At 55.9% G+C, this 113536-nt stretch carries 110 protein-coding genes, 4 tRNA genes and 1 pseudogene (1 of these 115 cut by a window edge); 50 read left to right on the plus strand and 65 right to left on the minus strand.

The features are described 5' to 3' along the window. Both vgrG and RYB09_RS10690 read right to left on the minus strand, forming a co-directional pair. Positions 1-502: type VI secretion system tip protein VgrG (vgrG, locus tag RYB09_RS10685; protein WP_316888259.1), on the minus strand; the 502-nt coding region annotated here is incomplete at its 3' end. A gap of 273 nt (positions 503-775) precedes the next feature. After that, positions 776-913, minus strand: a pseudogene (locus tag RYB09_RS10690) (LysR family transcriptional regulator); the annotation flags it as partial. 44 nt (positions 914-957) lie between these two features. Between RYB09_RS10690 and RYB09_RS10695 the strand changes: the two are divergent. Next, complete coding sequence (locus RYB09_RS10695; protein ID WP_316888261.1) at positions 958-2325, plus strand: tyrosine-type recombinase/integrase; 1368 nt, start codon at positions 958-960, stop codon at positions 2323-2325. Between the two features lie 77 nt (positions 2326-2402). Here the strand turns inward: RYB09_RS10695 and RYB09_RS10700 are convergent, their stop codons facing one another. After that, on the minus strand, positions 2403-3188 hold the full coding sequence (locus tag RYB09_RS10700) for a DUF5677 domain-containing protein (RefSeq protein WP_316888263.1): 786 nt from the start codon (positions 3186-3188) through the stop codon (positions 2403-2405). Positions 3189-4120: 932 nt separating this feature from the next. On the opposite strand from RYB09_RS10700, the gene RYB09_RS10705 reads away from it, so the two are divergent. The 5 genes from RYB09_RS10705 (at position 4121) to RYB09_RS10725 (ending at position 8700) form a co-directional block, all read left to right on the plus strand. After that, on the plus strand, positions 4121-4699 hold the full coding sequence (locus RYB09_RS10705; protein ID WP_096131299.1) for a recombinase family protein: 579 nt from the start codon (positions 4121-4123) through the stop codon (positions 4697-4699). Positions 4700-5969: 1270 nt separating this feature from the next. Next, positions 5970-6296 (plus strand): hypothetical protein, encoded by a 327-nt coding sequence (locus RYB09_RS10710; RefSeq protein ID WP_200380578.1) that lies wholly within the window; start codon positions 5970-5972, stop codon positions 6294-6296. 405 nt (positions 6297-6701) lie between these two features. Further along, entirely contained in the window at positions 6702-7379 is a 678-nt protein-coding gene (locus RYB09_RS10715; protein WP_316888270.1) for a hypothetical protein, read from the plus strand. After that, a complete protein-coding gene (locus RYB09_RS10720) occupies positions 7376-7549 on the plus strand; it encodes a hypothetical protein (RefSeq protein ID WP_316888271.1) in 174 nt (57 codons plus the stop codon). The genes RYB09_RS10715 and RYB09_RS10720 overlap by 4 nt, the downstream gene beginning before the upstream one ends. A gap of 125 nt (positions 7550-7674) precedes the next feature. Then, positions 7675-8700 (plus strand): hypothetical protein, encoded by a 1026-nt coding sequence (locus tag RYB09_RS10725; protein ID WP_316888273.1) that lies wholly within the window; start codon positions 7675-7677, stop codon positions 8698-8700. A gap of 392 nt (positions 8701-9092) precedes the next feature. Here the strand turns inward: RYB09_RS10725 and RYB09_RS10730 are convergent, their stop codons facing one another. From RYB09_RS10730 to RYB09_RS10745, 4 genes are all read right to left on the minus strand, one after another. Beyond that, on the minus strand, positions 9093-10193 hold the full coding sequence (locus RYB09_RS10730; protein WP_164341894.1) for a hypothetical protein: 1101 nt from the start codon (positions 10191-10193) through the stop codon (positions 9093-9095). Between the two features lie 138 nt (positions 10194-10331). After that, positions 10332-11141 carry a hypothetical protein gene (locus RYB09_RS10735; RefSeq protein WP_316888278.1) on the minus strand — a complete coding sequence of 270 codons (810 nt, stop codon included), beginning with the start codon at positions 11139-11141 and terminating at the stop codon, positions 10332-10334. A 38-nt stretch (positions 11142-11179) separates the two neighbouring features. Then, complete coding sequence (locus tag RYB09_RS10740) at positions 11180-12103, minus strand: hypothetical protein (protein ID WP_316888280.1); 924 nt, start codon at positions 12101-12103, stop codon at positions 11180-11182. A 286-nt stretch (positions 12104-12389) separates the two neighbouring features. Then, the gene (locus RYB09_RS10745) at positions 12390-13337 is read right to left on the minus strand and encodes a LysR family transcriptional regulator (RefSeq protein WP_316888282.1); all 948 of its coding nucleotides are present in this window, start codon (positions 13335-13337) and stop codon (positions 12390-12392) included. 158 nt (positions 13338-13495) lie between these two features. On the opposite strand from RYB09_RS10745, the gene RYB09_RS10750 reads away from it, so the two are divergent. From RYB09_RS10750 to ggt, 3 genes are all read left to right on the plus strand, one after another. Next, positions 13496-15022 carry a CoA-acylating methylmalonate-semialdehyde dehydrogenase gene (locus RYB09_RS10750; protein ID WP_058400291.1) on the plus strand — a complete coding sequence of 509 codons (1527 nt, stop codon included), beginning with the start codon at positions 13496-13498 and terminating at the stop codon, positions 15020-15022. A 33-nt stretch (positions 15023-15055) separates the two neighbouring features. Next, positions 15056-15943 carry a 3-hydroxyisobutyrate dehydrogenase gene (gene mmsB, locus RYB09_RS10755; RefSeq protein WP_122281645.1) on the plus strand — a complete coding sequence of 296 codons (888 nt, stop codon included), beginning with the start codon at positions 15056-15058 and terminating at the stop codon, positions 15941-15943. 205 nt (positions 15944-16148) lie between these two features. Next, complete coding sequence (ggt, locus tag RYB09_RS10760; protein ID WP_122281644.1) at positions 16149-17876, plus strand: gamma-glutamyltransferase; 1728 nt, start codon at positions 16149-16151, stop codon at positions 17874-17876. A gap of 66 nt (positions 17877-17942) precedes the next feature. Here ggt and phnE read toward each other — a convergent pair whose 3' ends face one another. The 4 genes from phnE to RYB09_RS10780 are packed head-to-tail and all read right to left on the minus strand — an operon-like array spanning position 17943 to position 21173. Then, positions 17943-18710, minus strand: a complete 768-nt coding sequence (gene phnE, locus RYB09_RS10765) for a phosphonate ABC transporter, permease protein PhnE (RefSeq protein WP_122281643.1) — start codon at positions 18708-18710, stop codon at positions 17943-17945. Further along, entirely contained in the window at positions 18707-19534 is an 828-nt protein-coding gene (locus RYB09_RS10770; RefSeq protein ID WP_122281642.1) for a PhnE/PtxC family ABC transporter permease, read from the minus strand. Before RYB09_RS10770 ends, phnE begins: the two co-directional genes overlap by 4 nt. After that, positions 19528-20325 (minus strand): phosphonate ABC transporter ATP-binding protein, encoded by a 798-nt coding sequence (locus RYB09_RS10775; RefSeq protein WP_316888288.1) that lies wholly within the window; start codon positions 20323-20325, stop codon positions 19528-19530. Before RYB09_RS10775 ends, RYB09_RS10770 begins: the two co-directional genes overlap by 7 nt. Further along, positions 20322-21173, minus strand: coding sequence for a putative selenate ABC transporter substrate-binding protein (locus RYB09_RS10780; protein WP_057454488.1), 852 nt, complete (start codon positions 21171-21173; stop codon positions 20322-20324). Before RYB09_RS10780 ends, RYB09_RS10775 begins: the two co-directional genes overlap by 4 nt. Positions 21174-21408: 235 nt before the next feature. Here RYB09_RS10780 and selD point away from each other — a divergent pair, with 235 nt between their 5' ends. From selD to RYB09_RS10805, 5 genes are all read left to right on the plus strand, one after another. Continuing rightward, positions 21409-22443 carry a selenide, water dikinase SelD gene (selD, locus tag RYB09_RS10785; protein ID WP_316888291.1) on the plus strand — a complete coding sequence of 345 codons (1035 nt, stop codon included), beginning with the start codon at positions 21409-21411 and terminating at the stop codon, positions 22441-22443. Then, entirely contained in the window at positions 22443-23543 is a 1101-nt protein-coding gene (mnmH, locus tag RYB09_RS10790) for a tRNA 2-selenouridine(34) synthase MnmH (protein WP_316888293.1), read from the plus strand. Before selD ends, mnmH begins: the two co-directional genes overlap by 1 nt. Before the next feature lie 33 nt (positions 23544-23576). Further along, positions 23577-24341 (plus strand): sulfite exporter TauE/SafE family protein, encoded by a 765-nt coding sequence (locus RYB09_RS10795; protein WP_316888295.1) that lies wholly within the window; start codon positions 23577-23579, stop codon positions 24339-24341. A gap of 198 nt (positions 24342-24539) precedes the next feature. Next, positions 24540-25127 carry an NAD(P)H-dependent oxidoreductase gene (locus RYB09_RS10800; protein WP_057420755.1) on the plus strand — a complete coding sequence of 196 codons (588 nt, stop codon included), beginning with the start codon at positions 24540-24542 and terminating at the stop codon, positions 25125-25127. 58 nt (positions 25128-25185) lie between these two features. After that, on the plus strand, positions 25186-26082 hold the full coding sequence (locus RYB09_RS10805) for a LysR family transcriptional regulator (RefSeq protein WP_005746377.1): 897 nt from the start codon (positions 25186-25188) through the stop codon (positions 26080-26082). Positions 26083-26163: 81 nt separating this feature from the next. On the opposite strand, the gene RYB09_RS10810 is transcribed toward RYB09_RS10805, so the two are convergent. Beyond that, a complete protein-coding gene (locus RYB09_RS10810) occupies positions 26164-27132 on the minus strand; it encodes a polyprenyl synthetase family protein (RefSeq protein WP_004659642.1) in 969 nt (322 codons plus the stop codon). A gap of 239 nt (positions 27133-27371) precedes the next feature. Here RYB09_RS10810 and rplU point away from each other — a divergent pair, with 239 nt between their 5' ends. The 5 genes from rplU to RYB09_RS10835 all read left to right on the plus strand — a co-directional run bounded on the left by rplU (position 27372) and on the right by RYB09_RS10835 (position 31137). Then, positions 27372-27683 carry a 50S ribosomal protein L21 gene (gene rplU, locus RYB09_RS10815; protein WP_002551971.1) on the plus strand — a complete coding sequence of 104 codons (312 nt, stop codon included), beginning with the start codon at positions 27372-27374 and terminating at the stop codon, positions 27681-27683. 32 nt (positions 27684-27715) lie between these two features. After that, complete coding sequence (gene rpmA, locus RYB09_RS10820; protein WP_002551972.1) at positions 27716-27991, plus strand: 50S ribosomal protein L27; 276 nt, start codon at positions 27716-27718, stop codon at positions 27989-27991. 216 nt (positions 27992-28207) lie between these two features. After that, positions 28208-29431, plus strand: a complete 1224-nt coding sequence (gene cgtA / locus RYB09_RS10825) for an Obg family GTPase CgtA (RefSeq protein WP_002551973.1) — start codon at positions 28208-28210, stop codon at positions 29429-29431. Between the two features lie 89 nt (positions 29432-29520). Then, positions 29521-30639, plus strand: a complete 1119-nt coding sequence (gene proB / locus RYB09_RS10830) for a glutamate 5-kinase (RefSeq protein WP_005746379.1) — start codon at positions 29521-29523, stop codon at positions 30637-30639. A 27-nt stretch (positions 30640-30666) separates the two neighbouring features. Then, on the plus strand, positions 30667-31137 hold the full coding sequence (locus RYB09_RS10835; protein ID WP_316888299.1) for a CreA family protein: 471 nt from the start codon (positions 30667-30669) through the stop codon (positions 31135-31137). A 204-nt stretch (positions 31138-31341) separates the two neighbouring features. Here RYB09_RS10835 and rpsT read toward each other — a convergent pair whose 3' ends face one another. Further along, positions 31342-31620 carry a 30S ribosomal protein S20 gene (rpsT, locus tag RYB09_RS10840; RefSeq protein WP_003344603.1) on the minus strand — a complete coding sequence of 93 codons (279 nt, stop codon included), beginning with the start codon at positions 31618-31620 and terminating at the stop codon, positions 31342-31344. Between the two features lie 250 nt (positions 31621-31870). On the opposite strand from rpsT, the gene murJ reads away from it, so the two are divergent. The 6 genes from murJ (at position 31871) to ispH (ending at position 39275) form a co-directional block, all read left to right on the plus strand. Beyond that, complete coding sequence (murJ, locus tag RYB09_RS10845; RefSeq protein WP_005746381.1) at positions 31871-33409, plus strand: murein biosynthesis integral membrane protein MurJ; 1539 nt, start codon at positions 31871-31873, stop codon at positions 33407-33409. A 122-nt stretch (positions 33410-33531) separates the two neighbouring features. After that, complete coding sequence (gene ribF, locus RYB09_RS10850) at positions 33532-34458, plus strand: bifunctional riboflavin kinase/FAD synthetase (RefSeq protein ID WP_004659638.1); 927 nt, start codon at positions 33532-33534, stop codon at positions 34456-34458. Between the two features lie 20 nt (positions 34459-34478). After that, on the plus strand, positions 34479-37310 hold the full coding sequence (ileS, locus tag RYB09_RS10855) for an isoleucine--tRNA ligase (protein WP_316888301.1): 2832 nt from the start codon (positions 34479-34481) through the stop codon (positions 37308-37310). Beyond that, positions 37303-37809 (plus strand): signal peptidase II, encoded by a 507-nt coding sequence (gene lspA, locus RYB09_RS10860; protein WP_004667306.1) that lies wholly within the window; start codon positions 37303-37305, stop codon positions 37807-37809. Before ileS ends, lspA begins: the two co-directional genes overlap by 8 nt. Then, positions 37802-38278: a peptidylprolyl isomerase gene (locus RYB09_RS10865; protein ID WP_002551981.1), complete on the plus strand. Its 477-nt coding sequence runs from the start codon at positions 37802-37804 to the stop codon at positions 38276-38278. The genes lspA and RYB09_RS10865 overlap by 8 nt, the downstream gene beginning before the upstream one ends. Before the next feature lie 49 nt (positions 38279-38327). Continuing rightward, positions 38328-39275: a 4-hydroxy-3-methylbut-2-enyl diphosphate reductase gene (gene ispH, locus RYB09_RS10870; protein WP_004659634.1), complete on the plus strand. Its 948-nt coding sequence runs from the start codon at positions 38328-38330 to the stop codon at positions 39273-39275. Between the two features lie 6 nt (positions 39276-39281). Here ispH and RYB09_RS10875 read toward each other — a convergent pair whose 3' ends face one another. Beyond that, the gene (locus RYB09_RS10875) at positions 39282-39782 is read right to left on the minus strand and encodes a GspH/FimT family pseudopilin (RefSeq protein WP_122259796.1); all 501 of its coding nucleotides are present in this window, start codon (positions 39780-39782) and stop codon (positions 39282-39284) included. 131 nt (positions 39783-39913) lie between these two features. Between RYB09_RS10875 and RYB09_RS10880 the strand changes: the two genes are divergently transcribed. The 7 genes from RYB09_RS10880 to thiO are packed head-to-tail and all read left to right on the plus strand — an operon-like array spanning position 39914 to position 46855. After that, positions 39914-40390 carry a GspH/FimT family pseudopilin gene (locus tag RYB09_RS10880; protein ID WP_122259797.1) on the plus strand — a complete coding sequence of 159 codons (477 nt, stop codon included), beginning with the start codon at positions 39914-39916 and terminating at the stop codon, positions 40388-40390. After that, positions 40380-40895, plus strand: coding sequence for a type IV pilus modification protein PilV (pilV, locus tag RYB09_RS10885; protein WP_005733840.1), 516 nt, complete (start codon positions 40380-40382; stop codon positions 40893-40895). The genes RYB09_RS10880 and pilV overlap by 11 nt, the downstream gene beginning before the upstream one ends. Next, positions 40892-41599, plus strand: coding sequence for a PilW family protein (locus RYB09_RS10890; protein ID WP_316888307.1), 708 nt, complete (start codon positions 40892-40894; stop codon positions 41597-41599). The genes pilV and RYB09_RS10890 overlap by 4 nt, the downstream gene beginning before the upstream one ends. Positions 41600-41610: 11 nt before the next feature. Then, positions 41611-42117: a PilX N-terminal domain-containing pilus assembly protein gene (locus tag RYB09_RS10895; RefSeq protein ID WP_004663457.1), complete on the plus strand. Its 507-nt coding sequence runs from the start codon at positions 41611-41613 to the stop codon at positions 42115-42117. Then, a complete protein-coding gene (locus RYB09_RS10900) occupies positions 42104-45304 on the plus strand; it encodes a pilus assembly protein (RefSeq protein ID WP_122259798.1) in 3201 nt (1066 codons plus the stop codon). Before RYB09_RS10895 ends, RYB09_RS10900 begins: the two co-directional genes overlap by 14 nt. 11 nt (positions 45305-45315) lie before the next feature. Then, positions 45316-45717, plus strand: coding sequence for a type IV pilin protein (locus RYB09_RS10905; protein WP_044321996.1), 402 nt, complete (start codon positions 45316-45318; stop codon positions 45715-45717). Between the two features lie 25 nt (positions 45718-45742). Beyond that, on the plus strand, positions 45743-46855 hold the full coding sequence (gene thiO / locus RYB09_RS10910; protein ID WP_316888312.1) for a glycine oxidase ThiO: 1113 nt from the start codon (positions 45743-45745) through the stop codon (positions 46853-46855). 2 nt (positions 46856-46857) lie between these two features. Here the strand turns inward: thiO and RYB09_RS10915 are convergent, their stop codons facing one another. The 7 genes from RYB09_RS10915 to RYB09_RS10945 all read right to left on the minus strand — a co-directional run bounded on the left by RYB09_RS10915 (position 46858) and on the right by RYB09_RS10945 (position 56570). Then, positions 46858-49947, minus strand: a complete 3090-nt coding sequence (locus tag RYB09_RS10915) for an efflux RND transporter permease subunit (RefSeq protein ID WP_316888314.1) — start codon at positions 49945-49947, stop codon at positions 46858-46860. Beyond that, positions 49944-51053: an efflux RND transporter periplasmic adaptor subunit gene (locus RYB09_RS10920; protein WP_316888316.1), complete on the minus strand. Its 1110-nt coding sequence runs from the start codon at positions 51051-51053 to the stop codon at positions 49944-49946. The genes RYB09_RS10915 and RYB09_RS10920 overlap by 4 nt, the downstream gene beginning before the upstream one ends. An 81-nt stretch (positions 51054-51134) precedes the next feature. Then, positions 51135-51752, minus strand: coding sequence for a TetR/AcrR family transcriptional regulator (locus RYB09_RS10925; protein ID WP_004663466.1), 618 nt, complete (start codon positions 51750-51752; stop codon positions 51135-51137). A 504-nt stretch (positions 51753-52256) separates the two neighbouring features. Next, a complete protein-coding gene (locus RYB09_RS10930; RefSeq protein WP_122281263.1) occupies positions 52257-53594 on the minus strand; it encodes a sigma-54-dependent transcriptional regulator in 1338 nt (445 codons plus the stop codon). Positions 53595-53596: 2 nt separating this feature from the next. Continuing rightward, a complete protein-coding gene (locus RYB09_RS10935) occupies positions 53597-55189 on the minus strand; it encodes a sensor histidine kinase (protein ID WP_316888319.1) in 1593 nt (530 codons plus the stop codon). Further along, positions 55179-55418 (minus strand): PP0621 family protein, encoded by a 240-nt coding sequence (locus RYB09_RS10940; protein ID WP_002551997.1) that lies wholly within the window; start codon positions 55416-55418, stop codon positions 55179-55181. The genes RYB09_RS10935 and RYB09_RS10940 overlap by 11 nt, the downstream gene beginning before the upstream one ends. Before the next feature lie 129 nt (positions 55419-55547). Then, positions 55548-56570: an outer membrane protein assembly factor BamD gene (locus RYB09_RS10945; protein ID WP_005733851.1), complete on the minus strand. Its 1023-nt coding sequence runs from the start codon at positions 56568-56570 to the stop codon at positions 55548-55550. 149 nt (positions 56571-56719) lie between these two features. On the opposite strand from RYB09_RS10945, the gene rluD reads away from it, so the two are divergent. The 7 genes from rluD (at position 56720) to RYB09_RS10980 (ending at position 61873) form a co-directional block, all read left to right on the plus strand. Then, positions 56720-57682, plus strand: coding sequence for a 23S rRNA pseudouridine(1911/1915/1917) synthase RluD (gene rluD / locus RYB09_RS10950; RefSeq protein ID WP_005895286.1), 963 nt, complete (start codon positions 56720-56722; stop codon positions 57680-57682). Continuing rightward, positions 57679-58407: a peptidoglycan editing factor PgeF gene (pgeF, locus tag RYB09_RS10955; RefSeq protein WP_316888322.1), complete on the plus strand. Its 729-nt coding sequence runs from the start codon at positions 57679-57681 to the stop codon at positions 58405-58407. The genes rluD and pgeF overlap by 4 nt, the downstream gene beginning before the upstream one ends. A gap of 171 nt (positions 58408-58578) precedes the next feature. After that, the gene (gene clpB, locus RYB09_RS10960; protein WP_058408731.1) at positions 58579-61143 is read left to right on the plus strand and encodes an ATP-dependent chaperone ClpB; all 2565 of its coding nucleotides are present in this window, start codon (positions 58579-58581) and stop codon (positions 61141-61143) included. A 295-nt stretch (positions 61144-61438) separates the two neighbouring features. Then, positions 61439-61514 (plus strand) — tRNA-Asn (locus RYB09_RS10965). A 29-nt stretch (positions 61515-61543) separates the two neighbouring features. After that, a tRNA-Pro gene (locus RYB09_RS10970) sits at positions 61544-61620 on the plus strand. Positions 61621-61625: 5 nt separating this feature from the next. Next, positions 61626-61701 (plus strand) — tRNA-Lys (locus RYB09_RS10975). Positions 61702-61796: 95 nt separating this feature from the next. Then, positions 61797-61873: transfer RNA gene (locus RYB09_RS10980), tRNA-Pro, on the plus strand. Positions 61874-62199: 326 nt separating this feature from the next. Here RYB09_RS10980 and xerC read toward each other — a convergent pair. The 3 genes from xerC to RYB09_RS10995 form a co-directional block, all read right to left on the minus strand. Next, complete coding sequence (xerC, locus tag RYB09_RS10985) at positions 62200-63603, minus strand: site-specific integrase (RefSeq protein ID WP_316888325.1); 1404 nt, start codon at positions 63601-63603, stop codon at positions 62200-62202. Continuing rightward, positions 63600-65495: a MobH family relaxase gene (gene mobH, locus RYB09_RS10990; protein ID WP_316888327.1), complete on the minus strand. Its 1896-nt coding sequence runs from the start codon at positions 65493-65495 to the stop codon at positions 63600-63602. The genes xerC and mobH overlap by 4 nt, the downstream gene beginning before the upstream one ends. A gap of 431 nt (positions 65496-65926) precedes the next feature. Next, on the minus strand, positions 65927-66619 hold the full coding sequence (locus tag RYB09_RS10995; RefSeq protein WP_316888329.1) for an SOS response-associated peptidase family protein: 693 nt from the start codon (positions 66617-66619) through the stop codon (positions 65927-65929). A 113-nt stretch (positions 66620-66732) separates the two neighbouring features. Between RYB09_RS10995 and RYB09_RS11000 the strand changes: the two genes are divergently transcribed. From RYB09_RS11000 to RYB09_RS11010, 3 genes are all read left to right on the plus strand, one after another. Then, positions 66733-67167 carry a LexA family protein gene (locus RYB09_RS11000; protein WP_003318766.1) on the plus strand — a complete coding sequence of 145 codons (435 nt, stop codon included), beginning with the start codon at positions 66733-66735 and terminating at the stop codon, positions 67165-67167. Continuing rightward, a complete protein-coding gene (gene umuC / locus RYB09_RS11005) occupies positions 67154-68434 on the plus strand; it encodes a translesion error-prone DNA polymerase V subunit UmuC (protein WP_316888331.1) in 1281 nt (426 codons plus the stop codon). Before RYB09_RS11000 ends, umuC begins: the two co-directional genes overlap by 14 nt. Positions 68435-68654: 220 nt before the next feature. After that, on the plus strand, positions 68655-69065 hold the full coding sequence (locus RYB09_RS11010) for a DUF3742 family protein (protein ID WP_316888333.1): 411 nt from the start codon (positions 68655-68657) through the stop codon (positions 69063-69065). A gap of 55 nt (positions 69066-69120) precedes the next feature. Here the strand turns inward: RYB09_RS11010 and RYB09_RS11015 are convergent, their stop codons facing one another. From RYB09_RS11015 to RYB09_RS11035, 5 genes are read right to left on the minus strand one after another with little or no spacing between them, the layout of a single operon-like run. Next, positions 69121-70653: a conjugal transfer protein TraG N-terminal domain-containing protein gene (locus tag RYB09_RS11015; protein ID WP_316888335.1), complete on the minus strand. Its 1533-nt coding sequence runs from the start codon at positions 70651-70653 to the stop codon at positions 69121-69123. Beyond that, on the minus strand, positions 70650-71024 hold the full coding sequence (locus tag RYB09_RS11020) for a hypothetical protein (protein WP_316888337.1): 375 nt from the start codon (positions 71022-71024) through the stop codon (positions 70650-70652). The genes RYB09_RS11015 and RYB09_RS11020 overlap by 4 nt, the downstream gene beginning before the upstream one ends. 2 nt (positions 71025-71026) lie before the next feature. Then, positions 71027-72418, minus strand: coding sequence for an integrating conjugative element protein (locus RYB09_RS11025; protein WP_316888339.1), 1392 nt, complete (start codon positions 72416-72418; stop codon positions 71027-71029). After that, a complete protein-coding gene (locus tag RYB09_RS11030) occupies positions 72415-73353 on the minus strand; it encodes a TIGR03756 family integrating conjugative element protein (RefSeq protein WP_044345638.1) in 939 nt (312 codons plus the stop codon). The genes RYB09_RS11025 and RYB09_RS11030 overlap by 4 nt, the downstream gene beginning before the upstream one ends. After that, complete coding sequence (locus RYB09_RS11035) at positions 73350-73814, minus strand: TIGR03757 family integrating conjugative element protein (RefSeq protein ID WP_316888343.1); 465 nt, start codon at positions 73812-73814, stop codon at positions 73350-73352. Before RYB09_RS11035 ends, RYB09_RS11030 begins: the two co-directional genes overlap by 4 nt. Positions 73815-74051: 237 nt before the next feature. Between RYB09_RS11035 and RYB09_RS11040 the strand changes: the two genes are divergently transcribed. The 8 genes from RYB09_RS11040 (at position 74052) to RYB09_RS11075 (ending at position 77561) form a co-directional block, all read left to right on the plus strand. After that, positions 74052-74297: a PapB/FocB family fimbrial expression transcriptional regulator gene (locus RYB09_RS11040; protein ID WP_316888345.1), complete on the plus strand. Its 246-nt coding sequence runs from the start codon at positions 74052-74054 to the stop codon at positions 74295-74297. A gap of 227 nt (positions 74298-74524) precedes the next feature. After that, a complete protein-coding gene (locus RYB09_RS11045; RefSeq protein WP_316888347.1) occupies positions 74525-74968 on the plus strand; it encodes a hypothetical protein in 444 nt (147 codons plus the stop codon). An 11-nt stretch (positions 74969-74979) separates the two neighbouring features. Further along, complete coding sequence (locus RYB09_RS11050) at positions 74980-75210, plus strand: hypothetical protein (RefSeq protein WP_316888349.1); 231 nt, start codon at positions 74980-74982, stop codon at positions 75208-75210. A 10-nt stretch (positions 75211-75220) separates the two neighbouring features. Then, complete coding sequence (locus RYB09_RS11055; protein WP_316888351.1) at positions 75221-75418, plus strand: hypothetical protein; 198 nt, start codon at positions 75221-75223, stop codon at positions 75416-75418. Between the two features lie 15 nt (positions 75419-75433). Continuing rightward, positions 75434-75940 (plus strand): hypothetical protein, encoded by a 507-nt coding sequence (locus RYB09_RS11060; RefSeq protein WP_316888354.1) that lies wholly within the window; start codon positions 75434-75436, stop codon positions 75938-75940. A 265-nt stretch (positions 75941-76205) separates the two neighbouring features. Further along, a complete protein-coding gene (locus RYB09_RS11065) occupies positions 76206-76394 on the plus strand; it encodes a hypothetical protein (protein WP_316888355.1) in 189 nt (62 codons plus the stop codon). A 398-nt stretch (positions 76395-76792) separates the two neighbouring features. Then, positions 76793-77281, plus strand: coding sequence for a hypothetical protein (locus tag RYB09_RS11070; RefSeq protein WP_316888357.1), 489 nt, complete (start codon positions 76793-76795; stop codon positions 77279-77281). A gap of 52 nt (positions 77282-77333) precedes the next feature. Then, complete coding sequence (locus tag RYB09_RS11075; protein ID WP_316888359.1) at positions 77334-77561, plus strand: hypothetical protein; 228 nt, start codon at positions 77334-77336, stop codon at positions 77559-77561. A 402-nt stretch (positions 77562-77963) separates the two neighbouring features. On the opposite strand, the gene RYB09_RS11080 is transcribed toward RYB09_RS11075, so the two are convergent. The 36 genes from RYB09_RS11080 to RYB09_RS11255 all read right to left on the minus strand — a co-directional run. Next, positions 77964-79379, minus strand: coding sequence for a DNA cytosine methyltransferase (locus RYB09_RS11080; RefSeq protein WP_316888361.1), 1416 nt, complete (start codon positions 79377-79379; stop codon positions 77964-77966). A gap of 324 nt (positions 79380-79703) precedes the next feature. Next, the gene (locus RYB09_RS11085) at positions 79704-80120 is read right to left on the minus strand and encodes a hypothetical protein (protein ID WP_316888363.1); all 417 of its coding nucleotides are present in this window, start codon (positions 80118-80120) and stop codon (positions 79704-79706) included. Then, positions 80117-80815, minus strand: a complete 699-nt coding sequence (locus tag RYB09_RS11090) for a DsbA family protein (protein WP_316888365.1) — start codon at positions 80813-80815, stop codon at positions 80117-80119. Before RYB09_RS11090 ends, RYB09_RS11085 begins: the two co-directional genes overlap by 4 nt. Then, a complete protein-coding gene (locus RYB09_RS11095) occupies positions 80812-81111 on the minus strand; it encodes a hypothetical protein (RefSeq protein WP_057413645.1) in 300 nt (99 codons plus the stop codon). Before RYB09_RS11095 ends, RYB09_RS11090 begins: the two co-directional genes overlap by 4 nt. Further along, entirely contained in the window at positions 81108-84116 is a 3009-nt protein-coding gene (locus RYB09_RS11100; protein ID WP_316888369.1) for a conjugative transfer ATPase, read from the minus strand. Before RYB09_RS11100 ends, RYB09_RS11095 begins: the two co-directional genes overlap by 4 nt. Further along, positions 84116-84571: a TIGR03751 family conjugal transfer lipoprotein gene (locus RYB09_RS11105; RefSeq protein ID WP_316888371.1), complete on the minus strand. Its 456-nt coding sequence runs from the start codon at positions 84569-84571 to the stop codon at positions 84116-84118. The genes RYB09_RS11100 and RYB09_RS11105 overlap by 1 nt, the downstream gene beginning before the upstream one ends. Next, positions 84549-86033 (minus strand): TIGR03752 family integrating conjugative element protein, encoded by a 1485-nt coding sequence (locus RYB09_RS11110; RefSeq protein WP_316888373.1) that lies wholly within the window; start codon positions 86031-86033, stop codon positions 84549-84551. Before RYB09_RS11110 ends, RYB09_RS11105 begins: the two co-directional genes overlap by 23 nt. Beyond that, positions 86023-86946 carry a TIGR03749 family integrating conjugative element protein gene (locus RYB09_RS11115; RefSeq protein ID WP_316888376.1) on the minus strand — a complete coding sequence of 308 codons (924 nt, stop codon included), beginning with the start codon at positions 86944-86946 and terminating at the stop codon, positions 86023-86025. The genes RYB09_RS11110 and RYB09_RS11115 overlap by 11 nt, the downstream gene beginning before the upstream one ends. Beyond that, on the minus strand, positions 86943-87611 hold the full coding sequence (locus RYB09_RS11120; protein WP_005783175.1) for a PFL_4703 family integrating conjugative element protein: 669 nt from the start codon (positions 87609-87611) through the stop codon (positions 86943-86945). The genes RYB09_RS11115 and RYB09_RS11120 overlap by 4 nt, the downstream gene beginning before the upstream one ends. After that, positions 87608-88000: a TIGR03750 family conjugal transfer protein gene (locus RYB09_RS11125; RefSeq protein ID WP_005783176.1), complete on the minus strand. Its 393-nt coding sequence runs from the start codon at positions 87998-88000 to the stop codon at positions 87608-87610. Before RYB09_RS11125 ends, RYB09_RS11120 begins: the two co-directional genes overlap by 4 nt. A gap of 15 nt (positions 88001-88015) precedes the next feature. Next, entirely contained in the window at positions 88016-88381 is a 366-nt protein-coding gene (locus RYB09_RS11130; RefSeq protein WP_005747140.1) for a TIGR03745 family integrating conjugative element membrane protein, read from the minus strand. A 19-nt stretch (positions 88382-88400) separates the two neighbouring features. Next, positions 88401-88640: a TIGR03758 family integrating conjugative element protein gene (locus RYB09_RS11135; protein ID WP_005783177.1), complete on the minus strand. Its 240-nt coding sequence runs from the start codon at positions 88638-88640 to the stop codon at positions 88401-88403. Further along, positions 88637-88999, minus strand: a complete 363-nt coding sequence (locus tag RYB09_RS11140; RefSeq protein ID WP_316888378.1) for an RAQPRD family integrative conjugative element protein — start codon at positions 88997-88999, stop codon at positions 88637-88639. The genes RYB09_RS11135 and RYB09_RS11140 overlap by 4 nt, the downstream gene beginning before the upstream one ends. 79 nt (positions 89000-89078) lie before the next feature. Further along, positions 89079-89411, minus strand: coding sequence for a DUF4177 domain-containing protein (locus tag RYB09_RS11145; protein WP_316888380.1), 333 nt, complete (start codon positions 89409-89411; stop codon positions 89079-89081). 9 nt (positions 89412-89420) lie between these two features. Further along, on the minus strand, positions 89421-90884 hold the full coding sequence (locus tag RYB09_RS11150; protein ID WP_316888381.1) for a UvrD-helicase domain-containing protein: 1464 nt from the start codon (positions 90882-90884) through the stop codon (positions 89421-89423). 9 nt (positions 90885-90893) lie between these two features. Beyond that, positions 90894-91643, minus strand: a complete 750-nt coding sequence (locus tag RYB09_RS11155; RefSeq protein ID WP_003425101.1) for a TIGR03747 family integrating conjugative element membrane protein — start codon at positions 91641-91643, stop codon at positions 90894-90896. Positions 91644-91682: 39 nt separating this feature from the next. After that, positions 91683-93842 (minus strand): type IV conjugative transfer system coupling protein TraD, encoded by a 2160-nt coding sequence (gene traD / locus RYB09_RS11160; RefSeq protein WP_316888383.1) that lies wholly within the window; start codon positions 93840-93842, stop codon positions 91683-91685. Positions 93843-93853: 11 nt separating this feature from the next. Continuing rightward, positions 93854-94360 (minus strand): integrating conjugative element protein, encoded by a 507-nt coding sequence (locus tag RYB09_RS11165; RefSeq protein WP_316888385.1) that lies wholly within the window; start codon positions 94358-94360, stop codon positions 93854-93856. Further along, positions 94357-94914, minus strand: a complete 558-nt coding sequence (locus RYB09_RS11170) for a transglycosylase SLT domain-containing protein (protein WP_005734357.1) — start codon at positions 94912-94914, stop codon at positions 94357-94359. The genes RYB09_RS11165 and RYB09_RS11170 overlap by 4 nt, the downstream gene beginning before the upstream one ends. After that, entirely contained in the window at positions 94899-95645 is a 747-nt protein-coding gene (locus RYB09_RS11175) for a TIGR03759 family integrating conjugative element protein (protein ID WP_316888386.1), read from the minus strand. Before RYB09_RS11175 ends, RYB09_RS11170 begins: the two co-directional genes overlap by 16 nt. 8 nt (positions 95646-95653) lie before the next feature. Further along, the gene (locus RYB09_RS11180; RefSeq protein ID WP_316888388.1) at positions 95654-96364 is read right to left on the minus strand and encodes a hypothetical protein; all 711 of its coding nucleotides are present in this window, start codon (positions 96362-96364) and stop codon (positions 95654-95656) included. A 413-nt stretch (positions 96365-96777) separates the two neighbouring features. Then, positions 96778-97599 (minus strand): hypothetical protein, encoded by an 822-nt coding sequence (locus tag RYB09_RS11185; RefSeq protein WP_316888389.1) that lies wholly within the window; start codon positions 97597-97599, stop codon positions 96778-96780. Further along, positions 97596-98012 carry a hypothetical protein gene (locus RYB09_RS11190; RefSeq protein WP_316888390.1) on the minus strand — a complete coding sequence of 139 codons (417 nt, stop codon included), beginning with the start codon at positions 98010-98012 and terminating at the stop codon, positions 97596-97598. The genes RYB09_RS11185 and RYB09_RS11190 overlap by 4 nt, the downstream gene beginning before the upstream one ends. A 206-nt stretch (positions 98013-98218) precedes the next feature. Next, positions 98219-100477: a DEAD/DEAH box helicase gene (locus RYB09_RS11195; RefSeq protein WP_316888392.1), complete on the minus strand. Its 2259-nt coding sequence runs from the start codon at positions 100475-100477 to the stop codon at positions 98219-98221. 106 nt (positions 100478-100583) lie between these two features. Beyond that, positions 100584-102035, minus strand: a complete 1452-nt coding sequence (locus RYB09_RS11200; protein WP_316888393.1) for a DUF6094 domain-containing protein — start codon at positions 102033-102035, stop codon at positions 100584-100586. Positions 102036-102063: 28 nt separating this feature from the next. Next, positions 102064-102663: a hypothetical protein gene (locus tag RYB09_RS11205; RefSeq protein WP_316888395.1), complete on the minus strand. Its 600-nt coding sequence runs from the start codon at positions 102661-102663 to the stop codon at positions 102064-102066. A gap of 66 nt (positions 102664-102729) precedes the next feature. Then, positions 102730-103254 (minus strand): hypothetical protein, encoded by a 525-nt coding sequence (locus RYB09_RS11210; RefSeq protein WP_316888397.1) that lies wholly within the window; start codon positions 103252-103254, stop codon positions 102730-102732. A gap of 88 nt (positions 103255-103342) precedes the next feature. Beyond that, the gene (locus RYB09_RS11215) at positions 103343-103954 is read right to left on the minus strand and encodes a DUF3275 family protein (RefSeq protein ID WP_316888399.1); all 612 of its coding nucleotides are present in this window, start codon (positions 103952-103954) and stop codon (positions 103343-103345) included. Positions 103955-104049: 95 nt separating this feature from the next. Further along, on the minus strand, positions 104050-104385 hold the full coding sequence (locus RYB09_RS11220; protein ID WP_316888401.1) for a hypothetical protein: 336 nt from the start codon (positions 104383-104385) through the stop codon (positions 104050-104052). A 704-nt stretch (positions 104386-105089) separates the two neighbouring features. Then, positions 105090-105665 (minus strand): STY4534 family ICE replication protein, encoded by a 576-nt coding sequence (locus tag RYB09_RS11225; protein WP_316888403.1) that lies wholly within the window; start codon positions 105663-105665, stop codon positions 105090-105092. Between the two features lie 96 nt (positions 105666-105761). After that, complete coding sequence (locus RYB09_RS11230) at positions 105762-105992, minus strand: hypothetical protein (RefSeq protein ID WP_005730111.1); 231 nt, start codon at positions 105990-105992, stop codon at positions 105762-105764. A gap of 304 nt (positions 105993-106296) precedes the next feature. Then, a complete protein-coding gene (locus RYB09_RS11235) occupies positions 106297-106665 on the minus strand; it encodes a hypothetical protein (RefSeq protein WP_212785018.1) in 369 nt (122 codons plus the stop codon). 183 nt (positions 106666-106848) lie between these two features. Beyond that, entirely contained in the window at positions 106849-107397 is a 549-nt protein-coding gene (locus tag RYB09_RS11240) for a regulator (protein WP_316888407.1), read from the minus strand. 353 nt (positions 107398-107750) lie between these two features. Beyond that, positions 107751-108017, minus strand: coding sequence for a hypothetical protein (locus RYB09_RS11245; RefSeq protein WP_316888409.1), 267 nt, complete (start codon positions 108015-108017; stop codon positions 107751-107753). An 821-nt stretch (positions 108018-108838) separates the two neighbouring features. Continuing rightward, the gene (locus RYB09_RS11250; RefSeq protein WP_316888411.1) at positions 108839-110860 is read right to left on the minus strand and encodes a DNA topoisomerase III; all 2022 of its coding nucleotides are present in this window, start codon (positions 110858-110860) and stop codon (positions 108839-108841) included. 134 nt (positions 110861-110994) lie between these two features. After that, on the minus strand, positions 110995-113536 hold the 3' portion of the coding sequence (locus tag RYB09_RS11255) for a PIN domain-containing protein (protein WP_316888413.1). The gene runs 935 nt beyond the window's last position; only the last 2542 of its 3477 coding nucleotides appear in the window; its start codon lies beyond the right edge, outside the window — the gene reads right to left on this strand; its stop codon occupies positions 110995-110997.

The raw sequence follows: 113536 nt of genomic DNA on the forward strand, positions 1-113536 counted from the left end.
CTTCCTCTTCACACAGTCTCTGGACGAAATGCAGATCCGACTCGTTGTACTGCACGCAGTATTCCCGTTTGGCGTATGTGGTGCCGAGTTTGAAGCGGTAGTCATTGGTCAGCAGGTGATGTTCTTTCAGTACCTGCGCAATGATCTGCCGCACGGTGCGATTCTGGAAAATACGCTGATTGGTGCGATGCCTGAGCCGGGCCAGATGCGGGCGCAGGGTGATCGAGTAGTGCGTGAGGCGTGTGCCGGAGTCGCCTTGGGATACCTGATCAATCAAGCCATGAATGCCGCCAGTATCTGGCGCGAACTGCAGAAATGCAGGACGATTCAGCAGGTCTTCAAGGTCGAGCGACATGCGCTCGCTGACCAGCTCAAGCGTAAAGCAGAAGGGCTTGTTGATGGCCTCATGGCCGGTAAACGCGATTACCTGAAAACCATGATCAATGCCGTTGTGGCTATCGATGCTCAGGCTGAAACGAGGCTGACTGGCAGGTGCGAACATCCGAAACTCTCCGCGGTAACGGACGAATTCGCCCGCTGAATAGCGTGAGAGATAACAAGAAAGGTGCCAGATAATATTTTTATATATGAATCAGTAGGTTGGCGAAGTTTAGGATGGGTTTTAGGTGCGAGGAGCAAAAAAAGCAGCAAAGTCTGCGCATCATCTTGCGCGCTTTTTCGCGATGTTGCGCAGCGCCTCGAAACGTACGTGAAGCTTGCTCCTCAGCTATCCAGTGCGTCTGTTACACGGCATGACCAGGCAACTCCTTGCGCATCATCTCGCAAACCGCAACTCCGCCTTCTCCCCCAACAAAAAACTCTTATTCAACTCCGTGACTTCCCGAATGTAATCCCACAGCAACGTAATCCGCTTGAGCTTCCTCAAATCCTCGCGGCAGTACATCCAGAATTTTCAAGGAATTCAGGTTAACCCAATGAATACGGGGCTTAACCGATATGAACCTCTCTTCACCGCGATCTGCTGTCACAACCACTGTCACAAATCTGCTCGCTTTTCAGGGGCCGACCACAAGACTCGCTGTGCCATATCACTATCGGCGCAATGGTATTTACTACCTGCGTCTGCGGGCGACAGGCAGCATCGCCGAGTCCGCTTCTGTCTCCCTCAAGACCCGCAACAGAAGGGCCGCTCTGGATGCTTCTGATCAGCTATCGGGATTCATCAGGGCATTCCACCGTGAGAACCCAACGGCTCTGTGGTCTGAGCTTAAGGAGCATTTCTTGTCGGTCTCGGCGGAGGTACTTGGGCCTAAACGTTTAGGGGAGTCGTCGCATGCTTGGGGAGCGCTCCATGCAGATGGTGAGAGTGGTTCTTCAAACCTTGAGGCTTTCCCTTCCAGCCCGTTTCAACTGGTGGGCGGCGTCTCCTCGTCTCAGTTGATGAGAGTGCCTGCGATGACTTTTGAGGTCCTGTCCGGTCTCTACATAGCTGATCGGGCAGGGGAGCAGAAGGCCAATACGCTGAGTAGCACCAAGTTCACGCATGGCGTTCTCTGCTCTGCGTTAGGGTCGCTGGACTTGAGGACGCACTCGCGGGCAGACCTTATTTCCCTGAGGGACCAGCTTGCTACTACGCGCAAACCCTCAACGGTTAATCAGATGCTAATGAAGCTCTCGGCTGTCCTGAATTGGGCTGTTGCGAACGGCCACCTAGAAAAGGCTTTCGATAAGAAACTCAAGTTCACCAAGGGCCTGGAGTCGAACCGCAAGGCGCTTAGTCAGGAGCAGGTAGGTAAGCTGATGCAGTACGCTAACAATCTGCCTGAAACGTCATGGAAGCGCTGGCTGCTGAGTCTAGGCATCATCACTGGCGGGCGTCTTAACGAAATATCCCAGTTAACCACGGGAGACATTCATGTCCTTGCGTCTGGGATTTCAGCAATTCACATCAATGAGGCTGGTGAAGGAAAGTCCATCAAAAATAAACGTAGCGAGCGGATGGTGCCTTTAACGGATGGTGCTTATGGATTCGACCTTGCAGCTTTCCTGAGGTATGTCGAAGCGTGCAAGCTCAGTGGGTCGGAGTCATTGGCGCAAATCGGTTACAGACCGGCAGGCGAGTGGGCTAATCAACAGGCTATCCCAGCGGCCCTTGGAGATACCTACGAGCGTGGCTTGGTGTTTCACTCGTTGCGGCACTCTCTGGCTTCCCTGATGCAGGCTAGAGGAGTTCCAACAACTTATGCTCAAGCGGTGATGGGGCATGCATCCGGGACGATTACTTTTGATACTTACGGGGCGGGTGTTCCTGTCGAAGTGCTAGCCGAAACGCTCAATGGAATTTTATGTTCGATCCGAAGTTGAGTGCTCGCGGGGCTGAATCGGACGGGCAACAAGGATACTACCAAACCGATGTTGTTCGTTATGCCAAGTAAGCGCCTTCATGCCCATGGATCGTATGCCGCGTATAGCGTTTCGTAAACTTCCCAGAGGTGTGTTCCAGCAGCATTAGTCTCGGGCGTTCTTATGCCTGCCTTATCGCAAGCGAAGCAACTGATTAGAATACCTGCGCATGCGCTGAGGACTGCCCTCTGTGTGTAATCCAATATTGGTCGAAATTGAACATGTGATTGACCGCTGGGCAGCTCAACAAGGTACGGCTCTGTTGCAGAAAGAGATGGATGCGCAGCATGGTGAGATAAATGTCGATAGAGGCCGTCATATATGGCTAATGCTTTCCCCTTGGTAGCAAGACTTTGGAAGTTGATTTCGGTGGAGCCTGCTTTCTCAGCAACAAAATCCCTAAGCTTCTTCTCGAACGGGGCCGCATTCTCATAAATATTAACTTTGCCCAGAATGGCGTTAGCGTGCTTCCTTCTTGAAGCGTAGTCATGAGTTATCAACTCTTCCGCAGTCACAGCCTCTTCCGCAAGCGCGTTCAAAACGAAGAATGTTTCTAATAAACCCCGGGCGATCCCTAACGCTTCAATTGTCATTCCTCCCTCTGCTAAGCATACTGCTGCTTGGAAGTTTGATGTGCAGCGCGCAAAATACAGGCTAATAACTAACTTGGTTTTTCCTCTGGACTTGGGTAGTAGGGTCGTGATTTCAACAGCGAGTTTTGAGCATGACTCTGCAAACATGAAAAGTTTATCATGCCTTTGAAGTTGCGCTTCCCTTATAGATATGCCACTTGATCCCCTGAAGCCTTCAGTGTCAAAACCCACATTGTCCTCCTGTTAACTTAGCTCAAAAATATCGACGCCTATTGGCACCCTGCTGGATAAGCAAGGGCCGAGAATGGCTAGCGCCCGCGATGGCCGTTGGACTCGATATCCCCCGCTGGACTGCCAGCCGCCTACTCTGCGCAGCTTCAACCTAGAGTAACGGTCTGACCTCTATGCCCCTAGCGCGACGGCTCTAAAAGCCCAGGAATATTGAGTTAAAGCGCGATCTACATTGAATTTAGCGGACATATGCCCCTGCCACCCGCTTAGATTCGTCGTAGAAACTCGTCGCAGCGGATCATCTGCCACACACATACCCGAATCGAAAATGGTTTGCACCCGTCAGGCATATCTCGCTCGCTCGGGCAGCCCTAGTTCCCCCGTGGGGGGGGGCAGCGTGTGGCTGTGTGTGCAGCTGGGGCATAGACACCTCTCTTTTCGGGGGGGGCAGGCCGGGGCTGTCGTCGTCTGTCGCTGGAAAAGCTCATGCCGCCCACACCAATGCCGGAGCAGGGCCTCTCACAATACATGCGTCGTCTCAGGGCTTGAGGGCTGTGCTGTCGTGGCGGGCTGCGCTGGGTCTGCCGGTCGATGCGTCGAGTTGGGGGCCAGTGCCGAGGCGCTCGCTCTATCGTTGGCTGTGCGTGCGCTGGTCGGCTAGTGTCAGGGGTTGGGCGCTGGCCGGTCGCGGTTGTCGATGCCTCGTTGATCAAGTGCCGGTCTGGCTATTGGTGGCGGCGGTGCTGGCCGTAAGGTTGGTGCCTATCGGTCTGGCTTGCAGGTGGTGACATCAAACGATCAATTGTAGTCACCTTTAAAACGGGTCATAAGGTGGTGACATCTAAATAGGGTTTGACACTTGTTGGCACCACTTGTATTGTTGTCACCATTACATGGCACCAAATGCCAGCTTGCAGACCAGAGGCGACACCATGACCGCACGTACATACGCCTATTGCCGGGTATCCACCACCGAGCAGATCACAGAGAACCAAATGCACGCTATCAAGGAGCGCGGATACGTCATTCCTGCGAACCGGGTACACAGTGAGACGATAAGCGGCTCAGTACCAGCCTCCGAACGTCCTGTATTTGCAAGGTTGGTAGACCGTTTGGAGAGTGGAGACACGCTTGTGGTGCTGAAACTTGACCGCCTTGGTCGTGACAGCATCGACGTGCAGGCCACCATCGATAAGTTGATGGCTTTAGGTATCCGGGTTATCTCGCTCGACCTGCCAGCCTCAGATCTGACCAGCGTAGAGGGTAGGTTCATCATGCAGGTAATGGCGGCGCTGGCTGAGATGGAACGTGGCCGTATCCGTGAGCGTACCAGCGAGGGGCTAGCCCGTGCCAAAGCTGCCGGTGTGAAGCTGGGTCGTCCTGTAGCTGATGACGTCACGTCTCAGGTGCGCGAGCTGCGTGCCAAGGGTATGAGTCAATCTGAGGTTGCCGAAGCTTTGGGGCTGTCCCTGCGCACCGTGAAGCGCCATTGCGCCAAGGAGTCCGCCTGAGTTGTAAAGCGGGCTGAAGTTTGAGGCCCAGACACTCGGGCTTGCGACCACATGTATCACTGGGTATTCCAGTTGGAAGCCGCCTAGCGGGTTATGTCTTGCTCAATCATATGTTGGCCGTGGAGGGCCACCAGAGCGCGCAGACGCTACGTTCATTCACGGGGCAGGCTAGTCGATCACCTGCCATCACGGTTGCGGGAGCCCATCTGACAGCGGCTGTCCTACTGGTCGAGGGCGGAGGTTCAGGGCAAGCGCCGGGATGGTTATGCGATATGCGCTGTTAAAACTTCGGGCAGTTAGCTTTCTGCTCCGATTGGGGCTGTCACATAAAACCCCAGGACTGTGTGAGGGGGGGGCGGGTAAACGTGCCTCAGGCGCGCTCTCAGTGCCTCACGGCTTCAAAGCGAGTCTAGGCTTTGAATTGCATTATAGGACCGCCAGTAGCTTAAATTGGCTGAGTCTCACAGTGTTAGACACTTGAAACCCACAGTTTTTTGAATTCCAGAGCGGCCAGCGGCAAACGTGACTGGATCGGGCATTCTGGTCATAAAGTCTCACAGTGATTTAGTGTGAGACTGCTGTGCAAATAATAAACAAAACCGCTGGAGGCCTCGTAATCCGTGGTCTGTAGCCCGATGCCTATTTAAGTTGCAGTACAGGAGAATCCCCAGTAGCAACAGTAGTGTAGTAGTTAAGGTAGCTACTGTAGCTACAGTATTATCAAAGTAGTCATAGTTGTATTTCTCCCTTCTTCTCCTTATGGAGAAAGGGAGATTAACTATCTGCTATAGGGTATCCGGTCCAGTAACGCCCCAGAACGCCCGTAGGCAGCTATGACGCAGAATGCCGAGCCGAACACTGCCAAGCGCTTTAAGCGCGAAAAGGGAGCCTCAGAGGGCTTCTGGTTTTGATTATGTCTCACACTGTTAGACTCTAGATTGATCGCAGGGTGGCGGGCGCGCTCCGACCGGCAGCCATTTAAGTTGCAGTAGAGGAACAGCACTCGACGTGGGATCGATACCGATAGGGAATTGCTATGATGCTATTTTATTGCATTGCTTTTCCCTATTGGTTCATCGGTCTCAGGCCAAGTAGCAAAGTAGTAATCAGTAGAAGCAGTAGCAACAGTAGAAAACTCCTACTTCTTTGGAACAAAGAATAGAGCAACCAGAAGCCCCCAAGTAGCAACCAGTAGCGCCCATTAGCTTTGGGTTGCGTACATGACAGTCGCACGGAGATTTAACCCACCCACATAGAGAGGTACAGACCAATGTCTACACCCATTACAGGCGATGCGTCGTCTCAAGTTAAAGCCCAGCAGCAAGTTGGCGTCACTTTGCACAACATGCCGAAGGTTGATTTCACAGCCATTACCGATGCCAGCCACCCTATCAATCAGAGCAATCTCTCTGGTAAGCGCTTGGGTAGCATGGTACTTGCAGTGGACTCGGAACAGGTAGAGAGCGGCAGTGGCCGTATCAGCCTGCTAGTTGCTCATGGCAGTAACCCAGAGGATGGATGGTCCGCATTGTTCGCCAGTCGGATCGGCAATGCTCAATGGACCCCGGCTTATCCTGATGGAGAGGTAGAAGCATGATACGGAATATCCAAAGTGTATCTACCTCAATCACTGACCTCGCAAGCAAGCCTACTCCACGCCTTCCCGGTACGCCGATGGGGGCCACAGGTATTTCATTCACTCCTGAGCCTATTAATGGCAACTCCGGCACTGTTCTAACTCCAGCACAAAAGCTGATGGAACAGACGATGCTAAAGGGTCGGTCATCCGGTTTCTGATTAAGTTGCAGTACAGATAGCGACCCTGGGATCAGGGCATACAAGCTGGGGCATTCCCTGCTCATTAGTAACGGTCTGGTCCCCTCTCTCCTATGAGTGGCCGAGTGTCCCACCTTGTATGCCCTGCATCACCTAGATGCCCCCCAATACTTCAAACCAAACCAAACCAAACCAAACCAAACCAAACCAAATCGAGAGGTCTACTATGACTATCGCACTGCCCATTAAACTACCCGACGCACAGGGTAACTTACACACATTCCTATCAAATGAGGAAGGGCTATATAATCTCACTGACATCTGGCGAGAGTTGAGCCTTCCTGACCGCAAAGCACCTAGCCAGTGGAACAACGAGGCTAAGCGCGAATTAACTAGCTCGGGAAATTTCCAGAGCATAAATGGTAGGGGTGGGCAAACGCTTGCAACTGAGAAAGCATGCATCGCATATTCAATGTGGGTGTCTTTCCCCTTCTATTCACTAGTCGTCGACACCTTCATAGTCGTGCGTAATGACGAGAAGTTGGCAGCGGCCACCTATCGTAGGTTAGCCGAGGAACATCAAGACATGTTCGCGGCCAATGCCCGGAAGGTTAAAGCGTACTCCCGGCTTGATCGTACCCTGTTGCACTGGCGTCATAGCTGCTACTTGGCGGACATCCATAGCCCCGATCTTGCGTACAAGTATGTAGTTCAGAACTATCTGTTCTGGTGTGCCCGTCATCAAGGCAAGTTGACCCGATATTCTCTTACTGACGCTGGCAGAGATGCTGGGTTCTACGTGGTGAGTGGTGGGAATTTCAGCGATGGCCTCCGTGTTACATCGAAGGGCCGTTGCTGGCTCATGGATCACGCGGATGAAATTAACGAGGCTACCCGAGCATGAGAATTCTACGCATCGGATACAACCCGTCATTCAACTATGGCGGCGAGCTGGGCAATGCTGATGAGGGAGATACCGTTAATGGCCGTCAACCTTATGCTGCACCTGTCAGCCTGCAATCGAACTTCAGTGAAGGCCGTGGCGTTCAACTTGTCGCCAAGAAGGTCGCGTAAGTAACTGAATATCTAGCACTGCACTTGCGCTGCTGGCGTTCAACCGTACATGAAAGTCGCAACCCTATACCTACCCAAACCCAAACCCAAACCCAATCCCATTACCGTTAAAGAGAGAGGTTCCAATGACCACAACTACTTCCCGTATCATCAATGAAATGCGAGTTCACGATGCACCTACCCTGCTGGCCAAATTCGGAGCAGAAAAGGCAAAGGCCCGCATTGCTGCTGTTGGTGTTCATGAAACAATGAAAGAAGTAACAGCACAGTTTGACCAGTACCGTCCGTTCCTCATTCCAGGTCGCGAACAGCATGACCAGAAGTTGAAGGCGATGGGCTGCGTACAATCCGATGTTACAAAGTCCCTTCGCAACTTTGAAGCCACCGGGCGTCTGCTGGGTGAACTCCCATCTGGCCTGCCAGTGCCAGAACAGTACAGCAACTTGTTCACATGGCTAATGGACTTGAAACGCGAGATTTCCGCTCAAGCTCCCGATAATGAACTGTTCAAGAACCCTACCGGTCTGGTCGGCTACGACTTCCCGAAATGGCGTGAGTACATCAGCCAGTACAGTGCCGACCTGTTGCCCCTGATCGATGCCATGTCAGGGCGTATCAAGACAGACTATCCGTACTACGACCACCTGCAAGCACTGGGCGAAGTCGCTCATGAACTTGTGATCAACTCCAAGGGACGTAGCGACCATCTGGCTACCAAGCTGCTGGAGCTGCTGCCTACCATCTGCCGACCTTTCACGCAGGCTGGCCGTGAGGCTTTCGAGCTGCTGCAAGTTGCGCTGCTGTCTGAGGTCGATGCCGATGCATTGGTTAAGGCTGGCTGGACCCCACAGCACTCCGAGGTCATCGAGGTGGCTTGTCTGCGTTCCGGTCTTCATATCAAGGCCAAAGGTCCACGGGTTGAGGTAGTCCGTATCTCTGCCTATGAGCTGAACTACACGCGCCTAAGTCAAGCCATGCAGCGCAAGTACAAGGCAGCTCAAGAGGCACACAAGCTGGAACGCGAGGCTGAGGTAATTGCTGGCCGGAAGCAACAATTGATTGATCAAGCCGACCGTAAGGACGCACTGATCCTCAAGCTGCGAGCTGGCGATATCACCACCGAGGAACTGCGCGAACTGGAAGCCCTGTAAGACCGTGGCAAGTATCTGGGAGAACAAGTGACACAAGGTGCAGAGGCGCAAGAGGTGCAAGAGGTGCAAGAGGCAAGCAGGGACGATGGGCTGTGGGAGTGGACATGCGCAGCCTGTAACAACTGAGTCGATCCATCCACTATCCGAGAGGGGACAGGTATGAGCCCGCCCCGCCTAGCACTGCACTGGATGCAGGCAGGTCGAACCTCAAAGAAAGTTGCAGCACGTCAACTCCCCGTTCCGGGCGACATCTGTCTTTTGCGAACTCCCTACCTACTAATCCCACTCCGAGTAGGAATATCACCGTCTAAATCTGCTGGCCATAAGGGACTCACAAAGAAGGGTGACACCCGTATGGAATTCATTTCCGTGATTGATTGGCTAGTGTCCGTTTAGCGTCCGGTAATTTTAATTTCCCCTATAACATCTTGTGGTGTTATCAGCGGAACCTCGGGTTTTATCGGAGAGGTTTTAGAGACGGAACTCGCCAATGCGCCAAGTTGCTGCATGGTTATATGCGCGTATTCCAGTGAGTCCCGAGTCGAGGAAATGTCCTCAAGAACGTTTTTGAATCGTGCAAATGTCAATTCCGGATCTTCAAAGTAGCGACCAGATACCCGCTCTTTCGTTAAAGCTGCCGGATCGCTTGGCAGAGGTAACTTAATAGCTGGCAATAGCTCTCGTTGACTTAACTCAATCGTGCGTGTGACCGCAAACAGCGTTTTCCCTGCGTTTGCCAATGGGGCTACGTGGACAACCAGATCTCTATAAGCCCCAAGTTCGAACAGCCATTGGCCGTGTTTCGCGGATGCATTGAGCTCTCTACCAGCCGCATCCTTTGGCGCTTCAGATTTCCATTTCTTCAGGAGCCCGCTCAGTGTGGTTATTTTTTTGGCATCCGGAACGGAGCTTCTGATCATTACTTCTGAATAAAATTCAGATAGGTAATCTCGCAGTACGCAGGCGTCTACTAAAAAAGATTGTAGGGCTAAATAACATAAAGATGTGTAGCCATCGAGGAAACGTTCATCAGCCGTAAATGGTTTTGACCGAAGCCGTCCATTTAATTGTTCTGCATATGCTTCCGATAGCTGGCGGAGACGCCACTCACATGCTCTGAGTTGATGAGATATTCGAGACGCCAAATCGTAAAGTAAGCCGTTCTTTTGCTTGAAAGCGCCGTGGGCGATAAATGACCACTCGTGACCTTGATCCGCACATAACCAAGTAGGGCTAGCTGCAATGTTCTTAGATCGCCATTCAGGCGGACTAAAGCCCTTAGATGCTTCTGCTGTCGTGTAAAAGTCACAGCCGATCACATTCAATCCTAATCTTTTTGTGTCGGAGTAAAGACTTTCAAAGCTTTTCAGTGTGATCTGAATACCTCGGTTGCTAACTGTATTAGGACGTACCGTTGCCTTAGGGTCCATCCCGTTAAGCAGTCTTCCTCCCCCATGCAAATGAAGTTCGCGTAGTACGGTATGCCATTCCATTTACTTAGACCTTGTGATAGTGCAGGTGAAGTTGGGGGGTAAAGCAGTATCGGGGTAATAAGCTTTGAGGTGAAAAGTGTAGTTGCGCATCTGAGTCTGTGCTCTCTTGGTATGCTAATTTACCTTTGTCAATAACCACTAATTTACGATATTTGCATTAATTCCTAAAAGCTTGGCGACCTCTTCCCTCCGCTTATTACTGAACTGCCACACCCGTCCAATGGACGCGACTGTTACAAACTGGCCATGCAGACTAGTAGGCCATTTGTATTCTGGATCATGTAGTCCACCAACATAAAATGATTTGTCAGTACACCGGTTTAAAGTATGGTGTGTGTTTTTGGTGTCGGCGATTGGCACTTGCTGCTTTTTAGCCTTGCGAAGAACCACATCTTCTTCGCGTATAAGTCTGTTAACTTCTTTTGTCGCTACGGTAGGTGCTGTATTGATATTGTCCATGACGATAGTTAAGTGTCGAATCAGCTTCATCGAAAGGTCAGACCCTCCATCAAAATCTTCTTGTACTCCACCGCCTCTAATTTCTTTTTTGAACTCGCACAGGCGTGACCATTGGTTAGGGTCATGATCTTGAGGTAGCGCGCTTTTTGAGAAATAAATTAATGTAGGACGTTTCTCTTTTATGAAGTATTTTATTTCCTCTACCGTGCCTGATTTTTCTACGCCCGTATCACTTCCAAGTCTGGACCAGAAGAGGGAAACAATAATGTCGCAGTCCTTAACAATAAGGTTGTTAAGTATTCCTTGAGGGCGATCCCCCTGAAGTGGAGCACTATCAAGTTCCCACATAACAGGAAGCAAAATCTTTTCAGTCTTGACGCTATTCATAGAGTTCCAAGTATGAATGGCAGTCTCAATCACCTTTCTCTCAGCACTTACGTCCGAAGGGGATCCGATTAAAACACGGTAGGCGGTCACAGATACTGGCATAAAATACCCCTGTAGATAAGTAGGTGAGTAGCTGTGTATTATCTAAAGTTGTTAAGAAGAGTCCTTGATGATAGTGGTGCTCTGTCGATCTGTCCTGATTCTAGTATTCTGACGATGGAATGGGTTTCATTCCCGTCTACACGTCCGTAAAATAGATAGTATCGATCTCTCTCAAAAGTTTGCCAGTTACGACTTTCGAAGATATCAAGTTCGCAGTGTCCGCTGAGCTCGTGCTGGGGAGATTTGAAATTAAAGAAAACTCGGTTGTACTTGCCTTTTGCAATAGAGGTAGGCTGGCCAAAGAACAAGAAGCTTTTTCCAAGATACCGTTTTATATCTTGCTGGGCTTTCTCTATAGGGACGATTAAATCGCGCAGTAAGACTGCTTCCTCTCCTTCAAACTGAATAGCGATATCAAGGCTTATTTGAGCCAAACGCACAAGCCTACGTACGGTGCGAAAGTGCCCCGGATTTAGCAAATTCCCATCAGCATCGTAGAAGTTCTCAAACCCGCGACCATTTACCGATGAGCCGCCCCGTACTTCCTTCCTTTTATGTGGGTTCTGATCCTGATCTTCATCATCATCGTCCTCATCTGCCTCGTTCTCCGTCAAGCTCTTCCAGCCTGCGAACGTTACGAGGTTGATAGCTCTTTTCTCTTTGCCCCCCTCATCATCCCCACCGCCCGCACCACCCTTTCTCCTGTGTGGACATTCCACCTTATCGAAGCCGGGCATATGAAAGTAGAACGCCGGAACGCCATCTTTCCGCGTTGGGTTCTTGCGGGGTCGCCTACTGCACATGACCCCACACTCGGGACAATAGATCAGACCGTGATGCTCATCATCGGCGTAAGACTCTGGAAGCAATCGGGGAGCATCAACAAGGGTAGCTGGTGCGACCGATGATGGTTGAGGCTCAAGGACAAGAAACGCAACTTTGGGGATTGAGATCTGTGCCATACATTCCTTTGTTTCAATTGACGATTAGTCGACGAAAATGGATCCTATCTTCAACGGATAGTAGCAAGGCGCCATCCAGTCACGCTACCTGCATCTACAAGAGATCGAGACCTATGAAGAGCGGATTCATTTAGCCCAGTCATAGCGCTCAGATGCTGGGCCGTTTGTTCGGTTTCTACAGGTACCCCTCCTTGTCACAAGTCCTGTACCAACCACTGTCACAAATCGTTGGTCAACGCCCTGCTATCCCCGCTACTATAAGGCCACCTGATCCCTCGAAAATCTGTCACTGAAGGAAGCGAATAGCGCGGTTTTCCCCCAACAGAAACCCCTTATTCAACTCCGTCACCTCCCGAATGTAATCCCACAGCAACGTGATCCGCTTCAACTTGCGCAGGTCCTCCCGGCAGTACATCCAGAATTGCCGAGTAATGTTCACTTCTTCTGCCAGTACCGGCAGCAGCCTCGGGTCTTGGGCGGCCAGAAAGCATGGCAGGATCGCCAGTGCGCGGCCTTGTAGTGCGGCGGTGTATTGGGCGATGACGCTGGTGCTGCGCAGTTGTGCCTGGGCGTTGGGCAGCAGGTTGCTCAGGTACAGCAGCTCGGAGCTGAACGCCAGATCGTCGACGTAGCTGATGAAGACGTGCTCGCTCAGATCGGCTTTTTGCTCGATGGCTGGGTGGTTGTCCAGATACGTCTGGGTCGCGTACAGGCGCAGGCTGTAATCGCAGAGTTTGCAACACACATAGGGGCCGTGTTCCGGGCGCTCCAGGGCGATGACGATGTCTGCCTCGCGTTTTGAGAGGCTGATGAAGTGCGGCAGCGGCAGGATATCCAGCGAAATGCTCGGGTAGCTGTCGAGAAAGTGGCTCAGTTGCGGGGTGATGAAAAAGCTGCCGAAGCCTTCGGTGCAGCCCATGCGGATATGCCCGGATAACGCGACGCTGGACCCGGAAACCTGTTCGCAGGCCATGTGCAGTGTGCTTTCGATGGACTCGGCGTAGCCCAGCAGACGCTGGCCTTCGGCGGTCATGATGAAGCCGTTGTTGCGCGACTTTTCGAACAGCAGTGTGCCGAGCGAGGTTTCCAGCGAGTTGATGCGTCGCGACACGGTGGTGTAGTCAACGGCCAGGCGCCGGGCTGCGCTGCTGACTTTGCGGGTGCGTGCCACTTCGAGGAAAAACTTCAGGTCATCCCAGTTCAACAGCCCCAGGGAGGTGATGTTTTTTTGCATGTTGACCCTGCTTTTATCTGCATTCTTGTTAGAAGTTTGCACATCTATACTCCAAAGCACGCCCCCTGACCAATTCAAAAACAAGACTGCCGGGAGACCACGGCGATCCATCTGCACATGCGCTGGATGCGTGGTTTGCTGGAGGGAGAACCGCTGAAATGAACGCCTCGTTGAACGACACCACAACCACCGTTGCTCGCGTAAAACTGCTGATCAACGGCGAGTGGACTGACTCGCAAAGCAGTGAATGGCAAGACATCGTCAACCCGGCCACTCAGGAAGTCCTCGCCCGGGTGCCATTTGTCACGGCCAGTGAAGTGGACGCTGCTGTCGCTGCGGCCCATGCGGCCTATCGCACCTGGCGCGAAACGCCTGTCGGTGCGCGTATGCGCATCATGCTCAAATTGCAGGCGCTGATCCGCGAACACTCCAAACGCATTGCGGCGGTATTGAGTGCCGAGCAAGGCAAGACCCTGGCGGATGCCGAGGGCGATATTTTTCGCGGCCTTGAGGTGGTCGAGCACGCGTGTTCGATCGGCACGCTGCAAATGGGCGAGTTTGCCGAGAACGTCGCCAGTGGCGTTGACACCTATACCCTGCGCCAGCCGATCGGTGTGTGCGCCGGGATCACGCCGTTCAACTTCCCGGCGATGATTCCGCTGTGGATGTTTCCGATGGCGATTGCCTGTGGCAATACCTTTGTCCTCAAACCCTCTGAACAGGACCCGCTGTCGACGCTGTTGCTGGTTGAACTGGCGATTGAGGCGGGAGTGCCGGCCGGCGTGCTGAATGTGGTGCATGGCGGCAAGGAGGTGGTGGACGCGATCTGCACGCACAAGGACATCAAGGCTGTTTCCTTTGTCGGTTCGACCGCTGTCGGCACGCATGTCTACGATCTGGCCGGTCGGCACGGCAAGCGTGTGCAGGCGATGATGGGCGCGAAAAATCACGCGGTCGTGCTGCCTGATGCCAACCGTGAGCAAACGCTGAACGCGCTGGTGGGCGCGGGTTTCGGTGCCGCGGGCCAGCGTTGCATGGCGACCTCCGTGGTGGTGCTGGTCGGTGCGTCGAAACAGTGGCTGCCGGACCTCAAGGCGCGGGCGCAGACACTCAAGGTCAATGCCGGTCAGGAGCCGGGCACGGACATCGGCCCGGTGATTTCACGACGGGCCAAACAACGCATTCTGGACCTCATCGAGAGCGGTGTGCGTGAAGGCGCGACGCTGGAACTGGACGGTCGCGAGGTTTCGGTGCCGGGTTACGAGGGCGGCAATTTCATAGGGCCGACGCTGTTCTCGGGTGTCACCACCGACATGCAGATCTACACCCAGGAAATTTTCGGACCGGTGCTGGTTGTGCTGGAGGTCGATACCCTCGATGAGGCTATCGCGCTGGTCAACGCCAACCCGTTCGGCAACGGCACTGGCTTGTTCACCCAGAGCGGCGCGGCGGCGCGCAAGTTTCAAAGCGAGATCGATGTCGGGCAGGTCGGGATCAATATTCCGATTCCGGTACCGGTGCCGTTTTTCAGCTTCACCGGCTCGCGAGGTTCCAAACTGGGTGACCTGGGACCGTATGGCAAACAGGTGGTGCAGTTCTACACTCAGACCAAGACCGTTACCAGCCGCTGGTTCGATGACGACAGCGTGAACGACGGCGTGAATACCACGATCAATTTGCGTTGAGCACAGCCTCTCAGCCAGACCAGGAGAACAATAATGAACATCGCATTTATCGGTCTGGGCAACATGGGCGCGCCCATGGCCCGCAACCTGATCAAGGCCGGACACAGCTTGCAGGTATTCGACCTCAACAAGAGCGTACTGGCTGAGTTCGCCGAGCTGGGCGCACAGGTCAGTGACTCACCCCGGCAGGCCGCCGAAGGCAGTGAGCTGGTCATCACCATGCTGCCCGCAGCGGCGCATGTGCGTAGCGTGTACCTGAACGACGACGGGGTGTTGAAAGGCATTTCGCCCGGCGTTCCGGCGGTTGATTGCAGCACCATCGACCCGCAGACCATCCGCGACATCGCCGCTGTCGCTGCACAGCAAGGCGTGGTGTTGGGCGACGCGCCGGTGTCGGGCGGCACCGGTGGCGCGCAGGCCGGGACGTTGACCTTCATGGTCGGTGGTTCTGTCGAGCACTTTGCCGTGCTCAAACCGGTGCTGGAGCAGATGGGCCGCAACATCGTGCATTGTGGTGACGTGGGCACCGGCCAGATTGCCAAGATCTGCAACAACATGCTGCTGGCGATTTCCATGATCGGCGTGGCCGAGTCCATGGCGCTGGGCAATGCACTGGGTATCGATACCCAAGTGCTGGCCGGCATCATCAATACCTCGACCGGTCGTTGCTGGAGTTCTGAGGCCTACAACCCGTGGCCCGGCATTGTCGAAACGGCCCCCGCGTCGCGTGGCTACAGCGGCGGCTTTGGCGCCGAGTTGATGCTCAAGGACCTGGGCCTGGCAACCGAGGCTGCGCGCGCTGCGCATCAACCAGTGATTCTAGGCGCGGTTGCGCAGCAGCTTTATCAGGCCATGAGTCTGCGCGGTGATGGCAGCAAGGACTTCTCGGCGATCATTGAGGGGTATCGCCCGAAAGCCTAGCCGTCACCCGTGTCGGGAATCAGTGGGGCGTAGCTTTGTATCCGGTTTTTACATTAGGAAAACGTGGCAGAACCGGCTACTTTGGACTTCGTCAGATCAGCGCAGGGATGCTCGGTACGCTTCGACGAGAAGCGCCGCATCCTCGCCTGGAGGCTGGCGCTCCACTCATCAAACGTCCCTGACTCAGAAAAAGAAGAGATCGACCATGAAGTTCGAACCCCTCGCCAGATCGCTGATAGCGACGGCATTGATCGTCGCTTATTCCCCCTCATTTGCTGCATCACAAGCCCCGGTTGCCGCCGAAAACGGCATGGTCGTGACGGCTCAGCACCTGGCTACCCATGTGGGTGTCGATGTACTCAAGGCTGGCGGCAACGCCGTCGATGCGGCTGTAGCGGTCGGTTACGCGCTGGCGGTGGTCTATCCTGCGGCCGGTAACCTCGGTGGCGGCGGCTTCATGACCGTCCAGTTGGCGGACGGGCGCAAGACTTTCCTCGACTTCCGCGAAAAGGCACCTCTGGCCGCGACGGCCAACATGTACCTGGACAAGGACGGCAAGGTCATTCCTGATCTCAGTGCCAAAGGTCATCTGGCCGTTGGCGTGCCGGGCACCGTGTCCGGCATGGAAATGGCCCTGAGCAAGTACGGCACCCGCAAACGCGAAGAAGTTATCGCCCCGGCGATCAAGCTGGCCGAGGAGGGCTTTGTGCTGGGTCAGGGCGATGTCGACATGCTGTCGAGCGCCACGGAGGTGTTCAAGGCAGATATGGCTGATTCCGGGTCGATCTTCCTCGACAAGGGCGAGCCGATGCAGGTCGGTCAGAAGCTGGTGCAGAAAGACCTGGCCAAGACTCTTAAAGAAATCTCCGATAAGGGCAGCGATGGTTTCTACAAGGGCTGGGTCGCCAAGGCTCTGGTCGATTCAAGCCAGGCTGGCAAGGGCATCATCACCCAGGCCGACCTCGATCATTACAAGACCCGCGAGCTGGCTCCGGTCGAATGCGACTACCGTGGCTACCACGTGGTGTCAGCGCCACCTCCAAGTTCCGGTGGCGTGGTCATCTGCCAGATTCTGAACATCCTCGAGGGCTACCCGATGAAAGAGCTGGGCTTCCGCTCGGCGCAGGGTATGCATTATCAGATCGAAGCCATGCGTCATGCCTACGTAGACCGCAACAGCTATCTGGGCGACCCCGATTTCGTCAAGAACCCGGTCGAGCACCTGCTGGACGTGAAGTACGCGGCCAAGCTGCGTGAGGCCATCGAGCCGCAAAAGGCTGGCGACTCGAACAAGATCAAACCGGGCGTCGCGCCCCATGAAGGCAGCAACACCACCCATTATTCGATCGTCGACAAATGGGGCAATGCGGTCTCGGTGACCTACACCCTGAACAACTGGTTCGGCGCGGGCGTGATGGCCAGCAAGACCGGTGTGATTCTCAACGACGAAATGGATGACTTCACCGTCAAGGTCGGCGTGCCCAACATGTATGGTCTGGTGCAGGGCGAAGCCAACGCCATCGCGCCGGGCAAGACGCCGCTGTCTTCGATGAGCCCGACCATCGTCACCAAGGACGGCAAGGCTGTGATGGTCGTCGGCACGCCGGGCGGCAGCCGCATCATTACCGCCACGCTGCTGACCATGCTCAACGTCATCGACTACGGCATGAACATTCAGGAAGCGGTGGATGCGCCGCGCTTCCACCAGCAATGGCAGCCTGAGGAAACCAACATCGATACCTTCGCGGTCAGCCCTGACACGCTGAAGATTCTTGAGAGCTGGGGCCACAAGTTTGCCGGTCCGCAGCCACTCAATCATGTGGCAGCGATTCTGGTCGGCGCGCCTTCGCTGGGCGGCAAACCGGTCGGTAACAACCGCTTCTACGGTGCCAACGACCCGCGTCGCAACACCGGGTTGTCACTGGGCTACTGAGTCACTCTGTGATCACGCCACGGTTCCGAGCTTCAGGACCGTGGCGTTTTCGTTTCTGGTGCCGGGTCAGTTGCTTACCCAACGCTGTCTGCTCCAGCCGCTCAACGCGTCAACGGCGAACACCAGGATCAGCATCGCCAGAATCACGGTGCTGGCCTGCGCTTCCTGAAACAGGCTGAGACTTATGTAAAGCATCTGGCCCAACCCACCCGCGCCAACAAAACCCAGCACGCTGGCCATGCGAATGTTGTTCTCCCAGCGGTACAGCGTGTAGGCCAGCAACTGCGGCCACAGGTTGGGCAGGGTGCCATAGCCGAATGCCTGCCAGGCGCTACCGCCTTGCAGGCGAATGGCAGCGGCGGGCTCGGGCGCGGTGTTTTCCAGCGCTTCGGCAAACAGACGGCCCAGAACGCCCGTGGTGTGCAGTGCCAGCGCAAGCGTGCCTGCATTGGGGCCGAGCCCGGCAGCCAGCACCATCAACACGGCCCACACCAGTTCCGGAATGGCACGCAGTGCATTGAGCAGCAGACGACTCACGCTGCGCAACGGCCAGCCCAGGCGACCGGCAGCGGGCAATGCCAGCAACAAACCTGCGATGGCAGCCAGCAACGTGCCAAGTGCCGACATGGCCAGCGTTTCCAGAGCGCCCTGGCCGATTGCCTGCAAATGCTCACTGCTGAGGTCCGGGCTCATGAAGCGCAATGCATAACGGCCCATCTGTGTCAGGTTGTCATGATTGCCCAGGGTGAAGAGGTCGAGGCCGAGGTACATAAACGATGCGATCACTGCCGTAATCATCGCCAGCACCAGCAGCAGATTGCCTGCGCGCTTCATGTGAACTGCCTGCGCAGCAGGCGGCTGAGCTGGTCGGCGAGCAGCACCAGCAGCAGGAAGGTCAGCAGCATGCTCGCCACTTCGTCACCGGCGAACATGCGCATCGACAGGTCGATCTGCTGACCCAGTCCGCCTGCGCCGACGAAACCCATGACCACCGAAGCGCGCACGGCGCACTCCCAGCGGTACACAGTGTACGACGTCAATTCGGCGGCCGCGTTGGGCAGGATGCCGTAAGCCAGCGCGGCCAGGCGACCGCTGCCTGCCTGGAGCAGCGCGTGGGCCGGGCGTTGGTCCACCGATTCGAAAATCTCCGCGTACACCTTGCCGAGCATGCCCGCATAGGTGATGGCGATGGCCAGCACGCCGGCCGTCGGGCCCAGGCCGACCGCGCGCACGAACAACAGCGCCCAGACGATTTCCGGCACGCTGCGCAGGAAGATCAACACGCCGCGTACCGGCCAGCGCAGGCATTGGCCGAGCCAGCCGGGACGCCCGCCGCGTGAGGCGGCCGACAGGGACAGCGCCTTGCTGGCGAGCAGGCTTGCCGGTACAGCCAGCAGCAGAGCAAGGGCGATGCCAGCCGTGGCGATAGCCAGCGTTTGCAATGTCGCCTCCAGCAACAGCCCGAGGAATTCTGCAGAGTGCGCCACCGGCCAGAACCCAGCGAGAAAGCTGCCCATCGTCCTGGCGTTATCGGCTTGCAGTAATACAAACGGGTTCAGTTCGGCCAGCCGAATGCCCGGCCAGAGCAGGGCGACCGTCAGCAGCGTCAGCAACAGGCGTGGCGTTGCCGCCGGGTCGCGCTGATCCTGAGTCAGCATCGCGACGTCCAGAGTGTTTCAGCCACATCCGGGGCAGGCTGAGGGCTCAGTTGTTCATTGGCATACAGGGTGTCGAGATGCTGCCGGTCGACCTCGTTTGCGGCGAGGTCGAAGTGAACTTGCCCGTCGCGCACCCCGATGATTCGCGGAAAGTGCGCCAGCGCCAGCTCCACCGCATGCAGACTGGCGACCAGCGTCACGTGGTGCTCGATGGCGTGCTGGCATAACAGCGCAAGGGTGTGATCGGCCAGACGCGGGTCCATCGCCGAAACCGGCTCGTCGGCCAGCAGCAGTTCAGGTGCCTGATACAAGGCGCGGGCGATGCCAACGCGTTGCAGCTGCCCGCCAGACAACTGCTGGCAGCGCTCGAACAGTTTGTCCGCGAGGTCCAGACGTGCCAGCACTTCGCGGGTGCCAGAAACGTCCAGTGGGTGCAGCAGGTTCAGCAGACTTTTGCCCAGCCCCCATTGACCAAGTTTGCCCGCCGACACTGCAGTGATGACCCGCTGGCGCGCGGGTAACGGCGGTGCCTGATGGATCAGCGCAATGCGGCTACGCAGGCGCTGGCGGCGTTTGCTGGAAAGCTGCCAGGGATCAGCCCCCAGCACTTCCAGTTGTCCGGCACTGGGCGGCAACGCGCTGGCCAGCAGATTGAGCAGCGTTGTCTTGCCCGCACCCGACGGCCCGATGATCGCGACCCGCTCGCCACCAGCGATGTTCAGATCAAGACCGCGCAACGCCAGTGTGCCGTCGCTGTGGCGCAGTTCGATGCCGGACAGACGCAGGGTCATTTCAGCAGGTCGGCAGCGCGAGCGGCTTCTTCGATGCCTTTGTAGTTCTCGGGCTTGGTCTCGATGAAGCGGCTGGCAGCCTGAAGATCAAGGATTGCCTTCTGCTCCGGGTTGGCCGGGTCAAGGTCAAGGAAGGCCTGTTTGATCTTCGCCGCCAGCGCCGGGTCGAGGCTGCCGCGTACAGTCCAGTTGTAGTCGAAATACGTTGGCGTGGTCTGGAAGACGTGAACCTTGCTGGTGTCGACCTTGCCGCTGGCGACCAGTTTGTCCCAGACGCTGGCGTTGAGCACGCCTGCATCGACCTTGCCCGCTTGAACCCAGGCAGCGGTCGCGTCATGCGCGCCGGAGTAGGCGACGCGGCTGAAGAACGTTTCCGGCTTGATGTTTTCCTTGAGCATGAAATAACGCGGCATCAGGCTGCCGGAAGTGGACGACACCGAGCCGAAGGCAAACGTCTTGCCCTTGAGGTCCGCCAGGGTTTTCACGTTCGGGTCGGAGGTGATGAATTTGCTGGTGAATTTCGCATCCTGCTCGCGTTGTACCAGCGGCACCGCATTACCGGTCTTGAGGTTGACCTGAACGAAGGTGAAGCCGCCCAGCCAGGCCATGTCGAGCCGGTCAGTGGCCAGCGCTTCGACCACTGCCGGGTAATCCGCGACCGGAACGAACTCGACTTTCATGCCCAGCCGTTGCTCCAGATAAGCACCCAGCGGCTTGAACTTGCGCAGCAGTTCGGTGGGCGCTTCGTCGGGAATGGCCGAGACGCGAAGGGTGTCGGCCGCATGGCTGGTCAGCGCGGAGAAGGACAGGGCAAGGCCGGCGGCGAGCGCCAGGGTACGCTTGAGCATGGAGGTTCTCCGGTTCAATAGCGGAAAAAGGATAACGTGACGCCCGCCAGCACGAGCAGGCGGCGCTTCACAGAATTCGGTGGTGATGCGCGGGGATTATAAGAGGCATGGCGAGAAAGGCCAGTTCGGCAGATTCATCGCCCGAGTGCACGATCGGCGCACGACGCGGTTTGCGCTGATAAGGGAACAGCCCCTAGACTCCACAGCCTGTTTCCCAGTAACCGAGAGTGTCGCAATGAATGAGCCAATCCGCCTGACCCAGTACAGTCATGGAGCAGGGTGTGGCTGCAAGATTTCCCCCAAGGTGCTGGACGTGATCCTCGCTGGCAGCGGCGCTCAGAACCTCGACCCCAAGCTCTGGGTCGGCAATGCCTCGCGCGATGACGCGGCGGTCTATGCACTGGATGACGAGCGCGGCGTGGTCTCGACCACTGACTTCTTCATGCCCATCGTCGATGACCCGTTCGACTTCGGCCGTATCGCCGCGACCAATGCCATTAGTGATATCTATGCGATGGGCGGCGATCCGCTGATGGCCATCGCCATCCTCGGCTGGCCGGTCAATATCCTCCCGCCAGAAGTGGCGCGTGAAGTCATTCGCGGTGGTCGTGCCGTCTGCGACGCTGCCGGTATTCCGCTGGCGGGCGGGCACTCCATCGACGCGCCGGAGCCGATCTTCGGTCTGGCGGTGACCGGCGTGGTGCAGAAAAAGCACATGAAACGCAACGACACCGCCCTGGCGGGGTGCACCTTGTACCTGACCAAGCCGTTGGGCATCGGCATCCTCACCACCGCCGAGAAAAAGTCGAAGTTGCGCGATGAAGACATTGGTCTGGCGCGCGACTGGATGTGTACCTTGAACAAGCCGGGCAGTCGCTTCGGCAAGCTGGCCGGGGTGCTGGCAATGACCGATGTCACCGGCTTCGGTCTGCTCGGGCATCTGGTTGAAATGGCTGATGGTGCAGGCTTGACCGCTCGTCTGGATTACGCCGCTGTACCGCGCCTGCCCGGCGTCGAGCATTACATTGCCGAGGGCTGTGTGCCGGGCGGCACGTTGCGCAATTTTGAAAGCTATGGCGACAGGATCGCTGCGCTGAGCGAGGCCCAGCGCGACCTGCTGTGCGACCCACAGACCAGCGGCGGTCTGCTGGTCGCGGTCAGCCCTGAAGGTGAGGCGGAGTTTCTGAAGGTGGCTGCCGAACTGGGCCTGCTGCTCAATCCTATCGGCACCCTACGTGAGCGACAGACCCACGCCGTCGAGGTGTTCTGATGGCCGACAACAGCAGCGACTACCGCACACTTTTTCTCAATGACGTGCCGATGATGGACGCTCGTGCTCCGGTGGAGTTTTCCAAGGGGGCTTTTCCTGGTGTGATCAACCTGCCGCTGATGAACGACATCGAGCGGCAGAAGGTCGGTACCTGCTACAAGCAACACGGTCAGGACGCCGCTATCCAGCTCGGGCATCAATTGGTCTGCGGTCAGGTCAAGGACGAACGTGTCCGCGCGTGGATCGAGTTCGCCAGGGCGAATCCGGATGGCTACCTGTACTGCTTTCGTGGCGGCCTGCGCTCGCAGACGGTCCAGCGCTGGCTGAAGGATGCCGGGGTCGACTACCCGCGCGTTCTTGGCGGCTACAAGGCGATGCGCACGTTTCTGCTGGATACCCTGCACGAGGTGGTGAGCGAGTGCGATATCGTCGTGCTCGGCGGAATGACCGGCACGGGCAAGACCGAAGTGTTGACGCAGCTGCGCAACAGCCTGGACCTGGAAGGCATCGCCAACCACCGCGGCTCCAGCTTCGGTAAGCGTGCCACCGGGCAGCCGGCGCAGATCGACTTCGAGAACCGGCTGGCCATCGATTTGCTCAAGAAGCGCGCAGCCGGTATCGAACAATTCGTCGTGGAAGATGAAAGCCGTCTGGTCGGCAGTTGCAACGTGCCGCTGGAGCTTCATCAAGCAATGCAAGGCTGCCCGATGGTCTGGCTGGAAGACAGCTTCGAGAACCGCGTCGAGCGCATTCTCGACGACTATGTGATCAACCTCTGCGCAGAGTTCATCACCGTCAAGGGCGAAGAGCAGGGCTTTGGCCTGTTCGCTGAGCGTCTATTGCAGAGCCTGAACAACATTCACAAACGCCTGGGCGGCGAGCGTCATCAACGCTTGTCCGGCCTTATGCAGGCAGCGCTGGACGAGCAACAGCGCAGCGGTAAGGTTGATCTGCACAGGGGCTGGATCGAGGGCCTGCTCGGCGAATATTACGACCCGATGTACGCTTATCAGCGCGAACATAAAGCTGCGCGTATCGAATTCGCCGGCAACCAAATGGACGTGCTGGCCTATTTGCGCGAGCGGTCTGACAAACGTTAGGCCCCACTTTTTATCGACCTGGGCAGGGATGCCATGCACTCAATTCTCGACTTCTATCAAACCCTCGGCTGGGGCCTTTCGGCGCTGGTGATCGGCACTTTTCTGCTGGCCGGCACGGTCAAAGGTGTCATTGGCCTCGGCCTGCCCACTGTAGCGATGGGCTTACTGGGGCTGGCCATGCTGCCGGCGCAGGCTGCGGCGCTGCTGATCATTCCATCGACCTTCACCAACGTCTGGCAACTGGCGACGGGCGGAAACCTGCGACCGCTGCTGAAGCGGCTATGGCCGATGCTGGGCATGATTCTCATTGGTACTCTGGCCGGGGCTTTCTGGCTTGGCATGAGCGGCAGTCATTCGATGACGCGAGCATTGGGCGGTGCGCTGTTTCTTTATGCATTGAGCGGGCTGTTGCTGCCGACCTTCAGGGTCGCGGCCGCCAAAGAGCGCTGGCTGGGGCCGTTGTGCGGCCTGATTACCGGGGTTATCGCTTCGGCCACCGGCGTGTTCGTGATTCCCGTGGTGCCTTATTTGCAGGCTTTGGGGCTTGAACGCAATCAACTGGTGCAGGCGCTGGGGTTGTCCTTCACTGTTTCCACGCTGGCGTTGGCAGCGGGCTTGTCGTGGAACGGTGCGCTGGGCGGCGCAGAACTGGGCGCATCCACATTGGCGCTGATGCCAGCCCTGTTGGGCATGCTGCTGGGGCAATGGCTGCGCCAGCGAATCAGCGCGGCGCTGTTCAAGCGCGTGTTCTTCATCGGCATGGGGCTGTTAGGGCTGCACCTGCTGATAAAGGGTTGAGCCTGATGGGGTAAACCTGTCTTCATCCGCTCAGGCATTTTTCTCAATAGTCTTAACGCCATTCGTGACTGTGAAGCAAGAGTATTTTGCCCTTCGCTGTCTTACTCATGGGCGCACATCTCTTTACTCTCGGCTCATCCATTAATCACCTCCATCTCAGCCTCAAGACGGGCGGGGTCGGGTAGCGAGAGATCAGCCATGAAAAAAGTATTGTTCCTCAACGGCGGCAAGCAGTTCGCGCACTCCGATGGTCGTTACAACGCAACCCTGCATCAGGCTGGTGTGGCGTTCATGGACCGTGCCGGTTTTGATGTGAAGGAAACCTTCATTGACGGCGGTTACAACGTGGCCGAGGAAGTGCAGAAGTTTCTCTGGGCCGATGTCATCGTCTGGCAAATGCCTGGCTGGTGGATGGGTGCGCCGTGGACAGTGAAAAAATACATTGATGAAGTGTTCACCGAAGGGCACGGCAGCCTGTACGCCAATGACGGCCGCACCCGTTCGGATGCGTCGCAGACGTATGGCAGCGGTGGCTTGCTGCAGGGCAAGCAATACATGATTTCCGCGACCTGGAATGCGCCACAGAAAGCCTTCGATGACGCTTCTGATTTCTTCGAGGCCAAGGGTGTCGAGGCGGTGTACTTCCCGTTTCACAAGGCCAACGAGTTTCTGGGTATGACCGGGCTGCCGACGTTTCTGGCAGTGGACGTGATGAAAATGCCGAATATCGAAGCGGATGTGCAGCGTTACGAGGCTCACCTGGGCAAAGTGTTTGGTGCGCAGTAAGCACAACCTTTGCACTGAACAGCGCTAATATCCTCTGAGCGTTGAGCAGGGGACAACAGTGAAAGCCAGATCTGATGAATTGCAGGTGTTTGTCTCGGTCATCGAAAGCGGTTCGATTTCCGCGGCGGCAGAGAAAATGGGCCAGACGCCCTCCGGTGTCAGCCGTACCCTGTCACGTCTGGAAGCCAAGCTTGAAACCACGCTGATCAACCGCACGACGCGGCGCATGGACCTGACCGAGGAGGGCAAGTTCTTTCTGGAACGGGCCCGCCATATTCTTGAGCAGATGGAAAGCCTGGAAGAAAGGCTCTCTTCCTCCCGGCAGACGCCCGCCGGCCGCTTGCGTATCAATGCCGCGTCACCGTTCATGCTGCATTGCATCGTGCCGCATGTGGCGGAGTTTCGTCAGCGTTACCCGGATATCGAACTGGAACTCAACAGTGATGACTGGTTCATCGACCTGCTTGAGCAGAGCACCGATATTGCCATTCGAATCGGCGTGCTGCCTGACTCGACCCTGCATGCCCGCTCGCTGGGCAGTTGCCTGCTGAATATCGTCGCCAGCCCGGCTTACCTGCAACGCCACGGCAGCCCGAAAACCGCAGAAGATCTGGCGCAACACGTATTGGTCGGTTTCACACACGTGGAATCTCTCAATCAATGGCCGTTGCGCCACGCTGAGGGCGATCGCCTGTCCATCAAGCCTGCCATCTCGGCATCCAGCGGTGACACCTTGCGCCATCTGGTGCTGGAGGGCGTGGGAATCGCCTGTCTTTCCGACTTCATGACCAACGATGACCTGCGCGAGGGGCGGCTGGTCTGTCTGTTGAAGGGCGCCAACAGTGGCTATCGTCAGCCGATTCATGCCGTGTACTACCGCAATTCGCGACTGGCGTTGAGGATTCAGTGTTTTCTGGATTTCATGCAGGAGAAACTTGCTGGCTACACACACTGAAGGTGCTTGAGCGCGATGGGCGTTGTGCGCAGGTAATAAAAAGCCCGTCACGCTGGACGGGCTTTTCGGTTGCGATGGCTGTCAGTGTGTGCGGGCGACCGCAAACTCGCTCAGCTCGACCAGTGCATCCCGGTACTCGCTGGGCGGCAGGGCGTCCAGACAGGCAATCGCGCGGGCGGCATAGTCACGGGCCAGTTGTGCGGTGTAGTCCAGCGCTCCAGCGCTTTCCACAGCATTGCGAATGCTTTCCAGATCTTCCAGACCACCTTTCTGGATCGCCTGACGAACCAGCGCGGCCTGCTCCGGGCTGCCTTCACGCATGGTGTAGATCAGCGGCAGGGTCGGCTTGCCTTCGGCAAGGTCGTCGCCGACGTTCTTGCCCAGGGTTTCGGCATCGCCACGGTAGTCCAGCAGGTCATCGACCAGCTGGAAAGCCACGCCCAGATGGTCGCCGAAGGTGCGCAGCGCTTCGCTCTGTACCTCTGGTGCGTTGCACAGGGCTGCGGCACTGTGAGTCGAGGCTTCGAACAGCATGGCTGTCTTGCCGCGAATCACTTCCATGTAGGTTTCTTCAGTGGTGCTGGCGTCGCGAATCTTCGACAACTGCAGCACTTCGCCTTCGGCAATGATACGGGTCGCCTTGGACAGGATTCTCATGACTTCCATCGAGCCCAGTTCGACCATCATTTCGAACGAGCGCGAATACAGGAAGTCGCCGACCAGCACGCTGGGCGCATTGCCCCACAGTGCGTTGGCGGTGGATCGACCACGACGCATGCCGGACATGTCGACGACGTCGTCATGCAGCAGGGTTGCGGTGTGGAGGAATTCGATGGTGGCGGCCAGCAGGCGAAGGTCATCGCCTTCGCGGCCCAGCGCCTTGCCACACAGCAGTACCAGCAACGGACGCAGACGCTTGCCGCCTGCCGACGTAATGTAATCACCGATTTTCGAGACCAGCGGTACGCGCGACGTCAGTTGCTTTTTGATGATAAGGTCAACGGCACTAAAGTCGTCCGCCACCGCGCGATAGAAGGCTTGGGGTTGCATCAGCGACACGTGCTCCGGATAGGTTGCGCCGCATGCTAGGTCGCGGGGTAGAGCGTGTCAAGGTATGACGACCCGCCTCTTGCAACACACGAATGCCTTGCGTACAATCGCGCACCCTAACTTTCCTGGGCAGCACCTGCCTTACGCAATGCAAACGGGCCGTTCCAGCCCCATGCAGCCATGCCAGCCGATACTCTTCTTATAAAGAGCTGGGTGAGCAGGATTTTCGGAGAAATACCATGTACGCAGTAATTGTTACCGGTGGCAAGCAGTACAAAGTCGCCCCAGGTGAATACCTGAAAATTGAAAAACTGGAAATCGCTACTGGCGAATCCGTCACTTTCGACCGCGTTCTGCTGGTTGGCAATGGCGACGACGTCAACATCGGTGCTCCAGTTGTTGCTGGCGCTACCGTTGTGGCTGAAGTGGTTTCGCAAGGTCGTCACGATAAGGTTCGTATCATCAAGTTCCGTCGTCGTAAGCACCACATGAAGCGTATGGGCCACCGCCAGTGGTACACCGAGATCAAAATCACAGGTATTCAGGCTTAATTCAGCCTAATCCTCATTTGGAGAATTGACTCATGGCACACAAAAAAGCTGGTGGTAGTACCCGTAACGGGCGCGACTCAGAAGCCAAACGCCTTGGCGTGAAGATGTATGGCGGCCAGGCTATCATTCCTGGCAACATCATCGTGCGTCAGCGCGGTACCCAATTCCACGCTGGCTACGGCGTTGGCATGGGTAAAGATCACACCCTGTTCGCGAAAGTGGAAGGCGTGATCAAGTTTCAGGTCAAGGGCGCCTTCGGTCGCCGCTACGTGAGCATCGTTCCGAAGACTGAAGTCTCCGCAGCGTAATCACGCAGTTGCTTAAAAGCCCTGTCTTGCGACGGGGCTTTTTTGTTTGTAGAGGTAGAGAGGCAGGTGAGTCTCTTGCAAAACTGTTTGTGCGGGCTGTTGTGATGTTGACCCCTGGGGTCGCTGGTTTCTGATCGGTATCGCAACGCTCATTTTTGCAAGAGTCTTATGTAATTTATGTGGTTCTGCTCGTCCCTGTGGCGGGAGGCGTGCGTTATGAAATTTGTAGATGAAGTATCCATTCGAGTAAAAGCCGGTGACGGTGGCAACGGTTGCATGAGCTTCCGTCGCGAAAAATTCATTGAAAACGGTGGTCCGAACGGTGGTGATGGTGGTGATGGTGGCTCGATCTTCATGGTCGCCGACGTCAATCTGAATACGCTGGTCGACTACCGTTATACCCGTCACTTCGATGCCGAGCGCGGCTCCAATGGCGGCAGCGCAGACTGCACGGGTCGCAAGGGTGAGGAGCTGGTACTGCGTGTGCCGGTCGGGACCACCATCATCGACGCCACTACTCAAGAAATCATTGGTGACCTGACCAAGGACGGTCAGCGCCTGATGGTCGCCCAGGGCGGCTGGCACGGTCTGGGTAACACTCGATTCAAATCCAGTACCAACCGTGCTCCGCGTCAGACCACTCCGGGCAAGCCGGGTGATCAGCGTGATCTCAAGCTTGAGCTGAAAGTGCTGGCCGATGTTGGTTTGCTGGGCTTGCCAAACGCTGGCAAGAGCACCTTCATTCGCTCGGTATCCGCTGCCAAGCCAAAAGTCGCCGACTATCCATTCACCACGCTGGTGCCAAACCTGGGCGTTGTCAGTGTCGATCGCTGGAAGAGCTTTGTGGTGGCCGACATTCCAGGTCTGATCGAAGGTGCATCCGATGGTGCCGGTCTGGGGATTCGCTTCCTCAAGCATCTGGCGCGTACCCGCCTGCTGTTGCACCTCGTCGATATGGCGCCGCTGGATGAAAGCAGTGCTCCGGATGCCGCTGAAGTGATCGTCAACGAGCTGGAAAAATTCAGCCCGTCGCTGGCCGAGCGTGATCGCTGGCTGGTGCTGAACAAGTGTGACCAGATCCTCGAAGAGGAGCAGGAAGCGCGCAAGCAGGAGATCGTTGATCGTCTGGAGTGGACCGGCCCTGTTTACGTGATCTCTGCGATTGCCAAAGAAGGCACCGAGCAGTTGACCCGCGACATCATGCGTTACCTCGAAGAGCGCAGCCAGCGTATCGCCGAGGAGCCTGGTTATGCTGAAGAGCTGGCCGAGCTGGATCAGCGCATCGAAGACGAAGCCCGTGCTCAGTTGCAGGCGCTCGATGATCAGCGTGCACTGCGTCGCAGCGGCGTGAAGAGCGTGCATGACATTGGTGACGATGACTGGGACGAAGAAGATGTGGACGATGAAGACGGTCCGGAAATCATTTACGTCCGTGACTGATCGCTTGAAGTAAACTTGAACGCCGCTACGATTGTCAGCGGCGTTTTTGTATCCCGAATTTGAAAATCTCTGGCTAAGGTTGGAAGAAGATGCGCAGCAAAGTGACGGGCGCCCAGCGCTGGGTTGTGAAGATTGGCAGTGCCTTGCTGACCGCGGATGGCAAGGGCCTTGATCGCAACGCCATGGGTGTTTGGGTGGAGCAGATGGTGGCGCTGCATGAGGCGGGTGTCGAGCTGGTGCTGGTGTCTTCCGGGGCGGTGGCTGCCGGTATGAGCCGTCTTGGCTGGACGGCCCGACCCAGTGCCATGCATGAGCTTCAGGCTGCTGCGGCCATCGGTCAGATGGGCTTGGTGCAGGCGTGGGAGTCGAGTTTTGCCGAGCATGGCCGGCATACCGCGCAAATTCTGCTGACCCATGACGACCTGTCGGACCGCAAGCGCTACCTCAATGCCCGCAGTACCCTGCGCACGCTGGTCGAGCTTGGGGTTGTGCCGGTCATCAACGAAAACGACACAGTGGTCACCGACGAAATCCGTTTTGGCGATAACGACACGCTGGCGGCGCTGGTTGCCAATCTGGTCGAGGCCGATCTGCTGGTCATCCTGACTGACCGCGACGGCATGTTCGACGCTGATCCGCGCAACAACCCGGATGCACAACTCATTTACGAAGCGCGCGCCGATGATCCGGCGCTTGATGCTGTGGCCGGTGGTACAGGCGGCGCACTGGGGCGCGGTGGCATGCAGACCAAGTTGCGCGCTGCGCGTCTGGCGGCGCGTTCCGGTGCGCATACCGTCATTGTCGGCGGGCGTATCGAGCGTGTGCTGGCGCGGCTCAAGGGTGGCGAGCGTTTGGGTACATTGCTGTCTCCCGAGCGCGGCATGCTCGCGGCGCGCAAGCAGTGGCTGGCAGGGCACCTGCAGACTCGCGGCACGCTGGTGCTGGACGATGGCGCTGTTGCTGCGCTGGCCAAGGATCAGAAAAGTCTGCTGCCGGTGGGTGTCAAGCTGGTGCAGGGCAGTTTCCGGCGTGGCGAGATGGTGGTATGCGTCGCCCCGGACGGTCGCGAGATCGCTCGTGGGCTGAGCAACTACAGTGCCATCGAGGCCCAGAAAATCATTGGTCACTCTTCCGAATCCATCGTGCGTGAGCTGGGCTATATGGCCGAGCCTGAGCTGATTCATCGGGATAACCTGATCCTCGTCTGACTCGAGGCTGCAAAAAAGGACTATTTGATGCGCTTCATGAAAAGTTTGTTGGCGGCCGCGTTGCTGATGCCGGTGTTGGTCTCGGCTGAAGAGATCGGTCAGGTGTCTACGGTGTTCAAGATGGTCGGGCCGAACGATCGCATCGTGGTCGAGGCGTTTGACGATCCCAAGGTCGACGGCGTGACGTGCTACCTGTCACGCGCCAAGACCGGTGGCGTGAGGGGTGGTCTGGGATTGGCCGAGGACCGTGCCGAGGCGTCTATCGCCTGTCGTCAGGTCGGGCCTATACGCTTCAAGGAAACCCTCAAGGACGGCGACGAGGTGTTCAAGGAGCGTGCCTCGCTGGTCTTCAAGACCATGCAGGTGGTGCGGTTCTTCGACAAGAAGCGCAACGCGCTGGTGTACCTGGTCTACAGCGACCGGGTCATCGAAGGCAGCCCGCAGAATGCCGTGACCGCAATCCCGATCCTGCCATGGACAACCGCGCCCGCGCCTTGATGTGGCGCAGGGGTGGACGCAGAGCGTCCAGAACGGCATGCCGATGCGGAGCGTCGCACGATAGTTGAATTATCGTTCCTCACGCTCCAGCGTGGGAAAATGCCTGTCGTGACGCTCTGCGTCACAGGTTTCCGTTGCACCGGCTACTTTCCAGCAGGCAATAAAAAACCGACCCTGAGGTCGGTTTTTTAACAAGCGGGTCGCTTAGGCTGCAGCAGCAAGGCTCAGAGCCTTGATGTGACCGTTCAGACGACCTTTATGGCGAGCAGCCTTGTTCTTGTGGATGATGCCTTTATCGGCCATACGGTCGATAACAGGAACAGCCAGAACATAAGCGGCTTGCGCTTTTTCTGCGTCTTTTGCGTCGATGGCTTTAACTACATTCTTGATGTAGGTACGAACCATGGAACGCAGGCTGGCGTTGTGGCTGCGACGCTTCTCAGCCTGTTTTGCACGTTTTTTGGCGGAAGGTGTGTTGGCCACCGTCGAGCTCCTCGAAAGACTTTGTGAAATAGCAAACAAAATAGGCCGCGAATCATGCCGATGAGTTGAAGTCTTGTCAAGGGCAGTTAAGGTGTTCCGCTGAGTGGTTGCTACATTTGACCGGAGGATTTATTTCCGGCCTGTGACCTGTAAACTCGCGGCCTTTGCTTCGGGCGTTTTTGCGGCGCGAAGTATCGCATAAATGGCGGGCTTAATCGCCCATCCTTTGCCAAGGCGCACAACTCTTTCAATGAATCTACTCAAGTCACTCGCCGCCGTAAGCTCTATAACCATGGTTTCCCGGGTTCTGGGCTTTGTTCGCGACACCATCATCGCGCGCACTTTCGGAGCCGGAATGGCCACCGATGCGTTCTTCATCGCCTTCAAACTTCCCAACCTGCTGCGCCGGATTTTCGCAGAGGGCGCTTTTTCCCAGGCGTTCGTGCCTATCCTGGCGGAATACAAGAGCCAGCAAGGGGAGGAGGCGACCCGCACCTTTGTCGCTTACGTCACCGGGTTGCTGACCCTGGCGCTGGCGCTGGTGACGCTGCTCGGAGTGATCTTTGCACCCTGGGTGATATGGGCCACCGCGCCCGGCTTTGTCGACACCCCTGAGAAGTTTGCGCTGACCTCGGACCTGCTGCGGGTGACCTTTCCTTATATATTGCTGATCTCCCTGTCATCGATGGCCGGGGCGATCCTCAATACCTGGAACCGTTTCTCGGTGCCTGCGTTCGTGCCGACGCTGCTCAATGTCAGCATGATCTTCTTCGCGCTTTTTCTGACCCCGTACTTCGATCCCCCGGTCATGGCGCTGGGTTGGGCGGTGCTGGTCGGCGGCCTGCTACAGCTGCTCTACCAACTGCCACACCTGAAAAAGATCGGCATGCTGGTGCTGCCGCGCCTGAATCTGCGTGATACCGGCGTCTGGCGCGTAATGAAACAGATGCTGCCCGCCATCCTTGGCGTTTCTGTCAGTCAGATTTCTCTGATCATCAATACGATATTTGCCTCGTTCCTTGTCGCCGGTTCGGTGTCATGGATGTACTACGCCGACCGTCTGATGGAATTACCCTCCGGCGTACTGGGTGTTGCGCTGGGTACGATCCTGCTGCCGATCCTGTCGAAAACCTACGCGCAGCGCGATCGTCAGGAATATTCGCGGATTCTCGACTGGGGGCTGCGACTGTGTTTCGTGCTGGTCCTGCCTTGCACATTGGCGCTGGGGTTGCTCGCCGAGCCGTTGACCGTTTCGTTGTTCCAGTATGGTAGATTCGATGCGCTTGATTCAGCCATGACCCAGCGTGCTCTGGTTGCCTATTCAGTCGGGTTGCTGGGGATCATCCTGATCAAGGTGCTGGCTCCCGGCTTTTATGCCCAACAAAATATCCGCACCCCGGTGAAAATCGCGATCTTCACCCTCATAGTGACTCAGTTGCTCAACCTGGCCTTCATCGTGCCCTTGCAGCATGCCGGTCTGGCGCTTGCCATTAGTGTGGGGGCGTGTATCAACGCCGGGTTGCTGTTCTGGCAGCTGCGCAAACAGGAGCTGTTTCAGCCGCAACCTGGCTGGACGGTGTTTCTGTTGAAGCTGGTGGTGGCTGTTGCGGTGATGTCGGCTGTGCTGCTCGGGCTCATGCACGTCATGCCGGCGTGGGACGAAGGTCATATGCTGGAGCGCTTTCTGCGTCTGGGTGCGCTGGTTGCGGCGGGTGTCGTGACTTACTTCGCCATGCTTCTGTTGCTGGGCTTTCGCCTGAGGGATTTCGCCCGCAAGGCCATTATGTAGGCCCGGTTTGATCGTTGTTTTCTGGGGCCACGCCAAGAACCTTCATCCGGTCTTGGTGTGTTGCCTGTCGCCCACGGCCGTGTGTGGTTATAATCGGCCACTTTATGAGCAAGAAGTGCGTTATGCAGCTGGTTAGAGGCCTTCACAACCTGCGCCCCGAACATCGGGGCTGCGTCGCCACGATTGGCAATTTCGACGGCGTTCACCGCGGCCACCAGGCTATCCTGGCGCGTCTGCGCGAGCGTGCCGTCGAATTGGGTGTGCCCAGCTGTGTGGTGATTTTCGAGCCGCAGCCGCGTGAGTTCTTTGCTCCCGAGACCGCTCCGGCACGTCTGGCCCGACTGCGTGACAAACTCGAGCTGCTGAGTGCCGAAGGCGTTGACCGGGTACTTTGCCTGTCCTTCAATCAGCGACTGTGCAAGCTGAGTGCCGCGAGTTTCGTCGAAACCGTGCTGATCGACGGCCTCGGCGTTCAACACCTCGAAGTAGGCGACGATTTTCGCTTCGGTTTTGACCGGGTCGGCGATTTTGACTTCCTGCAACAGGCCGGCACGACGTATGGATTTACTGTAGAAGCGGCGCAGACCGTTGAAATAGATGGCATCCGGGTCAGCAGTACCAAGGTACGCAAGGCCTTGGCTGCGTCGGATTTTGCCCTGGCCGAACGCATGCTTGGTCGTCCGTTCCAGATCACTGGACGGGTATTGCATGGTCAGAAGCTGGCGCGTCAATTGGGTACGCCCACCGCCAATGTGCAACTCAAGCGTCGTCGTGTGCCGTTGAGCGGGGTTTACCTGGTCAGCACGGAAATTGATGGCAAAACCTGGCCGGGGGTCGCCAACATCGGTGTGCGCCCGACGGTAGCGGGTGATGGCAGTGCCCACCTTGAGGTGCACCTTCTGGATTTTGCCGGCGACCTTTACGACCGGCGTTTGACGGTGGCTTTCCACCACAAGCTGCGTGATGAGCAGCGTTTCGCCTCACTGGAGGCGCTCAAGACGGCGATCAATGCGGACGTCGCCGCCGCCCGTGCCCATTGGCATGGCTAACCGCTAAACAAGAGCCTGAAATGACTGACTATAAAGCCACGCTAAATCTTCCGGACACCGCCTTCCCTATGAAGGCCGGCCTGCCCCAGCGCGAGCCGCAAACTCTGCAGCGCTGGGACAGCATTGGCCTGTACCAGAAGCTGCGCGAGATTGGCAAGGATCGTCCCAAGTTCGTCCTGCACGACGGTCCTCCGTACGCCAACGGCAATATTCACATCGGTCATGCGGTCAACAAGATTCTCAAGGACATGATCCTGCGTTCCAAGACCCTGGCGGGCTTCGATGCCCCGTATGTGCCGGGCTGGGACTGCCACGGTCTGCCGATCGAGCACAAGGTTGAAGTGACTCACGGCAAGAACCTCTCCGCAGACCGTACGCGTGAGCTGTGCCGCGCCTATGCGTCCGAGCAGATCGAAGGCCAGAAGTCCGAGTTCATCCGCCTGGGTGTGTTGGGTGACTGGAGCAATCCGTACCTGACCATGAACTTCGCCAACGAAGCCGGGGAAATCCGCGCGCTGGCCGAGATGGTCAAGGGCGGTTTCGTCTTCAAAGGCCTCAAGCCGGTCAACTGGTGTTTCGATTGCGGCTCGGCACTGGCTGAAGCCGAAGTCGAGTATCAGGACAAAAAGTCCTCGACCATCGACGTGGCGTTCCCGATCGCCGACGAAGCGAAACTGGCAGCCGCGTTCGGCGTGCCGTCGCTGGGCAAACCTGCCTCCATCGTGATCTGGACCACCACACCGTGGACCATTCCTGCCAACCAGGCGCTGAACGTCCACCCTGAATTCGAATACGCGCTGGTCGATGTCGGCGACAAACTGCTGGTGCTGGCTTCCGAACTGGTCGAAAGCTGCCTGGCCCGTTACAAGCTGGAAGGCTCGGTCATCGCGACCACCACCGGTCAGGCGCTGGAGCTGATCAACTTCCGCCACCCGTTCTACGACCGCCTGTCGCCAGTCTATCTGGCTGACTATGTCGAGCTGGGTGCCGGCACCGGTATCGTTCACTCCTCGCCTGCCTATGGCGTAGACGACTTCAATATCTGCAAGCAGTACGGCCTGAGCAACGACGACATCATCAGCCCGGTGCAGAGCAACGGCGTGTATGTCGAATCGCTGGAGTTCTTCGGTGGCCAGTTCATCTTCAAGGCCAACCAGAACATCATCGACAAGCTGGTCGAAGTCGGCAGCCTGATGGACACCGAAACCATCAGCCACAGCTACATGCACTGCTGGCGCCACAAATCGCCATTGATCTACCGCGCCACCGCGCAGTGGTTCGTGGGCATGGACAAACAGCCTGAGAGCGGCGAGACCCTGCGCAAGCGTGCGGTCAAGGCCATCGAAGACACTGAGTTCGTTCCGGCATGGGGCCAGGCGCGTCTGCATTCAATGATCGCCAACCGTCCTGACTGGTGCATCTCGCGTCAGCGCAACTGGGGCGTGCCGATTCCGTTCTTCCTGCACAAGGAAAGCGGCGACCTGCACCCACGCACCGTCGAGCTGATGGAAGAAGTGGCGCAGCGTGTCGAGAAAGAGGGCATCGAAGCCTGGTTCAAGCTGGACGCCAGCGAGCTGCTGGGTGACGAGGCTGCCAAGTACGACAAGATCTCCGACACCCTGGACGTCTGGTTCGACTCGGGCACCACGCACTGGCACGTATTGCGCGGTTCGCATCCGATGGGCCATGAAAGCGGTCCACGTGCCGATCTGTATCTGGAAGGTTCCGACCAGCACCGTGGCTGGTTCCACTCGTCGCTGCTGACCGGTTGCATGCTGGACGATCACGCACCGTATCGCGAGCTGCTGACCCACGGCTTTGTAGTCGACGAGAACGGCCGCAAGATGTCCAAGTCGCTGAACAACGTAGTGGCACCGCAGAAGGTCAACGACTCGCTGGGTGCGGACATCATGCGCCTGTGGGTATCGGCGACTGACTATTCGGGCGAGATGGCGGTTTCCGACCAGATCCTGCAGCGTAGCGCCGATGCTTACCGTCGTATCCGCAACACTGCGCGCTTCCTGCTCTCCAACCTGTCGGGCTTCAACCCGGCAACCGATATCCTGCCGGCCGAAGAAATGCTCGCGCTGGACCGTTGGGCCGTTGACCGCACGCTGCTGCTGCAACGCGAACTGCAAGAGCATTACGGCGAATACCGCTTCTGGAACGTGTACTCGAAGATCCACAACTTCTGCGTGCAGGAGCTGGGTGGGTTCTATCTGGACATCATCAAGGATCGTCAGTACACCACGGCTGCCGACAGCACCGCGCGTCGTTCCTGCCAGACCGCACTGTTCCACATCTCCGAAGCGCTGGTGCGCTGGATCGCGCCGATCCTGGCGTTCACCGCCGACGAGCTGTGGCAGTTCCTGCCGGGCGAGCGTAACGAATCGGTGATGCTCAACACCTGGTATGAAGGCCTGACTGAAATGCCTGCCGACTTCGAAATGGACCGCGCCTACTGGGAGCGGATCATGGCGGTGAAAACCTCGGTCAACAAGGAAATGGAAAACCTGCGCGCGGCCAAGGCGATTGGCGGCAACCTGCAGGCCGAAGTGACCCTGTACGCTGAAGATTCGCTGGTCGCCGACCTGTCGAAGCTGAGCAACGAACTGCGCTTCGTGCTGATCACCTCGACCGCCAGCGTTGCTCCGCTTGTGTCGGCTCCGGCTGATGCGGTGGTCACCGAGGTCGCGGGCCTGAAGCTCAAGGTGCTCAAGTCCAGCCATGCCAAGTGTGCCCGTTGCTGGCACCACCGCGAGGATGTGGGTGTAAACCCTGAACATCCGGAAATCTGCGGCCGTTGTGTAGACAACATCAGCGGTGCAGGCGAGGTGCGTCACTATGCCTGACACCTCGTTTGGCCGTCTGGCCTGGCTGTGGTTGAGCGTGCTGGTTCTGGTCATTGACCAGGCCAGCAAGTACTACTTCGAGAACGCCTTGAGCCTGTACCAGCAGATCATTGTGATTCCGGACTTCTTCAGCTGGACCCTGGCCTATAATACCGGTGCTGCCTTCAGTTTTCTGGCAGACGGTGCCGGCTGGCAGCGCTGGTTGTTTGCCCTGATCGCCATTGTGGTCAGTGCCGTGCTGGTCGTCTGGCTCAAGCGTCTGGGGCGCGACGATACATGGTTGGCTGTTGCACTGGCATTGGTACTTGGCGGCGCACTTGGCAACCTATACGACCGTATTGTGCTGGGCCATGTGATCGACTTCATTCTGGTCCATTGGCAGAACCGCTGGTACTTCCCGGCGTTCAATGTCGCTGACAGCGCGATCACTGTCGGCGCAATCATGCTGGCGCTGGATATGTTCAAGAGCAAGAAAACCGGAGAAACCGTCAATGACTGAGCAGTCTTCGACTCAAGGCTCGTCTGGTGAGCTGCGCATCGGTCAGAATACGCAGGTCACCTTGCACTTCGCCCTGCGTCTGGAAAACGGCGATACCGTCGACAGCACCTTCGAAAAGGCTCCGGCCACGTTCAAGGTTGGTGACGGCAACCTGTTGCCCGGTTTCGAAATGGCGATTTTCGGCTTCAAGGCGGGCGATCGTAAGACCGTGGAAATTCCGCCGGAAAACGCCTTTGGTCAGCCCAACCCACAAAACGTGCAGATCATGCCACGCTCGCAGTTTGTGGGAATGGAACTGTCCGAAGGGTTGCTGGTGATCTTCAACGACGCCGCCAATACCGAATTGCCCGGCGTGGTGAAGGCTTTCGATGATGATCAGGTCACCATCGACTTCAATCACCCGCTGGCAGGCAAGACACTGAGCTTTGAAGTGGAAATCTTCGAAGTGAAGGCGATTCTGGCTTCCTGACCTTCGCCCGGCCCAGGCCGGGCTGCCCGTACCAACCATGAGGCACAGCATGCAAATCAAACTCGCCAACCCCCGCGGCTTTTGTGCCGGAGTGGACCGCGCGATCGAAATCGTCAATCGCGCTCTGGAAGTGTTTGGTCCGCCGATTTATGTGCGCCATGAAGTCGTTCACAACAAATTTGTCGTCGAAGACCTGCGCTCTCGCGGTGCGATCTTCGTCGAAGAGCTGGACCAGGTGCCGGATGACGTCATTGTCATCTTCAGCGCCCACGGTGTTTCCCAGGCGGTGCGTACCGAAGCAGCTGGCCGTGGCCTGAAAGTATTCGATGCCACCTGTCCGCTGGTGACCAAGGTGCATATCGAGGTCGCCCGTTACAGCCGTGACGGCCGCGAGTGCATCCTGATCGGCCACGCCGGTCACCCGGAAGTCGAAGGCACCATGGGCCAGTACGACGCCAGCAATGGCGGCGCGATCTATCTGGTCGAAGACGAAGAGGACGTCGCCAGCCTGCAGGTGCGCAACCCCGATTCCCTGGCGTTCGTGACCCAGACCACCTTGTCGATGGACGACACCAGCCGGGTAATCGACGCGTTGCGCAAGCGCTTCCCGGCCATTGGCGGGCCGCGCAAGGACGACATCTGCTACGCCACGCAAAACCGTCAGGACGCGGTCAAGCAACTGGCCGACGAGTGTGACGTGGTGTTGGTAGTGGGCAGCCCGAACAGCTCCAATTCCAACCGCCTGCGCGAGCTGGCCGAGCGCATGGCGACTCCGGCGTACCTCATCGACGGTGCCGAGGACATGCAACAAGGCTGGTTCGAAGGCGTCGAGCGTATTGGCATTACCGCGGGTGCGTCGGCCCCGGAAGTTTTGGTGCGTGGTGTGATCCAGCAATTGCAAGCCTGGGGCGCCACCGGTGCGGATGAACTCGCCGGTCGCGAGGAGAACATCACGTTCTCCATGCCCAAGGAATTGCGCGTCAAGTCGCTGCTCTGAAGCTGCCTACCCGCACAACGCAACATCACGCCTCGTGTCCTCTATCCTGACCCGTCCAGTCGGCGCAACTATCACGCGATAGCTGCTGACCGGCTGGTCGTTTAGGCACACATGCAACGTGCCGTTGGTTCTGTTGCGCAAGTTGCCCAGGCCGTTGAAACTCAGTCGCTCCGTCACTTTCTGGTTGCCGACCACGCGGGTCATTCCGCCATTGGCGCGCTCTACAAGCAGCGTATCGTTTTCGTCGGGGCCTTTGCCGTCCAGGTCGAGTATGATCCGCCAGCCGTTGCTCCAGTCATCTTCAATGGCATGAATCGTCACAATTTGGTTGCGCGTTATAGCGGCGACTCTTGCCGAACGGATACCGCTGGCCAGTTCCTGAGCGGTGGCGAGCCCGCGGCTGGATTCGATCAGTTGCTTGAAAGAAGGTGTTGCGACGTTGGCCAGAATGCCGATCAGTGCAACGACGATCAATAATTCGATCAGTGTGAACCCTGCATGCCTCATATGCTTTCCTCCCTGGAAACCGCGTTCTCAGAACCTTGCGGGCATTCGTCGTCACAAAACAACCGTACGTCCCGCTGTGGATTTTCCTGCGGCATTGCTGCCTTATAGTCGTAACGTCTAGGAGACACTCAATGCGTCATATAGCCAAGGGATTCAGCCTCATCGAATTGTTAGTCACTGTGTCCCTGGTAGGCATCCTTGCGGCTATCGCTATCCCGAATTTCGCCAGTTCCATTCAGAGCAACAAGGCCGACACCGAGCTCAGCGATTTGCAGCGGGCGCTCAACTATGCGCGACTTGAGGCGATAAACCGGGGAGTGACGGTGCGTATTGCGCCGACCAGCGGGACGGCGTGGACTGGCGAATTGCAGGTTTATCTGGTTTCCGATGCCAACAAGAAGGCGCTTCGTACAGTGGCTGCAATGAGCAGCGGCGGTACGTTGGTGGCGGATCCCAATGTGGCGGCATTCGATTTCAACAATCTGGGCGGGCTAATCGTGCCGTCTTCGCTGGTAACCATGACCTACACCCGAGGCAGTACTACCAAAACCATGAGTATCTGCCTGACAGGCCGGATCGTCCTCAGTGGAAGCTGCAATGCCCAATGAAACCCGACATCGCCAGACCGGCATGACCCTGATCGAGGTGCTGGTTTCGGTACTGATCCTGGCTATAGGCCTGCTGGGCGCAGCCGCTATCCAGCTTAATGCCCTCAAATACACCGACAGTTCGGCCATGACCAGCCAGGCCAGCTTCATTGCGTACGACATGATGGATCGTATTCGGGCGAATGTTGATGGCAATGCGAGTGCCAACGGGTCGACCAATGTCCTGGCGAACTATGCCCTGGCGAGTCTGGCTACGGAGCAAGTCGCCAACCCGAACGATGCCAGGGTGCAGGATTTGTATGATTTCAAAACCAATATCGTTAATTTTGCGGGCGCAAGCGGCACGGGCAGTATTGATGTCAGCAAGGCTCCGGAGGTGACTATCATCATTGGTTGGAGCGATGCACGCGCTGCGGGTTCGAGCAATCAGGCAACAGGGAATACGACCGTCAGCCCGACCACTCAGATCTTCAAACTGGTCTCCCGGATCGGGGTCAACCCATGAGAAAACCGTCCAAAGGCTTCGGTCTGGTCGAAATCATGGTGGCGCTGGTGCTGGGGTTGGTTGTCAGCCTGGGTATCGTGCAGATATTCACTGCCGCCAGAGGCACTTATCAAAGCCAGAATGCAGCTGCCCGGATGCAGGAAGATGCCCGGTTCATATTGAGCAAACTGACTCAGGAAATCCGGATGACGGGTATGTATGGTTGCCTGAGTTTCAGCAATTACACGCCTGTAGCTCCCGCAGTCCCTTGGCCTGCTGCGCTGGATAATCCGATTCTTTGGGATAACCCGACCAAGACGCTCACCCTGGTGACGACCGATGTAGGTACCGCAGGCGGTACGCCGACCTGGACTATCGTTTCAAACTGCCAGACTACTACACAGCTCTACGCCAACACTCGGGCACCTGCTGCGGGGGAAACGGCTTTTCCGCTGCGGCAGCTGGTTTACAAGCTTACCGGTACAAATTTGACCATCCAGTACGGTACGGGCGGCGATGTACAACCGCTATTGCAGAATGTCGCGGATTTTACAGTTTCCTTTGGAATGGCAGGCAACCCGATGTTCTATACCACGGCAGTCACCAAGGCCAATGCTGCTAACGTTCGTAGCGTTCGTATCAGTCTGACGCTGCAGGATGGGCAGAATGGCATCGTCAAGAGTCAGCAGTACAACGTTGTTGCTTACCTGCGTAATCGCTTGTGAACGGGCCGGGTATGAACAAGACCATGCATTTCACCTCAACACAGACTTATGCTTTCCCTGCCAGACAGCGCGGCATGGTGCTGCTGGTCAGTCTCGTGTTCCTGTTGCTGCTGACATTGCTGGGCATTTCCTCCATGCAGAACGCCACATTGCAGGAGAAGATGGCGGGCAGTGTGACGGTTCGTAATGTTTCGTTTCAGGCAGCCGAGGCACAGCTGCGTCTCGGTGAGTCCAGGATCATGGAGTCCAGTTTTGCAATGGCAGTCTGTAACTCATTTGCTGCCTGCGCCCCGCCTGTTGATTCGACAACGGTACAGAATCCGGGGCTGGGCACTTCTGGGGTGACCTGGATCGGAACTAGCGCTGCGATGTTTGGCATTCAGAATCTGGGTACAACGCCTACGCCCATAAAACGTCCTGCAAATTGTACGGGCTCGGTAACGATGTATCGGGTAACAGCCATCGCCATTCAAGGCACCTCGCGAACGGTGCTGGAGAGTATCTATGCCAATTGCTAAGGCGCTTCGTGGTGGCTTGAAATACCTTTATGGCGCGCTGCTTGCGCTGTATCTGGCAAGCCCGGTTTATGCCTTCACGCCAGCGCAAGTGCCCCTGTTGAGCTCTCCGGCGGTGCCACCAAACCTTATGTTGCTGGTCGATAACTCGGGCAGTATGTACAACATCATCTGGGATTCAGGGTTTGACGCATCGGTCAATCGTCCAAATATTGGTTACTACTCGACTCAGTGCCTGAGTGGCTTGATTACCGTAGCGTGCCCGTTCATGAGCACCATTTCGGACGACCAGACCCTGTCGGTGGGGGATATCAACGCCAACAGCATATTTACTCTTTCACTCATGTGTCCATTTGGCGGTCGTGCAGTATTTCGCAATGGCATTCAGTACTGCCTTAATTTGCCGGATCCAGCCGGTAGCGGGCTGACCCGTTATACCGCTGATTACCTGTCTTATCTCATTGATCTGGTCAGCCCCAACTTTTTTGGTGTTCGAAACTACACCAATGGCGTAATTCCCAATGACTATCGAATGAACGTCGCGAAAACCGTGGCGACCAATCTGGTGACCAACAATACATCGCTCAGGATTGGCCTCGCGTCTTTCAACCAACCCACAAACAGTGATCCTGGTCCCGGAGGCAAGATTGCCAGGGTGGTCGCGGACCTCTCTCCGGTAGCGGTCAGCACTTATCAAACCACTGGCGTCTCTCAACAGCAGGCTACGCAGAATATTACTGACCTCAAAACGGCCATCACCAACCTGACCCCGTCAGCCAATACCCCACTGGCTGAAACCTATTACGAGATCACCCGCTACTTCCGGGGGATGACGCCGTTCTATCAAAGCGGATCGACCTATGTGAGTCCGATCCAGTACCGCTGCCAGAAAAACTATGGCGTCGTGATTACCGATGGCTTGCCCACCTATGATCGTACGTTCCCCACCAACGACCCTGACGATGTCCTGGACACCACTCGCTCGCTACCCAACTGGGATTTAAACGCAGCCAATGACGGTGCCAACCTGTCTGGCGATGGTGAGGGAGATACGCTGTATCTGGACGATCTTGCCAAGTTCGCCTATGACATCGATCTGCGCCGGGATGCTGTGACTGCCGGGGGCGACCTGACCGGCAAAAGCTGGGACACCGCAGGCTTTGTGAAACAGAATATGAGCACCTATACCATTGGGTTCACTGCATCGAATCAGATGTTGAACGATGCGACCGATGATAATCATGGCCATGGCAAATACTTCCAGGCCAATGACAGCGCGGGGCTGACATCTGCCTTGAATCTGGCATTGAGCGACATTTATGCCAAGGTCGGTTCTGGCGCAGGCGGGGCGGCAAACTCATCAACGCTCCAGTCGGGGACTCAGTTCTACCAGACGCTTTACGACCCAACCGATTGGCATGGCACTATCAAAGCCTACAACCTGGATCAGACCAATGGAGCGTTGAGTGCACCGGTCTGGACTACCGACACCGCCATCGTCAGTGGGGCAACGGCACCGGTCTTCGAATCCTGGAACGTTGCCACTCCGGGGAGGATCGCTCTGGATTACAACGCCTTCAGCACTGCTCAACAGACGGCACTGAACGCTACCTTGCCAACCAATGCCACCGGGGCAGAGCTTATCGCCTGGGCCAAGGGGACCACCAACGCGAAGTTCAGGACACGTACCCGGCTGCTGGGCGATATAGTCAACTCTTCGCTTGGTACTGCATTCCCTTCACAAAAGACCGCCGCCGACCTGACAGGTGACACCACTTACACCACCTATCTGGCCACCAAGGCAAACAGCATGACTCCCAGCATTCTGGCCAATGCCAATGACGGCTTTTTCAACGTTATCAATACCAGTGATGGTTCAAGACGATACGCCTACATGCCATCCACCGCCCTGACTTCACTGGCTACCATCGCATCGACCACTTATGGATCCGGCGTGCACAAGTTCACCGTGGATGGGCAGATTGCAGTGTTTGATACGCAATTGTCAGCCGGTTCAGCGTGGCGCACCGTCGCTTATGGTGGGACCGGGGCTGGTGGCAAGGCGTTCTTCGCAATCAAGCTATTTGAGGGGACGAGTAACACCGTCAGCGCGTTATGGGAGGTCAAGGCACCTGACACGTCCGACACCAACAACAAATTCAACAATCTTGGATACGCTTATTCCAAACCGGATGTCGCGCGGATGGCGGATGGCACCGGGATTATGGTGGTCGGGAACGGTTATGGCAGTTTCACCGGCAGAGCGTCGCTGTATGTACTGAATGCCAATACCGGGGCGTTCATTGCCGAGATCCAGACGCCGGTGCTTAACAACGAAACCGATAACGGGCTTTCTTCGGTCAAATTGCGTGTCAACGCTCAGAACGTGGTTCAGGCTGCCTACGCGGGCGACCTGAAAGGGCGGCTGTGGAAGTTCGACATGAGTGGTGCAACCGCCGCCAGCTGGAAAGTGGCTTTTGGCGGCGCGCCTTTGTTCACGGCACCGCGTGGTGCCAACCAACCGATAACGGTTCAACCCTTCGTGCTCGATCATCCGCTCAACGGCAAGATCGTTTATTTCGGGACAGGCAAGTTTCTGGAAGTTGCAGACAAGCAAACCACTGCCCTTCAGGACTTTTACGCGATATGGGATGCCGACTCCGGAACGGGTAGCACTGTCGAGGCGAACCTGCAGGCGCAGGCGGTCAATGGCAGCGTCATCAGTAACGGAACTACCTATTTCACATCGACAACCAATGATGTGGATTGGTCAGTCAAGAAAGGCTGGTACATGCCGCTCTCCGCAGTAGCACCCTATCTGGGGGAGCGAATCATTTATCCCGCGCAGACCAGTAGGGGCCGGATTATTTTCTCGACTGCATCCGTAAACTCCGCCGACCCTTGTGAAAGCACCGGCACCGGTCGTTTGTTCGAGCTCAATGCCGCGACTGGCAGCATGCTTAACTATCAGGTGCTCGATACCAGCGGCGATAGCGCTATCAACAGTTCAGACCTGCTTGTCGCGGGACTGGGGTACACCGGCATCCCGGTCGTCTCAGCTATCGTCTCGGGTGCCGGGAACGGCAATGATGTGAAGATCGTTAATAACTCCACGGGCAATCCGGCTGAGCCTCTGCAGGAAAAGGGCGGGAGTGGCAGCCAACGCATCATGTGGCGACAAATCCAATAGGGAAACGAATCATGCGAGCGATATCCAGGGGCTTTACGTTGATCGAACTCATGATCGTCGTGGCGATTGTCGGTATTCTGGCGGCCATCGCGTACCCCAGTTACACCGAATACGTGAAGCGTACCCAGCGGTCGGCGATTGCCAGCCTGCTGTCCGAGCAGACCCAGGCGCTGGAGCGCTTCTATTCGCAAAAGGGAACTTATGCTGATTACAAGGGTGTGGTTGCCAGCAATGCGTACTACACGATTAATCCGGTCCTCAACGCCACCGACTTCACCCTGACGGCTACACCCATAGCCGGCACGCTGATGGCCGGTGACAAGTGCGGCAGTTTCGTGATCACCAACACTGGTGCGCGCAGCAACACTGGCGCTACCTCGGGCGTGACCACCAAAGACTGCTGGGGCCGCTAAACCGTTTCCTTGTCCCGAGACCAAGATGTCCAAGCAAAAAACAGTCATTGTCGGCGGTGGCGTCATAGGTCTGCTGACCGCCTTCAATCTCGCCTCCGAGCAGGTCAGCGTCGTGCTGCTGGATCGTTCGGGCGTTGGTCAGGAGTCTTCCTGGGCGGGCGGCGGGATTGTTTCGCCGCTTTATCCGTGGCGCTACAGCCCGGCAGTCACCGCGCTGGCGCACTGGTCGCAGGACTTCTACCCGCACCTCGCCGAGCGTTTGCTCGCACAGACCGGCATCGATCCCGAGGTTCACAAGACAGGCCTGTACTGGCTCGACCTTGACGACGAACAGGCCGCGCTTGAATGGGCGGTGCGCGAGAAACGCTCGTTGACCAGTGTCGATATCTCGGCGGTGAATGATGCCGTACCGGTTCTGGGGGGGGGCTATTCGCGGGCTATCTACATGGCCGATGTGGCCAACGTGCGCAATCCCCGGCTGGTCAAGTCGCTCAAGGCTGCCTTGCTGGCGATGCCCAATGTCGAGATTCGCGAGCAGTGCGAAGTCAGCGGTTTTGTGCGCGAGGGTAGCAGGGTTTCGGGCGTGAGCACGCCTTCGGGCGATGTAACCGGGGATCGGGTGATTCTGGCAGCGGGGGCGTGGAGTGGTGAACTGCTCAAGACCCTTGGTCTGGACCTGCCGGTCGAGCCGGTAAAAGGCCAGATGATTCTCTACAAGTGTGCGTCGGACTTTCTGTCGAGCATGGTGCTGGCCAAAGGGCGCTACGCGATCCCGCGCCGTGACGGCCACATACTCATAGGCAGCACCCTGGAACATGAAGGGTTCGACAAGACCACCACGCATGCCGCGCTGGAAAGCCTCAAAGCGTCGGCCATCGAATTGCTTCCGGAACTGGCCAACGCTGAGCCTGTCGCCCAATGGGCAGGCCTGCGTCCCGGCTCGCCCGAGGGCATTCCGTTCATCGGGCCCTTGGCCGGGTTTGATGGCCTGTGGCTCAACTGCGGTCATTACCGCAACGGTCTGGTGCTGGCCCCGGCTTCCTGCCAGTTGATCACTGACCTGCTGCTGAACCGCGAGCCCATTATTGATCCTGCGCCTTATACACCTTTAGGGCGTCTGCATTTTTCGACTGACTGAATTCAGGCAGGCTGTGTCTCCAGGCGTCGCCCGCTGCCATCCGGCCTGATCCTGAACCAGATCGAGTACATGGCTGGCAGAAACACCAGGGTCAGCACCGTACCCGCAAAGGTGCCGCCGATCAGCGTGTAGGCCAGCGTGCCCCAGAATACCGAATGGGTGAGCGGGATAAAGGCCAGAATGGCGGCCAGCGCCGTGAGTATCACGGGGCGCGCACGTTGTACGGTAGCCTCGACCACCGCTTGAAACGGGTCGAGCCCCGCCTGCTCGTTGTGGTGTATCTGGCCAATCAGAATCAGCGTATTGCGCATCAGAATGCCGGACAGTGCGATCAGCCCGACCAGTGCATTGATGCCGAATGGCTGCTGAAAGAGGATCAGCGTAGGCACTACACCGATCAGCCCCAGCGGACTGGTCAGGAAGACCATGACCATGGCGGATATCGAACGCACCTGAAGAATCAGAATGATCAGCGTGACCGCAAGCATGATCGGAAACAATGGCAACATCGCTGTCATGGCCTTGCCGGACTCCTCGATTGAACCTGCCTGCTCGATCCGGTAACCGCTGGGCAGCTTGTCGATAATCGGCTGTAACTGTCGGGTTATGGCTGTCGACACATCCGGTGGTTGCAGGCCGTCGGCTATGTCGCCCCGCACAGTGATGGTCGGCGTGCGGTCGCGCCGTCGCATCACCGGTTCCTCCATACGCACATCAACGGTACCAATCTGCGACAGCGGAACACGTTGCCCGTCGACGCCGGTGAGGGTGAAGTCCATTATCTTCGCCGGATCAAGTCGGGTGTCGCCGGCCGAGCGGGCGACGACCTGCACGGTGCGAATATCCTCGCGCACTGCCGTAACGGGCAGACCTGTCAGGAGAAACTGCAGTTGCTGAGCCACCTGACTGGAACTCAGCCCCATGGCCTGCATACGGTCCTGTTGCAAAGTGAAATGCAGCGCCGGAGTACGTGTGCCCCAGTCGGTATTGACGGTGCGCATCATCGGGCTGGCGTTCAGAACCTGTTGTACCTGCGCCGCAATGCTGCGCAGTGTTTCCGGGTCGCGTCCGGCAATACGGTAAGCGACGGGGTAGGGCGAATAGGGGCCGAAGACCAGTTGCGTGACTCTTACCTGTGCCTCGGCGGCCAGCCCCTCGGAAATAGCCTGACGCAATCGGTGCTTCAGCGTTTCACGCTGTTCCTGGCTGTCGGTGCGCACTACGATCTTGGCGAATGACGGGTCAGGCAATTCCGGCCCCATCGCCATGTAGAAGCGTGGCGCACCCTGACCAATGTAGGCGGTGACGATCCCGGCTTCCGCCTGTTCAGCCAGCCAGCTTTCCACTTTTGCAGCGGCCGCACTGGTTTGAGAAATCGAGGTGCCATAAGGCATCTGCAGTTCGATCAATACTTCAGGACGATCGGACACTGGAAAGAACTGTTTCTTGACCAGTCCCATGCCCAGCACGGCCAGCACAAAGAGCCCGATGACCGAGCCTGCTACCAGCCATTTGCCTGCAATGACGCGCGCCAGAATCCGACGGAAGCGGTTGTAGCGTGGCGTGTTGTAAAGCGCCTGATGTCCGCCTTCGATCTGCTTCACATCAGGCAACAATTTGACGCCCAGATATGGGGTGAAAAAAACGGCGACCACCCACGAGGCAATCAGCGCGATACCGACGATCCAGAACATGTTGCTGGTGTATTCGCCTGCCGTGGAGCGCGCGAAGCCGTTGGGCATGAAGCCGACGGCGGTGACCAGCGTGCCGGATAACATCGGCGCGGCGGTGTGGCTCCAGGCATACGCAGAGGCAGCGACGCGGTCGTATCCTTCTTCCATCTTCACCACCATCATTTCGATGGCGATGATCGCATCATCTACCAGCAGCCCGAGTGCCAGGATCAGCGAGCCCAGTGTGATCCGGTCGAAATTCTTGCCGCTCATGGCCATGATTACGAAGACCACCGCCAGGGTCAGCGGGACGGCGGCAGCAACCACCACACCGACACGCCAGCCCATGCTGATAAAACAGACCAGCATGACCACCAGCAGTGCGACGAAGAACTTGATCATGAACTCATCGACCGCCGAACTGATATTGACGGCCTGATCCGTGACCTTGCTCAGGCTCATGCCCAGTGGCAGTTCGGCGTTGATCGCGCCCACTTCCTTGTCCAGTGCCGTTCCCAGGTCCAGCCCGTTCCAGCCATCGCGCATGACGATCCCCAGCAGCAGCGCAGGCTCGCCGCCGTTGCGAATCATGAACGTCGCCGGATCTTCGTAACCGCGCTTTACTGTGGCAATGTCCGCCAGCTTCAATGTCCGGCCCTGTGCCACAACAGGTGTGTCGCGGATTTTCTGCAGCTCATCGAAAGCGCCGTCGAGCCTGATAAATACCTGCGGTCCTCGGGTTTCGACCGAGCCTGCGGCAGTCAGCGCGTTCTGGTCGTTCAGCGCGGCAAATACCGTTTGAGGGCTGATACCCAGCGTTGCCAGCCGTTCGTGAGAGAACTCGACGTAGACTCGCTCGGGCTGCTCGCCCACGATATTGACCTTTTTCACTCCCGGCACATGCAGCAAGCGCTGGCGCAGTGATTCGGCGTCACGCGCCAGTACGCGCTGCGGCTCGCCTTTGGCCTTCAGCGCGAACAGCGCGAAGGTGACGTCCGAATACTCGTCGTTGACCATCGGCCCGATAACCCCGGACGGAAGAGTCATGGCCTCGTCACCGATTTTCTTGCGCGCCTGGTAAAACTCATCCGGCACTTGCGACGGCGGCGTGCTGTCGAGCAGAGTCAGGGTTGTGAATGCCATGCCTGGTCTGGTGTAGGTTTCAGCGCGGTCGTACCAGCGCAACTCCTGAAGGCGCTTTTCAATCTTCTCCGCCACCTGATCCTGCATCTCCTGGGCGGTTGCTCCCGGCCAGACTGACACCACGGTCATTACCTTGACGGTAAACGCCGGGTCTTCGGCCCGGCCCAGTTTGAAAAAGGCAATGATCCCGGCCAGCGAAATCAGGCAAACAAGGAACAGGGTAATCGAGCGCTCGCGGACGGCCAGCGCTGACAGATTGAAACGGTCATTACTCATGGACGCGCGCTCTGTGCCAAGGCCGCTTGAGCGGTCACTCTTACTTGCTGGCCTTCGTGCAGAAGGTGCGCGCCAAGTGCGACTATTCGTGTGCCTGGCTTGAGCTGCGTACTGATGCTGGCTTGCTCGTCATCAAGCTGCTGAACCACTACTGGCGTCCAGTAAACCTGTGCTGGCTCCCCTTGAATTACCCAGATGCCCGGTCCCTTGCCAGCGTCATACAGCGCGCCGATTGGCACCCGCAACGTGCTTTGCCCGGTGCTATCTGCGCTGGGGATTTTCACGGTGATGGTGGTGCCCAGCGGGGCATTTGCCATCTCGCCCTCGAGTATCCAGCGAGCTTCGAAGGTGCGGGTCTGACGGTCCGCAACGTCCGACAGCTGTCGCAAGCGTGTCGTGGCGCTGATGTCCTGATTGCCGAACAGCGTGGCCTGGGCGATAGAGCCGATACGGGGGCGCAGGTTTTCCGGAAGTTGAATAACCGCTTCACGCGGTCCGGCGTGTGCCACGCGTACCACGGCTTGCCCGGCACTGACGACCTGACCGGGCTCAACGAGGGTTTCCATGACAATGCCGTCGGCATCCGCCACAAGGTCTGCGTAGCGAGTTGCATTGAGAGCAACTTCTGCCTGCGCTTCAGCTGCACTGAGTCGAGCTTTGGCCGAATCAGCCGTCGATTTGATCTGGTCGTAGCTTGACGCTGAAATGGCGCCACTGCTGCGCAGGCTTCGGTAACGTATCTCTTCGTCTGCGGCCTGCTTTGCCTGGGCTCTGGCCGCATTCACTGCTTCGCGTTGGGCGTTGGCAGCGAGCTTCAGGTCGGCTGGGTCGATACGCATCAACGGTTGACCGCGCTTGACGGCCTGCCCGGTATCGACAAACCGCTCCAGCACCTTGCCGGACACCCGAAAACCAAGGTCGCTTTGCACCCGCGCCGCTACGGTTCCGGTGAAGGAGCGGGGCTCCAGGCCGGCCTCCTGGAGGCTCGCAACGCGCACCAGTGGCGCTTCTGTGCGCGGGTCCGCTGGCGTTTTTTCGTTGCAGCCGGTCAAGACAGCCGGCAAAACACTGGCGAGAGCAAGCAAAACGAATCGGTGCCGGAGCATGGGAATCTCAATGTGCAGTGATCAGTGTCTGCACTTTGATTCCAGTGACCAATTTAGTCAATAGTCACAATTGTTGTTTTGTTAAGGCGACAGGCTGCGCAGCACCAGGCTGGATAACTGACTTGGCCCTTCGTCGGTGTGCTCGAAGCTGTATTGCAGCAGCAGCGGGTTGATGTAGGGGCGCATGACCAGATAGATCGCCATGACCGTTTCATCAAGAGGCGTCTTGCGCTCGAAGTCGCCGGTCTGTCGGCCTTCCTGCAGAATGTCCCGGAGAGTGGCCTTGAGGTGTTCCTCGTAAACCAGCGTCGCCTGCCAGCGTTCGGTAGCTGCCGATGTGGCGATTTCGTACAGCTTGCGGTCCTGCGAAAACAGGCGAATGCTGGCCTCAACGACTGATTTGAACATGCGTCGCAGCTTTTCCGGTGGCTTGTCAGTTTGGCTGATTGCAGCGCTGACTTCGGCCTCGATTTCACTCAGACAGTGGGCGCATATCATCTCGCCGATGGCCTGTTTGGACTCGAAGAATTTGTAGATGTACGCCTTGGAAAAACCGATAGCCCTGGCGAGATCGGACACGGTGGTCTTGCCGTAACCGTACTGGCTGAAATGTTCGGTGGCCGCAATCACGATCTGATCACGAATCTCATGGTCCACCGGACCACGACCTGCTGCGGGATTGCTGATGTTTTTGCTCATGGGGCGGAGCTTACTGACATTGGAGTAAGTGGACAATAAGTGACATTGTTGGGGATTGGTCACGACCATTAAGGTCTCAACGCACGCGACATCCAACCGGGACCGGACGCAGAGCGTCCAGAAACGCATGCCGAAGCGGAGCGTCGCACGATAGATTATCGTTGCCCAGACACTTATCGTTCCTCACGCTCCAGCGTGGGAATGCCTGGGGTGACGCTCCGCGTCACAAATCTGCGCTGCGCCGCCTATTCAGGATAGGACGCAGAGCGTCCAGAAATGCATGCCGACGCGGAGCGTCGCACGATAGTGGAGATTATCGTTCCTCGCGCCCTAGCCCAGACACTTATCGTTCCTCACGCTCCAGCGTGGGAATGCCTTGCGTGACGCTCCGCGTCACAAATCTGCGTCGCGCCGCCTATTCAGGATAGGACGCAGAGCGTCCAGAAACGCATGCCGACGCGGAGCGTCGCACGATAGTCGGTCAGGCTGTGCCGTACGGAGCGCTCAATCCAGGCCCAGTTTCTTCAGCCGATAACGCAGCGATCTGAAGGACAAGCTGAGCCTTTCTGCCGCTGCGGTACGGTTCCAGCGGGTTTCTTCCAGGGCCTGCAGAATCAGCTTGCGCTCGATGCTTTCCAGGTAATCTTCAAGGTTGTCGATGTCGGCCAGGCTAGGGCTGTTGGGCTCCTGGGGGCTGGCGGACTCTGCCAGGCGCAGATCGCTGGCGTGGATTTCATCGTTTTCACAGAGCGTGTAGGCGCGCTCCAGCATGTTTTCCAGTTCGCGCACGTTACCGGGGAATCGGTAGCTCTTCAGCGTGTCCAGCGCCTGCGCATTCAGGCGCGCCACCGGTTGCGTGCCATTGCCGGCAAGTCTTCGGAGAACACTGGCTGCCAGTTGATCGATATCCTCGCGCCGCTCGCGCAATGAGGGGACGCGCACTTCGATCACGTTCAACCGGTAATACAGATCCTGACGGAAACGACCTGCCGCAACCTCTGCGTTCAGGTTCTTGTGCGTTGCGCACAGAATGCGTACGTCCACGATCTGTTCTTGCTGGCTGCCTACACTGCGGATGGACTTTTCCTGGATGGCTCGCAACAGTTTTACCTGCATGGCCAGCGGCAGGTCGGCCACCTCGTCGAGAAACAGCGTCCCGGTATGTGCCGCCTGAAACAGACCAGGCTTGTCTTCGTGGGCGCCGCTGAAACTGCCTTTGCGATGGCCAAAGAATTCGCTTTCCATCAGCTCGGAAGGAATGGCCCCGCAATTCACCGGTATGAACGGTTTGTCGATGCGCGGGCCCTGCTCGTGGATCAGCCGCGCTACAAGCTCCTTGCCACTGCCCGATTCGCCGCTGATGTAGATCGGCGCCTGGCTGCGGGCCAGCTTGCCGATCTGGTTGCGCAAGGTACGCATCGCCAGCGAGTCGCCCAGCAGGCGGCTGTCGATGCTGCGTGCTGGCTGGGCGCAAGGCAGGCTCAGCGCACTATTGACCAGTTCGCGCAGCCTGCCGAGGTCAACCGGCTTGGTCACAAAATCGAAAGCCCCGGCCTTGAGCGCGTTAATCGCGGTGTCCAGGTTGCCGTGGGCAGTGATCATCGCCACCGGCAAATGGGGGTAGCCGTGCTGGATATGCTGGACCAGCTCAAGGCCATTGCCGTCGGGCAGACGCATGTCGGTCAGGCACATGTCGAACGGCTCGCGGGCCAGCCAGTCGTGGGCCTCGGCAACATTGCGGGCGCATCGGGTATCGAGTTTCATGCGCCCCAGAGTGATCTCCAGCAGTTCGCGGATATCCGGCTCGTCATCGACTATCAGGATTTTTTGCCGTTGGCTCATGCTCAGCTCGTTTTGAACGGGTGGGCGAAGGTTATGCGCAGACAACTGCCGCCACCTTGCCGCGGGACGTATTCCAGGTGCGCCTGATTGCTTTCGCACAGCTCGCGTGACAGATATAGACCAAGACCGGTGCCTTTGCTTTCCGTGGTGAAAAACGGCTCGAACAGCTTGGCCAAATGTTGCTCGCTGACCCCCGGCCCGTCGTCCTGCACTTCAAGAATCGGCAAGTCGCTTTGTTGGTCATGATGCAGCTTCAGCCAGACCTGCGCTGACGAATGATTTCTGCCGCTGTAGCGCAGGCCGTTCTGTAGCAGGTTGGTCATGATCTGGGTCAGTTGCCCGGAATCCATGCGGGTTGTCAGCGTTCCGGGGCTGATGTCGACATGAACCGACTGTCCGGCCATGGCGGCGCTGCGAAACTCGGCAACAAAGTTTTCCAGCCAGGTTTTCAGGTCCAGCAATTCGGGTTGCGACTCACGCCGGCGTGACAGTTGCAGAACATTTTCGATGACCCGATCAATACGTCCCGACTGGTCATGAATGATCTGTCCCAGGCGTCGGTCCGCTGCACTGAGTTCTTCAGATTCGTTGAGTAACTGTGCGGCATGGCTGACTGCGCCCAGCGGGTTGCGTATCTCGTGGGCAATCCCGGCGGTCAGGCGTCCCAGCGCGGCGAGCTTGAGCTGCTGCGCCTGATGGGCAATCTGCGACAGGTCTTCAAGAAAGATCAGCGTCTGGCGCTGATCGCCACGATTGAGTGCGGCAAAGCTCGGTTGCAGCACCGGCCCGATGGGTGAAGTCGTGACGCTGCGCGGCACCATGATCGGGTTGACGAGCCACTGACGCAGGCGTTCCACCAACTGCGGCGAGTAAGCGTCGATAACCTGGCCGACCAGTCGCTCGTGGCCCAGTAGGGTAAGGGCACCTTGATTGGCCAGCAGCACCTGACGGTTGGCATCCAGTACCAGAATGCCGGTACGCATGCGTTGCAGGATCAGCGCGTTGAGTTCTTCAAGGCTGTCGACATCCGCTGCACGCTGTTCGGCCAGCACTTCGCTGACCTGCATGCGCGCTGTCAGCGCTTGCACCAGCAGTGCGGCGGCGAAGCACAGGGCACCCAGAGAGCCGGCCTGCACGTAGTCGTTGGAAACCGACGGTGTACCGAAGCTGATATAGAACGTCAGGTAGATGATGCCGATGGCAGAAACGGCGGCGATCAGCAAACCGATACGGCCCCGCAGCAATACATTGCTGATTGCTACGGAAGCAATCAACAGATTGCCTATGCCGCTGGAAGGGCCACCCGCCGCGTAGAACAGCGCAGAGAGCATGATTGCGTCAGTCATTGCCAGACTGAACAGCTGCGCCTGACGGCTGGGACGCTCCAGCAGCACGACGACCAGAATATTGAACACTAGATACAGCCAGCAACCCGAACGGAACAGGTTCGGATTGGCCAGTTGCAACAGTTCGGTTTCCAGGCTGCTGGAAATCAGCAGGACCAGTACGACGCCGATGGTCAGTCGATAAAGGTGGTAAAGCCGCAGGATCCGTTGCGCCTGTGGGCTGGCAAGCGAGGGCGTGTCAGCGGTCACGTGCCGCAGGGCCTTCCAGGCGGTGTGCCTCGCTGCAATACCATTGCTGTGCCTGGCTCAGCGCGCGATCCTGAGGCAGATGAACGCCGCAGTGTGCGCAGCGCACCATTGGGGTGGCCGCTATTTCAGGCGGCTCGGCACGGGATTTCGGCTTGGGGGGATTGATCAGGCGCTTGACGAACCAGATCACCGCCGCGATCAACGCGGCCCACATAAGTAAGCGAACCATGACTACCAGCTTAGTGATTGACGATGGCGCAGTGTAGCCAAGGTACAGTCAGGCGCACAGTGGCTGCGGCGCATAAATGTGCTGCATAAAAAAAGAGGCCCGAAGGCCTCTTTCTTAATGCCGTGAAGATCAGTCGAACAGACCCAGGGTCATGTAGCTGAACCACGAACGGCTCTTGGTGCCCTTCGCTTCGGCGTCTTTTTCCGCCTGCTCGTCCAGCTCTGCCTGATTTTCCGGCAACAGCTCTTTCGGAATGGCGTCCTTGGCGTCCTGATACTGCTTCTTGATGTCCTGATCGGCACGGGTCTGGCCCGGTGGCAGCGGTGCGCTACCGTCGATCAGACCAAGGGTCGCTTTCGACAGCCACGAGCGGTTGTCGGCTTCGGCCTGACGCGGGGTGAACTTGCCGTCAGCCAATTGCGGGTGGTTCGGGTAGTTGGTTTTGAGCACTTCAAGGCTGGTGGCTGCCAGATCGTCGAGGTGCAGACGCTGATAGGACTCGACCATAACGGCCAGACCGTCACCTACCGATGGCGTCTCCTGGAAGTTTTCCACGACATAGCGGCCACGGTTGGCGGCGGCGACATAGGCCTGACGGGTCAGGTAGTAGTCGGCTACGTGAATTTCGTAGGAGGCCAGCAGGTTGCGCAGGTAGATCATGCGCTGCTTGGCATCCGGCGAATAGCGGCTGTTCGGGAAGCGGCTGGTCAGCTGAGCGAACTCGTTGAACGAGTCGCGGGCAGCACCCGGGTCACGTTTGGTCTGGTCCAGCGGCAGGAAGCGCGCCAGCAGGCCGACATCCTGATCGAAGGAGGTCAGGCCCTTCATGTAATACGCGTAATCGACGTTCGGGTGCTGTGGATGCAGGCGGATGAAACGCTCGGCAGCGGATTTGGCTGCTTCGGGTTCACCGTTCTTGTAGTTCGAGTAGATCAACTCGAGCTGGGCCTGATCAGCGTAGCGACCGAACGGATAGCGTGATTCCAGCGCCTTGAGTTTCTCCGTGGCACTGTTATAGCTGTTATTTCCCAGGTCGGCCTGCGCCTGCTGGTACAGCTCGACTTCGCTGAGGTTTTCGTCGATGACTTCCTTCGACGAACAGGCCGCAGTCAATGCGAGGATGGCGATCAGCAGCAGGTGTTTCACTTGCATGGCGGCTTGCGTCCCTATAACGGCCTGCTGTCTTGGGCGGGGCCGTCCTGTTATGATGAGCGCCCCGCGATACCAGCGGGACAAAAGACGCCGTATTTAACCACAAGCGCGCTGCCGAAACCAAAGGCTAGCCGCCACCTAGTCTGGTCATGTCCGAAAATATAGAACTCCGCGCAGAGGTGCCGTCCGAATTGGGCGGTCAACGCCTCGATCAAGTCGCCGCACAATTATTCGCTGAGCACTCGCGCTCGCGCCTTTCCGCCTGGATCAAGGACGGCCGCCTGACTGTGGACGGAGGCGTATTGCGCCCCCGCGACATCGTGCATGGTGGCGCTGTTCTCGAGCTGATTGCCGAGCAGGAGGCCCAGGGTGAATGGGTTGCTCAGGACATCGAGCTCGATATCATCTATGAAGACGACCAGATCCTCGTCATCAACAAGCCTGCGGGTCTGGTGGTGCATCCGGCTGCCGGTCATGCCGACGGCACGCTGCTCAATGCCTTGCTGCACCATGTGCCGGACATCATCAATGTTCCGCGTGCCGGCATCGTGCATCGTCTGGACAAGGACACCACTGGTCTGATGGTGGTCGCCAAGACCATTCAGGCACAGACCCAACTGGTTACCCAGTTGCAGAGTCGCAGTGTCAGCCGTATCTACGAGTGCATCGTGATCGGCGTGGTGACCGCAGGCGGCAAGATCGACGCACCGATCGGTCGTCACGGCCAGCAGCGTCAGCGCATGGCCGTGATGGAAGGCGGCAAGCAGGCGGTCAGTCATTACCGCGTGCTGGAGCGCTTCCGTTCGCACACGCATGTGCGCGTCAAGCTGGAAACCGGCCGTACGCACCAGATCCGCGTGCACATGGCGCATATCAACTACCCGTTGGTCGGCGACCCGGCCTATGGTGGTCGTTTCCGCATTCCGCCAGCCGCCAGCCTGACCATGGTCGACTCGCTCAAGACTTTCCCGCGGCAGGCGCTGCATGCCCGCTTCCTGGAGCTGGATCATCCGATCACCGGCAAGCGCATGAGCTGGGAATCGCCACTGCCGGATGATTTCGTCTGGTTGCTGTCGCTGCTCAAGCAGGATCGCGAGGCGTTCATCGGGTGAATGACTGGCTGACACCTGACTGGCCTGCGCCAGCTCGGATCAAGTCGTGCGTCACCACCCGCTCGGGCGGGGTCAGTCTGGCCCCGTTCGACAGCCTCAATCTGGGCGATCACGTCGATGACAGCCCACAGGCCGTGACGAGCAATCGCCTGCGCCTGACCTCCCGTCTCAACGTTGAGCCCGCCTGGTTGAAGCAGGTGCATGGCGTAGACGTCGTGCCTGCTGATCCGTCCCGGGTTGTCGAAGCCGATGCCAGCTGGACCGATAGCCGAGGCGTCGCCTGCACCATCATGACCGCCGATTGTCTGCCCGCACTGTTCTGTCGTCGCGATGGCACTCGCGTCGCCGCCGCGCATGCTGGCTGGCGCGGATTGGCGGCCGGTGTGCTGGAAGCCACCGCCGACAGTTTGCAGTGCGCTGCCGAAGACATCATGGTCTGGCTTGGCCCGGCTATCGGCCAGCCGTCTTTCGAAGTCGGCCCCGAGGTGCGCGAAGCCTTTATCCACAGCCATTCGCAGACAGCCGATGCATTTGTCGCCAGTTCGAATCCTGATCGTTTCATGGCCGACATCTACGCGCTCGCCCGGTTAAGACTGGCAGCCCAAGGTGTCTCTGCCGTGTATGGCGGCGGGCTGGATACCCTCACCGATCCGCGCTTCTTTTCCTACAGGCGTGCCGCGCGCACTGGCCGCTTCGCTTCGCTAATATGGATCGAACACGCCTGATTGCCGGGCTGTTTTGCACATTCCAGCTAGACTTGCCTGAACACTCGTCTGATCTGTATCAACCACGGCCCGCTTGAAACGCGCAGAATCGTCCGCATCTAACTGGCTATTCAGCAGGTTTTCTTTATAGGTGTGTTCATTGCTCCGGCCTGCATTAAAGGAAGGTGACTAATGCGTATCGACAGATTGACCAGTAAATTACAGTTAGCGTTATCCGATTCCCAGTCGCTGGCCGTTGGCCTCGACCATCCGGCCATCGAGCCTGCGCATTTGATGCAGGCGCTGCTTGAACAGCAGGGCGGTTCCATCAAGCCCCTGTTGCTGCAAGTCGGCTTCGACATCAACAGCCTGCGCAAGGAACTGAGCGCAGAGCTGGACCGACTGCCAAAAATCCAGAACCCCACTGGCGACGTCAACATGTCGCAGGATCTTGCGCGCCTGCTTAACCAGGCCGACCGTCTGGCACAGCAGAAAGGCGATCAATTCATTTCCAGCGAGCTGGTCTTACTCGCGGCAATGGACGAGAACAGCAAACTCGGCAAATTGTTGCTGGGGCAGGGCGTCAGCAAGAAAGCTCTGGAAAACGCGATCAACAACCTGCGCGGCGAAGGTGCCGTGAATGACCCGAACATCGAAGAGTCGCGTCAGGCACTGGACAAGTACACCGTCGACCTGACCAAGCGCGCCGAAGAGGGCAAGCTCGACCCGGTGATCGGCCGCGATGACGAGATTCGTCGCACCATTCAGGTCCTGCAACGTCGTACCAAGAACAACCCGGTGCTGATCGGCGAACCTGGCGTGGGTAAAACCGCTATCGCCGAAGGCCTGGCGCAACGCATCATCAACGGCGAAGTGCCGGATGGCCTGCGCGGCAAACGCTTGCTGTCGCTGGACATGGGCGCATTGATTGCCGGTGCCAAGTACCGTGGTGAGTTCGAAGAGCGCCTGAAGTCGCTGCTCAACGAACTGTCCAAGCAGGAAGGCCAGATCATCCTGTTCATCGACGAACTGCACACCATGGTCGGCGCCGGCAAAGGCGAAGGCTCGATGGACGCTGGCAATATGCTCAAGCCTGCGCTGGCTCGCGGCGAGCTGCATTGTGTCGGTGCCACCACGCTCAACGAGTACCGCCAATATATAGAGAAGGACGCTGCGCTTGAGCGTCGTTTCCAGAAAGTGCTGGTGGACGAGCCGAGCGAAGAAGACACCATCGCAATCCTGCGTGGCCTGAAAGAGCGCTATGAAGTGCACCACAAGGTCGCCATTACTGACGGTGCGATCATCGCCGCGGCCAAGCTGAGCCATCGCTATATCACCGATCGCCAGTTGCCTGACAAGGCCATCGACCTGATCGACGAAGCGGCCAGCCGCATTCGTATGGAGATCGATTCCAAGCCTGAAGTGCTTGATCGTCTTGAGCGTCGCCTGATCCAGCTGAAAGTGGAAGCCCAGGCGCTCAAGAAGGAAAAGGATGAAGCGGCTATCAAGCGCCTGGAAAAACTCCAGGAAGAAGTGGTGCGCCTTGAGAAGGAATACGCCGATCTCGAAGAAATCTGGACCTCGGAAAAAGCTGAAGTAACGGGTTCTGCACAGATCCAGCAGAAAATAGAGCAGTCCCGTCAGGAACTGGAAGCGGCGCGTCGTCGTGGCGACCTGAACCGCATGGCCGAGTTGCAGTACGGGATCATTCCGGACCTGGAACGCAGCCTGCAAATGGTCGATCAGCACGGCAAACCCGAGAACCAATTGCTGCGCAGCAAAGTGACCGAGGAAGAAATTGCCGAAGTGGTGTCAAAGTGGACCGGTATTCCCGTGTCGAAAATGCTGGAAGGCGAGCGCGAGAAGCTGTTGCGCATGGAAACCCTGCTGCACAACCGGGTAATCGGTCAGGAAGAAGCGGTGGTCGCGGTCTCCAATGCCGTACGTCGTTCGCGTGCAGGGCTTTCCGACCCGAATCGCCCGAGCGGTTCGTTCATGTTCCTTGGCCCGACCGGTGTGGGTAAGACCGAACTCTGCAAAGCGCTGGCCGAATTCCTGTTCGATACCGAAGAGGCGATGGTGCGTATCGATATGTCCGAGTTCATGGAGAAACATTCCGTGGCTCGTCTGATCGGCGCACCACCGGGCTATGTCGGTTACGAAGAGGGCGGCTACCTGACCGAAGCCGTGCGTCGCAAACCGTATTCGCTGATCCTGCTCGACGAGGTCGAGAAGGCGCATTCCGACGTGTTCAACATCCTGTTGCAGGTGCTTGAAGACGGACGCCTGACTGACAGCCACGGGCGGACGGTGGACTTCCGCAATACCGTGATCGTCATGACCTCCAACCTGGGCTCGGCGCAGATCCAGGAACTGGTCGGTGATCGTGAAGCGCAACGTGCTGCGGTGATGGATGCGGTCGGTACGCACTTCCGCCCGGAATTTGTGAACCGGATCGACGAAGTGGTGATCTTCGAACCGCTGGCGCGTGACCAGATCGCCGGTATCACCGATATTCAGCTGGGCCGCCTGCGCAAGCGTCTGGCTGAGCGCGAGCTGGCGCTGACCCTGAGCCCCGAGGCGCTGGACAAGCTGATTGCCGTCGGTTACGACCCGGTCTATGGAGCACGGCCGCTGAAGCGGGCGATCCAGCGCTGGATCGAGAACCCGCTGGCACAGATGATCCTCTCGGGCAGCTTCATGCCCGGTACCACCATCACCGGCAAGGTGGTCGACGACGAGATCGTGTTTGCCTGATAGCGCTCGCCAGCTCTATATAGAGGGCCCTCTCGCCGAGGGCCTTTTTTCTGAGGATGCTGCCAGCAGTAAAATCGGGCCTGAAAGGGGATCTGGGAAAAAATCGCAAATCATTGTCTTAAAAAGCAATTTATAGGGTTGACAGGTGTTTTTAAAATTGTAGAATAGCGCGCCTCAGAGACGTGAACGCAACGATACAAACGAAGCGCAAAGGTCGATGAGATTGAAATCAACGAGTTAACAGCACGCTGGTTTCAAGGCAACAGGTTGTAAAGTTGAATCTGAAATCGATAGTTCCGCGATAGCTCAGTTGGTAGAGCAAGTGACTGTTAATCACTGGGTCCCTGGTTCGAGTCCAGGTCGTGGAGCCAGATTTCGCAAGATTCAATGCAGTTTCAGTCGGGGTATAGCGCAGTCCGGTAGCGCGCCTGCTTTGGGAGCAGGATGTCAGGAGTTCGAATCCCCTTACCCCGACCATATTTGGGTCGTTAGCTCAGTTGGTAGAGCAGTTGGCTTTTAACCAATTGGTCGTAGGTTCGAATCCCACACGACCCACCATTTTTGGCTCCAAGGTGTACCTTGGAGCCGAATCTTAAAGATCTGATGCCACTTGTATCAGGTCGCAGGCAGCTTGTTGAGGTGCCTTGTTTTACCGGGGTATAGCGCAGTCCGGTAGCGCGCCTGCTTTGGGAGCAGGATGTCAGGAGTTCGAATCCCCTTACCCCGACCAAACACTGTTGTGGCTGTATCTTTAGGACCTTGATGGGTGTTCATGTCTCAGTTTGAGGCAGGCTTTACCGTATGAGGGGTCTTATACCCAAACAAGCAGCCGTCTGTCGCGAAACATAGCGCCAGCAGGCTGTGATGTCAAATTGGAGCGCCCCGTACCGAGCGAAAGCTTGTGTACGGGGCGTTTTTTTTGGCAAAAAATGCTGTGCTGCGCGTGTATCGGCCCATCTGGAGCAGTCATTAGGCCGGATACTTAAATAATCGGCAGCGCGCCCCATCTGCTGATAATGGCAGATTGAGTATTTTTACGAATCGCTGCCCCGCTGATTATCCTGATCTACCGATCCATCCGGCCAGTTCCAGCATTTCAGGGCGTAGATGCCGAGCATCCTGGCTTGGGACAGGTCTGTCCTCGATCACTGGTTCAGCACCAGTGCCTCCGCCGGCAATATTGTTCTGTACCCACCTGGTGAGTTCCCCCAAGCTTCTCAACAGATCTTCCGGACTGGAGCAGCCTAAAGGTAGCTGGCTGACTGCGGTGTCGCGGTCATTAGCGGGTGAGGGCGTTTCGTCCCGGTTTACTGTCCTATTATCTGGACCAGATGATGGGCTCATAGTCGAGACAGGTGTAGACAGTGCGCGGGGCTTGGCCAAGGCCCGGCTAGCTAAGCTTCTGGCTTCTGCAGTGTTTTCGCGAGTGGTAGTTGACGGAGTCAAGTCCTTGACTGGAGCTGATATCGATCGATGTCTATCAGCACGCATCGTCGCATCCGTTTTTGCCATGTAGCTGATTTTGGCCGGTCGCTTTCCTCGTTCATTCATCACCTCCCGCATCATGTCGTAGTCGGGTTCGATGTAATCCATCGTGGTAGCTATATTCGAGTGGTTCAGCAATTTCTTGGTCAGATAAATGTTACGTTCCGGTAGCGTCATGAGCTCACTGGCGATCGTGTGCCGGAAGCGGTGAGGCGTCATCCGTATACCGGTCATCGCAGTGAGTTTTTTATACATCGCCTCGACTTGATTGGAGTTCATCTCATTACGGCGGTAGTGGCCTGAAAATCTGTTCACGTTGAACAGCTGGTCATTAGGCTGGAACCTCAAGCCCTTGGCTGCGTGCATAAGTGTTTCTAGCTGAGCCATCAGGCCGTCCGGGATCGGAATGAGGAACTCACGATGAGTCTTCTCTGTTTCGCCTCTGACTCTGATCAGCCGGTCGCGCAGGTATACGTCCGCATATCTCAGACATAGCAGCGCGTTGAGCCTGATCCCGGTGTAGTAGAAGGTTTCGAATACACTCAGCCAGAACCAGGCAGGTGTAATTTCTGTGCGTTTTGCGGTGTCACGCTCCTCTGCGGCCAACATCTTCAACCAGTTACGAGCGCGGACGCTTGCGTCGTTCGCAACTGTCTTTTTGGGGCGCTTGGGCGGCATCACACGCGTGTTTTTGAGTGGGTTGACAACAAGGTCTATCAGGCCGTGTTCGATTGCATAGCCGTAGATCGTACGCAAGTGGCTGGAGTAGGTGTTCCAGCTGCGCTTAGCAATCCGCTCAAGCTCAGACCTGCGCCAGTCCAGCATGTCGCGGTGTGTCGTCTCGCAGGCAAGGCAGTCGCCGAAGAACCTGACGTAGGATTTTGTGGCAGCCCAATAGATCTTGATGGTGTCGGGCCTCAGGTCATGGGTGAGAATATATTCCTGGGTCAGTTCCGGAAGCGTCATCGGTTTCATTCAGATGTGTCCTTGTCTACCAATTCGGCCAAGCTGATGACTGGGTTGTCATAGGGCACTTCGCTGAAGACGTCGGTAGGCTCTATGAGCAGATAGCCCCGTAGTTGTTTGCTTTTTCGCGGTCCTTTGACCAGGCATGTCCAGATGTTCAAGCCTGCGGCAGTCTTGCGATGTTTTTTCAGTTTCTCAAAAGATCGCTGAACGACCTGCCAGGCCTCCAGATCGCGCTCTTTCGCCTCTCGCTCTATGTCTGGGTGCTCAAGCGCATAACGTTTGAATATGTCCGGGCTCACCAAGAATGCCGTGCCATCTACGGTGTGCACACGTGCCTTGGCGTCGTTGATGATGACCCTGTGGGAGATCACGCCCCCCTTCAGCCAGGTGATGAAGTTCAATCCGTGACTTGAGCCACCTTCAGGCGAGACTTTCGCCGGCTCTTCCACTCGGGGTGTGTCATTCGTTGCCTTGTCACCCACAAGCTGCCGAGGTTGGCTTAGACGAGTAGCTGTCGGAGGAGGTGGCGAAAAGGGAATCTGATCATCATCGTCTATCGACTCGGGTGCTGGTTGAGTCGGGGATGTCGCTACCGGGTCGGGGAATAGATCGAGCAGCTCGTCCAGTGCATCAAAATCTTTCGCTGCAGCAGGTGCTTGCTTTGGTGCAGGGGGCGCTGCTGACGCTGCAGGCGCAGTTTTGTTGCTCACGGGTTGAGATTCGTGGTCTCCAGCAGTAACTGGCTCGTTTTCATCAGCAACTGCTGCCGATTCCACGGTCAGCGAGCCGGTATACGTCTCAGGTCTATCAGTTGTGTTTGGCCAGATCAGTGCCGGCGCTATTTTCAGCACCGTGAATGTGTTCTTCCAACCCCGACCATTGTCGATGCTGGCCTTCCATATCGCTTTCCCCTCTCCGTTGGGCTGAATGATTGCCTGATCCTGGAGCAGATTAAACATTGGGGCGTTGGAGGTGGGGATGTGTTCGATACCTTGTGACAGCAGATGAGCTCTGAGCTGATCTACGGCTGGCTTGCTGACAAGCCACAAGCCGTCCTGAGTCAACCATCCGTCCGAGGGACCGTCGGGCTGGTTCAACTTAAACTTCTCGGAGACGAGCATCCTCAAGCCTTCAGCTAGCTGCCGTTGAATGGACTGCTTGGGCGCAGACATAGCTCGTCCAGGATTGCCTCCGAGTTCCTGTGCCACGGAAGCCTGGTCAGCTTGGGAGACAATTTCACCAAGGATATCGGCATGCTCATACTGACCTGCGAACGCGAATACCAGTTGAGACCAGAGCTCGGGAAACCCACTGAGCCAGTCCATTGCCTTCGCCGGAATCACATTGGAGTAGATCAGCGACGAAGCGGCTCCATGCAACCGATAGTCTCGACCTTTCACATACTTGAATCGGTATGGCTGATCCAGAGGCCCGTGCCATGGATGCCAAGTAGTGCCATCTGCGAGCTCAACCTTGACGTCTACCGCAATCTTGCCCAGGTCGTGGACGAGCGCACCATAGGCCGATGCTGCAGACCATGCCTCTGATTGGGCAGCTTGTGATTCGGGAGGTGCTCCGATTGGGAGCAGATACATTTGCCGGATCTTGAGTGCGTACGCGACGATTTCGAGACCGTGATCGAGCATGCCACCATGATATGCATGGTGATGATTCTCAGAGGCAGGAAGATGTTGCACCAAGGCTGCGTAGCTCTTGAATGCCTGCATGTAAAGCGTCTCGAACTGCTCACGGGGCAGAGAGGTCCGCTGCCAGATGTTTTCAATCAGCTGCCGCCGCCGGGTTGTCGACAGCAGCGCATCGGGAGACTCTGGTTTGAAAAAGCCTGCAGCAGCAATGGAGATCGGAGACGCTTTTCTTCGCGTGAAGAAACTAAGCATTTAGGCACCCATGATGAAGTCATTGGTGGGCCTTTTGCTCTATATGGCTCAGCGTGACAAGTCGAAACCTATATCCATCCTAGAAAGGTTTTCTGCTTAAGCCTCTACCTGATTGGTTGGGATCCAAACGGTGTCAGCAACCGGATGTTGCCATGCCTGAGTAGAAAATTGTAGTCTCCAAGTAACTGTTAAGTAAGATTTTTTGTAAGTTTCATTTTACGGAGAGCTGCCGTTCCAACCCTTTCGACATCCATTTCCGGCGGACTCGCCGGCCTTTTCGGGTAAGGCACTTACCCTTATTCCCCCATTCCATTCAAACCCTTCGCTCTTCCATTTGCCTCAGCCCATTTCCCCCCCTTTCGGTGCGGAGATCTAGGGCAGAGGAAGACGGACAGCCGTTGGTCGGGTCCGAAGTCAAAGGAATGGGGCAGTCAAAGCTCAACAGGCTGTATGAGCTCCGGTCCTTGATTCCTCACGTTCCCCACTGCGCGATCAACCGGGAACCATTCAAAATCGTCAACATTCCTGCAGTGCTCTTTTGCCAATGCTTCGGCTTTCTGCGGTGTGGTTTCGGAATCAAGCCATGCCCGCGCATCTTCTGCCGTCAGTACCACCGGGCGGCGATCATGAATGTCGACCATTCCCGAGTCGCTTGCCGACGTGATGATGACAAACCCGTCACCATCATGCGGCTCAAGACCTCTGTGGACCTGAGCCAATGCCGCGAAGAACATAGGCTTTTTACTCTTGAGACGGATGAAGTAGGGCTGCTTTTTCTTGGGGGCATCCGGGTCCTTCACCCATTCAAACCAACCGTTCGCTGGGGCAACTGCCCGTCCGGTAGGCCAGAGCTCTTTGAAGAACTTTCCCGTCATTACGGTTTCGACTCGAGCGTTGATTGGGGCTGGTCGTTTGCCTTTAGCCCAGAAAGGCTCCCACCCCCACCGAACCTTGTCGACACTCAGACCCTCCTCGGTGGGACGGATGATCTCAACCCGAGTGCTAGGAGCCACGTTGTAGCGCTCTATGGGCAGGAGGTCGTACCCATTGATCACGATCTGCTCTGGGGCAAGCTCCTTGAGGTAGTGGTCCATTGATTCGTATATCGAGTAGCGTCCGCACATGATGTCACCCCTAATGTCACTCGTCGAAAATGCCTTTCAGTACGATTGACCGCGCGCTGGCCAAAGAGTTAACTGTATATCTATACAGCTAACTTTATAGAAAGGTCTTCATCATGAGCGTAGTCATTCTTGGTCCGTTGTCTGAAGGGGGTATCAAGCTACCGCTCTACTCATTTCAGGTGCCAGCTGGGTTTGCTTCTCCCGCTGTCGATTACATCGAGAAGCACGTGTCTCTAGACGAACTGGCCGAGGTACGGGCACCGCATGTCTACCTGGCGAAAATTCTCGGAGACAGCATGATTGGGGCAGGTATTTTTGATAAGGATCTGATCGTCGTTGATCGCAGTCGCACTGCCGAGCATGGAGAGATCGTTGTGGCAGCGCTTAATAATTCGGAACCGATTTGCAAGCGGCTCTTCATGATGGATGGGGTTGTCAAACTTCAATCCGAAAATAGTGCCTACCCGTCCAAGCACATCCTGGAGGGTGACAACCTCGTCATCTGGGGCGTAGTGAACTACAGCATGCGCCGTCATGGAAAAGCATGAGGCTGTCTTCGCGCTTATCGATTGCAATTGCTTCTATGCCAGCTGCGAGCGTGTTTTTCGTCCAGATCTGGAGAAAACGCCCATCGTGGTACTCAGCAATAACGACGGTTGCGTCATCGCCCGTAGCTACGACGCCAAGCCATTTGTGAAAATGGGGGCTCCCTATTTTCAGATCAAAGAGGTGTTGCGCCGCCACGGCATAAAGGTGTTCAGCAGCAACTACGCGCTCTATGGCGACATGAGCGAGCGTGTCATGTCGATCATCGAGTCGATGGTGCCAGCCTCCGAGGTCTACAGCATCGATGAGGCGTTTGCAGACCTCACCGGGGTCCCTGGCGATCTCACCGCGTTCGGTCGACGCATCCGGGCGAACATTCTTAAATGCACTGGCATTCCTGTGGGTGTGGGTATCGGTCCTACGAAAACGCTCGCCAAGCTGGCAAACCACACTGCTAAGCGACTGCTATCGCATACAGGCGGTGTTGTAGACATTTGCGACCTGCATAACCGCAACTGGGTACTGCGTAATACGGCGGTCTCAGAGGTCTGGGGGGTAGGGAAGAAGATGAATGCCCACCTGGAGGCTATGAACATCCGCACCACAATGGACCTTGCAACCGCCGACCCGCGTACTCTGCGCGACAGGTTCAGCGTGGTCATTGAAAAGACGGCACGTGAGCTGGCAGGTACTTCGTGCCTGGAGCTGGGCGAAGCTGCACCACCCAAGCAGGAGATCTGTTGCAGCCGAATGTTCGGAAAACGGCTAACCACCATTCAGCCTATCAAAGAGGCGGTGGCCACCTACACTCAGCGTGCGGCCGAGAAGCTCCGTTCTCAAAACTCGCTGTGCAAGAAGATCCGCGTCAGCATCCGTACCGGCATGTTCAATCCGGAAGAAGCCAAGTACGCCAACGGCGCTTTGGTTGAATTGCCATACCCCACCAACGACGTGCGCTTGATGACCAGGGCGGCGACTGAGGCAGTGAATCGTTTGTTTCGACCGGGGTTCAAGTACAGCAAAGCTGAGGTTCTGTTGCTGGATCTGAGACAGCCTGGCGAATTTACGGATGACATGTTCGCTGCTTCGCAGCCGGCATCTTCGGAGAAGGTCATGGGAGTCCTGGACGCGATCAATACACGCTGGGGCAGAGGGACTTTACGAGCTGGGAGTGTTCCTTCCAATCCAGAATGGGCGATGCGTCGCGAGCTGATGAGTCAGAGTTATACGACCAGGCTTGATCAATTATGGGAGGTGAAAAGTCTTTAGTAGCTTTGTAGCGGTAGGGATCAAGGCGCGGATGCACTTGGATTACTGGGACAGTATTTCATTCGAAAACACTGTCGAACCGAACAGCTAAACGGTTTGAATCAGTTGGCCGGCTATTCGTCGGAAGGTTGATTTCCAAGGGAAAGTTGGTTGAATATGAGTGGGTATAGGTCTATAAATGATGTCAGAACGACATATTTGAGTGAGTCACGAGGTGGCTATGAGCACAAACGCTAAAAGAGATGACGGCACTGCGATGCGGATCGGGCAAAGCCTGGGACGCAGCGTGGCTGGAGTGTTGCGTCTGGAAAAAGCGATGTGGTCATCGTTGACTCGTGCAGGCTTGCCTAGTTCGATTATGAGCCCTATTAAGTGGGTTGCTCGCGCGGCAGTGATCGGTACTGGTGCATTCTTCGCTGCGTGGGGGCTGCTGTACGTTTTGGCGGTCGTGTGCTTCCTTGCAATAGCTATCGGTTTTGTCACCAACCCTGGGATTGAACGCGGGCTCCGTGGTTCACAGCTCGTTCATTTTGACCAGGCCTCGGAAGATGAATTTGGTAAGAACCAGTCGGGCTGGATGACTGGTCCACAAGGTTATGGCTATTACGAAAATGGCCTGAAGCAGCAGTGAGTTAATTTGGAGCCCGATGCCAAGATCAGTAACTCGGCATCGAGCATCCTCCTACCTATTTCTTCATCTGCGACATGATTATATTTGCACCGCCTCCTCCTGCTGATTTGGCGTCCCTCGTACCTTCAGTCAAGCCTTGCATAAGTCCGCCGATAGTCGCACCTCCCCATCCCAACGCGAGTACCCAGAAGCTTGGGAGCACAATGAACATGGCACCCATCACGAAGTCCAGCAGCAAGTCTCCTTGGGCATTGCTGGCCCCAAACACTGGGTCAAAATTGGAGTGGGGAACGTTACTGCCGATCCCGTTACCGTAAAGGGCGTCCAAAATCGTGCTATCCACCCAGCGGGCCAGCTGGAACCAGAAGTCGACGAAGATCAAAGCGAACGCAGCAAAAGTAATCGTCATAACGACCTTCAGATCAAACATCCCGATCACCAGCACAAATGGAATGCAAATGATGAGAGCCATCTTCAGGAAGGCCATCACCATTGGGGCGGCTTGCCTTACGCTGTCCATGGCTGGATACATCACAAGAGATCCCGCTGCCTGACCAGCTGTAGCTGCAAGGCGTGTGAAGTCATTTAGCACAGAGCCACCGACTTGACCGCCATAGTCTGAATAAACCTGTCCCTGAGTCAGTTGCTGCTTCCTTGGCGAGACCAGATCGCGGATGACTGAGTCATCGACTTCGGTCTGTGTCATGAACTTTGCCCACTGAGCAAGCTTGCTCAGCAGATCTGGACTAACTTGTTCCAGCAGCCTGGCTCTGAGGCCGACGTTCCCATCCGACCACCATTGAGTGCATGTGGGGAATCCACCACCACCAGTGGTTTGCGGTAGGCCAGCGTCCCGGGTCGCGTCATAGGGCCATCTGGTTCGAGGAGTGTGTGACCTGAATCCAGAGAAACCATCGCTGTAATAGCCGGATGTTTGTAGGAAGAAGTGCGAACCGATCCAGTTGACGTCGTTGAGTTGATCGTTGCTGAGTGTTGGCTGCGTCATGAACAGCTTTGCGCGCGCACGTGCGTAGCAATCGTTCGTGAAGTCAGCGACCTCCTGGGCAAGCAGCGGATCGTTAATGCGGGCCTTGTTGACTTCCATCCGGACCTGTTGCAAGTCCACTCCACAGGGAATGGCCGCGACTGAGGCTGCAGTTGCTGCCTTGGACATCGCATGCACAAACAGCCACCAGACGGGCACAGTGGCGCTTTTACCGTTCAGTGTACTGAAGGATGTTTCCCAGCCTGTATCAGTCGGATTGGGTATCGAGTATTGGCATTGGTCAGATCGGCTTCGGTCGAACTGGATGGTATCGATGCTGACGTTCACCAGGGGCATGCAGGCAAGAATTATCACGAGGATTGCTGTGTAGAACCGGTTCTCCACTCGGGCCAGGGAAAGGACGCCCTTGTTGCCCTCATCAGCTCCTTCACCGCGGGCTCTTAGCCATTCGCTGATGACAATGGCCGCAAAGGGGGCCGCGAATAGTCCGCTATCCTCGATCATGTTCCAGATGCCACTGTTGATGAGCCATCCGACGAGCGTCAGGTAATACTCAAGGTAGTCATTCGTGTGCAAGATCATGGCAGTTCGACTCCCGCTACAGTGGCGGCGCGGCGAAGTTCGAAAAGGAGAACGACGAAGATGGCCATGACCTCGCAGCGCCGAAGACCCGAGGGAAATGGATGTGTGTCTGATGCTCGCTGTTTAAGGGTGCGCCTGAGCCTGTACCAGCCAAGTCCTATCGCTGCATAAAGCGACAGCCGCCAGGCCAGCATGTAGTTGTAGTGCGTTTTTTGCCATTCCCTGAACTGCTCAATATCTCCAAAGAAATGCGCGATGGCTGTCATGAAAATCACAGCCAGAACAATGGTCAGCACGACCGGCCAGGTGAATGAAACGAGCGCCTTCGCGCCCCTACGTAGCCATCCCTTGGCAACCGGCGATGAACTCATGATCAGTTACCTTTCGCAGGGTTCTGCAGCTGCTCGAGGCGGTCAGGGGTTGGATCGCCTTGAAAGATGCCCTTGGAGCTGTCCTTCCGGCTCTGAGCTCTTTGTAGAATGGCTGTCGGTGAGTTGCTGGCCAGGTTGCGACGCATATCCAGCTCGGTCTTCAGGTTGTCAATTTCCTGTTGCAGGCTGCTGTTCTGCTGACTGACCGCCTGCAGGGCCACATCGTTCGCGGCAATGTTCGGCTCTTTGCTGCCGGTGAACATGGTGCGCTGAAGCAGTAGCGCTTTGCCGAGAACCTCAGATAAAGCGACCTCTGAAGCAAGACGTTTTGCGAGGATATCTTGGTCATGCTCAGTCCTTAGTGCCTCGACCACTCCACGGGTAACAGGCAGAGAATCGCTGCTCGCTGCAGTCAAGTTTTCCGAGGTGAGCGCTTTGTTGCCCGAGATCAATTCCTGCAGCGCCTTTAGCTTGGAGTCGTAGGATTCCTGGATGAGAGGAGTGAGCCCAACGCCGGCAGTGGACGTCGTTTTGGTGCAATCCTCGCAAGTGCGTTGTTGTTGCTCTCCCAGTACACGATTGGCGAAAGTGGTGGCTGCCTGAGGCGATGACCAGGTGGAACACACCATGCCGTTGTTGCAGGCCGAAGGACTAATGGACGATGTATCGGCAGCGCCGCGTCCGTTCAGCAAGTTGTATCCCGCACGGGTAACGTCGCCTACAACCTTGATAGGTTGCTGGCCAGATCCGCCGGCCTTATTTCCTCCGAGCCACGTAATACCGTCATTCCCTCCCTGCTTTTCGACCTGTGCAACGGCTGATACAGCATCTGTGTTCCCGTTTTTCACCGCCTGACTCATAGCCTGGCCCTCGGCGATCTTGTTCCAGCCCATCTGTCCTCCGGCGACATCGAGCATCTTGTCGGCAATGGCACGGCAAGTGCCTTTGGAGCGGTCGAAGTCAAGACGACCCTGCAGGATGCCGTTGGTGAGCAGGTTGTACAAAGCGGGGTTGGCACGCTGAATAATCAGTCCTGGTAGTGATGAAACGGCGCTGGTAGCGTTTGAGATCATCGACCCCATGATCGTCTGAAATCCGGAAGTTGCTCCATTTAACTGATTCTGGAGCGTGTTGTTCATGTTCATGTTTCCGCAGACCAGGTTGCTGTTCCAACCTCCGCCGATGCTGATGCTATCCATATTCCCCGCCGTACCCATCGTCACAGCGTTGCCGCCTCCGACGCTGTAGAGCACGTCGTCGCCAATCACGCTGCCCGACGAGCTTGCATTGATTCCCGGAATTTCGGCGAGAGCACTGTGGGCTGTCAGGGTGCTCATGAATGCGATAGTCAGAAAGGCAGCGCGGCGCATAGTTGAAGTCCTCTTGATCATCATTGAAAGTCCGTACTGCCAAGAAAGGTTTGTCCTTCCCGCTTGCAGCAGGAATACGGCCGCCATAACGCCCAGGCGTAACCACCATCGGTTGCCTGAACACGGGGCTGGGAGTTTGGAAATACCGCGCAGCTTTGACTGAGGGTCGGCGTCAGCTCTTGCCACTTACCGGTGGTGGCGTCGGTCTCGATCAATTCTCCTGCAGGCCAGTAGCCTGGCTGGGGCTGTGCCAGAAGCGGTTGATAGACGTGAACCTGGCCGCTGCGAGTGACCACGTCACCAGCACGCTGCGCGATCACGGAGGCCGCCTTGTAATCGTCGGCTTGATGGATAAAACCACTGCGAGGGTAGACGCTTCCCCACATGTCCCCCGACGTCAGACCACCCACCTCTCGACGGCCGGGAATAAGTGCTTCTGGATACACTGATTCTGGAACTCCGTAACGCCAGGCGACGGTGTCCAAAGTGCTCAGCAGGTAGGGCATGTAGGGCGTGGCAGCGCCCTGACAGGCATAACCCGAGGCGCTGGCAAACTTACTGAATGTTGCTCCTCCGGGGTGGCCTATGACGTCAGCGTTTTTGAATTTAGCCAGGCTATCTTCGTTGTTGTGATTGGTGGTTCCGTCACCGCCATCCTGGGCGAATGAATTTGATGAACTCAACGAAGAGACCTCAATCCACGGGTTTTCACCGGTATTCGAGTAGCTTGAGACTACGGCGTCTGGAACGAAGTGACGAACCTTGGTCGACGTCTTCACCTTGCATCCAAACGGGGTGCAAAGCAGCCAGTAGCAGATCCCGACCACCTTGTACTCCAAACAGTCAGGCGACAGGGTTGAGGCGACTAGGGTGGCAGATGTCACCGTGCCCGCTGCTGCCGGCCAGGTTGATATCGACAAGGCTAAGGCTGCCCATGCTGGAGGCTTTCGCAGGTTCATCGCGGCGCATCTCCCTGGCCAGATGCGTTCTGATATTTGGCGGCGGTGCGCCACTGGGCAATGCGATATTCAGCCGCCGTAGCGTTAGTTTCCCCGTACACCACAAACTTGCTGTCGACCACCACTGCAGGCACCTTCGTTACTCCCATGCTCCAGGCGTCTACGAGGTCTTGTTGAGCCAAAGCCAGATCTCGTTGCAAGCGCTGCGCATCGCTACTCTTGAGGCGTTGCTGCATGATTGCGATGGCTTGTTGCTGATTCGCCGGGAGTCCTTCAGAGAGCTTGGCCTCAAGCCGTTCTGATTCGTCCAGGAGGATCAACCGTACATGTGCCGGTGCCTGAACTGGGTGGTTCCGGTCAGTAATGATCCACGTCTCCGCGCTCGCGAAGGAGGCCTGAGTGGCCGCAATCAAGATCAGGAAGGCCTTGCGACTGGAGCTAGAGTGTCTGGAGGGGGGCATGATGCAGTACCTGCAGGTGATGTCAGGCATAGAGAACGCGATTAATGAACTCTAGTCAGTAGGAAACCGTTATCTGCGTGGTTGGGGTTTGCGGGCGTCTGCCTGGATAGTGCGGCCGCCACCAAGTCAAAGGCGCGGTAGCATCCCGTGATATTGCTCTAAGTAGAAACGAAACTGGCGGGCGATATGTGGTCCATAGTAAACTGTGGAATTAGATTTTGTAACGGGGCTTAACCGATGGCTGATGCACCACTTTTAAAGCCAGGTGAGGTCGATTCAGAGCATTTTTCGCTTCTGTTGAGCGACACCAAAACCAGCGGTGAAAAGGTCATAGCTGCGCTGCATGACCACCTTGTTGGTGGCCTTTCAGCAAAGGAAGCTACTGACAAGCATGACGTCACACCGAGCCAATTCTATAACCGGCTGAAGGGGATAAATGACAGGCATGCATTCGTCTTCAAGGCGATTAAATTCTACAGATAGGTGTGGAATATTTGTTGATTATTCCATAGTTTACTATAGAGTTGTCTTCATTGAAGAAAATCAATGAGGGTCGAAAATGGCGCAGAGAATCCAATGCCCCGAGTGCACAGGCCCGCTCAAGGTCTGGATCGATCAAGCCCAGCCCTAGAAAGCTGGGCAGTGTCAGCAGAAACAGGCCACTTTCGGCCTCCGGATCGAGCAGGACAACGCCCAGGAGGGCAAAGCAAATGGCTGTGGTTATCGATATCCAATCATTGCTCCCGCGCATTACTGCCGTTGGTTCTGCGCTTGATGTGTTGGCCAGCGTCACTGATGCGAGTGAGCGTGTCTCTGAGCCAACGACACCAGAGCAGCAAGCGGCAATGCAGCAGGTGAACATCGAGCGTGGCAAATTGTATGAAGACTTGCTCACGTTGTTGGTCAAGCCGCAAGCCAAGCGTGCCGCCGAAGCTGCCGCTTTGCGTGCTGTATTCGCCCAGGTATCGCGATGCCTCAAAGATCAGCCGCTGGCTCTCGAAACGCTTGAGGCCTATGAAGAAGACGCTGCGAATAGCCATTCCGACGTGCCTCGGCTGCGGGGGTTCCTGCAAGGTTTGTACGCCGGTAAGTTGGTGTCATTTGAGGACTATTGCGAAGTTGATGCCCTCATCGTGTCAGCCTTCAATTTGTAAGGGAAAACGACATGGCTATGACCAGCACTACCGCGACACCCGCCCAGCGTGCATGGTTGGAGCAGTACGAAAGAGAGACGACCTTTGAGCCGCTTTATCAGGGTGAGCTGGACAGCGGCACGATGACTTGGGCTGAGGTAGCGAGGGCTAACGTTGATTGGTTTGAGTTCTGGGCGATGGATGCCCACTTGGCCATCCAGAAAAACAATCCTGCGGATCTGGAAGACGATCCGGCTGCATAGGAAAAGACTGATGACGAATGAAGAAATGAAGGACCGCGTTCTGGCTAACTTCCGCAAGACCGTTGCGGAAATGGAGCAGGCAACCGGCGAGCTGTACTTGCAAAAGCAGTGGAGGGCCATCGGTTTACTTGCTGCGCTTAATGAGTGCGGGCTGACCAGCGACGCCGAGCACAACAAATTGCTCCTCGATGCGCATTACGTTTCGTAGACAGGAAAACAGACCATGACCGCCAAGCTCAGTGAGCCGATGCAAAACGTACTGATGAAGCTGGGGACCGGCTGGGGTTGGGATGACTTCGGCGTGCATGGTCCCCTGTCCTACGCTGCTCGGGTGCGCACCTGCGAAGCGCTGCAAAACGTAATCGCGACTTTTGCGACCCCGATCCTGCTTGGAAGGACGTTGCCTGTGAAAGATCAGGTGACCGACCGCTCCGGTGTCCTGACTGGGGTAGCCCTTGCGCTTACGCCGAAAGAGGTCGTGAGCGGCAAGGTGATTGTTCTGTTAGCAGGAAACCTTACCAAGCGCAGTAAATCCAGCGTTATCGGTTGGGGCGTTACTACCCCAGCGACTGCAGTTGAGATTCCCAATACCACAACCGAAAGCTTCCACAACCAGGTTGTGTTAGCTCAAGGACAATCCCAAGTCATTCCGTTTGGCAACTGCAAATTAGCCGAGGGCAAGCCGCCCAGTTGCTCCCACAAGCTCGTACTTAACGCAAGCTCGCAGTAGTTAGGAAATCGAATATGTGGACACCAAAGGCATACGTAATGTGCTGCGAGCCGGTTATCATGGTGGAGGATGTTTCGGGTGCTGTATCCCTTGACCACTGCACTGTTGTTGCTGGGCACGCAGTTGCATAGGAAAAGACCTTATCGCACCCAGTGCCTACCGCGGGCCTGGCTGCCGCTCAGCTTCACTCCAAGCCTCGCTTCGTGCGGGGCTTGGCCAGTAGAAACACACGACTTTTGCACTAAAAAGACACAAGGAACGTCTTATGAAATTAGAAGTGGCTCAATTGATTGCGGTTTTGGCTTCTATAGGTCTGGGAGAAGCAGGGCAGCGCACTGCAGATCTGGCCTACAGCGAGGCATTTATTATTGCTCTGCTCTTGGGATTTTTTCTGATGATGGCAGCCCTTGCGCGCGAGGTCTTTGAAGTGCTGCGTGAAAAGTCATTGATATGATAGGCAGAACTGCCTATTTGCCTGCCTAGGCAACATTGCCTATTTCTCTAGAAGAGGTGCATGTGGATAATCGCACTCGATACCTGCAACTGCTAGATACCTATGGGATTACCCAAGCCTACAGCGCCAAGCTTATCGCGGCGGTTACAGCGCGGCCTTGCGCAGCGCGGACAGTTCGGTCGTGGCTCAACGATCCTGAAAAGCCAAGCTCAACACCATGCCCCGACTATGCAGTTGCGAATCTGGAAAAGGCCATTGATTTGATGCTCAGTGCCGTAGAGCGTCGTAAGCAGAGTCAAGGGTAATCGCACCAGGTGCACCATAAGCCCCGGCCTAAGAACCGGGGCCGAGGCCGTAGAGGGATGCAGTTCTAGCGTCCGACCAAGGAACGAAAAAATATGAAGGCAGTGGTATTTACGGTTTTGGCTCTTGCGTCAGCGACGGCCTCCGCTGAAACAATCAACATCACCTCTGAACTTACTCACAATGGCCAGCTCGTGAGTAATTTTTCTGCTGGTGTGGAGAACGGCAAACAGCAGCGTTTCCGCGACGTGTCTCTTGTGGACTACACCGAATCCGCAACTGAAAAAGCGGGTGTAGTCAAACGTCATAAGGCACAGCTGGAAACTGGCTTTCAAATGACGCTGGTGCCTCGTATTACCAGCACCGGTGATATCAGCTATCAGGTCACTGCCAGCAATCAAAAGCTTATAAGCATGGAAAAATCGCAGGCAGGTAGAGCTGTCATTGATGTACCACACACCGTAAGCAACAGCTTCACCCAAACGCGAATTGCTAAAAACGGCGAACCCGTAGATTTCCCATTTGGCGCAAGCGGTGCCGATTCAGGCTATGTACTGACCATCAAGGGAACACACCCTCGATAATAGAAACTTTCAAGGCCGACCAAATTGGCATTGTCACGGAAAAGGTGATGAATTGACAAAGGGCGAACTGATCGAAGCACTCGCTGCGTTTCCCGATGATAGCCTGGTGGTCGTGCCAGGTTACGAAAGTGGTTTTGATGACGTTTGTGGGGCTGAGTTGCGTGACGTGACATACCAGCCAAGTCGACCTGATCATGATGGTTATTACCAGCCCGCTGGCAAGTCTCAGGACGAGGTAATACTCAAGGTTATTCATATCGCTCGCTATATCGATGAGTAGCCCAGGTGCTGCTCTCCCTAACGATGCCAGCGTCTAAAACCAAGGAAAATTGCCATGGCAGACCATGTAATCAAGATGAATATAATGGTGCAAAATGCTGGGTGGCGGCTGGCTTGGACAAACACTAGGGTGATGCTATGAAAACATTTCTGCTCTATTTAGTGCTCATCTCGGGCGGTACGGCTGCTGTCGTAGCCGGTACGGTGGCTTTGGGGTATGACTCTCTTAGCGCAATGACCGGCTGGGACAGTAGAGGGACCCCGGAGCTCGTATTCATGGTTATCTGCGCCGTAATTGCCGTTGCATGCACAGTACAGGTTTGGAAACTCAACAAGCGATATGGCTGGTACTAAAACCTACCGGGGATAGCCCGGCGCTACCCGTAAGGTAGGCCGGACGTTCTCAAGCCGCCATCACACCTGCCGGCGTGGCAGTTCTGTGCAGCTTCGTTATCAACTTTCCTATAGCGGCCGCTATCGCTTCGAAAGCGGTATAGATGACAGATTGACCCAGTATTTCGTGGGCTGTGGTGTTGGATACTCCTTCAACGATCTCAACCGGTATGGTTTTGACGCGAGCATGTTCGCTTACCGTCAGAAGCCTGCTGAGCGCCGGGTTTCTTGGGTGTCGAATAAATGGTTCTGTCGATCTTGCCTTCGCGTACCCACGCCCAATACAACCGCATGAGGTTGCTTCAGGTGTCAGTAGTTGCCTGCGAAAGCCCTTGCCGCTAGCAATGTCGCGCTCCTCTTTACGTCCCAGGTAGTCATAGCACTTCCAGCTTTCATCAGTGTCTGGAACAGCTTCCATGAGATGTTTGAGTGAGCGCTCTTTTGTGCGAAGAGGGGTGATCTGATCCAGTGTCAAAGGCTCAAAAGCCCCCTCCGTGTATGCAACCAAAGCCATCCTGGACCTGCTTTCGAAAGCCCCGAACACGGCACCGTCGAGGATGCACTCGAACAGCCTGTAGCCCAAAGACTTCAACACAGATCTGATCACTTCCATCGAAGTGCTGGTCTGGTAATCAGGTACGTTTTCGACGATTGCCATGACTGGGTTGGAGTACCGGACAAAGTCCAGAAAGTCTATGAATAGCGAGCCTGCGGATGGATGTTGTTCGGCTGAGTTGAGTTTATTTTTGGCCTTGCCTGCACGGGAGGCTCCAGTACAAGGAATGCCCGCAACAACCAAGTCACATTCCGGGGTGCCAGTGCCGCGTTGCACGTCCCGAACATCTGCACAGATTGCGAATGAAGTGTCTCGCCAAAGCATCGGGTTATTGCGCAAGCTGGCGTCCAGGTACTGATCTTCAAGCTCGATGCCAATCCTGACAAAAGTATCAATTCCTGAACGCGCCAGGCCAGCGTGTATCGCACGATCCAGCACGCCTCCACCGTGAAACAGACTGCATACAGCCAGTGGTTCTTGAGCATCGAGCTTACGCTTTAATCGCGCCAGGCGCTCTTCGATCCTCTTGTCATTGTCGAGGGGAGTGATGACGATCCGTCCCAAACGAATGACAACTCGGACTTTCTCTGCGCTCTTAAACAAGCTTCTGAGTAGGGCTGTCCGGATCTCGATTAGAGGCGTCGCGATTCCATTTTTAACCCGCCTGGAGACCGTGACATCGGCCTTGGTGGCCTCTAGTGATGTGGCTGGCACGAGCTCCAACCTGGTTTGTCCTTCCAGGCGAATGAGTGAAAAACGAGTTCCTATTTCGATGCCGGCACTCAATAGTTTTTGGCCCTCAAGCCAAATACGTGGCACGCCGCGGGCTTCCCCGATTTTAGGGGTGATGAGCAGTGAGAAGGTATTCATGTAGGGCTCTCGAAAAGGGAACCCGGCCCAATGGGAGGATTCCCATTGGGTAGATGAAGTGAGGAGTGTGCAGCCACCAACGTCAGTTGGCCGCTCGCGCTTCCGGTTGCTTTGCGAGCTTTGGGGACGTTCACGCAGCTAGCTGCGTCGAGGCCACTAGTAGGTAGTCCTCATTACGGGTTTGAAGCTGAAGTTGCCGATCCAGGTTCTTACAAGTTCGCCAGTTGTGTCAATGGGGGAAATTGAAACAGGCTGCTGGAGGAGGGCATCGCGCTTTATCGAAGATATTGAGCTGGTAGTTTTGGCGGAGTCTGATCAGAGGAATCAAACCAGCTGCAGGTATGGAATGTCCTGCCAATCTGCGTGGAACATCCAGTATCTGAACTCTTCAATGCTTTGACCACTTCTTGATTGGAGGTTGGCCAAACCTCCCGTCAAACGCTGGTACTGCGTCGGCTGATCATCGTTATCGGGATCTTCCTCGCGCCACTCCAACACGTAGTCGCTATTGAAACTGTCGGGATCGAACACCTTGTATACGTGCGATCTGTGCGCCCAGTGAAGGTAATCATGATCGCGCCATCCTTGGGGCAGTCGCATTGCGAAATCGCGACTGTCGGTGATTCCGTAATAGTCGGGGTAGTTGCAGTCGCCGTTCCAGACGAAGCTCCAGTACACCCTACCTAGGACTGGGTGGCATGAGCTGACCAATACTTCGCTGTTGAAGACGTTCGCGTTCACTGGTGATCACCAGCAGCCGGCCTCGCAGCCAGCCAATCTATCGCGGAAAGAAGCACGTCACCGTCAGGTGCTCCCTGCAGCTTGATCGAGCGGCCAGATCGTTTGTCCTTGATAACCAGCGTAGGGGTGGCTGTGATGCCGTCCTGGCTCGCCTTGTGAGCCTGGCTAATGACGGCCTGCTGCACAGACGGGTTACTCGCAGCGCAGTTATCAATGAAGTGCTGTCGATCTTCAAGCCCAGGGATCTGCGGATTGCCAACGGTTCCAGCACCGTTCGACCGAGTACGCTGATAAATGAGCTCGACTGCGAGCCAAAAAGCGCCATTGCCTCTCTCAATCCCCGCGCACTCAGCCCACCGAGCCTCATAGCTCGCTGCAGGCTCATGCATCGGTAGGGGCAGATGGTGCCATTGAAGATTCACGTCTGGATGTTGATCAATCCATGTTTTGAGCTGTGGGAAGTAATCCTTGCAGTACGGGCATTCCAGATCTGCATACTCGACGATAGTGAAACGGGCATCACGGCTCCCGTAAACCCATCCGCCACTTCGCCTCTTCTGATCGGCTGCCGGCGGCAGGGGAGCACCTGAGACCCCAAGCTGATTCTGCCTCAGCTCGGTCAGCAGAAAGGGCGAGAAAGCCAGGGCGACCGCACCGATGCAATAGAGAATTTGGCGGCGCGTTGGTCCCTTCATGCGGAGGCCTCTTTGTTGAGGAGCTGCTTTGCCAGCAGCTCCTGATCCAGCAGCGTTAGAAGAGCTTTCTGGGCGCTTTCAGGCTGTGGGTGGTGCTCAAGCCACTGATCCAGCGCTTTGTGCAGTTGGGATTGAATCTCCCTGCGATCCACTGCTACATGTTTGACGACTTGTAGGTGCTCGATCAGTACCGGCGCGCAGATCTTCAATGCGAGCAGGGAGTCTTCCTGCGGGCACTGAAGTATTTGGGTAAGACTGTCGATCAGATTTTGAGTCAGGGCATCCATGGCTCTCATGCCAGGTTCTCCAATGCACGGGGTGTTGGGAATGTAATGTTCAGGGGTTCAATACCTCGTTTCCGGTCTAGATCTGCAGCTACTTCCAGGGCAGCTCCCAACTCGTCGACACCCATGGACTGCATCAGGTCGTAGCGCTGTTTTTTCTCTTCCGGCTCGGTCATGGCCAATGCCAGGTACAGGCTCGGCGGAACAGCGCGAAACAGGGCTTCCATCGATTTCGAAAGAACCACGCCTTCGGTGTATTTACCGCTTTCTTTGCGTGCTGACAGCATCAAGCCCTTCTGGGCAGGTGTTAGCTCACGGAAACGGGAGATCTTTTCCACTTCGTCAGGCGGCATGTTCAAGCAGATCCACCACTCGATCATGTTGAGCATTGGTGCAGTTGAGGGAGGAAAGTCATCCATGTTCTGTGTTGCCAGCCAGAACCAGGCCCCGAGCTTTCGCCACATTTTGGTGATCTTCATAATGTAAGGGGCGAGGAGGGGGTTTTTGGTAATGATGTGGCCTTCGTCTGTCACGTTGACCAGAGGACGGCCCTTGTACTGATCACGCTCCGCTATGTTGTTCACGGTGTTGATCAGCGAGATATAAGCGATCGACAACTGGGCGTTGTAGCCCTCACGTGCATAGGTGGCCAAGTCGACGATGGTCAGATCTGCCTCAGGCCAAGGCGTACCAGTACGGTTGAACATCTCCCCGTCGGCGCCCATGCAAAACATGTCCATGGCTTCGGCCATTTCAAGCATCCGATTGCGTCTGCCCTCCGGAATCGAGGTGTCTTCCCCGGCCGCGCGCAACGCATTGCGGACATCCTCAGTCAGGACGGTGCGATCGGCGTCGGAGCAAATTCTGGCCGCAGCAAGGATGCACTGTCGGATTACGCTGCGGTCAGCCCGGGTCAGCCGAGCTTCCTCTTTTTCCTCACCGCCGGTGATCATCAAACGGGCTACGATTTCCATCTCGCCGAGGACATCCCGTTCATCATCGTCTTCATCGGGCTTGGCATTCATGTCCTCGTCAGAGCTTTCTAGGTCATCAGCGTCCAAGGTCTTGACCTGGCTCGGGGTGTTTACCAAGCGAATAGCGTCGGCGAACGGAGCCAGGCTAACGCCCGAGTTCGGGGCCAGCTTGATCCTGTTGACCGTCAACCCAAGCTTTTTCGCGAAATCCCCTAAGAGGCCGAAACTGTTACCCGCCTCGACGATGAACAGGCGGGGAGCGTAAACCGCAATGAGCTGGTTGAGCAGGTTATTCAACGTGGCAGACTTACCTGCCCCTGTGGGGCCGAACAGAAACATGTGGGCATTCATCTGACGATCCAGCTTGTTGAATGGATCAAATGTCAGTGGAGCCCCGCCACGGTTGAATAGCGTGATGCCAGGATGCCCGGTACCACTGGAGCGACCCCACACAGGGCACAGGTTTGCAACATGCTGGGCGAGCATCATCTGCACGTACCAGTCCATGGCTCGCTTTTGATTGACGTCGAAGTTCCCGGGAAGCCAACGCAGGTAGCTGTTGAGCGGGGCCACCTCGTCGTCAGATGCTACGGGTTCCATACCGGCACCCAGCAATGCGTTGGTCAATTGCATGCTGCGCGCGGTGAGCTGTGCTTCGTCATTTCCCTTGAGGTAAAAGGCGATGCTGCCTCGGTACAGCTTGTGCTCACGACCGATCAGTTTCCTGGCATCGTTTACCGCTTCGCGGGTCAGTAGTGAAGCTTGATTGTCACCCACCGACTTGCGTGCCAGCTTTTCAAGATGAGCCTCCAGCACGTCCTGAGGGGTGATGACCAGGGTGATGGCCAACACAGTGTCCTCAGGCAACTTGTCGAACAGGGCATGCAAGGCATCACCGCCTTTACGTGTTTCGCCAGTCAGGTGGCCGGTCTTCGGGGCTTCGCGCAGTCGATCCAGCATGATGACTCTGTGAGGCTGGCCATCGAAGTACCACAAGCCTTTTTGACTATCGGATTTTGGCTCTCGATAAAAGAGCCCCTGGGCGAAGTCGTCGCCAGTGACCAGTGGGAGATCCTCGCCGGCATCCTCTGTGCGTTTGTTCACCAGTTGAAAGAAGCGATCAAAGTCTTTGAGCGTTGTTCCCAGGTGATCGGGGTGAGGGTTGAACCACTGCAGGAGCCAATGTCGGATGTCGTAGCCGTCCATCCGTTTGCTTTTAATGCCGGCGTTGGCCAGACCTCCTGTGAAACGCTGACAAATGTTGTCCAGGTGCATGGCAGGGGTTTGGCCACGGAACGCTGCATCACCGACTACCCGGCGATACACGACAACCCGCACGCGGCGCTGCTGGCCACGCCAAGGCAATTTTGAAACTGTGGTGTCTTCAAAAAGACCACCAGGTTTGGCGATTGCATCGAGGTGATGTTTGAAAAGATCCAGGTACAGCTCCGAGAACGGGCTGCCTTTAGCCTGTGGTCGGATGTATTCACGCAGGTTCCGAAGGTAGTCATCCCAGCTGGTTTCGTCCTTCGCGTAGAACTGCACAACCCAAGGCGAGGTATCGAGCTCGTCAAAACTGTTTTGCAGCGCGTTCTCCAAGGCATCTCGCACCTTGCGAAGCCATTCGGGATCCCGGCCTTCAGTGCCGATCGGAGTCAGTTCGAAGAATGCCGCCAAGGATTTGCCATCCTCAAGCAGCATCGCTTGCTCAGCAGGCAGGTACTCAATCCATGGAAGGAGGTCGACAAAGCTCGGCTTGACGTCGTAAAGCGCGGCGACGTCGCCAACTGTGGCAGGCTTCTGCTTTGGGTTTCTCCAATCGCCTGGCGCGGGTATGCCCTGATCCTCCAGTCGCTTTAGGTAACGCTCAAGGGCCGCATCCACGTCGTTTTGATCGGAAGCCCTCAGGCCCTCCACGTCTTTATCATCAGGCTGCTCAACCTCCAAAGCTGCGGGCTCAATCGACACAGAGGCAACCGATACGTCCTCAAGCGTGGCGGGGTCTTGGGGCGCGCGCCCTTTGAACCGTTGAAAAAGATTCATCAGTAGTCCTCAACCCGCTCGCCAGGCATGGCGTACTGCACACGCTGATAGAGAGGGAAAACAGTGGTGTAGCCAGGGACTGGTGCTGGGTCGGAACCCGCAAGGTGCGGAAACACGTACATGACCAGATCTGGATTGGGCAGTCGTTTGAACTGGCTGTAGATCTCGTTTTGGGCGGTACGGGTGTAGGCCGCGCTGTCCTGCAATGGCTGGGTAGCGCGTACATCGATTGGACGGCGCAACTCCGAGCGTGCATCGAGCAACTGCCGGCCACTAGCGCTCCCGGCCGAACCGGTCGTGCCTTGGTTCCAGACGTCCATCATGGTGTTTTGACCATGCGGCAGCATTTGCTCTTTGTTAGTCGAGCATCCAGCCAGCAAGCCCGCCGTAAGTAGGCAATACATCATCGCGCTGCGCGCTGACCTCAAGTGATCAATCCAGGTTGGCATTGGCATGGTTCGCTCCTGAGGCGTACTTGACCTTGCGGCCTTTGAGTTCGTAGTCAATTTCCAGCTCTTGATCGATGTGCAGTGAGACTTGCGCACCAGGCAGGACATAAATGGCCGCGAACGCTTGTCCGTAGAGTTTGTTAACCCAGCTCGAAACGTCCGTGACTCCTTGGGTCAGGATCTTCCCCATCGCCTCGTTACCAGACAAACCCGTGCTACCAAGCGTCCCAGAAGCGTTCGAGACGTATGAGGTGGTGCTTCCCTCGGTCTTGATCAACGATGCTGCTCCAGCGCCTGCTGCGGTGATGAGGGCTTGTGAACCGATGTACTGCTGCGCATTGCTGCGTCGCTCGCCCGCAATACATGGAATGCCATATGGATCACTGATCCAGCCAAGACCACCTTGGATGGGTTGTTGGTCTCCAGAGTTGTTCTGGTTGTTATTCTGTTGATTGCCACCCTGAACCGGTGCCGGCAACGTGCGGACAGTGCCGTCGGTAAACACGAAGGTCAGACTTTTGATCTGCCCCCGCACGCATGAGAGGGTCCAGTCGCCGGAAGCTGTACCGCTGGCCACCGCACCGGCTACGTCAGGAAGGTCGATGCCATTGGCTGTCAGGTTGTCCGGACCGATCAGCACCTTGAACGGGTAGGGGTCATTAACCGTCCCATCAACAGGAACCCGGCCGATCAACGCGGACATGGCCACCGAGCCCATCAACGTCGAGTTTTGAGGGAGGGTGTAGGCACGTCTTACCTTCTTACGCTCCTGTTGCTGGCCACCCATGTCATCGCGGACAGACTGAGCACCTGTCGTGAGCGCTTTCTGTCCTCGGTCTACGGACTCGCCGAAGGCTGTAGGAAAGCTGTAGGCGCTCGCGGGGACGCTATTGCCGGCAGTGATCGGTTTGCCATTGCTATCCAGGGCCGTCGCGTCCTGTGGATCGATCCACACGATGTCTGAACCGTTTGTTTCCGATTTGAACTGTTGGCCATCACCAGGCTGAACACCTAACCCAATCGGTAAATCCGAATTGGAGTTATTGTTTTGTCCCATTCGGGTCAGTTCATCCATCTGTTTGCGCAAGCCCTCCAACACGCTCTGCTGTTGCTGCTGACTATCCAGCTTGAACTGTTCCTGGGCGTTTTTAAGGCGCTGGTCGACGGTCTGGTCAATGCCTGCCAGTCGCTGTTTGAGCGTCTCGTTGTCCTGCTTGTAGGCAGCGTTCTGCGCAAGGACGTCTGTGACCTGTTGCTTGAGCTCGCGTCCTTCAGCGACGACCGTGCGCAGCGTGTCGCTCGGCGTATCGCCTTCTACACCAAGGGCTTTGGCTTGCTCAGCCGTCAGTTTTGGAGCAGGGGTTTCGGTATTAGGTGCGGGAGCACTTCCCAGTGACTTGATGCCGACGAAAATCACTAACAGGAGGAATGGGATCACCAGGTACTTGAGCAGCGGATTACCTTTCATGCTTCGCTCCCTGCGCTGCACGCGGATCTGCTTGGGTCGCCGAGAATACGGCCGCCTGTGTCAGCCCGTGTCCCCGCGTGACCAGGTACAAGGTCGTGGTGTCACTGGCATCGCCGCGTGATCCAAGATAAGGATGTTGGAACGCTGCTGTGACGAATTCACCCATGAGCTCGCGAGGGTCCAGCGTGATGCGCTGCGCCGTCTGATTCTGCAGCTTCACGGCAGTCACCCAAAAATCATCCAGACGCCATGCGCCTAAAGGGGTGGACTTCACCGGTAGAGTGGGAAGCAGGGTGGCCAGATCAAGGCTGCGCTCAACCTTCACCTGTGCGATGCCGTCTACAGGCTCGACGGTGCGCAACGGCGCATAAAGCATCTGGGCTGCATAGCGGGTGAGGACGACTGGGACGGGCGTTTCTCGCTTTACTACTTCCTCTGGTTCATCGTTTTCATCGCTTGAACGGCTGGTTGATTCCGTGCTCTTCGCAGTGGCCTTGGCTGAGCGTGCTGTAGCAGCCCCTCCATACCGTGCGGATGATGTTTCACCTTCGACGATCTTCACCGGCTCCAGCGGCGTTTGATCCGCAGATGCCTCTGTAGCAGCGATGTCGACCAGAATGATTTCACCGGTCTTGGCGTTCTGCAGCTGGAGTCGAGTGGGCTCTATCGCTTCCTTCGCAAACAGGTAAATCGCACCGCCCGTACTCTGCACCCGCAGCTTTTCAGTCAGCGAGCGCGGGAGTCCAACACGAACATTTTGATCAACGAAGACGATGCGTTCCTGATTGATGCGCAGAGGAATGGCCAGAGGCAACCGCTCCCACCGGAGAATCTCGACTGCCGAGGCGACTTGGGCGTTGCCAGCCAGCACCACCAGTAATGTCGAGCATGTGATTACCCGCAATACACTCATTTGAAGACTCCTTTCGACGGAGTTGCGGGAGCTTCCACATTGCCCTCGATGCGTTGTGGTGCGCCGTTGTAGCAGTCCCATGCCAAACCGAAGGGATTGGTTTCGGGGTCGACGTCCATGCGTACAACGTGTAGCGGATATCTCGCGAGGGCACGCTTGACCAACTGCCCGCCGTAATACTCGTCTGCTGTGATATCGAGCGTGACAGTCCAATCATCGATAGAGTTGGTCACCGTCCTGGTCTCTGGCGAATCTCCATAGCCTCGACCTGGAATTTCATACACGCCTCGGACGCGCTTGCGTAGCTCACCGCTAGACCTGCGCAGTTCAAAATCGCTCTGCAGGTAATGCTTACAAGATGGCGTGATGTAAGCATCCAAGCGGGTGATATTTGCCTGATAATCCAGCTCGCCGTCGACCGGCCACCGGTTCATTTGCTGAAAGATGTACAGGCCGAATGTGTATACCGATTGGGGAGGGACATCCCACCACATTCGCGTGCTTCCAGACCGCAGATCTGGCGGAACGTGAACGGTCAATTGCTTCGGCGAACTCCACCAGCCGAAACCAAGGCCTGCTGCCACCAGCGCGATCAAGACTATCGCTATCCTCAAGCTATTGATGTGGGCACGTTGGGAGTCGGCCAACTTCAAGAAACGGCTCATTGTTGCTCGCTCCGGCGGCAAGTCCAGTTGCCTGATCGAAGGACCAGGTTGGCTTTGTTGAATGAGGTCGGACCGAGCATTGCCGTCTGCAGCTGCAACCTGCGGTAGACCCATGTCTCAGGTCTACCGCGTTTGAGGCGTCGCAAAACCCGAGATGCGATGAGTAGTCCCATTACTCCTCCTATCAGGGCGCACACCACGGGCATTGATGGTGTGATGATGAAGGCCAGCGGCAGACCAATCACAAAGCCTACGCCGCTGCAGCCGAATACAGTGACCCACATCTCGTCCGCCGTAAGACCGCCAATCACCACTGGCTGATTGTTCAATCGACTTGGCAGAAAACGCAGGGTGCCGTCTTCATGCTGATCTTGCTGGAGCTCAGTCATGGAAGCCTCTGCGACTCAAAGGATGTTGGTAGCTGTAGTGACCAGGTAGATCGTGACGCCAATCAAGCCCACACCGACTACGGCAGTGCTGCCCAAGTCAGCCCATTTGGCTTTGCCCATGTGGATTTCGTGGTAGACGCCCAGCGCATGGCGTCCGACCATCACGATGCCGTAAGCGCAGAGACACAACCCCAGTAGTGTGAAGCCATCAAACGCGTAGTTTTGCATCGTCTGTGCGAAGCTGGTGCCCGTCCCGCGCGTTGGGGCCTGCGCGGCTGGTAGCACTGCAAAAGCACTACCTGGGCTTACCGCCATCAGGACGATCAAGCGGCGGGACTGAAAAAAGGCAACTGCCTGGGAAAATAATCGATACAGCATCATCTTTGTCTCCTTGGAAAAATCAACTCAACAGCATGAATGTCATAATCATGAACAGCACCGCCCAGCGAGTAGCTGCTACTGCAGCCGCCGGAGCTGCAAGATTTCTTGTCGCCCAACCGCGATAAATGCTTGTAAACACCCAGACTCCCCACAGAATGAGGATGCCCATAGCAAGGCCGGTCCACAGCGTGTTGCTGTTGGCCGGTGAAAAGCCGGCAGCGGCCTGAAAGGCACTGATCTGGGTAGAGGACATCGTCATCGCGTGTGATCACCGCTGACGTTGTATTGGCCTGATATCTCGACTGGGTCACGGGGCTGTGCCCGGGAGGGCGTCAGATAATCCTGTAGGCCCTGGCGAATGCGTGCGATATCGCTGACTAACCTGGAGTAATCCATGTGATAGCGCTGGGCTGATTCACTGGGCAGGTCAGCGCTGCGCTGGGCGACGGCCTCAAGCGCATTGAGCTGGCGAATCATTACTTCCACGTTGGCTTGCTCGGAAGCCGTGCCGGCTGCTCGCGCCTGCAAGGAAAGCAGCGGTGTGCATATGAGGACTGCAGACAGGCAGATCTGCATGCTTGAAAACGCTGGTTTGATCGCGGGGAGTTTGATTTTCACGTCGCGGGCCTTGGAAGCTGTAGGAATCTATGTCCACAGCATGACCAACGGCCCGGAAGGAATCAGTACGAAACCCTTTTTAGGTCTGGGGGGGTTTGTCCAATGAAGTTAACGATGCGGTGCTGCGTTTGAAGAAGAATAAAAAACCGGTGCTGATCGCGTAACCGAACGCCCAGCCCTGTGCGTTATGGTTGCCAATTTGTTCATGGCCACGATTGATCTGCTGAACGCTCACCAGCTCCCATCCTTCTCTGCCGTGGCGATTCAATACGGCCAGCGTTTCAGGGTTGTTCAAATATCCGTGCATGTCCGGTTCGGTAGTGTCGTCCGTCGACTTGAAAATCAGCACGCCGCTGGTAACGGTTTTGTAGGGGAGTGGTACGAAGGTCTGGGTGTATTCAAAAGTGGTCATGGGTCAGCCTCACGCAGTGGCCGCGATTATGGATCGGTTGTCTTTGAAGCGCTGCATGATGTCGATCACCAGCGAGTTGACGGCCAGAATCTTCATGGCTCGTGTGACAGCGACGTACAGAAGGTTCAGCTCATCGTCGCGTTTGCCGGCGTCGATGTCAGGGGAAAGCGGATTTGCAGAAAAGTCGTCATAAAGCCCAACGAAGTCCCACTCCAGCCCTTTGGCTCTGTGCGCAGTGGTAAGGGTCACGGTTGCATCGAGCTCCGACGTGACAGATGCAGCACGGAGCTGCTCGATTCGTTGGGGCAGATCCTCATAGTTTTCGATGATTTTGATCGAGCGCAGCATCTCAGGATCCTGCGTGGCCTTCGCGATCACGACATACTGGTCGTAATCGGCATAGTCGGTCAGCAATTTGCGCTGCTGGACCTGGTCATTCATATGCCGGCTGAAATAGAACAGGTCCTCCAGATCGCGCAAGGAATAGCTGTCGATCCCTCCGATCCACTGCATGCGGTGGTTTTGGTTGACCAGGCGCAGCGCGTTCTCGATCACACCGATCACAGTACGGTGCAGGTAGGTGCGGTGAGGGAGATCGTCCGGTAAGGCTCGTTTCACCAACGTCGGCTGTCCCAGGCCTTGCAGGGGGATCTTTTCACCCTTGAAGGAAAGGATGACGTTGGCCACGTAGGCAACAGCCGGTCCAAATCTGAAGCTCTGAGTCAGGAAGTGCTTCTCGGCGTCCTTCATCGCCGGGCTGTTTAAAGCATCCACAGCGCCTCTGAACCGATACAGCTGCTGATGCCGATCACCTACAGTGACTTGAGTTATTGTTTGGATCTGGACCAGGTTCGCGATGACCGGGTTCACGTCCTGCCCTTCGTCGAGCAAAATCGCACCGAAACGCTGGCTCAGATCTGGCTGGCTCATCTGGTACAGCTTCAGATAGCCATCGTGCGTCATGGGGACTGAGCGATCGTTGATATCGACCATCTTCTCCCAAACGTCTCTGGTCAGGTTGAGCGCTTTACTCATGTACTGCTGCTGGACCGAGGTCAGTGTGCGGTTGCTCTGGAATCGCACAAAGTGGTCCTCCAGCAGCTCCAGATCCTTGCTGGCCATGAAGGCATTGAGGGTCGAAACGATGTCTTTGGCCAGCTCCCAATCCTGGGTATTGATCGTCCTGGCGATGTCGGTCAAACGCAGATTGTCAGCCTGCTTGTGTTTGTACTGGCTGCCATAGACAGCGTAAGCGAGGCCGTGAGCTGTTTTGCAGGTCACGTTCCGTGGAAAACGGTTCTTTGCCGCGATCTCAACAGCTTTGTTGTAGCAGAGGTACAGCATTTTGACCGACGAGTTATGCGTGGCATAACCGACGAGTGTCGTCGTCTTTCCGGTACCGGCAAACGCCTGGACCAGTAGCTTTTTTGCGAAGGAGTGAATAGCTGGCAGTTGTTCTTTTGTCCATTGCATGGAGGGCACCTAGAGGTATTTTTTGAAGCTGGACGCCGTAATGCTGACCGCCAGGCCGAGCAATGCTGCGCATGGCAGGAGTACCAACAATGGGCTCACGCTGAATGGCAAAGCCAGGTATAGGCTCCAGGGGATGATCACCAGCGGCACCATCGTTGCTCGAGCTTTGTGATACAGGTAGCTGGACTCACGCCCGGCACCGAACCGGCGCAAGTCTCTGCGCACCAGTCCGTCGACAAAACCAACGAACGCCGTCATCACAAATAACGGAATTGCGAGGGTCAGGATCACCAGGCGCACGCAAAACACCAGTGTCGTGTAGAGAGCCGCAAGGCCATAATCCTGAAACTTGCTGACTCCCACGCCGAGCATGTAGCGCATATCGAAACCGCGTGATCGTTGTCCTGTGGCAGCATAATCAGATGTGTGTTGAACCCAGTCCTGAAGCCCAGTCTTGACCACCAGCCAGTCATACGTGGTTTGAACCAGCCATGTAGCTGTTCGGCCAGGCTCTTGAACAACCACACTCTGCAGGAACCCCTTGGAGAGCCAGCTGAGTTCATGATCGAGCATTGCGCGAGCGTGCTGCCAACCGGCCTCAGGCCAGAAAAAGTACATGCAGATCCATTCGACGATGATGGCTCCGCCCAGAGAGAGGAACATTACTGCCGCGAATCGAAATGGCAGGGTGAAGAGAGATCCTATGAACGACTGTTCGTGGTCTTGCTGCTGTTTCGCGCGATCGGCAACGTCCGCCATATCAGATGCCCCCTTGCCGATCGCTCAGCCCGCCGAGAGTCATACCGCATCCTCAGGTGCAACAGCGATTTTTTTGAAGTCGTCGAGCAGATCTGCAGGCAGCGACTCGTTTAGCGTCTGATAACCGGGCGCTGACCACCAGCCAGTGTCGTCGACCTTGCCCACCTGATACGTCTGACGCATGCTTTCCGCCAAGGCCTGCAGATCTGCCGGCATTACTTCATCAGGATCATGGCCAGGCAAAGGCATTCTGATTTTCCACAGATTGCCGCCTTCCATGAGCGCAAAGCATTGGCCCTTGGGCAGGCCGACGACATGTGCTGGCTCAATCATTGGCACGCTGACCTGCTGCACCTGGTCATGACTGGATGATGTGAACGCGGTATTGCCCGTTGCACTGTCATTCGCCGAGCTGGCCGGGGTGGATGTGAAAACCTGAACCTTAGGCAACTGGTTTGTCAGCAGCTCGGCGGTGGACGTTTCGCGGACGCGCAGCATGAACACGTTGTTGAAGTTACCGATCACCTGGCCAGCCTTGGCCTTGTTACCGATCTTCGCTTCGATATCGCTCATTGTCTGGGTGTAGGCAGTCACCTGCATGCCGGCACCGCCACCCTTGTTGATCATCGGAATGAATTCCTCACCCATCAGTTCGTTGAACTCATCGGCATGGAGGTTGATAGGCACTTTGGTGCCAGGGACGCCGCCCGGTAGTCCGTCGTCGACACCGAACTTGTAGATATGGCCAGCGACCGAGACCAGGTCGGAGAACATAGAGTTGCCGACGGCAGCGGCGACCTCTGTGTCCGACAAGGCGTCCAGGCCGATATAAACCACGGCCTTTTTGCGGACGACTTGCATCCAGTCAAAGATCGGTCTCGGGTCGTTCACGTCCTGGTAATCAGGCGAGATCAGTTCCGCCATTCTTCCAGTCGTCAGCTTCTCAAGCAGCGGCAGCAGCGAGGCGACGATCTTGTCGAAATAGGTCTTGTCGTAGCGGACCGCACTTCGCAGACCATCCATGACCGGGTCCGCTACGCGCGTCAGAGAGAGGTATTGATCGATGGCAACCACGCGAAACGGACGGCCCTTCATGTTGAACGGTACGGTTTTTTCGTTGAGCTTGCCTTCAATGGCGACGATGGCGTCCCACGCTTTTGGATCAAACTCATCAAAGTATTTGAGTGCGTATTCCTGAAAGATCCCTTCGATATTGATCACGTGCTGCTGGATCTGCAGGTAGTCAGGTCGACGGCCCAATGCGACAAGGGCTCTTGCGATGATGTTCACGAAACGCCATGCGAACTCACGGAATGCTGCTGAGTTACCTTCACCGGAGAGTTGCCCAGCGATCCGGGTGGCCACCTCCGAAATACGCCCAAAACGCCCAACGGCGTTGTAGCGTGCCGAGTGATCTGGCCAGCCCAGGTGGAACACATAAAATTCATTCAGGCGGCCGGCGCGTTTGGCTTCGAGATACATGCGCTTGAGCAAATCTGCATCGCCCTTCGGATCAAAGACGATGACGACCTCGTGCTGGCCGTGCTTTTTCCGCCGAATGTCCTGCGTGATGAACAATTCCGCCAGACGGGTTTTGCCGACTCGAGTCGTGCCCAGTACCAGTGAGTGGCCCACTCGCTCACCCAACGGAAGAGAGACGTTCTCCTCGTATGGCTCGATGCCGTGCAACCTTGGCAAGCCGCCTACGGGTGGCAGAGGTCGCACTGGGTTGATGGGCACGTCCCATGATGTGGCTCTGGCCAGAAGCCGGACAGGGTAGGGAGCAAACTCCGCTCTTTCCTCAAACCGACGCGCTGCCCGGAACCACGAGGTGGATTCCACGTAGCTGGAATACTTCGGCAGATAAGTATCCATCAACCGTTGCGTGTGGCGCTGCTGCCAGCGAAAGCCAAGTCCGATGAACAGACGTTGATTGCTGACCGGCACTTCTTTACTGGTCATCGTGTAATGAGGCAGTCGACGGATGTTTCGGCGATAGCGCAGCACCTGCCAAGCTTGTTTCAGACGCACTAAACCCAAAGCGAGAAAGCCCGCAGAGGTCACGATGCCAAATAGTGGCGTCAGCGCAAAAGCCCAGGGCGCGAACACGCATAGGAATGCACCTGCAGCGCACACATATACGGTGTAGAGCTCAACGGCGGGCCTGAGCAGTGATTCGATGGCGTAATCGTGAGCCATAACCCGACCTCCTATTGCTCGATGGCGGTTGGGGTGATCAACACCGGATAGTGATTCAGACCGAGACGTTGAGAAAGCTCATCACCAGATGCGGGGGACACGAGCGCCTCGGGCAACCAACTCCTGACTACGGTAAGTCGTTCTTGTGTGGCCACGTTGACCACCAGTCCTACGGCCTGCATCTGCTTCAGCACTGCACCGCGCTCTTGCAGCCATCGGCGTGATGTTTCATCGTCCCCGATCAGGAACAAAGGCTGCAGGCCTGGCGCGTTGATGATTCGGCCCTGAACTGTCCCTGGAGTCATTCGAGTGGTGCGTACCGGCAATCCTTGTGCTGCTACAGGATTTAGATGCGAGGTCGGGGCATTTGAGACAGAAGAGGATGGCTCGGGATTGAGAGATCGATAGTAGGGCAGCGCTGAGTCACCACCTTTGTCTTCTACAACGGTGAGCTCTGCAGCCTGGCAGATCATAAATGGCAGGCAGAGCGCTGCGCCGAGGATCACTGTATGGTTCATGGATTGGTCACCAGCATTTGGATGCCGGTTACCCGGCTGAGATGTTTGGCAAAAGCCTTGCGGTAATTGGCGGCTGGAGCGCCGCCGGCAGGCCGGTGATAGCGTCCTGCTACGGTGATCCAGTCACCGCCAAGCGCGCGCAGTTCGGCGAGCATCTGTGCAGCCACATCAAGGTTTTTGTAGGGGTTGAGCGCGTCGCACGGATTGCTTGATTTAAACCTCTGGCCGTTCCAGCCCATGTTGACCTGACCTAATCCGACGTCGACCCGCTTGGGACCCGCCTGTGCCAGTGCGATGATAAGTGCGGTGCAGGCATCGGCACGGGTTGCAAAACGATAACTAGCGCCGGCAACGTTCAGCGTCCAAGGCCACGGGACCAGTTGGCCTCGCAGTCGGGTCCCGCTTTCCTGCAGTGCCACCGAGTAGAGCACTTCCGACGGAATGTTCGCGGCGTGGGCAGCCAGCTGATAAGCCGGCGGGGGAAGCTCGGCTGAATGGCTTGTCAACGCGAAGCACAGCAGGGCAAGGCCTGCCCACGTCACTGACGTAGCCATTGCCCATTTACCTCTCGCACAACGGCCGGTAACTCTCCACCCAAGCTCAGGCCAAGCCAACGTCCACCGTCATGGTTGAGGGTGATTTGTCGGGTTCTGACATTCGCAGGGTCGATCCCCGAGACAATCGCCCAGTTGCGAATTCGCTCATCGTCGTTCTGGCTACCCACCATGTACACGTCAAACGGCTGCTTCTGAGCTTGAAGGGCCTTCACTCGTATCGAGCATTCCGGGCAGTCGTCCTTAACAAACACTGCCAATCGGCCGTTGCCTTGGTTAGCTGGGCTCGCGGCCGTCCCTTGGGGCGCAGAGCTGGCGATGGGCATCAGGTTCGGGTAGACGCGTTTGAAGGCATCGTCATATGCGCGTTGGTACGCTAATTCTTTTGCCGTGCGCTGCGCCTCGGCTTTGACCTGGAGCTCTGCATACCGCCGGCGCTCTTCATCATTGCGGGCTTCGATACCCAATGCAGTCAGCGGATCCAGCCCGGGGGAATACACACCTCGTGAACTCTGCATCAGCGTCTGATAGCGCTGCCATTCTTGAGGACTGAGGTTCCAGTCTCGTGCCAGCACCTCGTCGCTCGATTGCGACTGGCTGTCCAGCAAGGCGCTCTGCTGCTCTCTACTCGTGGACTGTGCAGAGCTGTTGGTTGCAGCGTTGGCCATGCCAGCTGCTGTGATCAGGACGACTCCCGTCAGTGTGAACATTCGCAGGTTGTAAACGGTCATGTGAACCTCTAAGGGCGCAGGGGCAGAATGCGGGTTGAGCCGTTGATGCTGAACAGGGCGCGGGAGTCATCCAGGCTGTTGAGCTGCCAGTTGCTCCCCGCAACCATGTCGCCCGGGCGTACCAGATTCAGCTGACTCAGTTGAGTGCTGCCAGGCGGGGCAACTGACAAGAAACGTTCGCCCCCGCGATACTCCACACCCACGACCGAAAACGGTGGAGGTACCTCCGGTGCTTTGGTTTGTGCTGTTGTTTTGCGGGAGGATGGTGAAGTCTTTGGCTTGGCTGCCGTGACTTGAACAGATGCTGGTTTAGCCGCACGCAGGTCTTGGAGTTTCACCTGCAGCTCCTCGATACGAGCGCCCATGACCACAACTTCTTCCATTGTGGCACCCTGCTGGGCAGCGTCCTTCGCCGCCTCCTGCACCTGCTTCAGGAGGGCTTGAACGGCATCGATGCGGTTTGACAGAGCCTGCTGGCCGGCCCTGAAATCATCGATGGTCACGGACTTCAGCTGGCTGGCAGCATCGAGCCGGTCATCAACGCCATTGATGCGTTGAGTGATGGCGTTGACGGTTTCCAGGTTCGCAGCTGATTCAAAACCTGTTTTCAGGTGGAGAATCTGCCACTGCTGATAGACCAGCATGCCGATCAGGACGATCAGGGCCACGATTTGCAGGACGGTGGTGCGGGAAAGAGAAGGGCGCAGTGGCAGCTTCATGGAGGACCTCACTCAAGATGTGAGGCACGTTCGCAAAAAGTGTGATCAGAAGCAGTAGGAAACCGTTTTTCGATTGTGATGGGTTTCCGAGTGAGGAAATCTCAAGGATGACCTCAGGATTTCGGGCCGATCTACGAGGCTACTCAACCGGAAGGAGGTGAGTCTTGTTGCGCGAAAGTTTGTTAGGATGATATCGTACGATACAGCGCTACGCTCCACGCCTTCCGGGCTGCTGAATCCAACACGTTGGACACCGGCCTGGTCATCGACTGATGAATGCGTTGCCAATACCTGGGAAAGCACCAGAAACGACTTGTTTCAGAGCCGCAATCTCTTCTATTGACGGTGAGGGTGGAATAAGCGATAGGCTGCAGGAAGGGGGAATCAATTAATTGATTCCCCTTTTTTTCCGATCAAAAAAAGTCGTTCATGAACATGTTCAAGTGCGATGTTTTAGTGACATCACAGCTCTCATTATGGCAATTTACAAATGCCCCCTTAATCGATGGGTTCCGCCCTGATCCGCGGTTCACGTTGAAGTGCCTGCGAGGATCATCCACTTTTCTGCCAAACCTGAATCTGCCGTTGAGGTCACAAGACTTGGTGTGAGGTTCTCGTGTTTCGAAGTGTGAGTGATGCTCGGGCCCATATAAAAAATGTTTATCATCATCATCTATAAAGAAATGTGTCCTGTCCTTGTTCTTGCGCCTGGGTTTCCGCCTTTTTCTGCGAATGTCTGCCAGTAGAATTTCTACCTCTGGGATGAAAGTGTCAGTGTGTGTCTCACAACGCACTTTATTGAGTAGTTGGCGCCATTCGTCTGCATCAAAGTTCAGGGCCGGCAGGATAGAGACAAGGTAGTTTTCACCTCTTGCGTTGAGCTGCTTGAATGCGCTGAAATGATTGAGCAGACGAGACAGGTGATGTTTCAGAAATGGGTTAGGACTCTCGACTCGCTTGGGAATGTCCAGTCTGTAGCTGAAAAGTGCCGTTGGAGTAAAATCGATTTTTGTTGCGCAAGCCTGATCCGTCAGTACAAGCAACGCGTCATTGCAAGCTGATTTGGCGTGGAAATAGTCTTCTAGGGTCTCCCAATGCTCAACTTTTGGAGTACCCAGTTCAAGTTTTATCGCTTGTTCACTAAGGTTGGCGGGAAGGGCGACCCCATTGCGGAGCTTTAAGAATTCCCTTCGAAGAAAGTCGTTCGTGGTTGCCAGCGCAATGAAAACGTTCATGACATGCGGTGCAATTTTGCCAGCACAGAGACTGGTATATTAAGGTTTACTAAATCCTGATCATCAAGCTTGCTGAGGATGTCGAGCAGGCGGACTGCGTGGCTGTCACCGGAGAACTTCTGCTTTTGCTTCACAGCATTCTCATCTTGCAGAAAGTCGTAAGACTCTTCGGCAGGAATAAGCCCGATCTTTGCGCGGTGCTGCGGGTGAGTTACAACTTTGAGGTTGCCTTGGTTGGCTAAATTGCTGACAAAGGACTTCAAGGAAATATTTCCAAGGATGGACTTATAGTCTGCTATTCCTTTCTCAGAAAGAGAGTTGGGTAGGTTGCTCAGCAGCAACGGGCTGCCGCAGGCTGCCCAAAAATCTTGCGTCGCGTTGATCAAAGCTTCTTTGAGTTGGTCTTCGTTCATCGTAGGTCCCTCCAAATGAGGGCACATATTCTCCTTGTAGGATGCTTAAGGCAAGTGGCCATTTGGCATACCCCTCTAGATAAAGATTAGGAAAAGCGTCCGTTTACATGACTAGCGCCCCATGGCTTTTGGCATTGAGGCAGCAAGTGTGTTGGTTGGAAGCACCCGCAGGGTTTTAAAAAAAGGCCACCCGAAGGTGGCCATGGTCAAGCGTTGATGAGTTGTCTGGCGAGTGCCATCTCTACGGAATCACCATCCTGATTCAGCGAATCCAGTCCGGACTCTGGAACATCCCCTGAGGTACTCTGCGATACGGCGATCTTCTTGGCCATCAGCTGCAGGCAGGTGATCTGAGAACTGCCGATGTAGCCGAAAAAGATCACCCGGACGTCCTGCTTCTGTCCGATCCTCCATGAGCGCCTCGCCGCCTGTTGCACCGTGTAGACGTTGTAACCCGTCTGCATGAAGGCAATGGTCGGAAAGTCGAGCAGATCCAGACCTGTTTTTACGAGCTCCGGGTTGGTGATTAGTACGTCGACACCTCGATCAACCTGGTCGAGGATCCAGTCCTCGCGCCTGGCTGTGTCCACCGATGCACGCAGCACTGCCACCTTCAGTCCCGACTGTTCCAGCACCCGCTTTATGCGGCTTGTGGTGTCTCTGGTACCCGTGTAAACCGAGTAGACCAGAACCTTGCGGTTCCGAGCTTTTTCAGCAAGACATAGGTCCAGAAGGGCCTGTTCCTTCGGCATGAGTTCGTCGTCATCGAAGACCGACGGCACGAAAGCCAACGTGTCTCTGGATCGAGGATGTTTCACCACCTCAGGTCGAAAGCAGCAGTCCGGCCATGCCAACAGCACGTTCAACACCACCCCTAACAGCGTCGTATCTCTACGGGCCAGCGCCTGCCGAAGCTCGACGGTCAAGGTCTGGGCAAGCTTACGGTGAGCCCCCTCTTGGTCTGGAGACATCGGAACATCAATGAACTCCTCCCGATAACCAGGTAGCACGTTGCCGCCGATATCCTTGAGTTTCAGGAACACAGTGAAGGGTAGAACGAAGCGGTGAATGCCTTTCGGGCCGAACCCTGGAGCTTTGACGGTCCGCACGGAGAGTTTCTTACCTTTGGCCGTCTTGTGAGAACTGCCATCTCGCTCGGTGTAGATATCCTTCAATACCCCGTGATCTCGCATAAAGGACATTGCAGCCGGTGCCATGCTCCCTCGCGCGTTGGGTTTATAGCCGTCCTCGATCATACGTCTGGTGAGGATCCGGAACAGTAGGTAGAACAGATCGTCTGCATAGCCGCCCATAAGAGTGCCGGTCAGCACCACAGTCTTTCGTGCTTTGGCTGCAAGTACACCCATAGCCTGGCCTTGAGCAGATCCACTGTTTTTGTACTCGTGCCCCTCGTCCACGACCAGTAGGTCGAAGCACCCATCAGGTAGGTAGCGCTTGATGAACTCGGTGGGCTGGTAACCCCCCTCGCCGAACCCGAACTCGATGTTGGCCATTGCACGCTCCATGCGCTTGGCCTGGCGGTCGCTGAAGATGAAATTGCCTTTAGCGTCCATCAGGTTGATGAACTCAGAGACATTGTCCAGAAGCATCGAGGCGAGAAAGTCTTCGCCGAAGTCAGATAAAAGCCGTTCTGCACGAACAGGTCCGATTGTAGGGATGCGACACATCGACTTAAGGATCGTGTTGCGGCGGCTGCCGCCATCCGATTTTCCCGGACGCATCAGCGTCCATAAAGCGGCATCACAGTGTTCGCAGCGTCGACGTCGCTCTTCACGCTGAAATTCTTCAGCGGTGATCAGATTGCCTTCCGGGTCCTGGAGCAGACGTCCACAATCTGGACATGCTGCCAGGCTCCTTCCACCGCCGGCACGTCGTTGCCAAAAGGCCAGACGCCAGTGGAACCCCATCCGCATCCGCACGCGGCCGAGAATAAAGAACTCCTGACGTCCGTCGTAGGTATCTCCCAGTTGATCGCGCAGCTTCAGCAGCTTGACCAAGGTATCCGGTCCGTTAAGCACCCAGACACGAGCGTCAGGAATGGTTTCGAGGATCTCGCGCCGCCACTTGTAGACCAGATGCGGAGGAGCGATGACCATCGTCCTGCGATAACCAGCTCCATGCATGACGGCAGCGACTGCGATGGCCATCATTGTTTTGCCTGTACCCATCTCGGCATTAATGATCCCAGCCTGCTCATTCTGATCGAGCAAAAGCGCGGCAATTGCCTGGACCACTTGAGCCTGGGCAGGGAAGGGCTGTCGTTTGAGGCCGTCCAGCACCCACTGCCGAGCCGGATTGTCGATGCCGGCATAGACCGGTGGATTCGAGCGGTTGAGTGACGCGAGGAGTTCGTCACCAAACTCCTCGATAAACTCAGTGAGCCCAATGTTCAAAGTTGGCACACGAGGGTGGCCTACAGGCGAAGACAAAGGTAGGTCGTTCATGATGTTTCTCCACTAATGGGGTAAACAGGGCATGCACGACACCACCAAGGGTATTGTTCATACCCTGAGGTGCGGTTAGATGATTTAAAGGTCTTGGTAAGGTTTGTTAGTAGTCAGATGGCAACATGACTGTTGTTACTGAGCGATCAGACTCGGTAATGATCCAGAGTCTGGTCTCATCCTCTGCGTCGATGTCATACCCGGAAAACACTCGGCCATCAGCGCTCAGTGCTTGCTGGTTGCTGTCCCAGTCGTCGTTCGAAATCTCGCCCCAATCGCCCGTCGCGTGACGGCCCAGGTACTGCCTCACGTCGAGAGAGCTATTTTGAAGCAGACTTTGAACGCTGTGCGTGAGCATCACACGGCCCAGTTCAAATGAAGCGTCCTGACTACGTGCAGCAGTGTTTGAGGTAGCTGTGTGTGCAGCTGGTGTTGTCGCATCCGAGCTGATGGTCAGTGCGCATCCTAGATAGGATGAGCCTGGCGTCATATCCCATGCCCGAATTCTTGGCACAAAACGATCAGTCAAGATCCGAGTCTCAAACACGTTGCCGTCCTCGTCCTCGGTGAATTCGGTCTTGGGAACCTTATCCTTGTAAGTGTCGCCCTTGAGCACCAGGACACGTCCAGAACGAGAGGTCACCACACCGGTTATGGCTCCAGCAGCAAGTGCCAGTGCCAAGTGCCACCGTGAAAGTGCCTTCACGGGCGCGCGCGGATGAGCGCCAGTCTGGCCAAAGTTCAGCGTGAAATCAGGCCATAGGCCTTTCAGACGAAGAACCTCTTCACCCAATTGCTCTGGTTCAAGAGTGATTCGGTAGAAGTGTTCCAGATCATTGGCGATCGGTAGGACAGCGTATTGCTCCCATGGCCAAGAGGCCGGTAGCAGATCAGCAGCTTGCTCCCCAGATCCGATTGCCCGCAAATGCTCACGCATCGCAGCCACTTCCCGGGGTCTTGCCAGATCCTGACGGCGCACCCTGATCCCGAATATAACGACCTGTTTGAACGTCCGGTCTACCGCAGCGCAGATCCGCAGCCCGGTAAAGTGATTGGTGAGCCAGCCACACAGCTCGTCGTCCAGCACGTAGTGAGGAACGATGAATACCATCACTCCTCCGTACTGAAGCAACGGCAGTGTCCTTTGGTAAAACACCTTCTCAAGTCTTCTGCGCCCGCTACCCTGGTACTGTGAAGCGCCGGAGTGGTCAGCGACCAGATCCCCGTAGGGAGGGTTGAGCCAGAGCAGTCCAAAGGACTGTCGAGAGATCATGGTGTCCATCAAGTCACCCTGCAGAACTCGGTCCAGCAACGTTTTTGAATGATCAGCGCGCTCTTTGTCGTACTCAACCGCATACGCCTCTGTTCGGTCTCGCTCCAGTCGGTGTGCGACCTCAGCCAAAGCCACTCCTTCTCCCGAACACGGATCAAGAATCCGCATCCGTCCCGAGGACGCCGGCAACAAGGCCTGCAGAGTGCGCTCCAGAGTCAGTTCGTCAGTGGGGTAATAGCCGTTGCGTGCAAAATTACGGGCAAGCCGTGAGAACATCAAAGCCATGGTTGGCTCCTTAGACTGGTGGCGTGAACTACGCCGTAACTTCAGTGGTGAGTTTTCCTACGCGAATGAGTTCGCCCAGGACTTTTTCGAGCACGTCCAGCTGCAGCGACAAACGCCAGGCTGTCACCGAGCCAATAGCTCCCGGTAGCGGATACAACATGTTGTGCTCAGTAAGGACTTCCATCACCGGCTCACGCCAATGTGGAAGGAAAGGAAGAGGGCAAGTGTCTACGATCAGCGGCCACAACTTATCGAACGGGTCTTGGGCTTGATTGATGAGCGCGTAAGCAGAATGGTTTGCTCTATCCGGCTGCGAGCAACGCTGATCGAACAGCCATAAGTGCAGCAGGCTACCGAAGAGCGTTCCGCGAAGCTGGCGAGTGGTGCGTTTTTCCAACAGATCCGTATCAGGGAACACCGGGATGCGTTGGTCATTCATGACAATGTGGAACTGGTCCAGGCCGTTCTCGGAGTTACCGAGTGTTAGCCTGGCCAGAAACTCCTGCATGGCCGTGTCGCGGCCCCAGGCTGAGAGAAATATCAGGTTTCGCTGCTCGTCACAGACGCACGCGTCGACGTACAGATCCGGGCATTCTTCTATGTGAAACAGTTGAGTGCGGTTCGTCATTAGGACCTCCAAAACAGGAGGGGAACCGCCCTGAGGGGCGGTGATGCCCCTCGGGATTCAATGTGTTTAGCGGATAAATATGGGGTTTTCGATTGCCGCCCGTGTTTGTTTTTCTGTCTCATACTGCCAGCGACCATCAACGAACGCATCGCGGTCGAAGTCGTAAACTTCAAACATGATGTTTTTGTCGCATGGGTTTAGATGGGTGCAATACAGCTCACCCTCTGAGTTCAAACCAGCGGCCCAGTGAGCCCCCAGTTTGAGTCGGTAACACGGTCGACTCTTCAACAGCATCGTGTATATCTCTAAGATCTGATCGAAACTCAGAGGCTCAGCAGCCACGAGTTTTTTCTGATGCGGATCGAAGGTTACGGTGTTTGTTTGATATAACGGGCTTTGCCCCGCAATGAATATCTCGCATCGAAAGCGCGGTCGCATTGCTATGGCCGCGTCCGCCTGTTCTATGGTCAGGTCGAGTTCGTCGACCAGAATGTTCCAGATTTCTGCGTCAGGGGCTTCTTCGTTGTTGGTGAGTTGATCCTCAATGGTGTCCAGGATCTGTTTCTTGAGATTCATGAAAAGTGGGTGCATGTAATGCTCCTTCAGTCAGTAATGAGGAGCACCCATGAGGGAGCCCTCAGGGGAAGTGAAAGTAGAAAACGCTCAGTTCTAAACAAGGTCAATCAGTGCTGAGATTCCAAATCTGCAGCTTGAAGTCAAGTTCATACCCGAGCTCGCCAAGGCGAACACATTGTTGCCGCAGACGCTTACGGTCTACAGTTGTGTCCAGCTTGACTGAACGTCCAATTGGCCAGATCGTGCCGAACAGCTCTGCATCAGCCTCATGTGCGGTGACCTGTTTCTCAGGCTCGGATCTCGTCATCCCAAACGGTGCGTCACTGTCAGCAGAAACTGATCTTCTGGATGTTGTTTGAATAGCCGGACGAGGTCTGTTTGACGACGAGCCGCCGGATGCTTCTTCGTCGAGTGGGTCAGTCTCGTTGTTGGACAGCCTGTCAGCCTCGTCGGCGCTCAGGTTAGCCACATCGTCCAAAGACATGCTGTCCAGCCTGGCTCGGACTTCGACCACTAATCTGCCGCCGTTTGTGTAGTAGGAGGGACGAATTTCGGTGATCACAAAATCACCTCGATATTTGCCCTCGTGGTACTGGTCCAGCAGCGCGTCCTTGATAACGAACTCACCGATGGACGTCGAAAGTCGCCCAACGTTGAAAGCGCCGTTGCGACCGTTGATGGTGCGTATGGCCAAATAGCCGGGCAGGTTGATCATGACTACTCCGGATTATCGGGCAGGCCACTTATATGGGAGCCCGAAAAAAAGCCCGAAGATTCGGGCTTGTTCGTGGTTTCAGGTTGACGACTGGGTCAGAAGAGGTTGAGAGGCTGTTCAGCTCTAAGCGAAATGCAAAGGTAGGGACTGCCGTCTATGGCATCTATCCGATGAAGTCTCAGTTCGAGCCAATGACGCCCCGAGCGATCACCGTTGGGTAGAAAACGATAGATGCCGAAGTCGATCTGACCCTCATCTGGCTGCAGATGCAGCTCGCGATAGGCTTCGAGTACGACTTCGCCAAGACGATTGCCGACCTCTGCAATGTGTGACGGTTGTTCCAAATGAACTGATTCTTTCCAGGCGGAAGGCGTCAGCACAACAGGCAGTTTCAGCAAAGTGGATGGCAAGTGATTTATGTTGATGGACATAGTAATTCTCCAGGTGCGGGTAACCACCTGGCCCGACCGGGAGGTGAATTACCCGGTCAGGTTGGTTTTCGCTCTTGAGAACGTTAGGTATGGAATCTTTGTGAGTTTATGTCAGCAATCAGGCTTTTCGGCTAGTTCCTTCCAATGCCTGAGTGTCCAGTACGAGTTTAAGAGCCCCGAACCAGCAAGTATCGGACTGTGGCTCGGATTAAAGTTGTCGATGTGATCCATGAGTACCAAGTCTTCCAACTTGTCGATGACCGCCTCCCAATGAGCGTCAGCTGACTTATGCGGCGTAATCTCGCCTGCCACAACCAGATGATCAATACGCTCTTGCGTAAGCGCTCTGGACGCCAGAAGACCAATTTCAATAAGCAGTGGCAGTCGGTTAGGATTTTGAGACATTAGGGGGCTCGATGTGTGAGTCCCCTGTCCCTAAGGATGGGGATCCTTAGGGGGTGTGTATTTATACTGCGTATCAAGAAGTGATGGCAGTGATTGTGAGAGAGAGGAAAGCGGCTACCAGTCCACAGGCACCGATTTGAGTCGATAGTTGTGAGGCGAACTGTTGTCCATACTCAAAAAAACAAATGCTGAGCAGCGTAAATACGAGAACAGCGATGGCGGATTTCATGATTTCGTTACCTGCTCATTGGAGAAAAGAAAAGGCGCCTAAAGGGCGCCTTGAGTTTGTAAAATTGCTATCAAGCAGCTTGTCTTTGTCCTCGTGCTGCACGAGCCGGTTTGGCTGGTGTGTTTGCAGAGGGAGTAACAGGCGCAGGAGTAACTTTCGCTGTTGATTCAGCTGGAGCGGGTGCTTCAGATTGAATTTCAGCAGGTGTGATCAGCGCTTGGCTTTCAGAAGAGGCAGGTGCTTCTTCTTTCAGAGGTGCCTGATAAACGTATTCACCTTCAACTTTGATCCAGGCAATGTACAAGAGACGACCTTTGAGACTGGCACTTGTTTGACCTTGCTTTGGACCACTGCTGTAAGTGAAAATATCAGGCCAGATATCACCGATACGGAAGTTCACAAGAACTTTCTTGTCTGCATCAACTGCTTCTTGGCAACGGCGAATCAGCTTATCAGCTTCAGCACCAACCACGTTGCAATCGATGTATGTGTATTCAACCGATTCTGTACTGCCTTTGAGGGCGGCAACGGTGACAGCCATGAAAGGATTACCCTTGCGAGGCTTCACTTCACGAATGCGGTTGAGATAACCAATACCAGTAGTGTGCAGGTCGAAGTATTTGGATTCGTTAGTGGAATTGCTCATGATGTATCTCCAGTTTTGAGTGTTCAAAGCGGAGATACACTTCGCCCAAGGGGAAAGGTATTCCCCGCATGGGTGGTAGAGCGAATTTTATGACAATCAATGCATGAATCTGAATGCTGTAAGCATAATGCCTACGGCAGCAGTCAGCATGACAGCCATACGAATGGTGAGTTTCAGTTCGAGTCGGGACTCGAGCTTATCGATGTCGGCTTTGGTCGCGAGTTGCGTTTGCATATCCGACTCCAGAGCATCGACGACTGCAGCGGCGCGGTCTTCCGTTACATCGATTGAAATCAATGCTTGGTAAAGCGCAAGACTGCTTTTCATGAAGGTCTCCTGCTGAGCATGAGACCAACCCGACGGGAAAGGTCCCGGTGGGGTGTGTGAATCAATGTGCATTCATCAATCAGACATCTGATCGACTGTTCGCGCTTCCGAATGCTTTGCGAACTGGGGGTTGGATTAATGCGTAGAACGCATCGTAGTCATGAAATCCTGACTACCTCGGGCATGTTGCTGACAACGTCAGCGGTACATGTCTTTAGAATCCTTTAAGGGCGATTCGCTTGTCAACCCTCTTAATGAAAAAAAGCCCCTCAATGAATGAGGGGCTTCTCGGGGGCGGGGAGAATCAAGCAATGAGCTGGTCCAACGAACCCATGACAGGGGCCTTAACTGCTGGGTCAGCATTCTGCTTTTTGGACGTCTCAGGCACCTGAGATGCGCGAGATTTACGGGCTTTCCTCACCGGTTTGGTTTGAGCCTCTTGCGTATTAGCCTCATACCAATCACGAAGATTGATCCCTTTGCGACGCACTATGGCGGGCACGCTGCAGTAGTTTTCGCACTCGTCGTGGGTCATCGCAGGTTCAGGCATTATCCTGCACTGCGCTGTTACCACATGGACTGTTGCAGGTTTTGGCTTTTGGTTGACCGCACGTATGCATTCACGCAATGCAGTGCCGACCATGACGCCAAAACGAAAGCTTGCTGTACTCATGATGTTTCTCCAGGGAATATCGCGGAGAACACCGCCCTGTAGGGGAGTGATTCCCCGCTGGGTGAGTGAAGCGTTTAATGTGCATCCATCGGCGTTTAATCACCGATCGTTCGCGCCTCCGGAAGCTTTGCGAACTTTAGGTTGGATCGATGCGTGGAACGCATCGTAGTCATGAGATCCTGACTACCTTTGACGGATTGTTGATAAGTTTAACGCCTTGATCCACAAAGTCTTTAGGAAAGTGCGTATTGGTCTACTAGCCTCTAAAATTTCTTGCTGACGCCATTGTTCGTTCATAAGCTCCCATTCCTCATCACTCATTGCGAGGGTAGGATCAGTTGTTACAAGGAAATCAGCGTCAATTGGTTCACATTCATCAGGGCCATAGTCCTCGTAAACCTCTTGCCCTGTGAACTCAAAACAACCGCATGGGCAGGTGTCTTTAGTAAGGCCGTGGCTGCAGATTCCATGGCTCCGATTAACTTCCCTTGCCGCCATGATTTCTGAAGGGGAACGATAATCATAGTCCGAGCGTGCATAGCTAAATGCATCTGCCGCTTCTGGCGCAAGTTCGTCATCGCCGAAAGTCTCAATCATCTGCGAGCAAAAATGCTCAAAGACCAGAGTTTCGTATGTCGGATATTCACGGCATGCTTCGCTGTAAAGTACGTCAACGCGTTTGGTGATTTCAGAATTTTGAGACGATGAGTATATAGCCGCATAATTTGACATGGTTTATCTCCGTTTAAACAGCAGAAAACGGAGACACTTCTCCCTAAGGGAAAGGCTTCCCCGAGGGTATGAAAAATAGGTCACATGTCCCGGCCAAGCCGAGTAAAGCAGAGCATTTAGTGCAAGGTAAAATATGCATCCATCGGCAATCAACACCGATCGTTCGCGCCTCCGGAAGCTTTGCGAACTTGGGGATGGATCAATGCGTGGAGCGCATCGTAGTCTTGAGATCCTGACTACCCGGGCATGTTGCTGACAACGTCAGCGGTACATGTCTTGAGAATGTGAATTCTGTGAAGGCTTGTCAAGCACGAGCTGTCGGGTTTGACCACGATCAGCATGAGATGCTTGTTTCAGAGCTCTCTACGACAGTATCTTCCTTCCGCTTGAATAGGTTCGCAGGCAGCCACCACCGCATTTGTTGCATCAACCACGGACTGCAGTCGACGTGTGATCATGGGGATTTCGTCATGCTCCAAGGCTCCCCCCACCCTGAGAATTGCAGCGAGTTCTAAGGCTGCCTGAGCCGCTTGGTTTTCAACCGTTTCTGGTCTTACTGGAGACTGCTTTGACGCAAATTTAGTGATCATCCAGTCAAGCAATCCTTTCAATATACTCATGTTCATTCCTGACATTGACGAACGCAAAATACAGCGTTCCTTACTGACTTAGCCCCGCAAAAGCGAGGCGTACTTAAAGCTTGTTTTGTTCATACAAACCAACAATACGTTGGAGGAATTTCACGCGAACAGGCGTTTCATCTAACTGGAGAAGCCATGATTTTCGAAAGCTGGCTCAGTGGGAATCGTGCTGAGAGCTATCTAATTTCATGACGATAGCTCTCAGCCGATGTGTACTTTGCTACAACGTGTAAAGTTTGCCACCTGTGAGCGCTAGCTCAGCGAGGATCCCTGGGCATTGATCTCACGCATTGCTACATCGACATCACCCGGCCCATTGTCGTGGCTGGGGCCAGTTATCAAAAGGCACGCATTCGCGCACAAAGGGAGCCCGTTTTTTCACCGGTGGGCACCGGTAGCGAAAAGTGGCTACCTCGGAAGGTAACCTGGTCATCCCGCTTTGCGAGATGACCAGGTTACCTTCCGAGAGAGTCGGGAGAGTTTTTTAAAAAAAAGTGGACCGCAACACCAGTGCGGCCCTTAGACGATTATGCATCGAACCTTCTGTGAACTCTGTGTGCCTATGAACCCGCTTTCACGAGTTAGACGGCTGCGTGTCTGCTACTGAACAGGGAGACACAGGGAGAATTCACAACAAGATCTGTACGCCCCTCCCGATGCTTTGCGTACTTTGGGGTAGGAGAATGAAGGCAAGGCCGACTTCTCCAGGGTGTCACTGATGACCGTCAGTGACCAGCGGGGTGGAACTGGTAATAGCGCCATTGTGGCACATCATTTGTAACCCCGCTATAACCAGCCTTTCAGCTGCTTCTGGCAGTGGCGGCTCGCGGCTTGGCTGACTTGCCCGGCGTTTTTTTCTTGCTTGTACCAATGTTCACCGTACCTTTGCATTCGGGGTAACGGGAGCACGCCCAGAAAACGCCTGAGGCTCCTTTACGTTGCGAAGTTTTCGCATTACACAGCGGACACTTGGGACCTTCGGGCACTTTGATCGACAAGGTGGTGCCTTTGTATTGGTCGACGAGCTTGGTAATCCAGCTCGATTGCCTGGCGATAAAATCATCGAGTGTCAGGGTGCCTTGCTCGATCATCGTAAGTGCTTGCTCCCATACCGCAGTTGTGCCGGGATCGGCCACAGCAGGAGGGACCGCATCAATCAGCGAGAACGCTGCTTCAGTTGCTCGCAGCGCGCTACCTTTCTTGATGAGTGATCCTCGGTCGATCAAGCCCTGAATTGTGCCTGCGCGTGTTGCCTCAGTACCTATACCGGTGGTTTCCTTGAGCTTTTGAGCCAGTCGTGGATCTTTGACCAGCTTGGCAATGGTTTTCATCGCTTTGATCAATGTACCTTCGGTGTAAGCCTTGGGCGGCTCGGTTTTCAGCGATTTGAGATGCAGGTCCTGAACGTCACACCGAGTACCAATTTGCAGCGCTGGCAGGATCTGAGAGCGGCCACCACTTTCATCAGCCTCCTCTTCGGACGATGCTGAAAAAAGAGTCTTCCAGCCTGGGACCACGATTCGCTTGCCCACTGCTTGCAGTGGAACTGCATTGCATTCGAAGGTGGCCACGGTCCGGTCGTACTCATGGATAGGCAGGAACTGCGCAAGGAAGTGCGCGCGGATCAATTCATAGACCTTGCGTTCCTTCTCAGACATTGCTGAAAGGTTTGCTGGTTCAAGCGTGGGGATTATACCGTGGTGGGGACCAGTGATTTTTTTGTCATTCCATGCCCGGGAACGTTGCTCCGGGTCGATCATTTGCAGCGTCTTGCCGATAGATGGATCAGTTCGGTTCAGAGCATCGAGGACCATAGCCACTTCATCAAACATGCTCTCCGGCAGGTACCCGCAATCGGTCCTTGGGTAGGTCGTCGCCTTGTGAGTTTCGTAAAGTGACTGTGCTACGTCCAGCGTCTCTTGCACACCCATCCCAAACTTTGCAGAGCACACCTCCTGCAGGGTGCTCAGATCGAACGGGAGCGGAGCTGGATCCTTGCCACGCTTTGTATCAACAGAAACAGTCGTTGCAGCCTGACTATTTTTCATCGCGGCCAGTGCTGCAGCCGCTGCGGCTTGATCAAGGCAACGGCCTTCCTCATCTACCACGTACTCGTCTGCGACCCATTTCGCCAGGAAAGATTGTCCTGCCGTCCAGAGCTGAACCTCGACACTCCAGAACGGTTTAGGCACGAAGTTCGAGATCTCCCGGTCGCGGTCGACCACCAAGCGAAGGGTCGGTGTTTGAACACGGCCCACCGAGAGCACACCGGTGTACCCTGCCTGTCGGCCGAGCAATGTGAATAGCCGCGAAAAATTCATACCGATGAGCCAGTCCGCTCTGGAGCGAGCGAGCGCCGAGAGATACAACGGGTAGGTTTCAGAGCCTTGTTTGACGGTGTTGAGCGCCTGGCGGATGGATGCTTCATTGAGCGCAGACAGCCATAGCCTTTGAATCGGTCCCCGGTACCCACAATACTCGATCAGTTCGCGCGCGATCATCTCGCCCTCGCGGTCAGCGTCTGTCGCAATGACGAGCTCGGTGGCCTGCTTGAGTAGCTGCTTGACGATCTTGAACTGACTGGCGGTTTTCGGCTTGACTAGCACTTTCCATTCCGCAGGCAGGATTGGAAGTGTGTCCAGGCTCCAGTTTTTCAGGTGATCGCCATAGGCATCCGGTGGAGCCGTTTCCAGCAAGTGCCCAATTCCCCAGGTCACGGCCACACCATTGCCCTTGATGCAGCCGTCACCTCGTGTCTTGGCCCCGAGTACGGCGGCGATGTCTTTACCCTGGCTGGGCTTCTCGCACAGATACAAACGCATAATGACTCCGATGAGTGGGGGAAGCTCAAAGGAGTAACCTTGCCTGCCGCAGGGCGTCTGCGCATCAAGAAACCCTTAACGGATTCCCACCCTATTTCATCTGGGTAGGAAAGATGCGTCAAATCGTAAAGATTTCAGCTGTAAAAGTGTCCCGACCACCAAGCATGAACGAATTTGTCTAATCTAAGTATCGGCATACTCATCATTTCATTCAGCAACCCTACGCCGTTAGGCATCTGGCGCACCCTCTCAAGCAAAATGGACGTGGCTTTCATTGCTTTGGTTGATGGGTAAGCATCTCCATGACTTTTGTATAACAGGCGTTCAATAGTCTGATTGAACATCGGGTTATACGAGCATAACCAATGATTGATGATGAAGCGCATTATTAGGTCAAAATGGCTGCTTTGCTCGGCCTTTGGCCCGCCTACGCTCATACAGAGAAATCCGAAATCGCGCAGGTCGTCGCTTGAGTCGTTTTGAAAGACCATTTCCAAGACCGCTGAAGTGATTGAGACAGCGCTGTGTTTATAACTGCATAATCCAAGAATAGCATCGCTGTATTCCAGGGTGTCCATCAATCTTTCTTGATGAGCTATGTTGACGATTATTTGTAGCCATACACTGTCCATAACGCGGTAATTGTTCGTTGCAAACTCTCTAGAAAAGCCGTCGTCGGTGATCAGCAAAGCATCGTTTTGCTTCGCCACGAAAAACGGTTCAATAGATTCAGAAGCAAATTCTAATAACAGCTCAGTAACCTCATCTACTGCGCTTGGAAAGTTGAATTTTACAATTGTACAATATTTAACAAGAGCTTGAAGGTTGTTGGTAAACGCACCGAGCTGATTTTCAATATCCTCTTTCGTATACACGGTTCTGACAAACTGTCCTGCACGCCATCCAATGCTAAATTCAGCGCCGTTGTGTGTTTCAAATTCTCGGAGAAGTTGTTCCAGTGAGTCGATAGTTGATTGTGTGATATAGATTTGATTAAAATATTTAACAAGCGTGGGGCCAAGTTTAAGTTGAGCGGCTGTCCATGCTGTATATGTGTCGAGGACTGCGTTCTTTCCTTTGTAGTTGATAGCTGTGGATGTAGCCTGATCTCTTTCTTCGTGCGTCCCAACACAAGTATAAATATTATCTCCTGTCATTCTTATGAGATCTGCAACCTCAACTACATTTTTATTGCGCATTCCTGCTGCAATTCCTAACGGAATTCTCTTGTCATTAACTGTTGTGACAAAGTGTTCGTCAGCTTCTGCTTGACGCTTTATGAAATCCAAAAGCGGTTGCACGTTTCCATCATCTGTTTTCATTGACCACAATCCTCCTTCATCTGGGAATTGTGTTTCATACGTCTCGCAAATAGTCTGAAAAGCGTCCAGGTATTGATGCTTAACTTCTTCCAGTCTCCAGACAACCACGCCTTGCATTTTTTGCCGTTGATATTCATAGCCAGCCTTGCAGCCCAGCACTTCTTTTATATAAGGATCTACACCGTCGGGATTGAGCAGGATGTCATCTTGGATTGTCTCCGGGACCTCCCTAGTGACAACGGTTCCATCACTGCACGTGAGCCTTAAGCGGCATCCTGCACCAGCTGGCAAGTCGTTGGTCAAAAGCGCTGTCTTATTGGCGTTTAGGAATAGATGAAAATAGCTGAGTGCAACTTTGGGTGAGTTCTTATTTTGAGAGTATACTCTATGGCCTAATTTGAGCCCTTGCGCAGGCCGGCTAGCCAGAACCAACGCCTTAGCGATGTGCATCCACTCAATTGGCGAGCCATCATAATCATCTAATACATGTACTTCAAAGAGCCTTTGTAGCTCGTGGATGTCCTTTTTTTCTCTTGCTATATCAATCAGTATTATCAGGCCGTAGAGCTCTTTACCTTTGGATTCAAAATAGAGTGAAATGAATCTGTGAGATTCAGCATAGTCTTTTTGTCTGTACCAGAATATCCCTAGTAAAAGCTCGAATCCTGCAGGGGCTTTCGTGAGTTCTTCATAAAATGAAACTGCCTCAGATCGAATGTGCTGCTCATTGATGTAGGCTAAGGCGAGCATGTGCTTAAGCTCTGGATTTTCTAAACTATCCGGATATGAGCTCAATCTATAGATTATTTCCTTCCAGAGCATTAAATATCTAGCTAGCTTCATGTAGTGAAAGAATTCAATGACATCGAAGTCTTGATTCGACGTTTTGGACCCATAGCTGTGTGCTAGTAGTGCAATGGTTTGGACGCCGCAGCTATAAGAGAGCTGGAACAATAAGAGTCGGCATCGACTATCTAGAATGGTCGATGACAGCAACTGCTCTAATTTTAATTTGCCGTTAGAGTCTTGTTTTTTTGCCTTGGCGATATATACCGCAATCTTCGCTTGGATACTGAAGGCTTCATCAAATTTAGAGATTTGGAATTCTTGGTATCTGGATAGGGTGTCCCAGTCTAGGCTGGTAACGTTCAGCAGAAAACTCAGCTTTTTCGATTCGTCAAGGTTCTGCAATTTTGTGATGGCTTTTCTGCATAATTCTGGTTCTTGAATGTCCAGCAAACATTTTGCAGTTGTTTCAATTAGTCCTTGGTCTTCGGATAAATCTGAAAGAACATAAGCGCAAAGTTCCCGCAGTTCGTCAAAGTTTGCGGTCAGCTTGAAAGAAATTATCAGG

The organism is Pseudomonas syringae group sp. J254-4, assembly GCF_032586855.1.
GTDB classification, from domain to species: domain Bacteria; phylum Pseudomonadota; class Gammaproteobacteria; order Pseudomonadales; family Pseudomonadaceae; genus Aquipseudomonas; species Aquipseudomonas amygdali.

What these genes read in the sequence shown, in the direction of transcription:
- RYB09_RS11190 (WP_316888390.1), bottom strand. Translation starts at nt 98,012, where the DNA reads ATGAACGAAGACCAACTCAAAGAAGCTTTGATCAACGCGACGCAAGAT.
- RYB09_RS11180 (WP_316888388.1), bottom strand. Translation starts at nt 96,364, where the DNA reads ATGAAGCTGCCACTGCGCCCTTCTCTTTCCCGCACCACCGTCCTGCAA.
- RYB09_RS11215 (WP_316888399.1), bottom strand. Translation starts at nt 103,954, where the DNA reads ATGATCAACCTGCCCGGCTATTTGGCCATACGCACCATCAACGGTCGC.
- RYB09_RS10715 (WP_316888270.1), top strand. Translation starts at nt 6,702, where the DNA reads ATGACTATCGCACTGCCCATTAAACTACCCGACGCACAGGGTAACTTA.
- RYB09_RS11010 (WP_316888333.1), top strand. Translation starts at nt 68,655, where the DNA reads ATGAGCACAAACGCTAAAAGAGATGACGGCACTGCGATGCGGATCGGG.
- RYB09_RS10710 (WP_200380578.1), top strand. Translation starts at nt 5,970, where the DNA reads ATGTCTACACCCATTACAGGCGATGCGTCGTCTCAAGTTAAAGCCCAG.
- RYB09_RS10940 (WP_002551997.1), bottom strand. Translation starts at nt 55,418, where the DNA reads ATGGTTCGCTTACTTATGTGGGCCGCGTTGATCGCGGCGGTGATCTGG.
- RYB09_RS11155 (WP_003425101.1), bottom strand. Translation starts at nt 91,643, where the DNA reads ATGGCGGACGTTGCCGATCGCGCGAAACAGCAGCAAGACCACGAACAG.
- RYB09_RS11120 (WP_005783175.1), bottom strand. Translation starts at nt 87,611, where the DNA reads ATGAGCCGTTTCTTGAAGTTGGCCGACTCCCAACGTGCCCACATCAAT.
- RYB09_RS11090 (WP_316888365.1), bottom strand. Translation starts at nt 80,815, where the DNA reads ATGAAGGGACCAACGCGCCGCCAAATTCTCTATTGCATCGGTGCGGTC.
- xerC (WP_316888325.1), bottom strand. Translation starts at nt 63,603, where the DNA reads ATGAAACCGATGACGCTTCCGGAACTGACCCAGGAATATATTCTCACC.
- RYB09_RS11245 (WP_316888409.1), bottom strand. Translation starts at nt 108,017, where the DNA reads ATGAGTATATTGAAAGGATTGCTTGACTGGATGATCACTAAATTTGCG.
- clpB (WP_058408731.1), top strand. Translation starts at nt 58,579, where the DNA reads ATGCGTATCGACAGATTGACCAGTAAATTACAGTTAGCGTTATCCGAT.
- RYB09_RS10895 (WP_004663457.1), top strand. Translation starts at nt 41,611, where the DNA reads ATGAACAAGACCATGCATTTCACCTCAACACAGACTTATGCTTTCCCT.
- rluD (WP_005895286.1), top strand. Translation starts at nt 56,720, where the DNA reads ATGTCCGAAAATATAGAACTCCGCGCAGAGGTGCCGTCCGAATTGGGC.
- RYB09_RS11200 (WP_316888393.1), bottom strand. Translation starts at nt 102,035, where the DNA reads ATGGCTTTGATGTTCTCACGGCTTGCCCGTAATTTTGCACGCAACGGC.
- cgtA (WP_002551973.1), top strand. Translation starts at nt 28,208, where the DNA reads ATGAAATTTGTAGATGAAGTATCCATTCGAGTAAAAGCCGGTGACGGT.
- RYB09_RS10880 (WP_122259797.1), top strand. Translation starts at nt 39,914, where the DNA reads ATGCGTCATATAGCCAAGGGATTCAGCCTCATCGAATTGTTAGTCACT.
- RYB09_RS11150 (WP_316888381.1), bottom strand. Translation starts at nt 90,884, where the DNA reads ATGCAATGGACAAAAGAACAACTGCCAGCTATTCACTCCTTCGCAAAA.
- RYB09_RS10905 (WP_044321996.1), top strand. Translation starts at nt 45,316, where the DNA reads ATGCGAGCGATATCCAGGGGCTTTACGTTGATCGAACTCATGATCGTC.
- RYB09_RS10725 (WP_316888273.1), top strand. Translation starts at nt 7,675, where the DNA reads ATGACCACAACTACTTCCCGTATCATCAATGAAATGCGAGTTCACGAT.
- traD (WP_316888383.1), bottom strand. Translation starts at nt 93,842, where the DNA reads ATGGCTCACGATTACGCCATCGAATCACTGCTCAGGCCCGCCGTTGAG.
- RYB09_RS11195 (WP_316888392.1), bottom strand. Translation starts at nt 100,477, where the DNA reads ATGAACGACCTACCTTTGTCTTCGCCTGTAGGCCACCCTCGTGTGCCA.
- RYB09_RS11210 (WP_316888397.1), bottom strand. Translation starts at nt 103,254, where the DNA reads ATGCACCCACTTTTCATGAATCTCAAGAAACAGATCCTGGACACCATT.
- RYB09_RS11035 (WP_316888343.1), bottom strand. Translation starts at nt 73,814, where the DNA reads ATGCCCCCCTCCAGACACTCTAGCTCCAGTCGCAAGGCCTTCCTGATC.
- RYB09_RS11100 (WP_316888369.1), bottom strand. Translation starts at nt 84,116, where the DNA reads ATGAATCTTTTTCAACGGTTCAAAGGGCGCGCGCCCCAAGACCCCGCC.
- RYB09_RS11125 (WP_005783176.1), bottom strand. Translation starts at nt 88,000, where the DNA reads ATGACTGAGCTCCAGCAAGATCAGCATGAAGACGGCACCCTGCGTTTT.
- RYB09_RS11070 (WP_316888357.1), top strand. Translation starts at nt 76,793, where the DNA reads ATGAAGGCAGTGGTATTTACGGTTTTGGCTCTTGCGTCAGCGACGGCC.
- RYB09_RS11020 (WP_316888337.1), bottom strand. Translation starts at nt 71,024, where the DNA reads ATGAGTTCATCGCCGGTTGCCAAGGGATGGCTACGTAGGGGCGCGAAG.
- RYB09_RS11105 (WP_316888371.1), bottom strand. Translation starts at nt 84,571, where the DNA reads ATGCCAATGCCAACCTGGATTGATCACTTGAGGTCAGCGCGCAGCGCG.
- RYB09_RS10945 (WP_005733851.1), bottom strand. Translation starts at nt 56,570, where the DNA reads ATGCAAGTGAAACACCTGCTGCTGATCGCCATCCTCGCATTGACTGCG.
- RYB09_RS10835 (WP_316888299.1), top strand. Translation starts at nt 30,667, where the DNA reads ATGCGCTTCATGAAAAGTTTGTTGGCGGCCGCGTTGCTGATGCCGGTG.
- RYB09_RS11045 (WP_316888347.1), top strand. Translation starts at nt 74,525, where the DNA reads ATGGCTGTGGTTATCGATATCCAATCATTGCTCCCGCGCATTACTGCC.
- umuC (WP_316888331.1), top strand. Translation starts at nt 67,154, where the DNA reads ATGGAAAAGCATGAGGCTGTCTTCGCGCTTATCGATTGCAATTGCTTC.
- RYB09_RS11230 (WP_005730111.1), bottom strand. Translation starts at nt 105,992, where the DNA reads ATGAAAAGCAGTCTTGCGCTTTACCAAGCATTGATTTCAATCGATGTA.
- RYB09_RS10930 (WP_122281263.1), bottom strand. Translation starts at nt 53,594, where the DNA reads ATGAGCCAACGGCAAAAAATCCTGATAGTCGATGACGAGCCGGATATC.
- rplU (WP_002551971.1), top strand. Translation starts at nt 27,372, where the DNA reads ATGTACGCAGTAATTGTTACCGGTGGCAAGCAGTACAAAGTCGCCCCA.
- RYB09_RS10770 (WP_122281642.1), bottom strand. Translation starts at nt 19,534, where the DNA reads ATGCTGACTCAGGATCAGCGCGACCCGGCGGCAACGCCACGCCTGTTG.
- phnE (WP_122281643.1), bottom strand. Translation starts at nt 18,710, where the DNA reads ATGAAGCGCGCAGGCAATCTGCTGCTGGTGCTGGCGATGATTACGGCA.
- ggt (WP_122281644.1), top strand. Translation starts at nt 16,149, where the DNA reads ATGAAGTTCGAACCCCTCGCCAGATCGCTGATAGCGACGGCATTGATC.
- selD (WP_316888291.1), top strand. Translation starts at nt 21,409, where the DNA reads ATGAATGAGCCAATCCGCCTGACCCAGTACAGTCATGGAGCAGGGTGT.
- RYB09_RS10695 (WP_316888261.1), top strand. Translation starts at nt 958, where the DNA reads ATGAACCTCTCTTCACCGCGATCTGCTGTCACAACCACTGTCACAAAT.
- RYB09_RS11145 (WP_316888380.1), bottom strand. Translation starts at nt 89,411, where the DNA reads ATGACCACTTTTGAATACACCCAGACCTTCGTACCACTCCCCTACAAA.
- RYB09_RS10750 (WP_058400291.1), top strand. Translation starts at nt 13,496, where the DNA reads ATGAACGCCTCGTTGAACGACACCACAACCACCGTTGCTCGCGTAAAA.
- RYB09_RS11055 (WP_316888351.1), top strand. Translation starts at nt 75,221, where the DNA reads ATGACGAATGAAGAAATGAAGGACCGCGTTCTGGCTAACTTCCGCAAG.
- RYB09_RS11030 (WP_044345638.1), bottom strand. Translation starts at nt 73,353, where the DNA reads ATGAACCTGCGAAAGCCTCCAGCATGGGCAGCCTTAGCCTTGTCGATA.
- RYB09_RS10925 (WP_004663466.1), bottom strand. Translation starts at nt 51,752, where the DNA reads ATGAGCAAAAACATCAGCAATCCCGCAGCAGGTCGTGGTCCGGTGGAC.
- RYB09_RS11095 (WP_057413645.1), bottom strand. Translation starts at nt 81,111, where the DNA reads ATGAGAGCCATGGATGCCCTGACTCAAAATCTGATCGACAGTCTTACC.
- RYB09_RS11170 (WP_005734357.1), bottom strand. Translation starts at nt 94,914, where the DNA reads ATGGCTACGTCAGTGACGTGGGCAGGCCTTGCCCTGCTGTGCTTCGCG.
- RYB09_RS11185 (WP_316888389.1), bottom strand. Translation starts at nt 97,599, where the DNA reads ATGAACGTTTTCATTGCGCTGGCAACCACGAACGACTTTCTTCGAAGG.
- ispH (WP_004659634.1), top strand. Translation starts at nt 38,328, where the DNA reads ATGCAAATCAAACTCGCCAACCCCCGCGGCTTTTGTGCCGGAGTGGAC.
- RYB09_RS10920 (WP_316888316.1), bottom strand. Translation starts at nt 51,053, where the DNA reads ATGCTCCGGCACCGATTCGTTTTGCTTGCTCTCGCCAGTGTTTTGCCG.
- RYB09_RS10995 (WP_316888329.1), bottom strand. Translation starts at nt 66,619, where the DNA reads ATGTGCGGACGCTACTCGATATACGAATCAATGGACCACTACCTCAAG.
- RYB09_RS11060 (WP_316888354.1), top strand. Translation starts at nt 75,434, where the DNA reads ATGACCGCCAAGCTCAGTGAGCCGATGCAAAACGTACTGATGAAGCTG.
- lspA (WP_004667306.1), top strand. Translation starts at nt 37,303, where the DNA reads ATGCCTGACACCTCGTTTGGCCGTCTGGCCTGGCTGTGGTTGAGCGTG.
- RYB09_RS10780 (WP_057454488.1), bottom strand. Translation starts at nt 21,173, where the DNA reads ATGCTCAAGCGTACCCTGGCGCTCGCCGCCGGCCTTGCCCTGTCCTTC.
- RYB09_RS10875 (WP_122259796.1), bottom strand. Translation starts at nt 39,782, where the DNA reads ATGAGGCATGCAGGGTTCACACTGATCGAATTATTGATCGTCGTTGCA.
- RYB09_RS11135 (WP_005783177.1), bottom strand. Translation starts at nt 88,640, where the DNA reads ATGACGATGTCCTCTACCCAGATCAGTGCCTTTCAGGCCGCTGCCGGC.
- RYB09_RS11220 (WP_316888401.1), bottom strand. Translation starts at nt 104,385, where the DNA reads ATGTCCATCAACATAAATCACTTGCCATCCACTTTGCTGAAACTGCCT.
- RYB09_RS11050 (WP_316888349.1), top strand. Translation starts at nt 74,980, where the DNA reads ATGGCTATGACCAGCACTACCGCGACACCCGCCCAGCGTGCATGGTTG.
- RYB09_RS10810 (WP_004659642.1), bottom strand. Translation starts at nt 27,132, where the DNA reads ATGCAACCCCAAGCCTTCTATCGCGCGGTGGCGGACGACTTTAGTGCC.
- RYB09_RS11000 (WP_003318766.1), top strand. Translation starts at nt 66,733, where the DNA reads ATGAGCGTAGTCATTCTTGGTCCGTTGTCTGAAGGGGGTATCAAGCTA.
- RYB09_RS10735 (WP_316888278.1), bottom strand. Translation starts at nt 11,141, where the DNA reads ATGCCAGTATCTGTGACCGCCTACCGTGTTTTAATCGGATCCCCTTCG.
- RYB09_RS10865 (WP_002551981.1), top strand. Translation starts at nt 37,802, where the DNA reads ATGACTGAGCAGTCTTCGACTCAAGGCTCGTCTGGTGAGCTGCGCATC.
- proB (WP_005746379.1), top strand. Translation starts at nt 29,521, where the DNA reads ATGCGCAGCAAAGTGACGGGCGCCCAGCGCTGGGTTGTGAAGATTGGC.
- RYB09_RS11080 (WP_316888361.1), bottom strand. Translation starts at nt 79,379, where the DNA reads ATGAATACCTTCTCACTGCTCATCACCCCTAAAATCGGGGAAGCCCGC.
- mnmH (WP_316888293.1), top strand. Translation starts at nt 22,443, where the DNA reads ATGGCCGACAACAGCAGCGACTACCGCACACTTTTTCTCAATGACGTG.
- RYB09_RS10730 (WP_164341894.1), bottom strand. Translation starts at nt 10,193, where the DNA reads ATGGAATGGCATACCGTACTACGCGAACTTCATTTGCATGGGGGAGGA.
- RYB09_RS11015 (WP_316888335.1), bottom strand. Translation starts at nt 70,653, where the DNA reads ATGATCTTGCACACGAATGACTACCTTGAGTATTACCTGACGCTCGTC.
- RYB09_RS10890 (WP_316888307.1), top strand. Translation starts at nt 40,892, where the DNA reads ATGAGAAAACCGTCCAAAGGCTTCGGTCTGGTCGAAATCATGGTGGCG.
- ribF (WP_004659638.1), top strand. Translation starts at nt 33,532, where the DNA reads ATGCAGCTGGTTAGAGGCCTTCACAACCTGCGCCCCGAACATCGGGGC.
- RYB09_RS10720 (WP_316888271.1), top strand. Translation starts at nt 7,376, where the DNA reads ATGAGAATTCTACGCATCGGATACAACCCGTCATTCAACTATGGCGGC.
- thiO (WP_316888312.1), top strand. Translation starts at nt 45,743, where the DNA reads ATGTCCAAGCAAAAAACAGTCATTGTCGGCGGTGGCGTCATAGGTCTG.
- RYB09_RS11165 (WP_316888385.1), bottom strand. Translation starts at nt 94,360, where the DNA reads ATGAACCATACAGTGATCCTCGGCGCAGCGCTCTGCCTGCCATTTATG.
- RYB09_RS11110 (WP_316888373.1), bottom strand. Translation starts at nt 86,033, where the DNA reads ATGAAAGGTAATCCGCTGCTCAAGTACCTGGTGATCCCATTCCTCCTG.
- RYB09_RS11225 (WP_316888403.1), bottom strand. Translation starts at nt 105,665, where the DNA reads ATGAGCAATTCCACTAACGAATCCAAATACTTCGACCTGCACACTACT.
- RYB09_RS10740 (WP_316888280.1), bottom strand. Translation starts at nt 12,103, where the DNA reads ATGGCACAGATCTCAATCCCCAAAGTTGCGTTTCTTGTCCTTGAGCCT.
- rpmA (WP_002551972.1), top strand. Translation starts at nt 27,716, where the DNA reads ATGGCACACAAAAAAGCTGGTGGTAGTACCCGTAACGGGCGCGACTCA.
- mmsB (WP_122281645.1), top strand. Translation starts at nt 15,056, where the DNA reads ATGAACATCGCATTTATCGGTCTGGGCAACATGGGCGCGCCCATGGCC.
- RYB09_RS11130 (WP_005747140.1), bottom strand. Translation starts at nt 88,381, where the DNA reads ATGATGCTGTATCGATTATTTTCCCAGGCAGTTGCCTTTTTTCAGTCC.
- mobH (WP_316888327.1), bottom strand. Translation starts at nt 65,495, where the DNA reads ATGCTTAGTTTCTTCACGCGAAGAAAAGCGTCTCCGATCTCCATTGCT.
- pilV (WP_005733840.1), top strand. Translation starts at nt 40,380, where the DNA reads ATGCCCAATGAAACCCGACATCGCCAGACCGGCATGACCCTGATCGAG.
- RYB09_RS11175 (WP_316888386.1), bottom strand. Translation starts at nt 95,645, where the DNA reads ATGACCGTTTACAACCTGCGAATGTTCACACTGACGGGAGTCGTCCTG.
- RYB09_RS10800 (WP_057420755.1), top strand. Translation starts at nt 24,540, where the DNA reads ATGAAAAAAGTATTGTTCCTCAACGGCGGCAAGCAGTTCGCGCACTCC.
- RYB09_RS11065 (WP_316888355.1), top strand. Translation starts at nt 76,206, where the DNA reads ATGAAATTAGAAGTGGCTCAATTGATTGCGGTTTTGGCTTCTATAGGT.
- RYB09_RS11240 (WP_316888407.1), bottom strand. Translation starts at nt 107,397, where the DNA reads ATGTCAAATTATGCGGCTATATACTCATCGTCTCAAAATTCTGAAATC.
- RYB09_RS11235 (WP_212785018.1), bottom strand. Translation starts at nt 106,665, where the DNA reads ATGAGTACAGCAAGCTTTCGTTTTGGCGTCATGGTCGGCACTGCATTG.
- RYB09_RS10775 (WP_316888288.1), bottom strand. Translation starts at nt 20,325, where the DNA reads ATGACCCTGCGTCTGTCCGGCATCGAACTGCGCCACAGCGACGGCACA.
- RYB09_RS10705 (WP_096131299.1), top strand. Translation starts at nt 4,121, where the DNA reads ATGACCGCACGTACATACGCCTATTGCCGGGTATCCACCACCGAGCAG.
- murJ (WP_005746381.1), top strand. Translation starts at nt 31,871, where the DNA reads ATGAATCTACTCAAGTCACTCGCCGCCGTAAGCTCTATAACCATGGTT.
- ileS (WP_316888301.1), top strand. Translation starts at nt 34,479, where the DNA reads ATGACTGACTATAAAGCCACGCTAAATCTTCCGGACACCGCCTTCCCT.
- RYB09_RS11115 (WP_316888376.1), bottom strand. Translation starts at nt 86,946, where the DNA reads ATGAGTGTATTGCGGGTAATCACATGCTCGACATTACTGGTGGTGCTG.
- RYB09_RS10900 (WP_122259798.1), top strand. Translation starts at nt 42,104, where the DNA reads ATGCCAATTGCTAAGGCGCTTCGTGGTGGCTTGAAATACCTTTATGGC.
- RYB09_RS11025 (WP_316888339.1), bottom strand. Translation starts at nt 72,418, where the DNA reads ATGATGATCAAGAGGACTTCAACTATGCGCCGCGCTGCCTTTCTGACT.
- RYB09_RS11040 (WP_316888345.1), top strand. Translation starts at nt 74,052, where the DNA reads ATGGCTGATGCACCACTTTTAAAGCCAGGTGAGGTCGATTCAGAGCAT.
- RYB09_RS10795 (WP_316888295.1), top strand. Translation starts at nt 23,577, where the DNA reads ATGCACTCAATTCTCGACTTCTATCAAACCCTCGGCTGGGGCCTTTCG.
- RYB09_RS10915 (WP_316888314.1), bottom strand. Translation starts at nt 49,947, where the DNA reads ATGAGTAATGACCGTTTCAATCTGTCAGCGCTGGCCGTCCGCGAGCGC.
- RYB09_RS11250 (WP_316888411.1), bottom strand. Translation starts at nt 110,860, where the DNA reads ATGCGTTTGTATCTGTGCGAGAAGCCCAGCCAGGGTAAAGACATCGCC.
- RYB09_RS10745 (WP_316888282.1), bottom strand. Translation starts at nt 13,337, where the DNA reads ATGCAAAAAAACATCACCTCCCTGGGGCTGTTGAACTGGGATGACCTG.
- RYB09_RS11205 (WP_316888395.1), bottom strand. Translation starts at nt 102,663, where the DNA reads ATGACGAACCGCACTCAACTGTTTCACATAGAAGAATGCCCGGATCTG.